The following is a 112219-nucleotide window of genomic DNA, read 5'->3' on the forward strand; positions in this document are numbered from 1 at the left end:
ATCGTGGCTCCTTTTCCCTCGGTGGTATGGAATAACTTTATCGGTTGTGAATGACACCCGGACGTCACATGTGAAGAAATGCACCAACGCGTAACGTTCAGGGCACCTGCCAGAACGTGCTGCCGAGGGCGTAGACGTGGTAGATCCACAGCCATTGACCCAGCAGACACACCACCAGCACTCCGATCCGCCACCCCCGCGCGCGTGGAACCGCGACGGCTCCCCACAGCGGACTGAGCGGGATCAGCAACCGGAACGTACTCGACTGCGGGAAGAACACCGCGAGGAGGTACAGCGCGTAACTCGCGCTCCACAGCCGCAGATCGGCACCGAGCGCCGCCACCTGCGGTGAGCGCCACAGGGCGACGCCGAAGGCCGCGACCACCGCCGCCAAGGCGATGAGCCCCCACCAGGACGGCATCCCCCACTGCCCGAACCAGAACTGGGCCGCCTGGATCCAGCCCTCGAACGGCACGAATGCCGGTGCGCCGCCGGCGATCCAGTTGCGCCGCCAGGCCAGCTCCGTGGCGAGGTACGAACCCGGGTCGCCTGTCACGAGACCCGCGATCACCTGCCAGCCGAACCCGGTCGCCGTGGCGAGCGCGCCGAGAGCGACGATGTGCACGATCTCACGGCCCGGGAGCGGATCGTCGCGACGCCGGAGCCACCGCAGGATGCCGTACAGGCCCAGATACAGCGCGAAGGCGAGAACGCCGGGGCGGGTGAACGCCATCAGCGGCACGAGCAGATACAGCATCCAGAAGCGGCGTCGGGTCACGGCATCCAGCGCGAGGAACAGGAACAGCAGGAACAGCACCTCGGCGTATCCGACCTGGAACAGCGCCCCGAGCGGACCGGCGGCGAAGAACACGACAGCCCACATCGCGGCCGAGGCGCCGATCCGCTCCCGCAGCAGCCGGTGCAGTGCGAGGCACGCGAGGAAGCCGGCCGCGAGCGAGAGGAGGAGCGCGCCGGCCCCCCAGGAGCCGAAGAGCAGTCCCAGTGCCTTCGCGGCGTATGCGTAGACCGGCATGAACGCCCAGGTGTTCTCGGCGACTTCGCCGGACTCCGTCAGCGGCAGTCGGTCCGGGTAGCCGTACTCGGCGACCGACCAGTACCACTGCGCATCCCAGCCGAGGACGAAGTCCGCGAGTGCGGGGTCGGGCCCGAACCGGGAGAGCGGCGTCGACAATGATGCGGCGAGCAGGAGAAACCCTGTCGTCGCCAGGCGCGCCGCCACGTAGACGATCGCGATGCGCGCGACGACGGGCAGTTCGGCCCACCGTCGAGCGGCTCCGATCAGCGCGCGGTGAGCCATGCGCGGAGTCCCCGCTCCACGGCATCGATCTGCGCGAGCGGCACCCGTTCCTGATCGTGATGGGCGAGGTGAGGATCGCCGGGCCCGTAGTTCACCGCGGGGATGCCGAGTGCGGAGAAGCGGGCGACATCCGTCCACCCGTACTTGGGCTGGGGTTCGGCTCCGACGGCCTTCACGAAGTCCTGGGCGATGGGCGCGTCGAGACCCGGCCGGGCGCCCTCCGCGGCATCCGTGATCTCGACGTCGAACCCGGCCAGCACGCCGCGCACATGCGCCTCGGCCTCCGCCGCGTTCTTGTTCGGGGCGAAGCGGTAGTTGACCTCGACCTCGCACGCATCCGGGATCACGTTGCCGGCGACGCCCCCAGCGATGCGCACGGCGCTGAGGCTCTCGCGGTACAGGAGCCCGTCCACCGGGATCTCGCGGGCCCGGTACTCGGCCAGCCTGGTGAGGATGGGAGCCGCTCGGTGGATGGCGTTCTCGCCGATCCAGGCCCTGGCGCTGTGCGCGCGGACGCCGACGGTGCGCACGATCGCACGCAGCGTGCCGTTGCAGCCGCCCTCGACCTCGCCATTGGACGGCTCCCCGAGGATCGCGAAGTCCGCTGCGAACAGATCGGGACGAACCGCGGCCAGAAGACCGAGTCCGTTCTTCGACGCCGCGACCTCTTCGTTGTCGTACCACATCCAGGTGATGTCGATCACCGGGTCGGTGAGTTCGGCAGCGAGCTTCAGCTGCACGGCGGTCCCGGATTTCATGTCGACGGTTCCGCGCCCCCAGAGGAACGCCTCACCGTCGATCTCGATGTCGCGGGTGGGGAGGTTCTCGTTGATCGGGACGGTGTCGATGTGCCCGGCGATCACGACCCGCTGCGCGCGACGGAGGTTGGTGCGGGCGACGATCGTGTTCCCGTGACGGATGACTTCGAGGTGCGCGAGCGGGGTGACGGAGGCCTCGATCGCATCGGCCAGTGCCTTCTCATCGCCGGAAACGCTGGGCATGTCGCAGATCGCGCGAGTGAGATCGACGGAGGAGGCGGTCAGGTCGAGCAGCATGCGTTCCAGCCTACTGTCGCGGATTCGGTAGCGTTGAGGCATGACTGAAGCGCGCACTGTCTGGGGAGCCGGCCTCACCACCATCGCTGGAGACGGCACCGTCCTGGATGCGTGGTTCCCCGAGGTGGGCACCGGTTCGCCCAGCGCCGCGGATGCCGCCGCTGCCGAAGCCCGCTGGGGTGCCCTGGCGGAGCCGGACGAGCGTCGCAACGTCACTCTGGAGGCCATCCGGCTGCAGGTCGATCTGGATGCCGCACCCGCATCGACAGCCGACGCCTATCTGCGCCTGCACGCGTTGTCGCACCTCGTCGTACGCCCGAACGAGCTGAACCTCGACGGCATCTTCGGCCACCTCCCGAACGTCGCGTGGACCAACGCCGGACCGATGCATCCGAATGATGCCGCGCGCCTGCGCCCGCAGCTGCAGCGCGCCGGCATCCAGGTGCAGGGACTGGACAAGTTCCCCCGGCTCACCGACTACGTCCAGCCCGCCGGCGTGCGGATCGCGGACGCCTCGCGCGTCCGCCTGGGAGCCCACCTCTCCCCCGGGACGACCGTGATGCATGAGGGATTCGTGAACTTCAACGCCGGGACCCTCGGCGCCGCCATGGTCGAAGGACGCATCTCACAGGGTGTCGTCGTCGGAGCGGACAGCGACATCGGCGCGGGCGCCTCGATCATGGGAACCCTGTCCGGCGGCGGCAGCGTGCGGGTCTCGATCGGCGAGCGCTCGCTGCTGGGCGCGAACGCGGGGATCGGCATCGCGCTGGGCGACGACTGCATCGTCGAGGCCGGGCTCTACGTCACCGCCGGCTCGAAGGTCCTGCTGGCCGACGGTCCCGACACCGCCGACGGCGGCAAGCGCGCCGTGAAGGCCGCCGAGCTCAGCGGCCGCAACGGCATCCTGTTCTGGCGCAATTCGGTCACGGGTGCCATCGAGGCGAAGCAGCGAGCCGGGGTCGGGGTCACCCTGAACGAGGCGTTGCACGCCTGACACCCTCGCGCGCCGCGAGGTCCCACTGCGCAGCGGCGTACAGAGTTCACCCGGGGGCGCGTGATAGTGTCATCCCGATGCCTCTCGCGAGAGCGAGACGTCTGCGTCGTCGACACGCTCCCGCGCCACTAGCTGGTTCTGGCCTTTTCGAACGGCGAAACGATGCGCGATCCCGCGCCGTCGCCCACCTTCCGCACAGCGCCCCTGTTTGCGTGTGCACTCACGGAGATACATCTATGACTTCCTTCCTCGACCTCGGCGTGCCCGCCGATCTCGCCGCCGTCCTCGCTGCGGACGGCAAGACCGAGGCGTTCGCCATCCAGCGCGACACCCTCCCCGACTCTCTCGCCGGCCGCGACCTCCTCGGCCGCGGCCGCACCGGCAGCGGCAAGACGATCGCATTCGCGCTGCCGCTCGTCGCCCGCCTCTCGGCGTCCTCCCGGACGACCCGCGCCGGTCACCCGCGCGGCCTCGTGCTCGCTCCGACCCGCGAGCTCGCCACCCAGATCGCCGCGACCATCGCGCCCCTCGCAGCAGCAGCAGGCCTCCGCGTCACCACCGTGTTCGGCGGCGTCAGCCAGCGTCCGCAGGAGCAGGCGCTGCGCAGCGGCGTCGACATCGTCGTGGCGTGCCCCGGCCGTCTCGAGGACCTCATGAAGCAGCGGGTCGTTCAGCTCGACGCGGTCGAGATCACCGTTCTCGACGAGGCCGACCACATGGCCGACCTCGGCTTCCTGCCCGGCGTCACCCGCATCCTCACCGCCACTCCCGCCGGCGGACAGCGTCTGCTGTTCAGCGCCACGCTCGACGGCGGCATCGACACGCTCGCGCGCCGGTTCCTCTCGAACGCGGTCAGCCACCAGGTCGACGAGGAGAGCGTGCCGGTCGGCGAGATGACGCACCGCGTGCTCGTCGTCGACTCCACCGACAACAAGACCACCCTGGTGCGCGAGCTCGCCTCCGGCACCGGCCGCCGCATCCTGTTCACCCGCACCAAGCACCAGGCCAAGAAGCTGGCCAAGCAGCTCACCGCCGCCGGCATCCCGGCTGTGGACCTGCACGGCAACCTGTCGCAGAACGCGCGTGAGCGCAACCTCGGCGCGTTCTCGTCGGCTCCGGAAGACGGTGGCGTGCGCGTGCTCGTCGCCACCGACGTCGCCGCTCGTGGTGTGCACGTGGACAACGTCGATCTGGTCGTGCACGTCGACCCGCCGATGGAGCACAAGGCGTACCTTCACCGCTCCGGTCGTACCGCTCGCGCTGGCGCTGCCGGAACCGTCGTCACCGTGGTTCTCCCCGAGCAGCGTCGTGACGTGAAGGACCTCCTCCGCAAGGCATCCATCACCGCACCGCTCGAAGACGTCACCGCCGGTGCCGTCAACGAACTCGTCGGAGAGCGCGCCGAGCACGTGCGCCCGGCGCCGATCGTCCAGCAGCAGCCGCAGCGTCAGGCGCCCAAGCAGCGTCCTGCCGGCGGCGTGGGCGCTCCCCCGGCCCGTTGCAGCCGCCGTCCCCGTCCTGCCGGTCAGGGCCAGGCGCAGGGCGCCGGGCGCGGTCAGGGCGGCGGCCAGGGCCGTCGTGGCTCGCAGGGGCGCTGACCCCAGGCTCTGACTCGGGGTCCCGAGTCGCAGATGGCCGTCATCCTTCGTGGATGGCGGCCATCGGCGTCTGCGGGTGGTGCGGACCGCGGTTCGCCCCGGCGTCAGCCGCGCACGGCCTCCAGGACCACCGGATCGGCGCATCCGCGGGCGAAACCGGCGATGCGTCGCCGGATCTCGAAGCCGAGCACCCGCACGCCGATCCATTCGGCCATGGGCGCGAGCCAGGCCGGCCGGCAGGAGAAGTTGTACTTCCACACCGCGAGCGTGCCTGAACCCGATGACGCGGGCGAGAACCGCCAGCCGCCTCCGAACTTCGTGAAGAACCACGGGCCGTCCACCATCACCATGCCGACGTTCGTCGGAGGCGCATAGGAGACGTAGCGGCTGACCATCGAGAACCCGAGGCGCTGACGGGTGAAGGTGAGCACGTCCTTGCCCGCCGTCGTGGCGCCGTCGAGGAACTGCTGCTCGCTGATGAACGGATCCCAGCGCCGGCGCACGCGACCGCTCGTCTGCGACACCGCGAACGCCGTCGCCGGATCCACCGGCACGACGATCTCGGCGCTGACGACGGGCATCGCCGGACTCAGAGCGTCCGGAACTGCCGCTCCGGCGACCCGGTGTACAGCTGCTGCGGGCGGCCGATCTTCGTCTGCGGATCGTTCTGCAGCTCGCGCCACTGGGCGAGCCAGCCGGGCAGCCGGCCGATCGCGAACAGCACGGTGAACATGCGGGTCGGGAAGCCCATCGCCTTGTAGATGACGCCGGTGTAGAAGTCGACGTTCGGGTACAGGCGTCGCTCCCGGAAGTAGTCATCGGCGAGCGCGAGCTCTTCGAGTTCCTGGGCGAGGTCGAGCAGCGGATCGGTCACGCCGAGCTCGGCGAGGACCTCGCGGGCGGCATCCTTGACGAGCTTGGCGCGCGGGTCGTAGTTCTTGTAGACCCGGTGCCCGAAGCCCATCAGCTTCACGCCCTCTTCCTTGTTCTTCACCCGGTCCACGAAACGGGACACGCTCTGCCCCGAGTCGCGGATCTGGCCGAGCATCGTCAGCACCGCCTCGTTCGCCCCGCCGTGCAGGGGGCCGGAGAGAGCCTGGATGCCGGCCGAGATCGACGCGAACTGGTTAGCGCCGGTCGATCCGACGAGGCGCACCGTCGACGTCGAGGCGTTCTGCTCGTGGTCCTCGTGCAGGATGAGCAGCAGCTCGAGCGCCTTCGACATCACCGGGTTGATCTCGTAGGGCTCGGAGTGCACGCCGAAGTTGAGCTTCAGGAAGTTGTCGACGAAGCTCAGTGAGTTGTCCGGGTAGAGGAAGGCCTGGCCGATGCTCTTCTTGTGCGCGTAGGCGGCGATGACCGGCAGCTTCGCGAGCATCCGCACCATGTTCAGCTCGACGTGCTCGGGGTTCGCCGGGTCGGATTCCTGCTGGTAGTACGTCGAGAGAGCGGCCACCGCCGAGGAGAGCACGGCCATCGGGTGCGCGTTGTCCGGAAGCGCCTGGAAGAAGTGCTTGAGATCTTCGTGCAGCAGCGTGTGGCGGCGGATCTTCTCGTCGAACTCCGCGAGTTCGGATGCCGACGGCAGTTCGCCGTAGATCAGCAGCCAGGCCACCTCGAGATAGTTCGTGTTGCCGGCGAGCTGCTCGATCGGGTAGCCGCGGTAGCGGAGGATGCCCTTGTCGCCGTCGATGAACGTGATGTCGGACTTCGTCGACGCCGTGTTCACGAAGCCGTAGTCCAGGCCGGTGTACCCGGTCTGACGGGTCAGCGTCGAGAAGTCGATGCTGTCGTGGCCCGCCGTGCCCCGCACCAGCGGGAACTCCGCGGTGGTCTCACCGATCGTCAGCTTCGCCGTGGCCTGCTGGTCTGCCGCTGCGCTCACGCGGACCTCCTCATAGGTGTCTTGCACGTAGGTCTCTCGACTCCGTCAAAAATCAGGGCGATGTCACGGCGCAGAGCGCCAGGCCGGGTCACGGCCGAATCGCTTCTACAGCCTAGTAGCCGCATCGGCCTACTGTGACATCGGCCAAGAGATCAGCCTCAGGCGGGAGGGATCCTACAGATGCCTGCCCTGCAGTCGGCGAGCCGCCTCGGATACGCGCTCGCTCGGCGCCGTGAGCGAGAGCCGCACGTACTCGCCGGAGACGGCGCCGTAGAACGGGCCGGGGCCCGCCAGGATGCCGAGTTCCGCCAATCGCTGCATCGACTCCCACGCGGACCGCCCCTCGGTGGCCCACAGGTACAGACCCGCTTCGGAGCCGTCGATCCGGAATCCCGCCGCCTCGACCGCCGGGCGGAGGAGATCGCGGCGCACGCGGTACAGCTCCTTCTGCGCGGCCACATGGCCGTCGTCCTGCAGCGCGACGGTCATGGCGTGCTGGACGGGCGCCGGTGGCATCAGACCGAGATGCTTGCGCGTGGTGAGCAGCTCGCCCACGATGCGCGCGCAGCCGGCGAGGAACGCGGCACGATAGCCGGCCAGGTTCGACTGCTTGCTCAGCGAGTACACACTGAGCAGATTCGCCCGGCTGCCGCCGGTCACCCTGGGGTCGAGCACGGAGGGCACCGGCTCCGTCGCCCACGGTCCGTCCCAGCCGAGCTCGGCATAGCACTCGTCGCTCGCGAGCACGGCCCCGAGTTCGCGTGCGCGGTTCACAGCAACGGTGAGTTCATCGATCGACCAGGTGCGTCCGTCGGGGTTGCCGGGGGTGTTGATCCAGATGAGCTTGGCGCCCTCCGGCCACTCCGCGGGGTCGTCGGCGGCCAGCGGCGTCGCTCCCGCGACGCGGGCGCCGACCTCGTACGTCGGGTAGGCCACGCGGGGATGCACGACGATGTCGCCCTCGCCGAGGCCGAGGAGCGTCGGCAGGAGCGCGACGAGCTCCTTGGATCCGATCGTCGGCATCACGTTGGCGACGGTGAGGTCGGGGACGCCGCGTCGACGCGCATACCAGCCGACGATGGCCTCTCGCAGGGCGGGCGTGCCGACCGTCTGCGGATAGGCATGCGCATCGGTCGCCTCGGCGAGTGCCAGCCGGATGATCTCGGGCGTGGGGTCGACGGGTGATCCGATGGAGAGATCGACGATCCCCTGCGGATGCTGTGCCGCGCGCTCGCGGTACGGAGCGACGGCGTCCCAGGGATAGTCGGCGAGGTCGCGAACGCTCACTTACTCGCCCTGGGGCGGGAGGGCGGCGATGATGGGGTGGTCGAAGGTGAGGACGCCGGTCTTGGCCGCACCACCCGGGGAGCCGATCTCGTCGAAGAACTCCACGTTGGCCTTGTAGTAGTCCGCCCACTCCTCGGGCAGGTCATCCTCGTAGTAGATCGCCTCAACCGGGCACACCGGTTCACAGGCACCGCAGTCCACGCATTCATCCGGATGGATGTACAGCGACCGCTCCCCTTCGTAGATGCAGTCCACGGGGCACTCGTCGATGCAGGCACGATCCTTCACATCGACACACGGCAGAGCGATCACATACGTCACCGCACCAGTCTACGACTCGTGGCTGGGCTCGGATCTCCGTACGGCCGGGTGGAGAGGCACCGACGTGATGAGGGGAGCATCGTCCGGCGGTTCCGCTGCCGATGTCTGCCGCGCCTGCGTTCGCGCCGGCACGCGCGAGAACGACGGCCAGGCGACGGCGAGAAGCACGAAGCCGGCTACCACGTACGTCCAGATGCGCCCGGAGAGCGTGTCCTCGACGACCACGGAGCCGCCAGGGCCGACTCCGGAGATCACGACGAGCGTTCCGATCATCCCGAGCCCCGCGGCCAGGGTCGCACCCCTGTCGTGAGTGAGCGCCCGGATGGCGATCAGGATCGCCGCGCAGGCGATGGCGCCGATGATGAGTCCGACGGGTACCGGACCCCACATCAGGCTGTGCCCGATCGTTCCGGCGACGCCGTAGACGCCGCCGACCAGAGCCGCGGCGATCCACGACAGAACCCGGGAGATCCAGCTGATGCGCACCTGAGGATTCTACTCGGACCGCCTGTTCACGCAGCCAGGCCGGCGAGGCGCAGCAGAGCCGCCACCAGCGCCGCCGCGAACACGACGACGAGGAAGGACTGCTTCAGCCACAGCAGGCCCGCGGCGACCAGGAGGGCCGGTACCCGGGCGTCGACGACGATCGCCTGACCGTCGCCGAGCGTCTGCACGGCGACGAGCGCGGCGAGCAGACCCACGGTGAGCAGATCGGAGATGCGCGCGGGGCGGGGCGCCTCGAGCACCTTCGGCGGCACGAGGTAGCCGATCGCCTTGAGCGCGAGGCAGATCAGGGCGGCGAGCAGGATCGCGCTCCACACGCTCATCGTGAGATCTCCGGCGCGCTCCCGGCGGGTACCACGGCATCCGCACGACCGAACCAGTTGAACCAGCCGACGAGGATAGCGACCACCGCCGCCACGAGAACAGGCAGGCCGGGCATCAGGAACGGGGTGAACGCGGCGGCGACGACAGCGGCGGCGACGCCGACGGCGATCGCCTGACGTTGCTTCAGGCGCGGCCACAACAGCGCGAGGAATGCGGCGGCGGCCGCTGCGTCCAGTCCCCAGGTCTTCGGGTCCCCGAGCACGTCTCCGACCAGGGCCCCGATCAGCGTCGTGGCGTTCCAGCCCAGGAAGATCCCGATCCCGGTGACCCAGAACCCGACCTGTCGCAGGCGCGGCTCGTTCTGCGAGATCGCGACGGCGGTGGACTCGTCGATCGTGAAGTGCGCGGCGGCCACGCGCCGCCAGGCTCCCCCGCCGACCACCGGAGACATCCTCATCCCATAGGCGACGTTGCGCACGCCCAGGAGCGCGGCGGAGGCGATGGCCGAGGGCAGTGCGGCCAGCCCTCCGGCCGCGAACACGCCGACGAAGGCGAACTGCGACCCCCCGGTGAACATCAGCAGGCTCAGTACGCAGGCCTGCCAGACATCGAGCCCGGCGGCGACGGCGAGTGCCCCGAAGGAGATGCCGTATGCGCTGGTCGCGAGGACCACGCCGAGCGCCTCGCGCCAGACCTCACGTTCTGCCGACACGGTGCTCCCCTCGATGGCCAGGCGTTCGATCCAGTGAACACATGGCTATCATTCTGAACAGCGCGCAATGGATAGTCAAGCGAACGATCGTTTGACATGATGAACACATGGAGGATCTGCGCACCCGAATCGCCCGCACCCTGCGTCGGGAGCGGGAAGCGGCAGCGTTGTCGGTCTCGGAGCTCGCCCGTCGCGCCGGAATCTCGAAGGCGACCGTGTCCCAGCTCGAGAGCGGCTCCGGCAACCCGAGCGTGGAGACTCTGTGGGCCCTCGGCGTCGCCCTGGGCGTGCCGTTCGCAGTGCTCGTCGACCAGCAGGCGAACACCCCGACGCTCATTCGCGCCGATGATCTCGCCGGGGTGCCCGCCGCGGCCGCCGCGTACAGCGCGACCCTGCTGTCGGCCAGCCCTCCGGGCGCCCGCAGAGATCTCTACCTCATCCAGGCCGAGCCCGGGAAACCGCGGGTGTCCGACCCGCACCACCCGGGCACGACCGAGCACGTCATCCTGATCTCCGGCGAGGCACGGCTCGGCCCGGTCGGCGAACCCGTGACTGTGCGCCCCGGCGACTATCTCTCCTACCCGGGCGACTCACCGCACATCTTCGAAGCGCTCGTGCCAGGCACCAGCGCGGTGCTCATCTCGGAGCTGCGCTGACCGCAGCTGCGGGTCAGTACCAATCCGTCGACTGCGAGTGCGACCACGCGCCGCACGGCGTGCCGTAGACGGACGAGATGTAGCCGAGACCCCAGGCGATCTGGGTCGCTGCGTTCGTCTCCCAGTCGCTGCCCGCCGAGGCCATCTTGCTGCCGGGCAGCGACTGCGGGATGCCTGTGGCTCCGCTGGAGTCGTTGTACGCCTGGTAGTTCCACCCGGATTCCTTGTTCCACAGCGACTCCAGGCAGGAGAACTGGTCCGCTCCCCAGCCGTACTGGTTCGCCGCCATCTGCTGGGCGGTCGCCTTCGCGCCGTCGACGGTGTTCGTGGCTGCCAGCGATGCAGCCTGTGCCGCCGCTTCAGCGGCCGCCTGTTCCGCAGCGGCCTGTGCCGCATCGGCCGCCGCCTTCTGCTCCTGCGCCGCGGTGAACGCCGCCTGCAGGGCCGCCGTGCCCGCGACGATCTCTTCGGTCTCAGCCGCGGAATCCTCGGTGAGGACGGCCAGCACCAGTACCGGCATCTCGGCGCGGTCCTCGAGGGCATCGATCCGGTCGTGCAGGTCACTGGTGTCGACCGCCGCCACGGCGGGGTCGACCGCGAGGCCGGACGCTGCGACCTCAGCGGTCAATGCGTCCGCGGACGCCACGGCGTCGCGCGCCTCGGCCACCGTGATCGCCGCCGCGTCGGCATGCTTCGCCGGCACGTCGGCGCCGGTGGCGAAGGCGGAGACGGTCGCCGCGGGAGCGAGGTGCTCGGCTCCGGCTGCCGGAGCGGAGACGATGCCGGCGGTGAGCGCAGCGCCGAGGAGCGCCGCCGTCGCGGTGCCGAGGATCATCATCGGGCGTCGCGCGGTGACGGCGGCGCGGGCGGAGGCCACCGCGGAGGCGCGCCGAAGGGTACGGGTCTTGTGGAGCATGGGTTCGACTTTCGGGTCGTCGTACGCCCTTGACAGGAGACTCATCGGGAGTTCGTCCCGGGCGCAAGCCATCGAGTCTGCAGCACGAACCTGAGTGAAAACCTGCTCTCACCTGGGGATTACATGAGAAGAGGGCCCCGTGTGCGCCGAAACGGCGGCACGGGGCCCTCTTTCTGAGGCGATTCTCAGGCGCTGGCGTCCTGGCGCTTCATGCGTGCAGTCTCGCGCGCACGGGTGTTCGCGTCGAGGTTCACCTTACGGATGCGGACGACCTCGGGCGTCACCTCGACGCATTCGTCGTCGCGCGCGAACTCGAGGCTCTCCTCGAGGGTGAGCTGGCGCGGAGGCGTCATCGACTCGAAGGTGTCCGAGCTCGCCGCACGCATGTTGGTGAGCTTCTTCTCCTTGGTGATGTTCACGTCCATGTCATCAGCGCGCGAGTTCTCGCCGATGACCATGCCCTCGTAGACCTCCTGCGTGGGCTGCACGAAGAACGACATGCGCTCCTGGAGCGCGATCATCGCGAACGGGGTGACGACACCCTGGCGGTCGGCGACGATCGAGCCGTTCTGACGCGTGGTGATCGAGCCCGCCCACGGCTCGTAGCCGTGCGAGATCGCGTTGGCGATGCCGGTGCCGCGGGTCGTGGTCAGGAACTCGCTGCGGAAGCCGATGAGGCCGCGCGACGGGACGATGAACTCCATGCGCACCCAGCCGGTGCCGTGGTTGGTCATGTTCTCCATGCGGCCCTTGCGGTTCGCCAGGAGCTGCGTGATCGCGCCGAGGTGCTCCTCCGGAGTGTCGATGGTGAGGTGCTCGAACGGCTCGTAGGTCTTTCCGTCGATCTTCTTCGTGACCACCTGCGGCTTGCCGACGGTGAGTTCGAAGCCCTCGCGGCGCATGTTCTCGACGAGGATGGCGAGCGCCAGCTCTCCACGGCCCTGCACCTCCCACGCATCCGGGCGTCCGACGTCGACGACCTTGAGCGAGACGTTTCCGATGAGCTCCTTGTCGAGACGGTCCTTGACCATCCGAGCGGTGAGCTTGTGGCCCTTGACCTTGCCCATGAGCGGCGAGGTGTTCGTGCCGATCGTCATCGAGATGGCGGGGTCGTCGACCGTGATCGCGGGCAGCGGGCGGACGTCCTCCGGGTCGGCGATGGTCTCGCCGATGGTGATGTTCTCGAAGCCCGCGATGGCGACGATGTCGCCGGGGCCGGCGGACTCGGCAGGGTAGCGCTCGAGGGCGCGGGTCTTCAGCAGCTCGGTGATGCGGGCGTTGCTGGTGCTGCCGTCGGCGCGCACCCAGGCGACCGTCTGGCCCTTCTTCAGCGTGCCGTTGAAGACGCGCAGCAGCGCCAGGCGACCGAGGAACGGGCTGGAGTCGAGGTTCGTGACCCACGCCTGCAGCGGCGCCTCGTCATCGTAGGAAGGCGCGGGAACGTGCTGGAGGATCGCCTCGAACAGCGGCTCGAGGTCATCGTTGTCGGGCAGCGAGCCGTCGGCGGGACGGTTCTGCGACGCGGCGCCGGCACGGCCGGAGGCGTAGACCACCGGAACGTCGAGCAGGGCATCGACGTCGAGGTCCGGCACGTCATCGACCAGGTCGGAGGCGAGCCCCAGGAGCAGGTCGTGCGCCTCCTCCTCGACCTCGGCGATGCGGGCGTCGGGACGGTCGGTCTTGTTGACCAGGAGAATGACGGGGAGCTTCGACTCCAGCGCCTTACGCAGCACGAAGCGCGTCTGCGGCAGCGGACCCTCGCTCGCGTCGACCAGCAGCACGACGCCGTCGACCATGGACAGGCCGCGCTCGACCTCGCCGCCGAAGTCGGCGTGACCGGGGGTGTCGATCACGTTGATCGTGATCTCCTTGCCCTCGGCGTGCTTGCCCTTGTACGTGATCGCCGTGTTCTTGGCGAGGATCGTGATGCCCTTCTCACGCTCCAGGTCATTCGAGTCCATGGCGCGTTCTTCCATGTGCTCGTGGGAGCCGAAAGAGCCTGTCTGACGCAGCATGGCGTCGACGAGCGTGGTCTTTCCGTGGTCGACGTGCGCGACGATTGCGACGTTGCGGAGGTCAGAGCGGAGGGCGTGCGCCATGCAGAAGTCCTAAAAGGGAGGGGAAAGGGTCGGGATGCCGACATTCCAGGGTATCGCATGGCCAGGCATCGTTCCTGGGTGGACGACGTAGCATCGGTGACGTGACCCTTCGACCGGCTCCGGCGCTCGCGCCACTCGAGCACCCCACCCCCTCGCGCGCGCGTCTGTGGTGGGAGATTGCGATCGTCCTGGCGCTCGGACTCGGCCAGTCCGCGGTGTACGCGATCGTGCAGCTCGCCTATCGCCTCACCGACGAGAAGCCGCTCGCCGATCAGGTGGCGACGCTGAATCCCTCACGCAGCGATCGTGAACTGTTCGACCTGATCTACCAGGTGCTGTCCATCGGGTTCTCTATCGTTCCGGTGCTGCTGGTCTGCTTCCTGCTGTGGCAGTCGTCGCGCCCTCACCTCGGACTCCTCGGGCTCGATGGCACACGGGTCGGGAGGGACACGGGGCGCGGCATCCTGCTGGTGCTCGCGATCGGCTTCCCGGGCCTTGCCCTGTATGTCGTCGGGCGAATGCTGGGACTCTTCGTCGCCGTGAATCCGGCGGGTCTCGACGCGCACTGGTGGACCGTACCGATCCTGCTGCTCGCCGCAGCACGAGCCTCCCTGCAGGAGGAGTTCGTCGTGCTCGGCTATCTGTTCGCGCGGCTGAAGCAGCTGGGGTGGGGACCGTGGGCGATCATCATCGCGACGAGCGTGCTCCGCGCCAGCTACCACCTCTATCAGGGCCCCGGGGCCTTCATCGGGAACTTCGCGATGGGGATGCTGTTCGGCTGGCTGTTCCTGCGCACCGGCCGGCTGCTGCCGTTCCTTGTCGCGCACTTCCTCATCGACACGGCGGTGTTCGTCGGCTACCCGTGGGCCGCCGCGACCTGGCCGGCTTTGTTCGGCCTGCCCGCGTAGCGCCGGAGGGTCAGCCCAGGTTCACGATCACGACGGCCGCTGTCGCCCAGAGCGTGAGCACGCCGAGCACGATCAGCGCAGGGATGTCCCACGAACGGCGGATCGGAGCATCGGCAGCTGGATCTGCCCCCTCCCAGCGGTCCCGGATCTCGGTCAGATCGCGCAATCCCGCCGGCGCCTTGACCTCTTCGTCGCCGCGTGACGGGCGGCGCACCGGACGTGATCGCACCGGACCGCCATAGCAGGTGACGTCGGTGCCGTCATCCAGCGAGAACACCAGCTGCCAGCGCAGGTCGATATCGCGCACCCGGCTCCAGCCGAAGCTCGTCCGCCGCAACATGTTCTGCACGAACGCACTGTCGGCGTCGACGCGGACGATGGAGACGAAGCTGATCTCGTAGACCACCCAGAGCGTCAGCAGCACCCACGGAGCGAACAGGAGCATCTGCCCCCAGCTCCCCCGCACCACGGCGTCACCGAGGAGGAACGCCGCAAGCAGCCCCGAGATGATCATCACGACCGGCCCGGAGGACGCGCGGAACGTCCGTGTGCCCTCCGGGCGCGCGTCGGCACCCACCGTCAGCGACCACCCAGAGGAATCGATGCCCCCGGGATCGCCTGCAGAAGCCGATCCGTGTACTCCTCCTGCGGGTTCGCGAAGATCTCGTCGACCGTTCCTTGTTCGACGATGCGCCCCTTCTCCATCACGCACACGAGGTCGCTGGTGACGCGCACCACCGCGAGGTCGTGCGTGATGAACAGGTAAGTCAGATCGAGCTCCGACTGCAGGTCGGCGAGCAGCTTCAGAACCTGATCCTGCACGAGCACGTCGAGCGCGGAGACCGCCTCGTCGAGCACCACGATGTCCGGCTTGAGCGCGAGCGCACGCGCGATCGCGACGCGTTGCCGCTGACCGCCGGACAGTTCGTTGGCGTACCTGGTCGCCAGCACCCGCGGCAGCGAGACCTGGTCGAGGAGTTCCTCCACCCGTTCCCGCTGCGAGGTGCGATCTCCGACGCCATGGATCTGCAGCGGCTCCGCGATGGTCGCGCCGATGTTACGCAGCGGATCGAGTGAGCCATAGGGATCCTGGAAGACCGGCTGCATGCGGCGGCGCAGCCCGAACGCCTGCGCGTTCGAGAGACGCGACACGTCCTGACCATCGATCTCGATGGTGCCGCTCGTCGGTTCCTCGAGCTTGAGGACCATCTTCGCCACCGTCGACTTTCCGGAGCCGGACTCCCCGACGAGAGCCAGGGTCTTGCCCTTCGGAATCTCGAAGGTGACGTCGTCGACCGCTCGGAACGCCTCACTGCGGAAGCCTCCCTGACGGATCCGGTAGTCCTTGGTGAGCCCGGCGACACGCACCGTCGGTGGGATGTCGGCGAGGTCATCGAGCGTCTCGATGCCTCGATCCTCGACGACCGCCTGGATCCGCTGCGAGGCGATGCTCGGCGCCGCGGCGACCAGCCTCTTGGTGTACGGATGCTGCGGGTCCTCGAGGATCTGCCGGCTCGGACCGGCTTCGACGATGTTCCCGTTGCTCATCACGATGATCTTCTCCGCGCGCTCGGCCGCAAGGCCGAGGTCGTGCGTGATGAGGAGGACGGAGGTGCCTTTATCCCGTGTGAGGGAGGCCATGTGATCGAGGATCACCCGCTGCACCGTGACGTCCAGCGCAGAGGTCGGCTCGTCGGCGATGAGCAGCTTCGGATCGGCTGCCAGACCGATTCCGATCAGCGCCCGCTGGCGCATTCCTCCGGAGAACTGGTGCGGGAACTGATGCAGACGCCGCTCGGCGTCCGCGAGCCCTGCCTGCTGCAGCACCTCGATCGCGCGCGCCTTCACCGCGGCCCGACCCTGGGCGATCCCGTTCGCACGGATCGCCTCCTTCACCTGGAAGCCGATGCTCCAGACCGGGTTGAGGTTCGACATCGGGTCCTGCGGCACGAACCCGATCTCGCGGCCGCGCACGTTCTCGATCGCGGTGCGGCCGAGCGTGGTCAGCTCACGCCCGTCGAGCGTGATCGACCCGCCGGTGATCGTTCCGGTGCCGGGAAGCAGGTTCACGATGGCCGTGGCCGTCGTGGACTTCCCCGAGCCCGACTCGCCGACGATCGCCACGGTCTCACCGGGGAAGATGTCGAAGCTCGCGCCGTGAAGCACCTCTTTCACGCCGTTCTGCGTGCGGAACGCGACCGTGAGGTCGCGCACGCTGAGCAGAGGGATCTGTGCGCTCGCACGATCGTTCATCGGCGTGCCCTCGCCTTCGGGTCGAGGGCGTCTCGGATCAGCTCGCCCAGGGTCACGAACGCGAGCACGGCCAACGTGAGCGCGATCGACGGATAGATGAGCGCCATCGGCGCGACGCGAAGCGATGACTGCGCCTGGCCGATGTCGTTGCCCCAGGACATCACGTTGCTCCCGAGACCGACGCCGAGGAACGACAGGGTCGCCTCCGCCACGATCGAGGCCGCGAGGCTGAGCGTCGTGACGACGAGGAGCGGGGCGAGCGCGTTGGGGATCACGTGTCCGACGAGGGTGGCGAACTTGGAGCGGCCGAGCGCCCGCGAGGCGACGACGAAGTCCGCCTGCCGGACCCTCAGCACCTCCGCGCGGACCACTCGGGCCGTGGAGGCCCAGGCGAAGCCGCCGATCGCGAGCGCCAGAACCGGCACGGAGCGGTACTGCGAGAACACCGTCATGACGACGACCGCCGCGAGGATGTACGGGATCGCGAAGAAGATGTCGCCGACACGTGAGAGCAGCGAGTCGAGCCAGCCGCCGTAGAACCCGGCCAGCGCACCCATGATGAGTCCGAGGACGGAGGAGATCAGTGTGGCGAGCATACCCACCGACAGTGATGTCTGCGCACCCCAGACGATGCGGGAGTAGATGTCGCAGCCCTGGAAGGTGAACCCCAGAACGTGCCCGGCGGCGGGGCCGTCGTTGCTGTACTTCAGTTCGCAGACGCGCGGGTCGACCTGCGTGAACAGAGTCGGCCACAACGCCATCACGGCGAAGAAGAGGGCGAGCGCGACCGAGGCCCAGAACAGCGGGCGACGGCGCAGGTCGGTCCACGCGTCACGCCACAGGTTGCTCGGCTTCTCGGCGATCCGCACCGCATCGACGGAGACGCTCTCCGTCTCGATCGGCGCGACGAAGTGATTCTGCGTGGTGGGGTCAGGCATAGCGGATCCTTGGGTCGAGCAGACCGTAGAGCAGGTCGATGACGAGGTTGACCAGGACGTACAGGATGACGAACACCGTGACGAAGGAGACCACGGTGGGGCCCTCGTTCCGGATCGCGGCCTGATACAGCGTGTTGCCGACACCGGGCACGTTGAAGATCGCCTCGGTGACGGTCGCGCCGACCAGCAGCACTCCGAAGTTGGTCGCGGAGTTGGTGATCACCGGGATCAGCGAGTTGCGCAGCACGTGCACGGGGATCACGCGTCCGCGCGAGAGCCCTTTGCTGTACGCGGTGCGCACCCAGTCCTGGTTGAGCGTGTCGATCACCGAGCTGCGCATCAGGCGCATGCTGACCGCATACAGGCTGAAGCCGAGCACGATGGCCGGCAGCCACAGACCGCCCCAGTCGTTGTCGGCGCCGACCGTGGGTTTGAACAGGCCCCACTGGATCGCGAGGAAGTACTGCGCGAGGAAAGCGACGACGAAGATCGGGATCGCGATCGCCACGAGCGCGATGATCAGCGCGACGTGATCGAACAGCCGGCCTTTGTAGAGCGCCGAGACCGTGCCGATGATGATGGCGAGCACGAACTCGATGCCGATCGACATGACCGCGAGCCGGCCGGTGACGGGGAGAGTCTCCGCCAGCACCGTCGAGACCGGCCGACCGGAGAACGTGTTGCCGAGATCGCCCGTGAACACACCGGTGATGTAGTACCAGTACTGCACGATGAACGGGTCGTTCAGGTGGTAGTGCTCTCGCAGCTGCTGGACGACCGCCGGGTTGGGTGTGCGGTCGCCGAACAGCGCGAGGATCGGGTCGCCGGGCATGGCGAACACGAGGAAGTAGATGAGCAGGGTGGCACCGAAGAAAACCGGAATCACCTGCAGGAGACGTCTCAGGATGTAGCCGAGCATCTGTTGTCCCGTTGTCAGGAGGCGGAAGAGCGTGACGAACACAGCCTGTGAGGCGGCGACGAAGTGATCGTCACCGCCTCACAGGTGAGTGTCGTCAGGCCTACTCGCCGGCCTTCGTGACCTGGTGGAGGATCGGCCAGGTGTCCCAGCCGAACTGCACGTTCTCGACCTCTTCACCCCAGGCGCCCATGGCGTTGGTGTACCAGAGCGGGATGGCGGGCAGGTCCTTGAACAGAACCTCCTGCGCCTCCTGGAACTTGGCGATACCCTCTTCGAGGTCCGCCGCGGAGGCTCCCTCGTCGAGGAGTGCGTCGAAGTCCGGGTTCGAGTAGTCGCCGTCGTTCGAGCCTGCGCCGGTGCCGAAGATCGGACCGAGGCCGTTGAACATCGACGGGTAGTCGAACTGCCATCCCGTGCGGAATGCTGTGGTCGACTGGCGCTCGGTGATGAGCGTGCGGTGCTCCGCGAAGGTCGGGATCGGCTTGCCCGCAGCCTCGATGCCGAGGTTGTTCTTCACCTGGTTCGCGACAGCGTCGACCCAGCCCTGGTTGGGACCGTCGGCGTTGTACTGGATCTCGAAAGAGCCGGTCCAGGGGGCGATGGCGTCGGCCTCGGCCCACAGCTCCTTCGCCTTCTCGGCGTCGAACTCGAGCACCTCGGACCCGGGGATGTCCTCGGAGTAACCGTCGATCACCGGGGAGGTGAAGTCCTTCGCCGGAGTGCGGGTGCCGTTGAAGACGATCTCGGTGATCTCCTCGCGATCGATGGCGTGCGAGATCGCCGCGCGGCGGAGCTGTCCCTCTTCACCGCTGAAGTGCGCGAGACGCTCCGGGATCGTGATCGTGGCGTTCGCCGCGGCCGGCTGGTTCACCGTGCGGCCCTCGAAGTCGGTCTCGAAGGTCTGGAGCGCGCTGTCGGGGATCTCCTGGATGATGTCCAGGTCGCCGCCCTGCAGGTCAGCGTATGCCGCGTCGGTGCTCGCGTAGAGGATCATGTCCACTCCGCCGTTCTGCACCTCGCGGGGACCGGTGTAGTCCTCGTTCTTGACGAGGTCGATGCGCACGTTGTGCTGCCACGCACCCTCCTCCTCGAACATGTACGGCCCGTTGCCGACGGGGTTCTCACCGAAGGCCTCGAGGTCGTCCCAGGCGGATGCCGGCATCGGGAAGAACGCGGTGTACCCCAGGCGCAGCGGGAAGTCCGACTCGGGCTGCTTCAGCTTCACCGTGAACGTCAGGTCGTCGACGACCTTCAGACCGGACAGCTCCGGAACGTTCTCGTCGTAGGAGAAGCCCTCGATGGACTCGAAGAAGTAGCTCGAGAGCTGAGCGTTGTCGAGCGCCGCGCCATAGTTCCACGCGGTGACGAACGACGCGGCGTCGACCGGGTCGCCGTTGGTGAAGGTCTGGTCCGGCTTGATCTTGATCGTGTACGTCTGGGAGTCGTCGGTCTCGATCGACTCGGCGACGTCGTTGTGAACGGCGCCTTCCGCGTCGTAGTAGACCAGGCCGGCGAACATGTTCTGGATGACGAGTCCGCCGCCCACCTCGTTGGTGTTCGTCGGGATCAGCGGGTTCTGCGGCTCGGTGTTGTTGACCGAGATGACTGCCGTGGGATCACCCGACGGGGTGTCTCCTTCAGGCTCGGGGTTTCCGCCAGCTGCGCAGCCCGCGAGCGCCATGGCGCCGATCGCGAGAAGAGCGGTGCCCGCAAGGGCGATCTTGTTTCGCTTCACTTTGTGTCCTCCTGATGGACATGGATAAACGCGCACTCCTCGTCGAATGCGCGGCGATAGTTGAGAGTAACCCCCAGAATGCTCCGTACCTATCTCCGCTAATGAACTGTTACTGAGTGGTGATCATCTGTAACAGCGCCGTAACCGGACGGCACGCGAGAACGGCGTTCCGCGCACCCCGACAGGGGCCACGGAACGCCGTTCTCGATACTGCGATCAGGTCAGGCGAAAGCCTCCACCGGCGGACAGGCGCAGACGAGGTTGCGGTCGCCGTAGGCCTGGTCGATGCGGCGCACCGGCGGCCAGTACTTGCCGGCGACGAGCGCCGGGATCGGGTAGGCGGCCTCCTCGCGGGTGTAGGCGTGGGCCCACTCCCCCGCGATCAGCGAGACCGCGGTGTGCGGTGCGCCCACCAGAGGGTTGTCGTCTGCCGGCCAGCGGCCGGCGGCGACGGCATCCGCCTCCGCCTTGATCTGGATCATCGCCTCGATGAACCGCTCGATCTCGCCGAGGTCCTCCGACTCCGTCGGCTCGACCATCAGCGTGCCCGCGACCGGGAACGACATCGTCGGGGCGTGGAAGCCGTAGTCGATGAGCCGCTTGGCGACGTCGTCGACGGTGATGCCCGTGGCCTCCTTGAGGGGACGCAGGTCGAGGATGCACTCGTGCGCGACCCGGCCGTTCTCGCCGGTGTACAGCACCGGATAGTGCTCGCCGAGGCGCGCGGCGATGTAGTTCGCCGAGAGCACGGCCGCGGCCGTCGCACGGCGCAGGCCGTCGGCGCCCATCATCCGCACGTACGCCCACGAGATCGGCAGCACGCCTGCAGAACCGTAGGGAGCGCCGGACACCGCGCCGCCCTCGAAGGTGAACCCGCCGAAGTGCTCGTCCCGCTGCGCGAGCGGATGCCCCGGCAGGAACGGCGCCAGGTGCGCCTTCGCCGCGACCGGCCCGATGCCGGGTCCGCCGCCGCCGTGCGGGATCGCGAACGTCTTGTGCAGGTTGAGGTGCGACACGTCGCCGCCCAGGTCTCCGAAGCGGGCGTACCCGAGCAGTGCGTTGAGGTTCGCACCGTCGACATACACCTGTCCACCGGCGTCGTGCACCGCGGCGGTGATCTCGACGACGTCGTGTTCGTACACACCGTGCGTCGACGGGTAGGTGATCATCAGCGCGGACAGCTCGCCGGCGTGCGCCGCGATCTTCGCGCGCAGATCGTCGAGGTCGACGTTGCCGAGCTCATCGCAGGCGACGACGACGACCTTCATACCCGCGAGCACCGCAGACGCCGCATTCGTGCCGTGCGCGGACGACGGGATCAGGCACACCGTGCGCTGCGCGTCGCCGTTCGCGAGGTGGTACCCGCGGATGGCGAGCAGGCCGGCGAGCTCGCCCTGCGAGCCGGCGTTCGGCTGCAACGAGACAGCGTCGTAGCCGGTCACTTCGGCGAGCCAGCCCTCGAGCTGGTCGACCAGGTCGAGGTAGCCCTCCACGTCGGATGCCGGCGCGAACGGGTGGATGCCGGCGAACTCCGGCCACGTGACCGCCGCCATCTCGGTGGCCGCGTTGAGCTTCATCGTGCACGAGCCCAGCGGGATCATGCCACGGTCGAGCGCGTAGTCCCGATCGGCGAGGCTCTTCAAGTACCGCATCATGGCGGTCTCGCTGCGGTGCGCGTGGAAGACCGGGTGCGTGAGGTAGTCGCCCTGCCGGCGCAGCTGCGCGGGAAGCGCGTTATTGCCGTCGCCGAAGCCGAAGACGCGCTCCTGCTTGCCGCCGAACACCATCGCGACCTGGTGCAGCTCGCTGTGGCTCGTGGTCTCGTCGACGGAGATTCCGACGGTGTCGGCATCCGCGACGTGCAGCAGGATGCCGTAGCCGTGATGCGCTTGCTCGGCGAACTCCGCGGCTCGTCCCGGCACCCGCACCTGCAGCGTGTCGAAGAAGGCGTCGTGCACGACGTCGACCTCCGCCTCGGCCAGCCAGTCGCGCAGCAGCGCGGCCTTCAGCGCCGCCTCCCGCGCGATCGCGCGCAGCCCGTCCGGGCCGTGGTAGACGGCGTACATCGAGGCCATCACAGCGAGGAGCACCTGCGCGGTGCAGATGTTCGACGTGGCCTTCTCGCGGCGGATGTGCTGCTCGCGCGTCTGCAGCGAGAGACGGTAGGCGGGCTTGCCGTCGGCATCCACCGACACACCGACCAGGCGGCCCGGCAGCTGACGCTCCAGACCCGCGCGCACGGCCATGTACCCGGCGTGCGGTCCGCCGAAGCCCATCGGCACACCGAAGCGCTGGGTGGTCCCGACCGCGACGTCCGCGCCGAGCGAACCCGGCGACGAGATGAGGGTGAGCGCGAGCAGATCGGCGGCGACGACGGCGAGCGCGCCGACGAGGTGGGCGGCGTCGATGACCGCACTCGGATCCCACACCCGGCCGGAAGCGCCGGGGTACTGCAGGAAGACGCCGAACAGTTCAGCCGGCATCGTGGCGCCAGCGGCGAAGTCCACGGTGACGAGCTCGATGCCGACGGCCTCCGCGCGGGTGGCGAGCAGGGCCTTCGTCTGGGGCAGCGCGTCGGCGTCGACGACGAACACGTTCGACGTCGACTTCGAGGCGCGGCGGGCGAGCAGCATCCCCTCGGCGACCGCTGTCGACTCGTCGAGCATCGATGCGTTCGCGGTCGACAGGCCGGTGAGCTCGGCGACCATCGTCTGGAAGTTGATGAGCGCCTCGAGGCGCCCCTGCGAGATCTCGGGCTGGTAGGGCGTGTACGCCGTGTACCAGGAGGGGTTCTCCAGCACGTTCCGCTGGATCACCTGCGGAGTGATCGTGCCGTAGTACCCGAGGCCGATCATCGGCCGGTTCACCGTGTTGCGCGCCGCGAGCGCCCGGAGCTCGGCGAGCGCCTCGGTCTCACTGGCTGCCACGGGGATGAGCGAGTCCGCGGACGCTGCTGTGAAGATCGAGGACGGCACCGCCTGGCGCATCAGCGCCTCGACGGGAGTGTCGTCTTCGACACCGGCGGCGAACCCCAGCGCGTCCAGCATCGTGCGCTGGGCGGATGCGGTGGTTCCGATATGACGATCGGCGAAAGAGACCACGTCCGGATCAGCCCTCCGTCAGAGCGACGTACGCGTCGCGGTCGAGCAGGCCGTCGGCAGCGCCGGCCGAGACGGCGACCTTGATGAGCCACCCGCCGGCGAAGGGCTCGGCGTTGACGAGCGAGGGGTCGTCCACGACCGCGTCGTTGATCTCCACGACGGTGCCTGCGACCGGAGCGTAGAGCTCGCCGACCGACTTCGTCGACTCGATCTCTCCGACCACGGAGCCGGCCGTGATCTCGGTTCCGACGGCGGGCAGCTCGACGAAGACGACGTCGCCGAGCTTCTCGGCCGCGTAGTCCGTGATGCCGATGGTGACGGTCTCACCGTCGACGGCGAGCCATTCGTGCTCTTCGGTGTAGCTCAGGGCGTTGAGATCGGTCATTTCATCCTCCGGTAGAAAGGCAGAGCGGTCACGGTCGCAGGGATCTTCGTCCCCCGCACATCCAGGAATACTGTGGATCCCGCCTCGGCGGAAGACGGAGTCACATAGGCCATCGCGATCGGGTGGCCGAGCGTGGGGCTGAGCGCGCCGCTGGTGATCTCCCCCAGGACCGTGCCGTCTTCGGCGACGACGGCGTAGCCGGCGCGGCCGGCTCGCTTGCCCTCGGCGGTGAGTCCGACCAGGACGGGGGCATCGGATGCGGCATCCACCGCATCCTTGCCGACGAAGCTCTCCTTGTCGGCTGCGACGACGCGGCCGAGTCCGGCCTGAGCGGGCTTCGTGTCGAGGCTCAGTTCGTGGCCGTACAGCGGCATTCCGGCTTCGAGCCGGAGGGTGTCACGGGCGGCGAGCCCGGCCGGCACGAGGCCGTGCGGCTCACCGGCGATGATCAGAGCGTCCCAGAGCGCCGGGGCATCGGCGGCGCGGACGAGCAGTTCGAAGCCGTCCTCCCCGGTGTAGCCGGTGCGAGCGATGAGCAACGGTTCGCCGAGGAAGAACGCGTCCGCCCAGGCGTAGTACTTCTGATCGGCCCACGGAGTTCCGAGCTCGGTGACGCCCTCGGTCGCGGCCACGATGGCCTCGGCAGCGGGGCCCTGCACGGCGAGCAGCGCGTAGGAGTCGGAGACGTCCTCGACATCCACTCCGCGGTCCCCGAGGAATCCGGCGAAGCTGCGATCCTCTCCGGTCGCCCGCGCGGGAAGATCTCGCTCGGGGATCGACGGGAAGGACCGGACCCGTGACGCGAACGCCGCATCGACGAACCCGCGGTTGCCGGCGTTCGCGATGACGAGGTAGCGGTCCTCGGCCAGGCGATAGGCGATGACGTCATCGACGATGCCGCCGCTCTCGGCGAGGACCAGCGAGTACTTCGCCTTGCCGACCGGCATCGTGGAGATCCGGCCTGCGAGCGCATAGTCGAGGAACTCGGCTGCGTACGGGCCGGTGACGAGGAACTCCGCCATGTGCGAGATGTCGAAGAGCCCCGCCGCCTGGCGCACGGCATGGTGCTCAGCGAGGTCGGAGGTGTAGCGCACCGGCATCTGCCAGCCGCCGAAGTCCGTGAAGGATGCTCCGAGCGCCTCGTGGCGTTCGCGGAGCGGCGTGTAGCGGGGGTCGGACATGGAGTTCTCCCGGGCTGGATCGGGCGGACCGGCGGCATCGCCGGTCCTGGGAACTCCCCCTCTGTCATGGGCCTGAGAGCTTCGCCCGCAGAGGGGCTTTCACCGTCGGCGGATCCCGTCGCTCGAGATCGCTTTTCAGAGTGGCCGGAACCGCGCGGTACGCGTACCTGAGAGATTGGCGGGGAGGCTTGCTCCTTCGGTGCCCGGCTGCATTCACCGGAGCTCTCCCGCGAGGGTCATTCGGCCTGTGTTCGGTTGTGCGATCAGTCTAGCGGGTGCGCCCCGCCCCGCTCAGCCCTTGATCGCGCCGGCGACGAGTCCGCTCGTCATGCGTCCCTGGACGATCACGAAGAAGATGATGACGGGGATCGCCACGATCGTCGACGCCGCCATCACCTGGCCCCAGTCGATGGCCTGGGTGGCGCTCTGCTGCACGAATCCACGCAGCCAGAGCGGCAGCGTGCGGTTGTTCTCCATGATCACCAGAGCGACAGTGAACTCGTTCCAGCACTGCAGGAACGCGAAGACGCCGGAGGCGACGAGGCCGGGAGCCAGCAGCGGCAGCGTGATCCGCACGAACGCCTGGGTCCGGCTGAGGCCGTCGATCATCCCGGCCTCCTCGAGCTCGGCCGGAACACCGGCGACGAAGCCGCGCAGCATCCAGATCGTGAACGGGACGACGGCTGCGACGTACAGGATGCTGAGTCCCAGGACGTTGCTGAGCAGACCGAGGCTCGCCATCATCTTGTACTGCGCGATGAACAGGCCCTCGGCCGGGAGCATCTGGATGAGCAGGATCGTCACGATGAACGAGACCCGACCGCGGAACTTGAACCGGCTGATCGCGATGGAGGCGAGGAAGGCGAACGTCAGGCAGACGGCCACAGAGAGGAGCGTCACCCCGACGCTGACCGCGAGCGCCGAGAAGAACGACGGCGTGATCACCCGCTCGAAGTTCGCGAACGAGCCGCCGACGGGGAAGAAGGTGGGGGTGAACGCCTCGAGTGTCGCCGTCGACAGCATGGACGAGTTGACCATCCAGTAGACGGGGAACGCCCAGATGACGGCGATGACCACCGCGAGAATGCTCAGCAGCCAGGTTCCGAGGCGGAGCTTGCGGCGCCGGACCGGGATGCGGCTCCCGTCGGCGCTGACCACGGCGCGACCGACGCTCCGCTCGAGCGTGGGCGGTGTGGCGGTGACGGTCATTTCCCCTCCTCCTTGATGAGGCTGCGCACGTAGAACCAGCTCAATGCGATGGTCAGCGCGAGCACGAAGATCGACATCGCCGCCCCCGCGCCGAAATCGAGACCGGCGACGCCGGTCTTGTAGATGTAGGTGCCGAGGAGGTCGTAGTCCGCCGACTTGGGCCCGGCGTCCTGCAGAAGGGTGATCTGGGCGAAGACGCGCAGATCCCAGATGAGGTTGAGCAGCAGCACGATGGCGATGACCGGCTTCAGCACCGGGAACACGATGAAGCGGAACCGCTGCACGGCGCTCGCGCCGTCGAGCTGACTGGCCTCGAGGACCTCTCCGCTCACCTGGGTGAGGCCGGCGTAGGCCGAGAACGCGACGAACGGCACGGACATCCAGACGATGATGATCGACGCGACGATGAAGAAGAGGACTGGAGTGGTGCCGATCCAATTGAAGCCCTTCATATCGACGCCCGGGATCATGCTGAGGAGGTAGTTGACGACGCCGCGCTGGCGGTTGAAGAGCCAGATGAACACCGTCATCGCGGCGATCACCGGCATGGCCCACGCCAGCAGCAGCGCGATCTGCAACGTGAATCGGGCAGCAGCATGGATCTTGGTCATCAGCAGGGCCAGCATGACCCCGACGACGATCGTGACGAAGGCCGTCACCAGGCAGAAGATGACCGAGCGGAAAGTCACCGCCCAGAACGTGCCGTCCTGCGCGATGGCGATGTAGTTGTCGAACCCGACGAAGTCGGGCGCCTTGCCGCCGAGCTGCTGCAGCGCACCGTACTTCTGGAACGACGTGACGATCTGCCAGACCACGGGATACCCCATACCGAGCAGCAGGACGAGAACGGCGCCGAGGATCAGGAGGTACGGCACCAGCGCACGGCGTCGGACGGACGGTTCGGCACCGGCCGAGCGGTCCTTGAGGCCGGTGCTGCCGGTGGGCGAGACGGGAGCTTCTGTGATGGTCATGCGGGGGCACTGCCTGTCTGAGTATGCGCGTGGGGGCCGGGTGCACCCGGCCCCCACGCAGGTGATCAGCCGTTGATGATGGCGTCGATCTTGGCGTCGTACTCCTTCGCGAGCTCGGTGACGTCGCCGCCCTCGGCGACCTTGCCGAAGAACTCCTCGAGGATCTTCTTGCCCTCGACCGCTGCCCAGCCGGGCGCTGCCGGCGTCAGCTTCGAGCCGAGCGCCGAGTCGACGAGCGCCTCGGCGAACTGGTCGTCGCCGAGGTCGCCGACGAAGTCGACGTTCGCCGGGCCGAGGCCGTTCTTGGCCAGCAGGGACTGGTACTCGTCCGAGTAGATGATCCGCAGCAGCTCCTTCGCTCCGGCCTGGTTCTCGCTCTTGGCGGAGATGCCGATGTTCGAGCCGCCGGCGAAGACCGGTGCGACCGAGCCCTCTTCGAGGCCCGGAAGCGGGAACACTCCGAAGGTGCTGTCGTTCCACTCGCGCAGCTCGGCGCCCTCGTCGTTGTCGCCGGTGTAGTCACCGACCGACCAGTGGGCCCAGCCGGGCGCGATGATGGTGGCCGCAGTCGGAGCGGTGCCGGTCTTGTCGTTGTTGATGTTGATCCACGGCGTCGAGTCGTCCTCGGTGGCCGGAGCGTTGGACGCTCCCGTGAAGATGTCCTGGAACTGCTCGAGACCTGCGATCGACTTCGGGTCCGACAGAGTGGAGACCCACTTGTCGCGGTCCTTCGTCGCCAGCTCCCCGCCGTTCGCGAAGACCCAGGAGATGCCGTTGCGCCAGTCCTGACCGCCGATGTAGAAGCCCGACTGGCCGTCGGTGCGGAGCGTCTTGACCGACTCGCTGAACTCCTGGAGAGTCTTCGGCACGTCGAGACCGGCCGCGGTCCAGATGTCCTTGCGGTAGGTGATGTAGCGCGAGCCGAAGTAGTACGGAAGCGCATACTGCTTGCCGTCGACCTCGCCGACCTCCACGAAGGACGGCAGCAGCTTGTCGCCACCCAGGTCCTCGAAGATCGGGGTCAGGTCGCTGAACGCGCCGGCGGTCGTGAAGGTGGGCGACCAGGTGTTGCCGATCTCGGTCACATCGGGAGTGTTCTTCGCGTCGGGAAGCTGGTTGGTCAGCTTGGTGAGCGCGTCGCTCCAGTCCTGCTGCTCGATGGTGAGAGTGCCGCCGGTGGCTTCCTCGTACTCGTCGATCAGGAACTCGCGCGCCTCTTCGGGAGTGTCGCCGCCCATGACCCAGAACGTGATGTCCTGCCCCTTGGCCGCCTCGGTGTCGAATCCGGACGCGGCTGCGCTGCCGCCTCCTCCGGTACCGCAGGCCGTCAAGCCGAGGGCGAGGACCGACGCCCCCGCCACAGCGGTGAGCGCGATCTTGCGCTTGCCGTTTCCAGTCATTTCTTCTGTTTCCTCTCGGTGCTGCAGTGCAGGAGGGATCTCTCTCCGGGTGGAGTCGCCCACGGATGGGGTTTGTTAGGACAGTAACCTAACAAATTCCTCCGGGGTCGACAAGCCCTGCCTGATCTGCGAGGTAACGTTTCGGACTCGGGTCGATCGACGTCATCGATGTGCACTAAGGGTCCCGTTGACACTAAGATCGAATCGGAGGTTAAGGTAACAATGACCCAAAGCAACGGCATCCGCGTCGCCGTCTCGACGGTGATCCTGACGCTGCGTCGATCCGAGAACGGCGAAGCGGTGCTCGCGCTGCCCCTCGTCCTGCGCACCAGGGAGCCGTTCGCCGATCAGTGGGCTCTTCCGGGCGGCTGGCTCACCGCGGCGGAATCCGCGGTCGACGCGGCCGCGCGCACTCTCGCCGAGACGGCCGGCCTGTCGCCCAGTTACCTCGAGCAGCTCTACGCCTTCGGAGCCGTCGACCGCTCCCCCACCCGTGTCGTCTCCATCGTCTACTGGGCGCTGCTGCGATCCGACGACGTCGATGCGCAGAGCTCTGCGCACCTCGCATCCGGCCGCGCCCCCGAGAACGTGCGCTGGTTCGACGCCGATGATCTGCCGGCCTTGGCCTTCGATCACAACCAGATCGTCGAGTACGCGCTGTGGCGGCTGCGCAACAAGGTCGGCTACAGCCGGGTCGCGCACGGCTTTCTTCCCGCCGAGTTCACGCTCGCCGATCTCCGCGAGGCGTACGAGGCGATCCTCGGACGCCACCTCGACCCCGCCAACTTCCGCCGGCAGGTGGAAGCTGCGGGCAACCTCCTGCCCACCGACCGCTTCCGCACCGGCAGCCACCGCCCGGCCCGCCTCTACCGATACAACACCGATGTCGAGCTCGCCGACCGCGGCCCGCTCGGCTCCGACGAAACGAGCCCCCGATGACCATCACGTTCGTCCCCACTCCCGCCGTCCCCGATTCCGACGCCTCGGTCGATCACGCGATCCAGGCGATCGTCTCCGGCGCCTCGATCGACGCGACCTGCAGCACCGATCTCGCAGCGGGACCCTGGGATTTCGACGCCCGCCCCGGCTACGGCCCCGGCTCATCGATGGGCGACGTGATCCCGACAGGGGCGCCGCGTCAGGGTGAATTGCCGGCTGCGTATCGTGAGGCCGATGAGGACGAGCTCGATGAGCGGATCCGCGCCGCGAAGGCGACCCTCGGCGACCGCGTCGTCATCCTCGGCCACTTCTACCAGCGCGAAGAGGTGGTGCGCCACGCAGACTACGTCGGCGACTCCTTCCAGCTCGCGACGGCGGCGAAGGGACGAACGGATGCCGAGGCCATCGTGTTCTGCGGCGTGCACTTCATGGCGGAGACCGCCGATCTGCTCTCCGGACCCGACCAGGCGGTGATCCTCCCCAACCTCGCCGCCGGCTGCTCGATGGCCGACATGGCCGACATCGACCAGGTCGAAGAATGCTGGGAACAGCTGGCCGACGTACTGGGAGACATGGACGCGGTCGACGAGGACGGCCGGGTGCCGGTCATCCCGGTGACCTACATGAACTCCTCGGCGGCGATCAAGGGCTTCGTCGGACGTCACGGCGGTATCGTCTGCACCTCCTCGAACGCGCAGACCGTGCTGGAATGGGCGTTCGAGCGCGGGCGCCGCGTGCTGTTCTTCCCCGATCAGCACCTCGGCCGCAACACCGCCAAGGCGATGGGCGTCCCGCTCGAACAGATGCCGATGTGGAACCCTCGGCGCCCGCTCGGCGGGTCGACCGCCACGGAGCTCGTCGACTCGCGGGTCATCCTGTGGCACGGGTTCTGCTCGGTGCACCGTCGCTTCACCGTCGCGCAGATCGATCAGGCGCGCGCCGAGAACCCCGACGTGCGGGTCATCGTGCATCCGGAATGCCCGATGGAGGTGGTGGATGCCGCGGACGAAGCCGGTTCCACCGATTACATCCGCCGGGCGATCGACGCGGCCACCGAGCCCACCGCATTCGCGATCGGCACCGAGATCAACCTCGTGCGCCGTCTCGCCGCGCAGTACCCGCAGCACGAGATCACCTGCCTCGATCCGGTCGTCTGCCCGTGCTCGACGATGTACCGCATCCACCCCGGCTACCTCGCCTGGGTGCTGGAGGAGCTCGTCGCCGGCCGCACCCCCAACCGCATCCAGGTGTCACAGGACGTCGCGGATCCTGCCCGCGTGGCGCTTGAGCGGATGCTGGCGGCGAAGCCGCCCGTCGTGGGCGGTGTCCGATGAACGTCGTCGTGGTCGGATCGGGGATCGCCGGTCTCACCGCCGCGCTGCACGCGCGCGAAGCCGGCCATTCGGTCACCGTCGTGACGAAGGCGGCGCTCGGCGACGGCTGCACCGGCTACGCACAGGGCGGGGTCGCGGGCGTGTACGGCGCGGGCGACTCGGCCGCCCGGCACGCTTCCGACACGCTCATCGCCGGCGCCGGGCTCTCGAACGCCGCGGCGGTCGACGTTCTCGTCGCCGACGGTGCGACGAGAATCGCCGAGCTCATCTCGCGTGGTGTCGGGTTCGATCGCTCGGCCGATGGCGAGCTGCTGCTCGGGCGGGAGGCCGCGCACAGTCACGCGAGGATCGTGCACGCCGGCGGCGACGCCACCGGCGCGGCCATCTCCCGCGCGCTCGTCGCTGCTGTGCGCCGCACGGCGATCGAGGTCGTCGAGAACGCCTTCCTGGTCGACCTGATCGTCTGCGACGCCGCGGTGCGCGGCATCCGCCTGCTGACCGACGGAGTCTCTGACGACCTCGAATTCGACGCCGTGATCCTGGCCACCGGCGGCGCCGGACACCTGTACGCCCACACCACCAACCCGGCAGGTACGACCGGTGACGGCATCGCTGCGGCGCTCCGAGCCGGCGTCGAGGTGGCGGATCTGGAATTCGTCCAGTTCCACCCGACGATCCTCGCTGCGGGCCCGGCGTTCCTCGTCTCCGAGGCCGTGCGCGGTGAGGGGGCGACGCTCATCGACGACGAGGGGCGGCGTTTCACCTTCGACGCACACCCCGACGGCGAGCTGGCCCCGCGCGACGTCGTATCCCGCGCGATCGCCCGTCAGGCGGCGGCGCAGGGATCGCCGGTTCGGATGGATGCCACGATGCTCGGAGCATCCGCGCTAGCACAGCGCTTCCCCACGATCGACCGGGTCACCCGTGAACGCGGCTTCGACTGGTCGCGCGAGCCGATCCCGGTGACCCCGGCGGCGCACTACCTGATGGGCGGGGTCGTGACCGACCTCGACGGCCGCACCTCGCTGCCCGGCCTCTTCGCCGTCGGCGAGGTCGCCCGGACCGGCGTGCACGGGGCGAATCGGCTGGCGTCGAACTCCCTGCTCGAGGGCGCCGTGTTCGGAGCCCGCGCCGCTGCTGCTCTCGACTCGAGTGCGGGCTCCGCTCCCCCGTTCCGGTCGCAGAAAAGCCCGCTGAACCTCGCGGATAGCGTGACTTTTCGCGACGAGAACGCTCGGCGGCCGTTCAGCCGAGCCGCGCTGCAGCAGCTGATGTGGGATCACGTCGGACTCCTGCGCACCGACGGCGGTCTCGCCGACGCCCTCGGCACGATCTCCGGCTGGCGCGCCCCCACCCCGCGCTCCGTCACCGAGCACGAGGACGCCAATCTGCTCCTCCTCGCCGAGGCGACCGCATCCGCCGCACTCGCCCGCGCCGAATCCGTCGGCGCGCACTACCGCACCCCCGATCGCGTCGAAGCACTGCAACTGGAGACCGTCTGATGCTCACCGCAGCCACCCTCGCCCGCGTCGTCGGCGCCGCTCTCGAAGAAGACGCCCCCTGGGGCGATCTCACCAGCAGCACGCTCCTTCCCGCGGACGCGACGGCGACCGCTGATCTCGTCGCCAGGGAGCACGGCGTGTTCAGCGGCGGCGAGGTGTTCGCTGCGGCCTTCGCGTTGACCGATGCGAGCCTCGCGGTCGACGTGCACGTCGGCGACGGCGATTCGTTCGCCCCGGGCGACGTGCTCGCCTCCGTATCGGGGTCTGCGCGCAGCATCCTCACCGCCGAGCGCGTCGCCCTGAACTTCACCCAGCGCATGAGCGGCATCGCCACTCTCACCGCTTCCTACGTCGAGGCGGTCGCGGGCACCGCGGCGCGCATCGCCGACACCCGCAAGACGACGCCGGGGCTGCGCGCCTTCGAGCGGCACGCGGTCGTCTCGGGCGGCGGCAGCAATCATCGCTTCTCGCTCTCGGATGCCGTGATGGCGAAGGACAACCATCTGGCCGTCCTGCAGCGCAGCGGCGCCGATCTGGCGACGGCGCTGCGGGAATCGTTGTCGCGGCTTCCGCACACCACACACGTGGTCGTCGAGGTGGACAGGCTCGACCAGATCCCCGCGGTGCTCGACGGAGGCGCGCACACCGTCCTGCTCGACAACTTCTCGCTCGAAGACCTGCGGACCGGTGTGGCCCTGATCGGCGATCGTGCGAACGTCGAAGCGTCCGGCGGTGTCAGCCTCGAGACCGTGCGGGGTATCGCCGAGACCGGCGTCGATGTCATCTCGGTCGGCGCGCTCACGCATTCCGCCCGCGCCCTCGATCTCGGCCTGGACGTGCGGATCGCCTGATGCTGTACCTCGACCACGCCGCGACCTCCCCGGTGCGTCCGGAGGCCTGGGAGGCCATGCGCCCCTTCCTGACCGGGGTGTACGGCAATCCGTCCAGCCACCACACGGTCGGCGAGGCCGCGGCGAGCGCGCTGGACGATGCCCGGGCGCGCGTGGCCAGGACGCTCGGGATGCGAGCCTCCGATGTCGTCTTCACCGCGGGCGGCACCGAGGCGAACAACCTCGCGGTGAAGGGCATCGTGCTGGCGGCGCTCGGTCGCGGCCGCCGGAACCTGGTGACGACGGCGATCGAACACGAGTCGATCGTGGAATCGGCCGACTATCTGCGTCGCTTCCACGAGGTGTCAGTCACGCAGGTGCCGGTCGATGCGGTCGGACGCATCTCTCCCGATGCCCTTTCCCGCGCGCTGCGCGATGACACGGCACTGGTGTCGATCGGGCACGCGAACAACGAGATCGGCACGGTGCAGGATGCCGCTGCCCTCGCGTCGATCGCCCGTGGCGCCGGCGTGCCGCTGCACCTCGATGCCGTGCAGTCGGCGGGCTGGCTGCCGCTGCGTGAACTCGGTGCCGATGCCATCTCGATCGCCGGTCACAAGCTCGGCGCGCCGAAGGGCATCGGCGCGCTGGCGGTTCGCGGGCGGGTGCCGATCGAGCCGTTGCTGCACGGCGGGGGCCAGGAACGCGGCCGCCGCTCCGGCACCGAGAACGTCGCGGGGGCCGTCGCGCTGGCCGTGGCGCTGGAACTCGCGGAGGCAGAGCGTGAGGAGGTCGCTGCTCGCGTCGGCCAGGCGACCAGGGTGTTCATCGCCGGTGTGCTCGATGCCGTTCCGCAGGCGGCGCTGACCGGGGATCCGGTGAACCGGCTGCCCGGCACCGCGAGTTTCACTTTCGCCGGGACGAGCGGCGAGGCGGTGCTGCTGGAGCTGGAGCGGCGAGGCGTGATCTCGTCGAGCGGCTCGGCGTGCGCTGCAGGGAGCGACGAGCCCTCGCACGTGCTGATCGCCTGCGGGATCGCGCCGGCGGTCGCCCAGACCTCGGTGCGGTTCACCTTCGGCCGCGACCCGCTGCCGGATGGGGCTCCCGAACAGCTCGCAGCGCTGGTGGCGGATGCCGTGCGCGCGGTGGCCGGTTCATAACTCCGGAGAATCGGCGCTCATTCCAACCGGGGCCCGCGTGTTCACGGGGTTCCGCCTGCACGCACCCGTCGATTCTCCGGAGTTGTGAACGGCTGATTCAGAGGCACATCGCGAGCCTTCGGTGCGGACGACGGCCATAGAATCGGCTGGTGACTGCCGCCGCCCCGATCGTGACGATCATCGTTCCCGGACGCGATATCGCCGCCTTCGCCCCGGCCGCCCTCGACTCGCTGCGCGCGCAGACCGAGCCGCGCTGGCGGGCGATCCTGATCGACGACGGATCGACTGACGACACCGGAGCGATCTTCGCGGATGCCGCAGCCAGTGACCCGCGCTTCCGGATGATCAGTCATGAGGCCTCCCGAGGACTCGGAGCAGCCCGCAACGTGGGCATCGAGCTCGTCGACACTCCGCTGCTCGGCTTCCTCGATGCCGACGACGAACTCCTGCCGACGGCGCTGGCGCGCCTCACCGGCACGCTCGCCTCGACCGGCAGCGACTTCGCTGCCGGCGCCTACGTGCGCTCGCGGCTGCAGGGAGACGTGTACGCCCCCGGCCGCGTGCAGCCCTGGGTGGCCGCGGCCACGCAGCCCGAACGTCTGGCCACCACGCTGAGCGTCCACCCGCAGGCCTCGGCGAACATCGTCGCCTGGTCGAAGATCAGCCGCACCGACATGTGGACCGGCCTCCGGTTCCCCGAGAACGTCGCCTACGAGGATCAGGTCGTCGCCCAGCTCATGTACACGCGAGCCCGGGCCTTCGACGTGATCCCGGACGTCGTGGTGCAGTGGCGGCTTCGCGCCGACGGCACCTCGCTGACGCAGGGCAAGGCACGACTGCCGGTGCTGCGCGACTACCTCAGGGCCCTCCGCGGAGGCATCCGCGTGCTGCACGAGGCGGAAGCGCACGCAGCCGTGACCGCCCGGATCGAGCTCATCCTCGCGATGGACGTCCCTCCCCTTCTGACCATCGCCGAGACGCATCCCGATCCCGCCTACGCCGCGGAGGTCGCCTCCTTCGTCGCCGACCTGCGGGAGCTCCCCGAGTTCGATATCGCCGTCCCCGATCCCACCCTCGCCGCCGCTCTCGGCTGGTGAGAGCCTGAGGAGCCGCATGAACGCTTATCTCGCCGAGCTGTTCGGCCTCGCCGGCCGCACCGCGGTCGTCACCGGAGGCAGTTCCGGAATCGGCCGCGGAATCGCCACCGCCCTCGCGCGGTCGGGCGCGTCGACGGTGATCGTCGCCCGCGGCGCCGAGCGCATCGACGAGACCGTGCGCGAGCTGGTCGAAGCGGGCTGCCGCGCTGCCGGCGTCGTCGGAGACCTCGGGACGCGGGACGGGATCCGCGCGGTCGCGGAAGAGGCCATCCGCCCCTTCGGGGAACCGGACATCCTGGTGAACTCCGCCGGCATCAACATCCGCCCGCCCTACCCGAACATCTCCGAGGCCGACTGGGACGCCACGATGACGGTGAACGCGCTGGCGCCTTTCCTGCTCGGTCAGCGATATGCCCCCGGAATGGCCGCACGGGGATACGGGCGCCTCATCCACATCACATCGCAGCAGGCGCACCGGGCCTTCGTCGGCAGCGGCGTGTACGGAGTGTCCAAGGGCGCCGTGGAGTCGCTCATGCGCTCGGAGGCGGAGGCATGGGGCGGCACCGGAGTGACGAGCAACTCGCTGGTTCCCGGGTTCGTGCTCACACCGCTGAACGCGAGGTTGCAGGAGGACCGGGAGAAGGTCGACGCCCTCGCCGCGCGCACCATGATCGGGCGCAACGGGCTGCCGAGCGACTTCGCCGGAGCCGCCGTGTTCCTCGCGGGCGAAGGCTCCGGCTACGTCACCGGTCACTCGCTGTTCGTCGACGGTGGGCTCTCGGTCCACTGAAGCGAGCGGATCAGTCCTCGACCGGATGCACCCGCTCGTCGGCGCGGGCCCCATCGAGGAGCGGCACCGGTGCCGTCAGCGCGGCCACCGCATCCGCAGCCGCCGAGTCCTCCGGAGCCCGATCCGCGCGCCGCTCGGTGAGCGCCGCACGGACGCCGCCCGTCACGACCTCCTCGACGGCCGCCTCGGTCTCGAGCACGCGCGTCGCCGCGACCTGCTCGGCCGCGAGCTCCGCGTAGAGTCCGCCCAGCGCGAGCAGCTCGCCGTGTGTGCCCGATTCGACGATCCGCCCGGCCTCCAGCACGTGGATGACGTCGGCGCCCATCACCGTCGACAGCCGGTGCGCGATCGAGAGTGTGGTCCGGCCGCGCGCCGCCTCGTCGAGAGCCTCCTGGACCACGCGCTCCGACACGGTGTCCAGCGCTGATGTGGCCTCGTCGAGCAGCAGCACCGGCGGATCCTTCAGCAGCACCCGGGCGATCGCGATGCGCTGCTTCTCCCCGCCGGACAGCCGGTAGCCGCGCTCGCCCACGACCGTGTCGTAGCCCTGCTCGAATCCCGCGATGATGTGGTGGATGTTCGCCGCGATGCACGCCGCGATCAACTCGTCCTCGCTCGCATCCGGTTTGGCGTAGAGGAGGTTCTCGCGGATCGTGGCGTGGAAGAGGTATGTCTCCTGGGAAACGATCCCGACGTCGTCGATGATCGACTCCTGCGTCAGCGTGCGCACGTCGGCGCCTGCGAACAGCACGGCTCCGCCGTGCGCCTCGTAGAGCCGCGGCGCGAGATACAGCACCGTGGTCTTCCCTGCGCCGGAGGGCCCGACGAAGGCCACGTGCTGTCCCGGCTCGGCGACGAATGACACTCCCTGGAGGGTCGGGCGCGCCTCCGGCGACGCGTCCGGGTAGCGGAAGACGACGTCGGCGAACTCGATGCGTCCCCGTGGACCCGGTGCGTTCCGGGCCGAGATCGCGTCGGGCGAATCCTGGATCTCCGGCACCAGGTCGAGATACTCGAAGATCCGCGCGAACAGGGCGGACGAGGTCTGCAGGTCGAGCGAGACGCGCATCAGTCCCATCAGCGGCATCAGCAGCCGCGCCTGGACCGTGGTGAAGGCGACGACGGTTCCGGCCGTGATCGCATCGGTGCCGCCGGTGATGAGGTATCCGGAGACGAGGTAGATCACCGCGGGGACGGACGCCATCAGCACCTGGACCACTGCGAAGAAGCCCTGCCCGCTCATCGCGCGACGGACCTGGAGCTTCACCTGGTTGCGGTTCTCCGCCTGATATCGCGCCGATTCGGTGCGTTGCCGGTTGAACGCCTTCGACAGCAGCGTGCCGGAGACGCTCAGCGTCTCCTGCGTGATCGTGGTGAGCTCGGACAGGGACTCCTGCGTCTCGCCGGCGATCCGTGCGCGCACCTGCCCGACGCGGCGCTGCACGATGACGAGGAACGGCATCAGCACGACCGCGATGAGCGTGAGCCGCCAGTCGATGAGGATCATCGCGACGAGCGAGGCGATCACGGTGACGACGTTGCCGAGGATGCTGGTGACCGTGTTGGTCAGCACCCCGGAGACCCCGCCGACGTCGTTCTGCAGCCGGGATTGGATCACGCCCGTCTTGGTGCGCGTGAAGAAGCCGAGCTCCATCGCCTGCAGATGCTCGAACAGGCGGACGCGCAGGTCTCCGGTGACGCTGTTGCCGACGGTGGAGGTCAGCCATGTCTGCGCGACCCCCAGCACGGCGGAGAGCAGGAAGAGGCCGATCATCACGAGGACGAGGCGGATGAGCAGGGGGATCTCCGGCCGGCCGCCGTCGACGGGGAAGAGAGCGTCGTCGAAGATCCGCTGGACGATCAGGGGCGGGATGACGGCGATGGCGGCACCTGCGATCACCAGGAGCCCGGTGAGGAGGATGCGACCGCGGTACGGGCGGAACAGCTCGATGACCCTGGCTCCCAAGGCGCGGATGCGCGGCGCCTCGGCGTTGAGCCGCCGCTGCGCCGCCTCATCGACACCGTGGAAACCACCGCGGCCGCCCGCCCCGCCACCCATGCTCATACGCCTCAGCGTAACCACGTGGGCGGACAGGGGCGCTCCCCCGATCTGCTCTGGGCGGATTCGGAAGGATCCGGAATGAAATGTCCGAAGGGGTCGTTACGCTGAATGGTCCCAGCGCATTCGCGCGACTTTTCCCACGCCACGCCCAGGAGGCCGCATGTCAGCTGTCGATACTGACTCGATCACGACGACCCCCACGGTGAAGGGGGAACTGCTCCCGCGCAAGGACATGCGCGTGATCTGGGTGCTTCTGACCGCAGCCTTCGTGGCTATCCTCAACGAGACCACGATGGGGATGGCGATCCCGCACCTCATCAAGGACCTCGGCATCTCGCCCCTGGCCGCCCAGTGGGTGACGAGCGCGTTCATGCTGACCATGGCCGTCGTGATCCCGACCACCGGCTTCCTGCTGCGGCGGTTCACGACGCGGCAGATCTTCCTCGCGGCTCTCGCCCTCTTCTCCCTCGGCACGCTGCTCGCCGCGATCGCTCTCGGCTTCGAGATGCTGCTCGCCGCTCGAGTGGTGCAGGCCAGCGGAACCGCGCTGATGATGCCGCTGCTGATGACCACGATGATGAACCTCGTGCCGCCGTCCGCGCGCGGCCGCATGATGGGGCGCGTGAGCACGGTGATCTCGCTCGCGCCCGCGCTCGGTCCGACCATGTCGGGCTTCCTTCTGGATCACTTCGGCTGGCGTTCGATCTTCGTCGTCGTGCTGCCGATCGCGCTCGTGGCGATGTTCGTCGGGTGGCGCTGGCTGACCGACGTCGGCGAGACCACCCAGGCACCGCTCGACGTGCTCTCGATCATCCTCTCCGCATTCGGCTTCGGCGGCATCGTCTACGGCCTCAGCCAGATCGGCGCCCTCGCCGGCGGCGGAGCAGGTTCCGCCGCTCCGTTGATCATCGCGCTGTCCGTCGGCGTGGTCGGCCTCGGCCTGTTCCTGTGGCGCCAGGTCATCCTGCAGCGCGCCGATGACGCCCTGCTCGATCTGCGGGTGTTCACCTCGCGGGCGTTCTCCCTCGCGATGGCGCAGATGTTCCTGCTCTCGCTGGCATTCTTCGGCACGATCACGGTCGTGCCGCTGTTCCTGCAGGACGCACTCGGGCTGCCCGCAGTCGATGCGGGACTCGCGGTGCTCCCCGGAGCACTCGCCATGGGTCTGCTCGGTCCTGTGATCGGGCGGATCTACGACGCGCGCGGCACGCGCATCCTGCTGATCCCCGGATCGATCCTGGCCGCCGGGACGCTGTGGTTCTACACGACGCTCACCGTCGGCACGTCCGTGTGGGTCGTGGTCGCCGCCCAGACCCTGTTGTCCGTCGGACTCGCGCTGTCGTTCACGCCCCTGTTCACCGCGTCGCTCGCCTCGCTCACGCCGAAGTTCTACTCCTACGGCAGCGCCGTCATCGGCACGGTGCAGCAGGTCGCCGGGGCCGCGGGCATCGCCGTGATGGTGGCGCTGTTCACCTTGGTCGTGAACGCGAACGGAGGCACGGAGGTTCCGGAGGCTGTCGCCGCCGGTTCCCAGACCGCGTTCCTCGTCGGTGCGGTGATCTCGACCGCGACCGTGATCGGTGCGTTCTTCATCCGCAAGCCGGCCGACCACACCGAAGGGGCGCCGCACGCCGGACACTGACAGACGCCGACGGCGTCTGCCGCTACTCCGTCTTCTGCGCAGCGATGTGCGAGGCGGGGATGTGGCAGACGCCGTCGGCGCAGTAGCCGGCAGCACCCGCGCCGGGGAGAAGATCCAGCCCGCCGGGCAACGGCAGAAGCGGTGTCTGCTGCTCCGTCGAGGTCTCCTGGGATTCGGTCATCCCTCGATGCTACGCCTGCGCCGCCGGCCTCGGGCCGCTCGGCGTCGCGAGCCTCTTCCCTCCCCCGCCGGCTCGGCGTAGTCTTCCGGGTGGCGCTCGGGTCGCTCTCGGATCCTCCGCCCTGGGGCGCGAAGGAGCATCCATGATCATCACACCCCCGCCGGCCGCGGCGGCGGATGGGCACGTCGCCGACATGTACACCAGCGACATTTCGGCCGACGGGTTCGTCTTCGGTCACACGCAGGCGATGGCAGTGAATCCCGAGGCGCACGCCGCCTTCGAGACCCTCATCCGTGCCGTCGTGCCCTCCATCGGGTTGCGCGTGTACGAGGCCGCGACGCTGGGCGCAGCACGGGAGATCGGCTCGACCCATTGCCTGCTCGCACACGGACGGAAATCGCTGCGTGCCGGGGTCGTCGACGAAGCGGGCCTGGCCGCGTTCGCCGACGACGACGACAGTGCCTTCACCGCACCCGAGCAGGCAGTGATCCGGTACGCGGCGAAGCTGTCGTCAGATGCAGCCTCGATGACGGATGCCGACACGCTGGCACTCCGCGATGCGGGCTACTCCGACCGGCAGATCGTCGACATCACGCTCGCCGCTGCCGCCAGGAACTATTTCAGCCGCGCACTCCTCGCGCTCGCCGTACCGGTCGACGTGGTGCCCGGCCTGGATCCCACGATCGCCCGCGCTCTGACTCGGGGCACGGTGGGCTGAGCGGAAATCAGTCCGCTGCCTCCATCTGGGTGCGTGCGTACTCGAGATCTTCTTCGGAAAGCTCCTCCTGGGCTCCGACCACCGCACCGGTGATCGTGCGGATCTCCTCGCGCACCGACTCGCCGAGGCGCATGGAGCCGCGATCGATCATCTCGTGCCGCGCCTCGATGGACAGCCGCGGCCACCACTCGTGAATAGGGGGAAGTGTCATCATGGTTCCTCTCTGGTGGGGCGGCAAGCCCCTGGACATCATCGGAGCGCGCGCACGACACTGATGTCATGACATCCGATCGCACTGCGTCACAGGATCCTCGGCGAGACGACCGCGCGGACGGGCGCGACGAGACGCCGAACGAACGCGCCGACCGCAATTGGGACGAACTGCTGCAGGAGCTGCGCGTCATGCAGACGGGCACCCAGATCCTCACCGGCTTCCTCCTCGCCGTCGCGTTCCAGCCGAGGTTCACGGACATGGACGAAGTGCAGCGGGATCTGTACGTCGTGCTGGTGGCGCTGGCCGCTGTCGCCACGATCCTGGCCCTCACTCCCGTCGGCATGCATCGCGCGTTGTTCGGCCGGCAGCGCAAGCCTGAACTCGTCCGCGTCGCCTCGCGCATCGTGAAGATCGACCTCGTCGTGATCGGAGCCTTGACCATCGGCGTCACAACGCTGATCATCGATTTCACGGTCCACCGAACGGCCGGGATCATCGCGCTGATCGCCGCCGTCGTCGGGGTGCTCGGACTCTGGATCGCGCTGCCGCGCATCGTCCGGCGGGTGCTGGGCGCACACAAGATCGAGTCCTGACATCGCGCACCCGTCATAGGACTTCCTCAGCGCTTCGCCGGGGTCCGGTTCTCCGCACTCACCATCCACGCGAACTGCTCGAGCCGTTCGATCACCGCGTGCAGGATGTCCGCAGAGGTCGGATCCTCCTCGTCCACCGCGTCGTGCACCCGGCGCATCGTGGCGACGGTGGCCTCGAGGCGCGCGGTGACGAGATCGACGGTGTCCGCGGTCGACACCTCGCCGGCGGGGAACTCCTGAAGCGACGTCGTCGACGCGATCGTGTCGCTGCGTCCGTCCGGCACAGCGTGAAGTGCGCGCATCCGTTCGGCGACGGTGTCGCTGAACGCCCGCGCGTCCGCGATGATCTCGTCGAGCTGTCGATGCATGTCGCGGAAGTTGCGACCCACGACGTTCCAGTGCGCCTGCTTGCCCTGGAGCGCGAGCTCGAGCAGATCGACGAGAACGCTCTGGAGATTCGCGGCGAGTTCAGGCGACGCGGTGAAGCCCTTCTCCGCGTTCTGCCGCCGCGTGGTCTTCGATCCCTTGTCGGTGGTCTTGGTGGGTTTGGTGCTTTCGGCCATGGTCTGCTTCCTCCTGTCCTGGACGCTATGCGGCGGCGGAACGAGGACCGAGGGGCTTGACAGGAGAGCGCGAAGAACAGAAGGTGGCGTCCGGAAGGAGACCCGATGGACCAGAGCGAACCGCACACCGTGCACGGAGAACCGCAGACCGAGTCGCCGATCGAGATCAACGAGATCAGCCCCGAGGACGCGGGCGAGGTCCTCACCCTGCAGCGCGCCGCCTTCGTCTCGGAGGCGATCATCTACGGCAGCCCGGACATACCCCCTTTGACGCAGACGCTGGAAGAGCTCGAGGCGGAGCTTCGCGCCGGGGCGGGACTCACGGCGCGGATCGGCTGCAGGCTGGTCGGCGCGATCCGCTATCAGCAGGACGGCGACATGCTGCTCATCGGGAGGATCGCGATCGCACCCGACATGCAGGGAGAAGGAATCGGAACGGCGCTCCTCGAAGCCGCTGAAGCGGCGTCGACGGCGAGTGTCTCCGAGCTGTTCACGGGAAGCCTGAGCACGGCGAACATCCGCCTCTACGAGAGCTGCGGCTACCGGGAAAGCGACCGGGTGGCGGACGGCGACGGAACCGAACAGGTGTTCCTGCGCAAGCCCCTGCGCCACATGTGAGGTCCCTCCGAATTCGGCGGTTCAGGTTGAATCCGCTCCGCCGGTGGGGAATCGTGGCCCGGACATGTCGCGACCGCGCCGTGTACGCAACCGTAAGGAGAGACCAGTGCTCACCCTCACCGACAACGCCACAGCCATCGTCACGACCCTCGTCAGCCGCCAGAGCGACACCGCTGAGGCAGGGCTCCGCATCCACTCGACCGCCACCGAGACGCCGGAGGGCGGCACGCGCCTCGCCGTGGTCGTCACGCCGCATCCCGAACCCGACGATCAGGTCGTCGAGGTCTCCGGGACCCGCCTCTTCCTCGAAGATGCCGCTGCCGTCGCACTGGATGACAAGGTGCTCGACGCCGGCGTCGACGACGAGGGCGCTGTCTCGTTCGCAGTATTGCCTCAGGCGATCTGACCGCTCGACCCGGATGCCGCGACCCGATCGGGTCGCGGCATCCGTGCGTTTCGCCGTCAGCCGAGTCCGGTGACGAGGTTGATGATGGTGGCCAGGATGACGGTGCCGAAGAGATAGGCGAGCGCCGTCTGCGCGATGACGACTCGGCGGATGGCATTGGTGGTGACGTTGGTGTCCGCGACTTGATAGGTCATGCCGAGACCCAGCGAGAAGTAGACGAAATCGGTGTACTGCGGCGTCTCCTCCTGGTTGAAGTCGATACCGCCGCGCGGGTCGGCGTAGTACATCCGCGCGTAGCGCAGCACGTAGTCGACCTGGATGAGCAGCCAGGAGGTCGCAACGCTCACGACCGCGATCCCCGCCAGAACATACTCCCCGATGCCGGGTTCGTGCTGGGCCTGCACGATCACGCTGAGCACGGCCGCCAGGCTCACCAGGCTGCCGACGATCGAGATCAGCCGGGCCGCCCGACGACCGGGTGCCTCGATCGTCGCGTGGTCGTGCGTCTCGGTCGGTCCCATGGGCCAGACGAGGCACAGCACCCAGACCACGTTGACGAGCGCGAAGGTGCCCCAACCGGCCAGTACGCCGGCCGCCGGCCCCAGCGGAAACGCGGTGGCGACTCCCACGCCTGCCCCGATGACGAGGGAGGCGATCGCGCGCAGGCGCACGATGCTGCGGACGGTGAGTGCGGTCATCCTTGGATGCTATCCGTCCTCGGTCGTGCAGACCGGAGAGTACTGGCGCTGCGCCGACCGCGTCTTGCAGGTCTCGGCGTCGACGTCAACCCTCGGGTGCATCCGGACGAACGGAGATAGTCTGCGGGGTCGAGGGAACTGGAACCCGCCAGGAACCCGAAAGGAAGTGCCGATGCCCGCGGCCCCGGAGACCCGAACCGCTGAGCTGCTCGACGGCCGATATCAACTGGGGGAATGCATCGGCCAGGGCGGAGCGGCGCGCGTGTACCGCGCCGACGACGTGCTGCTCGGCCGCACGGTCGCCGTCAAGATGATGCAGGCCGACGCGGAGGCGCTGTCCGCTCCGGCCCGGGTACGCAATGAGATCGCAGTACTCGCATCGCTCACTCATCCCTCGCTCGTGGAGCTCTACGACGCCCACGTCATGCCGGGGCATGCGTGCTACCTGGTGATGGAGTTCATCGACGGACCGACCCTCGCCGGACGTCTGCGCGAGGGCTCTCTGTCGCCGTCTGAGACGACGGCGCTCGGCCGCGACCTGGCCTCGGCACTGCACACGGTTCATGCAGCGGGCGTCGTGCACCGCGACATCAAACCGGCGAACGTGCTGCTCGCCCCCGCGGTCGTTCCCGGAGCGGATTTCCGCGCGAAGCTCGCCGACTTCGGTGTGGCCTTCCTGCTCGACACCACCCGCGTGACCAACCCCGGGACGATCGTCGGCACGGCCGCCTACCTGCCGCCGGAGCAGATCCGCGGCGAGGCTGCCACACCGCCCGGCGACATCTACGCCCTCGGGCTGGTGCTCCTCGAGGCCATCACCGGCGAGCGGGCCTTCCCGCAGGCCACCGGCGTGGGCGCGGTGATGGCGCGACTGTTCGACTCGCCGCGGATCCCCGAGTGGCTCGGTCCCGAGTGGTCCGGACTTCTGACCCGGATGACGGCAACGGAACCGGAGCTGCGGCCAACGGCTCTGGATGTCGCGACGACGCTGACGGGCCTGCCTGGGCCCACGCGACCCGCTTCCGCGGTGCCGGACGGCGTCGCCTTCTCGAATGAGCCGCTCGAGGCGACGAAACTGCTCCCCGTCCAGACCGAGGCAACGAACGCGCCTGCGACGACGCCACCCGACCGCCCCCGCGCGACGCTGATCAAGGTCATCGGCGCTGCGACAGTGGCGATGCTCTGCATCCTGGGCGCGATCTGGACGGCGGAAGCCGGGGCCGGTTCGGCGACCGCCCCTCGGCAATCCGGCACCGTCTTCGAGCGTACGGTTGCGCCCGCACCCGCTACGGACGACGGCACTCCCGGCGAACAGGTGAGCGTCGTACCCGATCCGGAGGCCGACAAGCAGCAGAAGGCCGAGGAGAAGGCGCGCAAGGACGCTGAGGATGCCCAGCGGGCCGAGGAGAAGGCGCGCGAGAAGGCGGAGAAGGACAAGGAGAAGGAGGGCAAGGGCGGCTGAGGTCAGGCGTCCGGTTCCATCGCCAGTCCCGCCAGCGTGTGACCCGCACCCTCGTAGATGTTGAGGACGCCGTTGACGCCCTTGGCCGCGAGGTGCTCGACCTGATCGGGATGCTGCGCCACGGCGACGACCCGGCCGTCGAAGCCGGCTTCGTGGAGCCGCTCGAGCGCGAACGTGTTCGACCCGTGGAAGGCCATCGCCAGCACCACGGTCTTCACGAAGCGGCCGGAGACGAGCCTGCTCCAGAATTCCAGGTCGGTCGCATCTCCCTCGAGCACGTTGAGGCCGTCGGCTTCCAGCCGGGAGATGACGGCGTGATCGTTGTCGATTCCCAGTACCCTCAGCCCGCCCTCGTTCACGAGCCGCTCGTAGGCTGCGCGCCCCACGCGCCCCATGCCGAGCACGACGACATCGGATCCGCTGGTGTCGATCGGCCGATCAGAGGGCCGGAGCTTCGAGATCTGCTGAGCGGGCAACCATGTCAGCGCGGTGATGAGGCGCAGTCCGTGGGCGTTGGCGACCGACGAGACCACCATGCTGAGAGCGACCGCGATCGCGACCACCGTCAGCCAGCGCTCGGTGAGCAGCGCGGATGAGACGCCGAACGCGGCGACGATGATCGAGAACTCGGAGAAGTTGCTGAGCACGAGACCGGTCCTGATGGCGGTACGGTTGCGCAGGCCGAAGAGGCGTCCGAGCCACACGTAGCCGATGAACGTCAGCGGCAGCAGGACCACGCACAGCGCCAGGGCGAGTCCGGCATCCGCCCAGGTCGGCGACGCACCCATGCCGATCAGGAGGAAGAAGCCGATCAGGAACAGCTCCTTCACGCTGAACAGCGCCTTCGACATCTCGATGGCTCGCGGATGCATGGCGAACAGCAGTCCCATCACCAGCGCGCCCAGATCGCCCTTGATCCCGACCGCCTCGAAGGCGAAGTAGCCCGGTCCGAGCGCCATCACCACCCCGAAGAGCACCAGCAACTCACCATGCCCGATGAGAGTCAGCAGTCTCCGCATGAGCCATGCCAGCGGGAACACGAGGAGGAGGACCAACGCCCAGGGGCCCGGTGGATCATCGGCGTTCACGGTGATGAACACCACCGCCGCGACGTCCTGGATGACGAGGATCGCGATGGCGGTCTGCCCGTAGAGCGAGCCGTCGTCGGAGCGGTCCTCGAGCACCTTGACGCAGAGCACTGTGGATGAGAACGAGAGTGCGAACCCGACCAGCGCCAGTGTCCGCCAGCCGTCCACGGAGGTGAATCCGATCACGCCGGCGAGGCCGACCGTTCCGGCGCCGACGAGCACGCTGAGCACCATGTGGATGACCGTGGTGCCGTATGCCTCCGGGCGGAGCAGGGCGCGGGTGTCGAACTTCAGGCCGATCGTGAACAGCAGGAGGACGACGCCGATCTCCGCGATCCGGTCGAGGCCGACGAAGGGCGCGACGTTCGCCGCGCCGAGCACGAAACCTGCGGTCAGGAATCCGACCAGTGCCGGAACGCGCAGCAGATGCGCGATCGTGCCGAACGCGGCGGCGACGATCAGAGTCAGCGCGATGACGTCCATGGCACCTCGTCCCATCCCGTGGTGCAAACTCTACCGATCAGCGAGCGCCCGGCCCCCGGAAATCCCGAATCGCCTCACGCACCGTGACGGGTCAGAGCTCTGTCACGCGGCCGGCTTCCACACGCCACCGCCGATCGGTCCGCACCGTGGCGAGCATCCGTCGATCGTGAGTCACCAGCAGCAGCGTTCCCTCGTACGACTCGAGCGCCTGCTCGAGCTGCTCGATGGCCGCCAGGTCCAGGTGATTCGTCGGCTCGTCGAGCACCAGCAGGTTGGTTCCGCGGGCCTGCAGCAGGGCGAGGCCCGCGCGAGTGCGTTCGCCGGGAGACAGCTCATCGACGGGACGGTTCACGTGATCGGCCTTGAGTCCGAACTTGGCCAGCAGGGTGCGCACCTCACCTGTCGCCATCTCGGGGACCAGCGCTTCGAACGCAGTCGCGAGCGGCTGGGAGCCGGCGAGCTGCGAGCGCGCCTGGTCGATCTCGCCGATCCGCACGCTCGCGCCGAGACTCGCGGTTCCCTCATGGGGGTGCTGCTGCGCGAGCAGCGCACGCAGGAGCGTCGACTTGCCTGCGCCATTGGGGCCGGTGATTCCGATGCGCTCGCCCGCGTTCACCTGCAGAGACACGGGACCGAGGGTGAACGAGCCCTGCCGGAAGACTGCGGAGCTGAGCGTCGAGACGACGGAACTCGAGCGCGGAGCCGATGCGATGGTGAACTCGAGCTGCCATTCCTTGCGCGGTTCGTCGACTTCTTCGAGCCTCGCGATCCGGCTCTCCATCTGCCGCACCTTCTGCGCCTGCTTCTCACTGGACTCGGTCGAGGCCTTGCGCCTGATCTTGTCGTTGTCCGGAGCCTTCTTCATCGCGTTTCGCACGCCCTGGCTCGACCATTCGCGCTGGGTTCTGGCCCGACCGATCAGATCGGCCTTCTTCTCGGCGAACTCGTCGTACTTCTCACGCTGGTGACGGCGCACGGTCTCGCGCTCCTCCAGGTAGGCGTCGTACCCGCCCCCGAACACGCGGTTCGATCCCTGAGCGAGGTCGAGCTCCAGCACGCGGGTGATGCAGCGCGCGAGGAACTCACGATCATGGCTGACCAGCACCACTCCGCCGCGGAGCCCGCGGACGAACGCCTCCAGCCGTTCGAGGCCGTCGAGGTCGAGGTCGTTGGTGGGCTCATCCAGGAGCACGATGTCGAAGCGTGACAGGAGAAGCGCCGCGAGCCCGACGCGCGCCGCCTGGCCACCGGAGAGGGAGGTCATCAGAACCTGGTCGGCGTCTCCGAGCTCGAGGCCGAGATCCGCGAGCACGGACGGCAGTCGATCTTCCAGGTCGGCCGCGCCGCTGGCGAGCCAGCGATCCAGGGCCGTCGAGTAGGCGTCGGCGGGGTCGACGCCGGGAGCAGCAAGCGACGGGTCGCCGAGCGCGATCGCGGCCGCATCCATGTCCGTGGTCGCCGCGGCGCAACCGGTACGACGGGCGATGTACCCCGCGACCGTCTCACCGACGAGCCGCTCGTGCTCCTGGGGCAGCCATCCGACGAACGCATCTGCGGGAGCCAGGACGACCGTGCCCGCCTGCGGCTCGTCGATGCCCGCAAGCAGACGGAGCAGTGTGGACTTGCCAGCGCCGTTCGCGCCGACCACCCCGACGACGTCGCCGGGCGCGACGGTGAGGTCGAGCGAATCGAAGAGGGTGCGATGGCCGTGCCCCCCAGCCAGGCTCTGGGCCACGAGTGTTGCGGTCATGAGTCAATCCTGTCATCGCGATGGGCAGTGGGCTGCCGAAGCGAAGACCAGCGGATAGTGTGATCGTCTCCGTCTGCGGGACCACCTCACCCGGCCGCTATGAGAACGGAACCGCAGAGCCCTCGTCCGTCAGCCGGAGTGACGGCTGTGGTCTTCGAGATCGGGCTTCGCCCGGAGGACGTCGGCGATCTCCTCCTCCGGGCGCGGCGCGATGGTCTCGTCTGTTTCGAGCTCCGGGACGGACGGCTCGCCCGGTCCGGGGATGTGCTCGTTGTGATCAGACACGGCGAACCCTTTCGATCGACGACACGCTCAGCGTACGCCGATACCGCAGGGTCAGCCCCGTTCGACAGGCAGCCAGAGCTCGCAGGTGGCGTGCGTTCCGGTGAACTCGAGATAGCGGACGATCGAGGGGCCCGGGCGCAATCGCCACGGATTGGACGGGAACCACTCGGTCGCCGTCGCCGCCCACAGTCGCTGCAGAGTCTCCGGGAACGGGCCGCTCGAGGAGAACACCGCCCAGGTGCCCGCCTCGAGGCTGATGACATCGAGGTCGGCCGGCGGTGTGGTGTTCGCATCGAGCGCGACACCGTGGAGATAGGTCAGCAACGATCCTTCCGGAGCATCCGGCTCGATCTCTGCGGTGACCGCCAGGATGCCGGCGGGATCGGTGTCGCTGAGCGCCTTGAGGCGCACATGCTCTTCCGGTGCGATCGAGGCGATGTGTTCCTGAATGTGCGGATTGACTCCCTCATGGATGAGGGGGACCTGCGTGGCGTGTCCGGCGAGGATGAACTCGGGCCGGGTGGCGATGGTGACATCCATCGGTGTGCTCCCTTCGACGCTCAGACGGAATCTGAGCGTGGGTTGTGTGCTGAGCGGACCACCATGTCGACGTACCTCTGCCGGGCCGGTGCCGTGCACAGCGCGGAACGCTCGCCCGAAGGCCTCGACCGATCCGTAGCCGTAGCGCACAGCGATCGTGAGCAGATCCGGAGCGCCGGTGGCGAGGTCGGCGCCGGCGAGAGTCATCCGCCGGCGACGCACGTACTCCGACAGCGGCATCTGAGCCAGCGCCGAGAACATCCGGCGCAGGTGGTACTCGGTCGTCGCGTGGTCGCGGGCGAATGCCGCGACGTCGATCTCTTCACCGGAGCTTCGCTCGACGAGGTCGACCAGGGCGTTGAGTGTACCGATCATGGGGTCCTCCTTTCAGACTCAAGCATCCGCGATCCGGCGGGACGCGCACCCGACAATCCTGGTCGCATCCGATCGATCCTTCCAGGGATGCTGGCGCCGACGTCGCCGAGGCAACACGCGTACGCTGGAGACTGCCGCGACTCGTGCGGGAAAGGACTGCTCCCCCGTGAAGATCACCCAACTCCGGCATTTCGTCGCCGTCGCCGAGAAGCTGCACTTCCCCCGCGCGGCGGAATCCCTCGATGTCTCGCTGGCCGCTCTGTACTCGTCTATCGAGAGGCTCGAAGAAGAGGTCGGGCATCCGCTGTTCACACGCGGAGGCGAAACCCGCCTGACCAAAGCCGGGACCCTGCTGCTTCCCGAGGCGCGAGATCGGATCGCCGAGGCGCCGGCACCCGGCCCGAAGACGGTCGCGCCGGCGGGCGGCAAGGCCAAAGCCTCCAAGGGGAAAGGCCGTACTCCAGCCGTGAAGGGTCAGCCCAAGCCGTACAAGAAACGGCAGGGGCGCTGAGCCGAGGAGGTCAGTCCCAGTCGAGGTACTCCTCGATGATGACCGCAGTCTCGATCGGATCGGTCATCGGGAACAGGTGATCCCCCGCGATGGACTTGATGCTGGCGCGCTCGGGAGCGGTCGCCTGCAGCCGCTCACCGTTCGCCGGGGGTGTGATCGCGTCATCCGTGCCCTGGACGATGAGCACCGGAATGGCCGGCGCGACGGGGATGTCGGCTTCCTCGACGCCGAGCAGGAGCAGGCCGTTCACGCGATCCGCGTGCGCCGCGGCGAGCGCGCGCGCCACGGTCCCGCCGAATCCGTGTCCGCCGATCCAGGTGTCCTCGATGCCGACGTGATCGATGACCGCGATCGCATCCTCGACCCGCTCGTCGAACGAGACGTCGCCCGCCCCGCCACGGTGGCCGACCCGCAGCACGTGAAAGCCGGCCTCCTCCGCGAGGTAGTGACCGACGACACCGAGCACGTCTGCCGCAAGGCCGTGCTCCTGGATCAGCACGAGCTTGACGGGGCCGTCGCCTTCATCGACGAACGGAATCGCGCGGCCGTCGGGCTCGAAGATCTGGGTGTCGGTCATCGTCGTCGTACTCCTTGCGCGGGGTCTGGGGCGGAACAAGCCGAATTCAAGCGTAGTCGCACGGTCTGTGACGACTCTCCAGCTGTCCTGGGCGCAAAGGAAGGCCCCGACCAGCACGTTCAGCGTGGAGCGGAAGCAGCGCATCGATTGTCGGCTGCGTGTCGTTCCAGTCTCTGGCGGCGAAGACACGGTCGAGCTCGTCATCCAACGCCATGGCGGTCATGCCCACGGGCAGCGTGCGCGCCGTCTCCGGTCAAGAACGGGGAGTCATGACCTCGATGCGGTTTCCGAAGCCGTCACGGGCGTGGAAGCGGATGTACCCCTCGAACGAGTCGCGTTCCGCCCAGGAGAGTTCGTACCCTCCGCGCGCGACGCGCGCCGCGGTCGCTTCCAGCTCGTCGAGCGACGCGCAGACGAGGCCGGGGTGAGCCTTGTTTGCGGGAACGAACGGTTCATCGACGCCGAGGTGGATCTCGGCGACGACAACACCGTCGTCGGAAGCGCGGAACCAGCTGCCACCGCGACCGATCAGCGAGGGCGGTTTCGTGACCTCCTCGAGCCCGAGCGCCTCGCCGTAGAAGCGGCGTGCCTCGTCCTCCTGGCCGCGCGGCATTGAAACCTGAACATGATGGAGCCTCATCGCCTCTTCCAATCTATCTTGATATCAAGATACATTGAGCGGGTCTCCTATGGACTTCGGCAGCTCCACGGACGGGCGTTGTTCAGTCCAGACATTCTTCTGGACACCCGTCGGCACTGTCGGCTCACGCGCACTGCGCTTGGAACCAGCCGGCCAGGACTGGTCGGTGACGTCCGCGGCAGTACGCGCTTGTCTGGGCCTGACGAGGCGGGTGACCGGCGTCAGACAGCGGTGGGTTCCGGTTGGCAGCGCGGGCACAGCTGTGCGGATGCTCCTCCGAAAACCTGGTCGAGGATCGTCGTGCCGCACACCGGGCACGCTTCCCCGCCGCGTCCGTGCACGACCATCGCCTCGACCTTCGCCTGTTTGAGCCGGTCGGGCGGTAACCCGGCACGGTCCGCGACCGCGCCCCTCAGGACGTCGACGACGGCGTGGAACAGTCGCTCCCTCGCCTCCGCGTCGAGAGCGGCGGCGTGCACGGCGAGCGGCAACCGCGCGCGATGGAGAATCTCGTCGGAGTAGGCGTTGCCGATGCCCGCGATCGATGTCTGCTCCTGGAGCAGGGCCTTGATCTGCTTCCGCCGTGTGCCGAGTGCGCGCTCGAGGTCTTCGCGAGAGAAGTCCGGGGAGAGCGGATCCGGCCCGAGGGCGGCGATGCCGGCGAGGTCGGCAGGGGCATCCACGACTGACGCCGTGACGGCGAGGAAGTCACCCGCGTCGACGAGGCGCATAACGTCACCGCCGTCGAGCACGATCCTGGCGACCTCCGGTGCAGGTTGCTCACCAGCGGGGTCTCCGGCGGGGTGCCATCTGATCCAGCCGTTGCGGCCGAATCCGATCATCAGCCAGCCGGCGGTCGTTTCGAGTCCGACATGCTTGCCGAAACGCCGGATCCCGGTGATCCGGGCGCCGACGAGCGAGGCGGGCGGGCGATCACGCGTCTTGACGATGCGGAACTCGCCGATGTCGAGTGCCGCGATGACGCGACCCTCGATCCGCTCATCGAGGAATTCGACGAGCACCTGCACCTCCGGAGACTCGGGCATGCGGTTTGGCACTTCCTTTGAAAATTGCCCCCTAACCCGTATGGGTGAGAAGGGGGACTCCATGAACAACAAGAAGACAGCCGCAATCTACTGCCGTGTTGGCGTGTGCTGCAACTAACAAATCGCTCGTAGTGACCGCATATGCGGGCGCAAGAGAGGCCCACCCTCCGCGTATGGAAGATGGGCCTCTCAGCAACGCTCGAACTATTGGGCGGTCGAGGAGCGTGCCTTCCGCAGCGAGATAATTCGGCGGAAGACGAACGTGAAGACGGTCATCCCGATGATCACAGCGGCTGCGCACACTAGGAACTCATTAAGCCCAAGTGGCACACCGAGGGCAAGCAGGATGAGGAGCACTATCACATACGCCGCGCCAGCCAGCAGCGCCGACTTCAATACCTTTCGCGCGTTCATCTACGCCTCCTCAACCAGTCGCAGCCTGAATCCAACCGAACACCAGGGTAACCCCGACGGAGGTGATGATGCCACACGTCAGGCTGTTCTTGGCGCACCAGTCCTGAGTCGCCTGGTAGCCCTTTGCGACGTACGGCCAGATGCTCTCGCCGTTCGAAACGTAGAAAATCGTGGTGGGGCGCTGCATCGACGCGCTCCACTCGTACACGGCGTAAGCGCCCTTACAGTCCTTCGGATTCTTGCTGCCCCAGTTAGTTGACCCGCACACTTGCCATCGCTGAGGAGCGCTTGAAGCAGCCGCAGCGGCCCTAACTTCCGGTGGCACCTGGACAGACAAAGTGCTGACCGACCTGCTCGCCGCGACAGGCGACGTAGATGCGGATGCGGGGACGGAAAGTCCGACGGTGATGAGTAGTGCGAGCACTATGCCCACAATGCTGTGCCGTGTTTTGCGCATGCTATCTCCATTCAGTCGTCGAGCACCCCGAGTGGTCTGCTCGACAGCAGCGACGTTATCTGCACTCGGTGCAACTTGTCTGTCGTCACTTCGGGTGACAGACAAAAGTTCAGCCCGGGCGGTAGACATACGTACACAAGCCACCACGTGTTGCGTCTTACGCCGTGGCGAATCGTCCGAGGCTCGGCGCGTTATGATGCCCTATCTACTGCTGGAGGACTCGGGCGGGCGCCCATCTTTGCGCCAGGCTCGGACATCCGCACCCGGATTCCGCAGCGATGCAAGTTGTAGCGGACCTTTATCATGTCGTCGTCGTACACCTCGCCGCTACAGGCCAGCGCTAGCGCGGGGGCGACGTCCAAGCGCGTTCCAGACGCCAACTCGGCTGTAGACAGCTTCGAGCAGTCCCCACTCGATGCGCCCGCGACCGGCGATACTCAGATCCCGGGCCGACACAGCCGATAGGGGGCCTATACGTTGCCGACGTACCTCGAACGTGCAGAGGCCTGAACTACCCGATACGCCTGATAGACATTCGACCGAATTCCACCGTTATTGGAGGCAACGGCACTCGCTCGGTCGCGCTCAGAGTAGAAGGACCGCCAAAGCGGCGCAAAAAGCGGGCGATCATTCTCCCATTCCCCCGAAAGCAATCCTGCGTCGAGCCAACCACCAATGACGGCGTCAAGCGTCGCTTGATTGAATGCGCGAACAGCTGCCGCGACTACAGCTATTATCTCGTAAACCGCTTTCGAAGAATCGGGATACAACCAAGCGCCGACTGGGACACCTAGCTTCTCAGCATTGAGGTTCGTAACGTGCCCACCGGTGTGAATAGCGACGTGTCGCACCTGGCACACCGTCTCATAGTCCTGCAAGACACGCTTCAGGTCGATCGGTAGCGCCTTAACGCCTACGACTTGCTTGAGCCAGCCGCTAACAGTCGACATACTTGCAAAGCTCGAAAGCGAGAGAATATCGCGCATAGCCTCAGCACGCGAGCCTTTAGACACATACTCGAGGCGCGTTTCCAGAGACCCAGTTCTTTGAGCCGCTAAGGGGCACACATCAATTACCTCGACGAACATAGATCTGAAGTAATCATCCGCCACAGCAACCGCTGAGGCGCTGAGGGCTAGCCCGTACTGGCTGCTCCACACGGGCTGAGCCATAGCAACGAGCTGAGTCAGCGCTACCAGGGAGTCAAGAGCCCGATCGATGGCAGATAACTCTCGATCATGCCTTTCTGAACGCGCGATTGCAGCCAAACCAACAGCGAGACTTGCTGAAGTTGTACCTGGCAAACATACCGTCACTGACGCGTGTGGCATTACAAGGTCACGAATTCTTCCGCGCGGGCCCGAATCCGAGCTGACCACGTACTTCCAATGCTTGGCACTGCTCGTAGTTTCGCGCCACTATCGTCGAGGAGGATGTCCTGAACCGTCCGAATGTTAGTGTGCTCGACAATCCGATCATGTTTTACCTTCGTCAACCGCAGTCGCTCAATTGGTGATTCGAGCAACTCACGATATACCGATTGCTCTTGAAGCGCGGTTCCGCACTTATAGCAGAAAACTGCATCGTCTGAAATGCGCTGACTTCCACATCGCGGACAAGGAGCAAGGTTGAGCCGGCATCGCTCCCGTTGGCTTTCGTCTAGAATTCCATCTGGCTGTCGCCGGACGAAGTCGTCAGCGCTTTGACGTCGCAACGCCACGAGATAATCATCCGCGGACGGACTCTGTCCCAAACTGAGGGCGTTCTCCGCTATTAATAGGGACGTATGAATTTGAACCTTCTCGTAGCGGAGCGTCCCTCGCGACACCGGGCCTATTCGCCGCACAATACCGGCGTACTCAAGGAGGGAAACCACTTGACCTAGATCTGCGTCCCACGGGAGAGACACGGCCACCCCGACGTTCTTAGCCCCCTTACCTGCACGCTCCCGGTTAGTGGCGCGAATGGCGTCAATCATGCTCGACTGCGAATCTTGTCCAACTTCCACAAAGTTCTTGTAGCGAGGTAGTTTTCGGGAGATTTCATCAAACAGAGATCTCGCAAGAACAGCGTTCGCTTGAACCGCGTTGCGAACCTCACGCAGAGTTACGGGAGCTGACGGCGAACGAGTCGTCCCTGATTCATCAATATCGCCGATGAGGTCTGAAAGAATAGTAAGAAAGTTTCGCGGCAATCCGAATGAAGCGTGCGCTGCGATATCGATTAGGTCCGGCTTCATGAGCCCCCTATGAGTCTCGGGCACTCGCGCCTCAAATATTGCCCGCATCGTCTTGAGGTAGTCAGCCGAGTCGGGCCGGGTCCAAATCTCTATCTCTTCGGCTTCGTGACCCACATTGAAGAACGGGCTATATGCGGTGACGCCTGGATAGATGGCCGCCTTGCATGCGACAGTTCGAGAGCGTAGCGCTCGAAACACCTCGAAGAACTCCCGTTGTTGCTGTTGCATGAACGCGTGCGCAGCATCGTCCATTAAAAGCACTGCTCGCGTTCGGCCAGTTTCCTGACACCAACCCTCAATCATCTCCAGCAGTTCCGCAGGGGAAATGCGCGGGGGCAAGCTCTTGGGCTCAATACCAATCGACGTTTGTAGTTGCCGGATGTATTTCTTCCCTGCTTCCGCCGAGATCTTGAGGCTTGACGGCGCGCTCGCGCCAAGCCCCTCAGCCAGGGCAAGCACGATCTTGTAAATGAGCCACTGCCGGAAGTGTTCGAGTGCCTGCTCTGACCTGAGCATCAGGGGTTCGAGGGCGAGGTGCTGTGAGTAGTTGATGTACGCGACAGCAACCGTCTTCTTGGTCTGCAGTTGATAGTAGGCGCGCCTAAGATAGTTGGACTTGCCCGACCCTCTGGGGCCCTTCAACAGCTTCGGCCCTGGACCCATGAGTCGTCGCAGCACCGACTCGTCCCCGGGTACTTCCGCCGTGAGTCGCTCGAGATCCGCCTCTGCTAGGTCCTCGGCCCGGAGCGTGAAGAGAGCTTCGAGTTCGTATCCGTCATCCGCGAGGCGCACCATGGTCCCAATGTAGTAGTTGGATTGGTGCATCCGGCCTCAGCGTCGCCAAACTTGTGGCAAGACGCCAGTGGTCACCCGCTACGTGTTAGGGGCGCCGCACCAAGCGTCTCGTGGCCTTGCTATAGCTCACTACGCCAAGGATCCTAGGCTTCTGAATCAACGGCCATGGCCGCTGTTGCAAGCACAGCATTCAAGAATCGAGCGCGACAGCGTAAAGCAGAACGGTGACGGGTTCCGTGGTCTTACTTGACCCAGCGGTCCCGGCAGTGATCCGCCGTGAAGCCTCGCCGATGAGGCGAGTAGCGCGTCAGTTGTTGAAGCGGAACTCCACAACGTCGCCGTCCTGCATGACGTAGTCCTTGCCCTCGAGGCGCGCCTTGCCCTTGGAGCGTGCCTCGACGACGGAGCCGGTCTCGACGAGATCATCGAAGGAGATGACCTCCGCCTTGATGAAGCCCTTCTCGAAATCGGTGTGGATGACGCCCGCGGCCTGCGGTGCCTTCCAGCCCTTGCTGATCGTCCAGGCGCGAGCCTCCTTCGGACCGGCGGTCAGGTACGTCTGCAGTCCCAGCGTGTCGAAGCCGATGCGGGCGAGCTGGTCGAGACCGGATTCGTCCTGGCCAGTCGAGGCCAGCAGCTCGGCGGCATCCTCGGGGTCGAGGTCGATCAGCTCGGACTCGATCTTCGCGTCGAGGAAGATCGCCTTGGCCGGGGCCACCAGTTCGGCGAGCTGCGCCTTGCGGTCGGCATCCGTCAGCACTGCCTCGTCCACGTTGAAGACGAAGATGACGGGCTTGGAGGTGAGCAGCCCGAGTTCGCGGATCGGGGCGAGATCGAGACCGGAGACGGAGAGCAGGATGCCGCGCTCCAGCGCGTCCTTGGCGGCGACGGCCGTCTCGAGCACGATCGGCTCGATCTTCTTGCCGCGAACTTCCTTCTCGTAGCGCGAGATCGCCCGGTCCACCGTCTCGAGGTCGGCCAGCATGAGCTCGGCGTTGATCGTCTCCATGTCGGATGCCGGGTTCACCGCGCCATCGACGTGCACGACGTCGTCGTCTGCGAAGCCGCGGACGACCTGCGCGATCGCGTCGGCCTCACGGATGTTCGCGAGGAACTTGTTCCCGAGCCCCTCCCCCTCGCTCGCACCGCGGACGATGCCGGCGATGTCGACGAACGACACCGCCGCAGGCAGGATCCGCTCGCTGCCGAAGATCTCGGCGAGCTTGTCGAGCCGCGGGTCGGGCAGGTTCACCACGCCGACGTTGGGTTCGATCGTCGCGAACGGGTAGTTCGCCGCGAGCACATCGTTCTTGGTGAGTGCGTTGAAGAGGGTGGACTTGCCGACATTGGGCAGGCCGACGATTCCGATAGTGAGAGCCACGGGGTACGAGTCTACCTGGCGCAGGTGTCCGCCCCGCCGGGGCGGACACGGCGGCGGATGCTGCGGTCGAGGCGGCCGAGGACAGGAGAATGCCGGATGCTGTGACTCAGCCGCGTACCGCGCGGAACGCGGTCGTCACGTATGGCAGGTCGATCGTGCCGTCGCCGAGGCCGAGTTCGTCGAACAGCTCGTCCATCTCCCGTTTGATCTGTGCGCGTTCCTCGTCCGGAGCAGTGATGAGGTAGCTGCGCGAGAACGCCATCTGGTGGAGCTGGGTCCTGGTCATCGATCGGTTCCACTCCCAGCGCCTCTCCTGGGTCTCGCCGAACGGCTCAGCGACCTGAGGACCTGTCGGCCCGTTCACCATGTTCTCCGCGGGGCTGCTGTGCATGATCTCCGTCAGCCGGCGCACCCACTCCTCGCGCTCGTCGCGGATGTTCCAGACGAGGCCGAGCACACCGCCGGGGCGAACGACCCGACCGATCTCGAGTGATGCCACGACCGGGTCCACCCAGTGCCAGGCCTGCCCCAGCACGACCGCATCGACGCTCGCGTCCGGCAGAGGCAGCCGCTCGGCGGTTCCGGCGAATGTCGGCACACCGGGCACTCTTTCCCGCAGAGTGGCGAGCATGGCAGGGTCCGGGTCGATCGCGACGACCTCGGCGCCGGGCGCCTGCGCGAGCACTCGCGTGAGCTTGCCGGTGCCCGCGCCCACGTCGGCGATCCGGCGCGCGCCGTCCGGCAGCCGCTCCAGCATCCAGGAGACCGCCTCGAACGGATACTCCGGTCGTCCGGCCTCATAGTTGTATGCTTCCGCGCCGAAGGATGTCGCTCGCTCGCCTGCCATGTCGCCAGCCTACGGCGAGTCTGCGCCGTGCCCCCGAAGTCGCGGGAGAGAGTGGTGACGTGCCACTGGACTTCACCGCTATCGACTTCGAGACGGCGAATTCCAGCCCCGCCTCCGCCTGCTCCGTCGGACTCGTCCGCGTCCGCGACGGCCAGGTCGTCGCCACCGCCGGATGGCTGATCCAGCCGCCTGCCGGTCACGACGACTTCCAGGAGTGGAACGTGCGCATCCACGGCATCCGCCCCGAAGACGTGCGCACCGCCGCCACCTGGTCCGAGCAGTTCGACCGGCTCTGCTCCTTCGCCGGCGCCGATGTGCTCGTCGCCCACAACGCCGGATTCGACCTGAACGTCCTGCGCCGTGCGTCGGAGGCGACCGGCGAGGACTGCCCGCCGTACCGGTCGCTGTGCAGCCTGCAGGTCGCCCGCAAGATCTACGAACTCGACTCGTACCGACTGCCGGTCGCCGCAGCCGCCGCCGGGTTCGGGGACTTCTCGCATCATGATGCTCTCGCGGATGCCCGCGCCTGCGCACAGATCATCATCGACGCCTCCCGCCGAGCCGGAGCCGCGGATGTGTTCGCCCTGGCGAGTGCGCTCAGCCTGCGGATCACCGAACCGGCCGTCGCGGTGCCCGAGCGCGCGGTCGCCTGAGGCACCGGTCTCGCCGACGGCGTGCTCGGCGTGACCGACGACTCGCCGAGCGCACGACTTGTTGCCGACTGCACGGCTCGTTGACGCCCGCAGGCCGTGCACTCGGCGCGTTGCCGTGCACTCGGCGCGTTGCCGTGCACTCGGCGCGTTGCCGTGCACTCGGCGGGGCGCGCCGACGCCAGCGGCGCAATGTCCGAAGCCGGGCGCATCATGAACACATGGATGCTCCGCTGATCGTCGTTCTCACGGTCGCCGCCCTTGCGGCCGGCGCCGCGCTGGGCTGGTACCTGCGCGCCTCGCGCGGCGCCGCCGACCTCGCCCGCGCCCACGCCGAGCTCGCCGCCGCCCGTGACGATCGCGATCGTCAGTACGACCTCTACCGCGACGCCGTCGAGCATGCACGCACCGAGCAGCGCGCCGAGGCCCAGCGGGTGCAGCAGCAGAACGCGGTGCTCACCGCGCTCGCCCCGGTACGCGAATCGCTGCAGCAGATGCAGAGCAAGGTCACCGCCCTCGAGCACGAGCGGCACGCCCAGTTCGGCTCGCTGACGGAGCAGCTGCGCCGCGCACAGGAGTCCGACGAGGCGCTGCGGGCGACGACGGAGACACTCGCCGGAGCGCTGCGTTCGACGGCCACCCGCGGCGTCTGGGGCGAGACCCAGCTGCGGAGGGTCGTCGAAGCCGCCGGCCTCACCCGGCACGTCGACTTCGACCTGCAGTCGACGATCTCCTCCGATCGCGGCCAGGGACGCCCCGACATGGTCATCCGACTCGCCGGTGGCGCATCGATCGCGGTCGACGCGAAGGTCCCGCTCGACGCGTACCTGGAGGCATCGGCGCTCCCCGGCGGCGACGCGCATGAGGCACAGCGACGCGGGCACATGCAGAGGCACGTGAAAGCCGTGCGCGCCCACGTCGACGCGCTCGCCAAGAAGGCGTACTGGTCCGGCCTCGATGCGAGCCCGGAGTTCGTCATCTGCTTCCTGCCCAGCGAATCCCTGCTGGCGGCGGCCATCGACGAGGATCCGACGCTTCTCGACTACGCGTTCAGCAAGCGCGTCGCCCTCGCGTCGCCGGTGAATCTGTGGGCGGTGCTCAAGACCGTGGCGTACACCTGGACCCAGCAGGAAGTCTCCACCGAGGCCCGTGCGCTGCTGAATCTCGGCACGCAGCTCTACGATCGGCTCGGCACCCTCGCCGGTCACGCCGACGACCTACGACGGGCGCTCGAGCGCACCGTGGACAGTTACAACCGCTTCGCGGGTTCGCTCGAGAGCCGCGTCCTCGTGACAGCCCGGCAGTTCCCCGGTATCGACCCGTCGTCGCTGAGCGCGGCTCCACCGACGATCACCGGTTCGACGCGCCGCTTCGCCGCGACCGAGCTGGTCGAGGGCACCGAGCCGACTGCGCGCACCGGGCAGGACTCCGGCCAGGAGATCGAGGCTGCTCGGGATATCGAAGCCGAGGCACTGCGAGCAGACGTCGGCGAGGTCCGAGCGCGTCTGCACGCCGACGCCGCAGACGCCGTCGCTCCGGACGGGAACGGCGGTCACTGACCTTTCGGAGCAGACCGGCACCGGGCCGGTCTTCGAAGCCGGGTCAGGCGATTCCGGGGACTCCGCTGAGCAGAGCGATGACCAGGCCGCTGGACACGAGGAATGCGCCGATCATCCACCAGGCGCTGATCTCATGCCCTTCATCCCGGCGCACGCGGAACAGCACGTCGGTGCGACGCGCGGGATCGGGATGCGCCACGACGCTGGCGCGCGAGATCGCCTGCGCGGCGGCCTGAGAAGCGACCGTGTCGGCGTCAGCCGGGTTCACCCGGAGGATGCGACCGGTGTTCGTGGTCACGTGCATCACGGGAGCGGCTTTTCCGTCACGATCCTGCTGCGTTGTCATCTGCTTGCCCTCCTCTGCCTGCGGCGCTCGATGGCCCCGTCGACGGCGACAAACCCAGCCCCAATTGTGACACGAAGGGCTGGAAACCGAAGGATGCGGCGAGTCTCAGGCGGTACCGGGTCGGTAACGATGCATCGTGAGGGTCAGAGCCACTTCGAGACGAGGTGCTCCGATGCGATCCGGCGAAGAGTACCGGAGGCCCCGCGCAGCACGACGCTCTCGGTGTACAGGTACTCCCCCTCGCGGCGGACGCCGTCGACGAGCTGCCCGTCGGTGACGCCCGTTGCGACGAAGATGGTGTTGTTGCCGCGCACCAGATCGTCGGCCTCATAGACCTTGTCCATGTCGAGCCCCGCGTCGATGCCGCGCTGGCGCTCATCATCGTCGCGCGGCCAGAGCCGCCCCTGGATGTGGCCGCCGAGTGCCTTGATCGCGCAGGCCGTGACGATGCCCTCAGGGCTGCCGCCGACGCCGATGCACATGTCCGTGCGGGCGCCGTGGCGCGCTGCGTTGATGCCACCCGCGACGTCGCCGTCGCTCATCAGGCGCGTGCCGGCACCGGCATCCCGGATCTCCTGGATCAGCTTCTCGTGACGCGGACGGTTCAGCACCGAGACGACGATTTCGTCGACGGGCTTGCCGAGGGCTGCGGCAAGCTTGCGTATGTTCTCCCCGACGGGAAGGCGGATGTCGACGACCCCGACACCGGCCGGGCCGGTGACGAGCTTGTCCATGTAGAACACGCTCGAGGCATCCAGCATCGACCCCCGGTCCGAGACCGCGAGGACGGAGAGTGCGTTCTGACGACCGGCGGCGGTCAGCGAGGTGCCGTCGATCGGGTCGACCGCGATATCGCACTCCGGTCCGCGCCCAGTTCCGACGACCTCGCCGTTGAACAGCATCGGCGCGTTGTCCTTCTCGCCTTCGCCGATCACCACGCGACCCTGGAAGTCGACGGTGCCGAGGAAGGCGCGCATCGCATCCACAGCGGCCCCGTCGGCGGCCTCCTTGGCGCCGCGCCCGATGAAGGGGACGGCGCGGATCGCCGCAGCCTCCGTCGCCCTCACCAGTTCCAGCGCGAGATTGCGGTCAGGATGCAGGGGGCTCAGATCGGCCGTCAGACTCACCATGCGGTCAGCCTAGCTATCGCGCGGCTCGAATCGGCCTCGTTTCATCACCGAACGGACGAAGGAATGACGATTCTTAACGAGAGGGCATGCAGAGCGTCCCGGGCCCGTCACGCCGACGGCGTCGCTGCGCTCTCCCCGATAGAGTGACAGCTGTCCCGGCTTCCCCTACCGCAGGAGTTCTCATGCCCGTCGCCACCCCGGACCAGTACGCAGAAATGCTCGACCGCGCGAAGGCCGGCGGCTTCGCGTACCCCGCATTCAACGTCTCCAGCTCGCAGACGATCAACTCCGTCCTCCAGGGCCTCACCGAAGCCGGATCCGACGGCATCATCCAGGTCACCACGGGTGGCGCCGACTACTTCGCCGGCCACACCGTCAAGGCCCGCGCCACGGGTGCCCTCGCCTTCGCCCGCTACGCCACCGAGGTCGCGAAGAACTACCCGGTCACGGTCGCCCTGCACACCGACCACTGCCCGAAGGACGCCCTCGCCGGCTTCGTCGAGCCGCTCATCGCCGCCTCCGAAGAAGAGGTCAAGGCCGGCCGCAACCCGATCTTCCAGTCCCACATGTGGGACGGCTCGGCTGTTCCCCTCGCGGAGAACATCGAGATCGCGAAGGAGCTCCTCCCCCGCATGAAGGCGATCAACGCGATCCTCGAGGTCGAGATCGGCGTCGTCGGCGGCGAGGAGGACGGCGTGCAGCATGAGGGCTCGAACGAAGCGCTCTACACCACCTTCGCCGACGTCGACCAGGCCGTTCAGGCGCTGGGCCTCGGCGAGCAGGGCCGTTACATCGCCGCTCTCACGTTCGGCAACGTCCACGGCGTCTACAAGCCGGGCGGCGTGAAGCTGCGCCCCGAGCTCCTCGGTGAGATCCAGGCCGAGGTCGCCGCGAAGTACAGCACCGGCGCGAAGCCGCTTGACCTGGTCTTCCACGGCGGCAGCGGCTCGACCGACGAGGAGATCGCCCTCGCGGTCGCCAACGGCGTCATCAAGATGAACATCGACACCGACACGCAGTACGCGTACACCCGCGCGATCGCCGACTACATGTTCAAGAACTACGACGGCGTCCTGAAGGTCGACGGCGAGGTCGGCAACAAGAAGCTGTACGACCCGCGCGCCTGGGGCAAGGTCGCAGAATCCGCGATGGCCGCTCGCGTCGTCGAGTCCACGCGCCAGCTCGGCTCGTACGGCCAGTCCAAGAGCTGACCTTCACACCGACGAAAGACGGATGCCCCGGCCACTGCGGCCGGGGCATCCGTCGTCTGCTGGGGAGTGGGACTCACGGGCCCCGGTACACGTCGAGGATGCCGGGAGCGCCTTCGGGACGATGCAGCACCGTGATCTCGTCGCCGGCCTGCACCGTGCCGTTCTTGACGACCCGCAGGTACGGCCCGAGGCGCCGCGCCTCGGAGAAGCGCTTCACCCAGCCGCGCTCGTCATCGCCGCCGACTCAGCGGGCGAACGTCTGGCACGGCGTGCGGGGCATCGTGACCTCGACGATCGCGGTCGCGCCGATCCGCCACTGCTCGCCGATGAGCGCCCGGTTGACGTCGACGCCCTCGGTGCGAAGATTCTCGCCGAACCAGCCGGCGGGAAGGTCTCGCCCGAGCTCCGCCGACCAGTAGGCGGCATCCTCTTCCGCGTACGCGTACAGCGCTTTGTCCAGCCCGCCGTGATGCTTCCGATCCGCCTGCACGTCGGCGCGCACGCCGTAGGGCCCGATGCGGACGGGGCCGTCCACGGCGCGCTTGTCGATCGCGGTGGTTCCGACGGTGCCCGCATCCGGTCGGAGCTGATGCACCGCGCAGACCACGAGCAGGCGCGCCTTCGTCACGGCTTCGCCATCGACTCGACATAGGCCATGAAGGCCGGGTCGCCGAGCATCGGCACCATGATGCAGATCGACACCATGATCGTCGTCGCCACCGCTCCGACAACCGGAACCCACCAGGTGAGCTTGCCGCGCCGCAGTCGGCGCACGGACAGAAGCGCCGTGAGCGCCCAGCCCACGACGAGAACGACGACGGCGAAGGTGCCCCACAGTCTCCCCTGCGCGAAGTTCGTGAACTCTCCGTCGATGCCGAGGATCTTCATGGTCTCGTTCATCGCGGTGGGCAGGTCGAGGTACGAGACCGCGGTGACGATCACGTTGACGAGGCCGTAGGCGAGGAGTGCGATCGTGATGATCCTGTCCACCGGTCGCCGGCGCGCAGGGGCCGCGGCAGCCGGTGCGATCGGAGCGGCCGAGGGCATCGACGACTCGGCCGCGTCCTGACCGAGAGGTGGCAGCCCGGCAGCCCTCCGCTGCTCTTCAGGAGTTGCGAGTTCGCCGTATTGGGGCAGCTGTCCGGTCATCCGGCAATGCTAACCGCACCGGCCATGACCGGCTCCCAGCCGCTACGCGTCGGGGTTGCTGGCGCGTCCGCCGAGGGCCCGATCGTCGCGCTGCCCCGAGGCATCGTGGCGCAGCTCCTTCGGCAGCGAGAACATGAGGTCCTCCTCCGCGGTGCGCACCTCTTCGACGTCGTTGTACCCGGCGTCGCCGAGGGCTGCGAGCACCTCGCGCACGAGGACCTCGGGGACGGATGCTCCGCTGGTGACGCCGACGGTGGTAACGCCGTCGAGCCAGGACTGCTCCACTTCCTCCGCGTAGTCCACGCGATAGGCGGCTTTCGCGCCGTACTCGAGAGCGACCTCGACCAGGCGCACGCTGTTCGACGAGTTCGACGAACCGACGACGATGACGAGATCCGCGTTGGCCGCGACCTTCTTGATCGCCACCTGCCGGTTCTGCGTGGCGTAGCAGATGTCATCGGACGGCGGATTCTGCAGGTCCGGGAATCGCAGGCGCAGCCGGTTGACGGTCTCCATCGTCTCGTCGACGGAAAGCGTGGTCTGCGACAGCCAGACGACCTTCGACGGGTCCTTCACCTCGACCGTGTCGGCCTCGGCCGGAGAGTTCACGATGGTGACGTGGTCCGGGGCCTCGCCCGCGGTGCCTTCGACCTCTTCGTGCCCTTCGTGGCCGATGAGGAGGATCTCGAAATCGTCTCGGGCGAAGCGCACCGCCTCACGGTGCACCTTGGTGACGAGCGGGCAGGTCGCGTCGATCGCGTGCAGGCCGCGGTCGGATGCCGCCTCGACGACGGCCGGCGAGACGCCGTGCGCGCTGAAGACGACGTGCGCACCCTGGGGAACCTCGTCGACCTCCTCGACGAAGATCGCCCCCTTCGCCTCCAGTTCGGTGACGACGTGGATGTTGTGCACGATCTGCTTGCGCACGTACACCGGCGCGCCGTAGCGCTCCAGCGCCTTCTCCACGGCGACGACTGCCCTGTCGACACCGGCGCAGTATCCGCGCGGTGCTGCCAGCAGGATCCGCTTCTGTCCGTCGACCGGGTTATCCTGAAGCCGCCCGCTCGCCGCGCGTACGCGTGGGAGGCGAGGGACGGGAAGGTGCACAGCAGTCGAAGTCACCTCTCAATTCTACCGGCGCACACCTGAAGAGGGCCGGAGAGCCCTCTGTCTGAACGAACCACCCGACAGGACCCGATGACAGTCTTCGAAGCAGCGACGGGGCCCGGCGAGACCCCGCCGGCCGATTCCGTCGCGCCCCGCGAATCGAGCGCCGACGCGCCCACCTCGGTCGCCCGGCTGAACGCGACGATCCGCGACTTCGTCGCCCGCTGGAACACCGTGTGGGTCGAGGGCGAGATCACGAGCTGGAACCTGCGATCCGGCAATGTCTTCGCGCGCCTCAAGGACACGCAATCGGATGCCCAGATCTCGATCCGGATCTGGTCGAGCGTACGCGCACGGATCCCCGGCGACCTCGGGGTGGGCGATCACGTCGTCGCCGCGGTGAAGGCCGACTACTTCGTCAAGAGCGGCGACTTCAGCTTCACGGTCGCGGCGATGAAGCACGTCGGGCTCGGCGATCAGCTGGAGAAGCTCGAGAAACTGCGCATCCAGCTGCGGCAGGAGGGCCTGTTCGACCCCGCACGCAAGAAGCGTCTCCCCTTCCTCCCGCACGTGATCGGGCTCATCACGGGCGAGAAGTCGGATGCCGAGAAGGACGTGCACCGAAACGCCGAGCTGCGCTGGCCGCAGGTGCGTTTCCGCACCGAATACGCCGCAGTGCAGGGCGACCGCTGCGTGCCGGAAACGCTGGCCGCGCTCCAGAAGCTCGACGCCGACCCCGAAGTCGACGTCATCATCATCGCCCGCGGCGGCGGCGACCCGCAGACGCTGCTCGGATTCAGCGACGAGCGAATCGTGCGGGCGGTGGCCGCGGCATCCACTCCTGTCGTCAGCGCGATCGGGCACGAGAACGACCATCCGCTGCTCGACGACGTCGCAGACCTGCGCGCCTCGACTCCGACGGATGCCGCCAAGCGCGTCGTGCCGGATGTCGGCGAGCAGCGCGCGCTCATCGCACAGCTCCGGTCCCGTGCCACCACCCGCCTCACCCAGCGGCTCTCCCACGACATCGCCCAGCTGGAGCAGCTGCGATCGCGACCCGTGCTGCGCTCCCCCGACCCGATCATCGACTCCCGCTCGCAGGAGATGTGGCTGCTGCTCTCCCGCGGACGCGACACGGTGACCCGGCAGCTGGAGACCGCCGCCCGCAAGACGACCGAGCTCCGCGCCTCGTTGCGCGCCCTATCCCCGGCCGCGACGCTCGCCCGCGGCTACGCGATCGCGCACCTCGAGGGCGGCGTCATCCTCCGCGACGCCGCGGATGCCCCGGTCGGCAGCGCTCTCACGATCACGGTCGACCGCGGCTCGGTCGCCGCCCGCTCCGAAGGCGAGATCCCGGAGAGCGTCTGACGCCGCCAGCCGTGTCCATCGCACGCCGTAGGATGGAGGGGTGAGCGCGCTGAACGACACCCCCATGGAGACGCTGTCGTTCGAGGCCGCTCGTGACGAGCTCGTCCGCGTCGTCGCCGAACTCGAACAGGGCTCTCCGACACTCGAGCATTCGCTGGCCCTCTGGGAGCGCGGCGAGGCGCTGGCCGCTCGCTGCGAGGAGTGGCTGCTGGGCGCGAAGCGCCGGCTGGATGCGGCCCGGAACGCGGCATCCGACTCCGCGGCCTCGGGCGGCGACGACGCATGAGCAAGCCGCCGCCGATCGTCGCCGAGCTCGGACGTCCGGAGACGCCGGACGAGACCGCGGCGCGCAAGGCGGCGTCCAGCAAGACGTACCGCTCCAGCCAGAACGTCCGCAACCTCGTCGCCGCGCTGCTCGTGACGCTCGCGATCGTCGCCGTCATCATCTTCGCGGTGCCCCGAGGCGAGCCGGTGGCTGCCGAGCGCATCGACGTCGCCGGCATCGCCGAGAACGTCGAGTCGACGGTGCAGAGCCCGGTCATCGTTCCCAAGCTCGGCGACTACTGGCGCGTGAACGCCGCGGAGATGGAGAGCGGAGAGACCGTCGTCTGGGACGTCACGCTCGCACCGGCGGCGCAGGACGAGCGCGGATTCATCCGGCTCGCCCAAGCCTTCGAGGCCGACGCGACGTGGGCACCGCAGCGACTGAACGGCATCGCCCCCACCGACACCGTGCGCATCGGCGGAATCGTGTGGGACGTCTTCGGCATCGGCGACTCCGCCAAGGACAACGTCAGCTACGCGATCGGCACCCAGGCCGGAGACGACTACGTGCTCCTCTACGGCTCGATGTCGGCCGCGATCACGGCATACCTCGCCGAATCCCTCGTTCCGCAGATCCGCGCACTCTCGGAGGACTCATGACGCGCTCCCTCACCCCCGCAGCCGCCTGGCAGGAGATGCTGGACGGCAATCGCCGGTTCGTGAACGACGAGCCGCGGCATCCGAATCAGGATGTCAAACGCCGCAACGACCTCGTGGCCGCGCAGTACCCGATGGCGACCCTGTTCGGATGCTCGGACTCACGCCTTTCGGCCGAGATCATCTTCGACAAGGGCCTGGGCGACCTCTTCGTGGTGCGCAACGCCGGGCAGGTCATCGGGGAATCGATCATCGGAAGCCTGGAGTACTCGGTCGAGATCCTGAAGGTCCCGCTGATCGTCGTGCTCGCCCACGACGCCTGCGGCGCCGTGGGTGCCGCCATCGCCGGCACCGCGATCGACGCGAAGCCGCTACCGCCGCACATCTGGAAGCTCATCGCCCCGATCATCCCCGCCGCACGCAAGGTGCTCGCGGAGCAGGGCGGATCGTCGCCGGCCGACATCGACGCCGAGATGGTCGGGCAGGAGCACCTGCGCAACACCGTCGCCGACCTCCTGCAGTCCTCCGAACTCATCAGCGAAGCCGTCGCCGACGGCCGGCTGGGCATCGTGGGTGCGAACTACCGACTCAACGAGGGCACAGCCGTGCCCATCGTCTCCGTGGGGCTCGCGATCGACGCGGGCTCCGAGATCCCGGCCTGAGGGCCCAACGTCACATCTGGAGGAACAGCAGTGGCCGACATCGAGTACCGCATCGAGCACGACACCATGGGCGAGGTGCGGGTCCCCGTGAACGCGCTCTACGGGGCGCAGACGCAGCGAGCGGTGGAGAACTTCCCCATCTCGGGCAAGGGCCTGGAGTCCACGCAGATCGCCGCACTGGCGCGGATCAAGAAGGCTGCAGCGCTCGCGAACAAGGAGCTGGGCACCCTCGACGGCGCGATCGCCGACGCCATCGCCGAGGCAGCCGATCAGGTGGCTTCCGGTGCGCATGACGCCGAGTTCCCCGTCGACACCTACCAGACGGGCTCCGGCACCTCGTCGAACATGAACATGAACGAGGTGCTCGCGACACTGGCGACCGGCATCCTCGGCGCGAACGTGCACCCGAACGACCACGTGAACGCCTCGCAGTCGTCGAACGACGTCTTCCCGACCTCGGTGCACATCGCCGTCACCCAGGCGCTCATCGACACCCTCATCCCGTCGCTCGACCACCTCGCCGTCGCCCTCGAGGCGAAGGCCATGCTGTGGAAGGACGCCGTCAAGTCCGGTCGCACGCACCTCATGGATGCGACCCCGGTCACGCTCGGCCAGGAGTTCGGCGGCTACGCCCGCCAGATCCGCCTCGGCATCGAGCGCGTGCAGTCAGCACTCCCCCGGGTCGCCGAGGTCCCGCTCGGCGGCACCGCCGTCGGCACCGGCATCAACACCCCCCTCGGCTTCCCGCAGAAGGTCATCGCGCTGCTCGCGGCCGAGACCGAGCTGCCGATCACCGAGGCGAAGGACCACTTCGAGGCGCAGGCCAACCGCGACGGCCTCGTCGAGGCATCCGGAGCCCTGCGCACCATCGCCGTCTCGCTGACGAAGATCAACAACGATCTGCGCTGGATGGGCTCCGGTCCGAACACCGGTCTCGGTGAGCTGCACATCCCCGACCTGCAGCCGGGATCCTCGATCATGCCCGGAAAGGTCAACCCGGTCGTCCCCGAAGCCGTGCTGATGGTGTGCGCCCGCGTGATCGGCAACGACGCGACCGTGGCGTGGGCTGGAGCATCCGGTTCCTTCGAGCTCAACGTCGCGATCCCCGTCATGGGCACCGCGCTGCTGGAGTCGATCCGCCTGCTCGCGAACGCTTCGCGCGTGCTCGCCGACAAGACGATCGACGGCCTGCAGGCCAACCTCGACCGCGCGGCCGCCTTCGCCGGCATGAGCCCATCGATCGTGACCCCGCTGAACAAGCTCATCGGCTACGAGGCGGCGGCGAAGATCGCGAAGCACTCGGTCGCCAACGGCATCACCGTGCGCGACGCCGTGATCGACCTCGGCTACGTCGAGCGCGGCGAGCTCACCCTCGAGCAACTGGACGAGAAGCTCGACCTGCTGTCGATGACCCACCCCGGCTGACCCCGGATCGGTGGAACGCGGATGCCGCGGGGACTCGTTCCCCGCGGCATCCGCGTTTGTGCGTGTCGGGGCGCTGCACCCGTCGGAGGTTGTTGCGCCTGCAGGAGGCTTTCTACCACAGCATCCGACACCTGCAACAACGTCCGACATGTCGATGGCAGACGTCTCCGACTCCCCCTGCACGTCCGGCACGATGCAGGAATCGATCCACATTCGGATGCTCCGAGGTCCATGGCGCGCTCCCGTCCTGCACCCTGAAAGGGTGTTCAAGCCTGCAGCTCTCATCACGCACCTCGGAGGCGTCGCGCGCGGAACGCAACTGCAGCAGTTCGGCGTCTCCAGGACGACGCTCTCGCGCGAGGTCGCAGCGGGTCGGATCGACCGGCTGCGCTCAGGGGTGTTCGCCGTACCCGGCCTGTCCGAGGACCTTCGCAGCGCGGCTGCGCACGGAGGTCAGCTCACCTGCACGTCGTTGCTTCGCCAGCACGGAATCTGGGTTCTACCGCAAGCGACGGAGCCGCATGTCTGGATGGGCACCAAAGGAAGGGAGCACAGTCACCCGGATTGCGTATGCGTCAGCCACTTCTACCGGGGAAAGGCCGAGATGGGCTCGGTCTCGATCGAACGGGCTCTGGTCCATCTCTATCGATGTCAGGGCGATGAGGCGTTCTTCGCTTCCTTCGAGTCGGCATGGAAACTGCGTCTGCTCTCGGCGGCGGGGCGCTCCCGCATCCGCGCATCTCTGCCGAAATACGCCCGCTGGCTTGTCGATCTCGCACGCGCCGACGCCGACAGCGGATTGGAATCGCTGCTTCGTCGGCGGCTTCACATCCTCGGCATAGCGCTGAACTGCCAGGTACGGATCACGGCCGTCGGACGTGTCGACTTCCTCATCGGCAACAGGCTCATCCTCGAGATCGACGGCAAGGGCAATCACGAGGGCGTGGCGATGCGGCACAAGGATCTGGTGCGGGATGCCGCGGCATCCCACCTCGGCTATGAGACGCTCCGCTTCGACTACGCACAGGTGATCCACGACTGGCCGACCGTGCAGGCGGCGATCATCGGGGCGCTCCGTCGGCTCCGGGACTACGCCTGAACATCGCATCCGGCGGACTTCGTTGCATCTGCAGGACGTTCTCGGCCGCAGCATCCGACAACTGCAATAACGTCCGACACTTGCAACCGCCTCGGATTCCTGGACCGGTCCACCGGATCGAAAAGCGCAGTCTCCGCCTTCGGTACAGTCCGATTTCTCCTGAGGTTCACCTGCCGGACACCCGGGCTTGGTCTGCTGGGTCGCGAGCGCTCTGCTCCCCCATCACCCGTTTGAGGAGTCCCCGTGGTCATGAACATCGGTCGAACGAGCCTGCCCATGGCAGGTCACGTGCGAGGCAAGCGCAGCGCGGTCACGTGCCACCTGAAGTGCGCGAACGCCTGCGCTGACGGGGTGTGCAACACCTCGTCGAACGGCTACCTCCGCGACATCATCGACGCCCAGCTGTCGCGCCGTTCCCTGCTCGGCTTCGGCGCCGCCGCCGTGGCGAGCATCGTGCTCGCCCCGGCTCTGACGGGTACGCAGTCCGCCACGGCCGCGACCGGTGTCCCCATGGCCCCCGTCGGCGCGACCGGCGCCTTCGGCTTCGAGCCGATCGCCCCCGTCGCCTACACCGTCGACAGCTTCGTCGTGCCGAAGGGCTTCGACTGGGCGCCCATCATCCGCTGGGGCGATCCGATGTTCGGCGACAGCCCCGCTTTCGACGTGACCGACCAGACGCCCGAGGCGCAGGCGCGCCAGTTCGGCTACAACGTCGACTACACCGATGTCATCCGGACGTCGCCCACCACGGCGATCCTGTTCGTCAACCACGAGTACACGAACGAGGGGATCATGTTCCCCGCCGACCAGCTCACCGGCGATCTGGACCGGGTGCGCCGCGTCGGCCTGAAGGCCCACGGCCTCAGCGTGGTCGACCTCACCCGCGCCGACGAAACGGCTTCGTGGACCCCGGTGGTCGGCGGCACGCGCAACCGCCGCTTCCTGGACGACACTCCCTACGCCTTCACCGGCCCGGCCGCCGGCACGGCCCTGCTGCAGACCGCCGCGGATCCCGCCGGCACGACGCCGCTCGGCACCTTCGGCAACTGCTCCGGCGGCACCACCCCGTGGGGCACGATCCTCAGCGGCGAAGAGAACTTCAACGGGTACTTCCGCTCGGCAGGCACATCCGCCACCGATCTGCGCTACGGCCTGAAGGACGCCGAGACCGCCCGCGGCTGGGAGCACGTCGACCCGCGGTTCGACGCCCGCGCACCCGGGTTCGAGAACGAGGTCAACCGATTCGGCTGGATCGTAGAGATCGACCCGACGGATCCGACGTCTGTGCCCCGCAAGCACACCTCCCTCGGGCGTCTCAAGCACGAGGGAGCGAACGTCATCATCGCCGCCAACGGCAAGGCTGTGGCCTACACGGGCGACGACGAGCGCTTCGACTACCTGTACAAGTTCGTCTCGCGCGACTCGTTCGTCGAGGGCGACCGGGCGCACAACATGACGCTGCTCGAGAACGGCGACCTCTTCGTCGCCCGTTTCGCCGGCGACTCACCGGCGATCGAGATCGACGGCTCCGCCGCCGTGCCCTCTGATGGCGGATTCGGCGGGAGCGGCGAGTGGCTGCCGCTGGTCGTCGGAGGCGCTTCGGCGGTCGCCGGGATGTCGACCTCGGAGGTGCTCGTGTACACCCGGGTCGCCGCAGACAAGGTCGGCGCGACGAAGATGGACCGCCCGGAGGATGTCGAACCGAACCCCGCCACAGGCCGTGTGTATGTCGCGTGCACCAACAACACCAAGCGCGGCACCGCCGGTTCGGCAGGACCCGACGAGGTCAACCCGCGCAACGAGAACCGCGACGGCCACGTGATCGAGATCACCGAGGCAGGCGGCGACCAGACCGCGACGACGTTCTCGTGGACCCTCCTCCTCGTCGCCGGCGACCCCGCGACGAACTCGACCGCGTACTTCTCCGGATTCCCGGCCGATCAGGTCTCCCCGATCTCCTGCCCCGACAACCTCGCATTCGACAGCGCGGGGAACCTGTGGATCTCCACCGATGGCGCGCCCGGGGTCATCGGCTACAACGACGGCCTGTTCCGCGTGACGCTGGACGGACCCGAGCGCGGCAATGTCGAGCAGTTCCTCTCGGTCGCTCGCGAGGCCGAGACCTGCGGTCCGGTCATCCACGACGATGAGCAGCGCGTCTTCGTCTCGGTGCAGCACCCGGGCGAGGACGGCACCTACGAGCAGCCGACCTCGCAGTTCCCGGATGCGATGCGACCGGCCCCACTCGCAGGCGCCGGAGGAGGGACGCTGAGCATCCCCCGGCCGTCCGTGGTCCAGGTCTTCCCCCTGGCGGACATCGAGCCCACGCCGACGCCCACCCCCACGGTGGATCCGTCGCCGACGCCCTCACCCACCGGCACCCCGGGCACTCCCGGGACGCCCGGGACTCCTGGCGGCCCCGGGACCAAGCCCCCCACCGGCCAGCTCCCGGCGACGGGTGCCGACCCGGTCGGCGGGATCCTCGCCGGCGCCGGCCTGCTGGCTGCCGCGGGCATCGCATTCCTCAGCCGGCGGAAGCGCGAAGCCGAGGCACCCGACGCGGAGGCCTGAGCTCACCCGGATGCCGCGCGGACTCGCTCCGCGCGGCATCCGGCTTCTCACGCAGCAATCAGAGGGACGCACCCCCAGACGCAAGACAGCGGATGCCGTCACGTGACGGCATCCGCTGTCCTGTGTCTCAGCTGAGTTCTCCGCCCTCCAGCAGTTCCGTGACGAGAGCGGCGATCGCCGAGCGCTCCGACCGCGTCAGGGTGACGTGGCCGAACAGGTCGTGCCCCTTGAGGGTCTCGATCACACTGGCGATGCCGTCGTGGCGACCGACCCGCAGGTTGTCGCGCTGACCCACATCGTGGGTGAGGACCACCCGGGAGTTCTGCCCCATCCGGCTCAGCACCGTCAGGAGCACGTTGCGCTCCAGCGACTGCGCCTCGTCGACGATCACGAAGGCGTCGTGCAGCGAGCGCCCGCGGATGTGAGTGAGCGGCAGGACTTCGAGGATGCCGCGCTCGAGGACCTCCTCGACCACGTTGCCCGAGACCACAGAGCCGAGCGTGTCGAAGACCGCCTGCCCCCAGGGGCCCATCTTCTCGCCCTGGTCGCCGGGGAGGTAACCGAGTTCCTGCCCGCCGACGGCGAACAGCGGCCGGAAGACGATGATCTTCTTCTGCTGCTGCCGTTCCAGCACGGCCTCGAGGCCGGCGCACAGCGCCAGTGCCGATTTGCCGGTGCCGGCACGTCCGCCGAGCGAGACGATGCCGACCTCGGGGTCCAGGAGCAGGTCGATGGCGATCCGCTGCTCCGCCGAGCGGCCGTGCATCCCGAAGATCTCGCGGTCGCCGCGCACCAGCCGGTATTCGCCGTCCCCGGTGACCCGGCCGAGAGCGGAACCGCGCTCGGAGTGGATGATCAGCCCGGTGTTCACCGGAATGCCCCGGGCCTCCTCGCTGATGCCGACTTCGCTCTCGTAGAGATCGCTGATGTCGTCGCCGGAGATGTCGAGCGTCGAGATGCCCGTCCAGCCCGAATCGACCGCCTGCTCGGCGAGGTACTCCTCCGCCTGCAGTCCGAGCGCGGCCGCCTTCACCCGCATCGGCAGATCCTTGGAGACGATCGTGACCTCCTGCCCGTCCTGGGAGAGGTGCATGGCCACCGAGAGGATGCGGCTGTCGTTGTCGCTGAGCCGGATGCCGACCGGCAGCACCGACATGTCGGTGTTGCCCAGTTCGACGCGGAGGGTGCCTCCTTCGCCGACCTCGACCGGGAAGTCCAGCCGGCCGTGCTCGATCCGCAGGTCGTCGAGGTGGCGGAGCGCCTGTCGCGCGAAGTAGCCGATCTCCGGGTCGTTCCGCTTGCCTTCGAGCTCGCTGATGACGACGACCGGAAGCACGACCGAATGCTCGGCGAACCGGAAGAACGCCTGCGGATCGCTCAGCAGCACCGACGTGTCGAGCACATAGGTGCGCAGATCCTGATCAGGATCCGCTGAGGACGACCGACGCGCGGTCTTTCGGGTGGCCTGCTGCGCGGTGCTGGCGGACTGCTGCGCTGTACGTGTGGTCACGACCCACTCCCGACCCGGGATGTTTCCCGGCTATTCGAACGAGTCGACCAGGGGGCCACGAGTCGCGATCCTTGAGGCCGACCCGACCGGGCGCCATGCCCGATGCCTAGAAGGTACGACGTCGCAGTGGCATCCGTCCGTGACGACACGCCAGCAATCGGTTACACGCTGATTAACGTCTCGTTGCCGTACGGGGAGATCGCCTCGTCGAGCATCCGGACGGTCTCGTCGTCCGTGCCGGCGTGAGGTGCGATCCGCACGGTCTCGCCGCGCGCAGTCACCACGATTCCGGCGTTCGCAAGCGCTGCCGCCAGCCGCGCCGGCTCCTCCGGGGCGAGTGCGACGATGCCGGCGCGCTGGTCCCGCTCCCGCGGAGACCGCACGGGGATCCCGTGGCGGTCCGCGATCTCGATCACCGAGTCCACCCGCTCCGCCAGACGCGCCTCGATGAGCGCGATGCCGGCGTCGTGCACCTGGCGGACTCCGACCGCCAGCCGCGCTGCGGCCAGGGGGTCCGGCGGACTGATCGTGTACGCCTTGGCCGATGCGGCCGGTGCCGGCAGCTCGTCGACGAAGAGTCCTTCGGCCACCGTGCCGGTGATGCCGCTCAGCACCGGGGCTATCCGTTCGCGCGCCGTCGGCGAGAACCATGCGAAACCGGTGCCGCGGCCCGCGCGCAGCCATTTGTAGCCGTGCCCGACCACGACGTCCGCCGCCGCATAGTCCTCCTCGAGGATGCCGAACGACTGCACGGCATCGACGATCAGCAGACGGTCCGGCCCCAGGACGTCGCGCAAGCCGGCGAGGTCGGCGCGGTATCCGGTGCGGAAGTCGACGTGGCTGACGGCGAGCGCGGTGACCTCATCGTCGAGCACCTCGGCGACGGCACCCGGAGTCACCCGCAGGTCTCCCGGCGTGATCCAGCGGGCGGTCAGCGCTCCCCCGGATGCCTGCGCCGCACGCTCCAGCGTCAGGCTGACACTCGGGAACTCTCCTGTGGAGGCGATCACGTGACCGGCGAGCCCGTACAGGGCGTGCATCAGCCCGTGGGTCGACGACGGCTGCAGCGCGACCTCCGAGGCGTCCACCCCGAGCATCTCCGCGATCAGCTCCTGCGCCTGGCCGATCCGCTCGGCCACGAGCGCCACCGAGGATGGACGGCCACTGCCCAGCAGATCCGCGTCCGCGAAGACCTCCTCGCGCACCGCGGGTGCGAGCGGACCGAAGGCCGCCCAGTTGAGGTATCCCGGCTCGCCGCCGAAGCTGGCGAGGTAGTCGTCGAATGTGCTCACCGCGTCATTCTGGCACGCCGCGCCCGGCGGGGGCAGTGGCCCACGGACCGCCGCAGAGGGTCAGCGCCCGAATCGGCGATCGCGATCGGCGTAGTCCCTGATCGCGCGGAGGAAATCGACCTGGCGGAGATCCGGGCCCAGCGCCTCGACGAAGTAGAACTCGCTGTGCGCGCTCTGCCAGAGCAGGAAGTCGCTGAGCCGCTGCTCGCCGCTGGTCCGGATCACCAGATCGGGATCGGGCTGTCCGCCGGTGTACAGGTGCTCGCCGATCATCTCGGGGGTGAGGTGCGCGGCGAGATCTTCCAGGGTGCCGCCGGACGCCTCATGCGCGGCGATGATGCTGCGCACCGCGTCGACGATCTCGTTGCGTCCGCCGTAGCCGACGGCGAGGTTGACGTGCAGGCCGGTGTGCTCGCGCGTGCGAGCCTCGGCATCCTCGAGCACCCGGGCGAGCTCTGGCGGGAGGATGTCGGCCCTGCCGACGTGCTTGACCCGCCAGTTCGCCTCCTGCGACAGCGCCTCCGCCAGTTCCGCGATGATCTCGATCAGGTCGTCGAGCTCCGCCGAGTCGCGTTTGCGCAGGTTGTCGCTGGAGAGCAGGTACAGCGAGACCACCCGTACTCCCAGCTCATCGCACCAGCCGAGGAACTCGCGCATCTTCGCGGCGCCGGCCCGGTGCCCTTCGGCGGCACTGTCATAGCCGAGCTGGCGTGCCCAGCGACGGTTGCCGTCGATCATCATCGCGACATGGTGCGGAACGGATGCCGCATCGAGGTGCCGACGCAGCCGGCTGCTGTAGAGCCGGTACAGCGGCCCTCGCCCCTGACTGTCGCGTGAAATCACCTCCCTACGCTATCGCGCCCGCGCTGAATCCGAGCGGCGCGGACGCTCGAGATATGTGCAGGCCGGGGCATGGGCACCCGCCTAGAGTGAGCACGTGAGCACTCCTACGCCGCCCGATGTCCCTCAGCTGCCGCTCATGGCCGAAGCGCAGCATGACGCGAACGCCGAGATCAGGCCGACCTGGCGCGGGTGGATCCACGCGGGCACCTTCCCGGTCGCGATCATCGCCGGCATCGTGCTCATCGCGCTCGCCCAAGGGGCCCCAGCGAAGTGGTCCGCGGCCGTGTTCATGGCGACATCACTGCTGCTGTTCGGCAACTCCGCTCTGTACCACCGGTTCGACTGGGGTCCGAAGACGAAGGTGCTGCTGAAGAGGATCGACCACGCCAACATCCTCCTGCTGATCGCCGGCACCTACACGCCGATCGCGACGCTCGCGCTGGCGCCGGAGAAGGGGTCGCTGCTGCTCATCCTCGTGTGGTCGGGGGCGCTCCTCGGCATCCTCTTCCGCGTCTTCTGGATCAATGCCCCGCGCTGGCTCTATGTCGCGCTGTACCTGGTGCTGGGCTGGGCGGCGGTCATGTACATGGCCGATCTCCTGTACGCGAACGCGACGATGATGGTGCTCGTCATCGTCGGCGGTCTGCTGTACACCGGCGGAGCGATCGTCTACGCGATGAAGAAGCCGAACCCGTGGCCGGGGCACTTCGGCTTCCACGAGATCTTCCACGTGTGCACGGTGCTCGCGTTCCTGTGCCACTGGTTCGCGTGCCTGCTCATCGCACTGGACCCGCTGTCGCCCTCGCTCGGCCTGCCGGGCTGACCCGGCTCGCGCCGCACCTGGCGCCCCGGCGTCGAAACGATTCGTAACAGGAAACCAAGACCCGACTTGCTCACGGCTAGGTTCGGAAGCACCCGCCAGCCACCCCTCTAGTCGGAGGTCTTCCCCATGCGTCGCATCACCCGCTTCGCCGCTCTCGCCGCCTCGTCCGCCGCCATCGCGCTCGTCGCTGCCGGCTGCGCGTCGACCCCCGCTGACGCGGGCGGGGGTGACGACTCCAGCGCCGAGAAGACCACGATCTCGATCGGCTTCAACCCCGGGCCGTACCTGGAGATGTTCCAGGAAGGGATCCAGCCACTCCTCGAAAAGGAGGGCTACACGATCGAGACGAGCGACTTCACGGACGGCGTCATCGTGAACGTCGCGCTCAGTGATGGTGAGATCGACGCGAACATCATGCAGCACCCGGTCTTCCTGGAGTCGATCAACGAGCAGGAGAATCTCTCCAATGCGGCTCTCGTGCAGGTGCCCGGCCCGCCGATGGCCCTGTTCGGCGGGAAGAAGTCGGCGCTCGACGAGGTCGGCACGGGTTCCACGGTCGCTGTGCCGAACCAGCCCTCCAACCAGTTCCGCGCACTCAAAGTGCTCGAGGCGCTCGACTGGGTGAAACTCTCCGACACCATCGACCCGGCCACCGCCTCCCTGGCGGATGTCGTCGACAACCCGCACGATCTCCAATTCGTCGAGATGGAGAACGCGCAGCAGGTCGCCGCTCTCGTCGACGTCGACTACAGCGTCATCCAGGGCAACTTCATCGTCTCGGGCGGACTCGCGCTCAGCGACGCGCTCGAGCTCGAGGACCTCACCGACGAATTCTCGGTCGTGGTCGCCGTCGACGAGTCGAATCTCGACAGCGAGTGGGCCCAGGCGCTCAAGGCCGCCTACGAATCCGACGAGTTCGCCGAGTACATCAGCTCGAACAAGCAATACGACGGCTACAACCTGCCCGCCGCGCTGGAGGATTGATGACCGCTCCGCATGAGGAGCGCGAGACGGGGGCGCCGCAGTCGACGCCCCCGTCCGACGTCGCGGTGCGCCTGAACGGGGTCACCCGTCGCTACGGCCGCCGCGGCGAGGAACTGGTCGCTCTCGACGACGTGGACCTCACCGTGCACCGGGGGGACATCTTCGGCGTGATCGGCCACAGCGGCGCGGGCAAGAGCACGCTGATCCGGATGGTGAACGCCCTGGAGTCACCGAGCGCCGGCACCGTGCACGTCGACGGCGTCGATCTCGCCTCCCTCTCCACCTCAGCGCTGCGGGCGGCGCGCAAGCACACCGCGATGATCTTCCAGCAGTTCCAGCTGCTGGAGACCGTCACCGTGCTCGACAACGTCGCCATGCCGCTGCGTCTCGACGGGATCGCCCGGCACGAGGCCAGGGCTCGTGCCACCGAGGCCCTCGAGTTCGTCGGCCTCGGAGCTCGGCTCGCCTCGTACCCCGGCCAGCTCTCCGGGGGTCAGAAGCAGCGCGTGGGCATCGCGCGCGCGATCGTGCGCAACCCCGCGGTCCTGCTGTGCGACGAGGCGACGAGCGCTCTGGATCCCTCCACCACGCTCCAGATCATCGACCTGCTGCGCCGGGTGAACCGCGAGTACGGAACGACGATCCTGGTCGTGACGCACGAGATGGACGTGATCAAGGATCTCTGCCACTCCGTCGCCGTCATGGAGGGAGGCCGCATCGTCGAACAGGGCACCGTGATGGACCTCTTCGTGCAGCCGCAGACCGCGATCGCCCAGGCGTTCGTCGGCACGGTCATCCCGCACGAACTCCCCGAGCGCGTCCGTCGCGCCGTCGGCGGCCATCCGCTCTGGCGGCTCCGGTTCCTCGACGACGAGGTCACCAGCCCCATCGTGGGCGCCCTCATCTCCGAGTTCGGGCTGCAGGTGAACATCCTGCACGCCGATATGACCGACATCCAGGATCGAACCGTCGGTCACATGATCATCCAGGTCGCCGGTGACGACGCGCAGCGCGCCTCCGCATACGGCTACCTCGGCTCCAGAGTCGTCAGCCTCGAGGAGGTCGTCCTGTGATCGACACCCTGCTCACGTCCGAACTGTTCCTGGAGGCCCTCGGCGAGACGCTCTACATGCTGGGGATCGCCCTGTTCTTCGGCTCGATCCTCGGCGTTCTGCTGGGCATCGCCGTCGTCGTCACCCGCCCCGCCGGAGTCCTCCCGAACGCGATCGTGTCGTTCGTCCTCAACGCGTTCATCAACGTCGTCCGGTCACTGCCCTTCATCATCCTGCTCGTCGCGATCCTGCCGTTCACCCGCGTCGTGGTGGGCACCTCGATCGGCGTGAACGGCGCACTGGTGCCGCTCACGCTCATGGTCGCGCCCTACATCGGGCGGCTGGTGGAGAACTCGCTCCTGGAGGTCCCCGAGGGGATCGTAGAGGCTGCGAAGTCGATGGGGGCGACGCCGGTGCAGATCTTCACCCGGTTCCTGCTCCCGGAGGCCAGAGGCTCGCTCGTGCTCGCACTGACGACGGCGACGATCGGCCTGCTGGATGCGACGGCGATGGCCGGTACGGTCGGCGCCGGAGGAATCGGCGACCTCGCGATCTCGTACGGCTATCAGCGCTTCGACGGCATCACCATGCTGATCACCGTCATCACGCTGGTCGTCATCGTGCAGTGCATCCAGCTCTTCGGCACCCGTCTGGCGCGGAAGCTGCGACGCCGATGAATGCGCCACTGCGCCCCGCCGCCCGCGTCACCGCCCTGCCGCAGAACTTCTTCGGCGCGCTCGATCGCGCCGTGGCGGCGACCCGGGCCGCTGGTGTGGACGTCATCGACGTCTCCAAGGGGAATCCCGATCTGCCGACACCCGCGCACATCGTCTCGGCGATGCACGCGGCGGTCGCCGACCCGGCGAACCACGGCTATCCCGCCTACCGGGTGCGGCCGGCGCTGGCGGCGGCGATCGCCACCCGTTACCGGGAGGACCACGGCGTCGATCTCGACCCCGAGACCCAGATCGCCGCCTTCCATGGGTCCCACGAGGCGCTGATGGCCTCGATCCTCGGGCTCGCCGACCCCGGGACGACGCTCGTCGTACCGGACCCGGGCTATCCGGCGTACGCGACGGCGGCCGCTCTCGCGGGCGCCGAACTGCGCACCCTGCCTCTCGAACGGGAGCGCGGGTACCAGCCGGACTTCGCCGCGCTGGCCGATCTCGAGGGGGCGGCCGCCCTCCTGCTGAACTACCCGCACAATCCCACCGGCGCCGTCGCGAGCATCCCGACCCTCGAGACGGCCGTCGCCGAGAGCACACGGCTCGGCGCCGTCTTCATCAACGATTTCGCGTACTCCTCGCTCGGTTTCGAGGCTCGCCCGCTCTCGGCTCTCACGGTGGACACCACCCGCACGGTCGAGATCTCCACGCTCTCCAAGACCTACAACATGGCCGGGTGGCGCATCGGCTACGCCGCCGGCGCGGCACCGGTCATCGCGGCGATGCGGCACTATCAGGCGCACGCTTTCAGCACGATCTTCGGCGGAACGCAGGATGCGGCGGCTGCGGCCCTCTCCGGCGAACAGGATGCCGCAGACGATCTCGTCCGGACCTATCGCGAACGACGCGATCTCGTCGTCAGCGGACTCGCCGCGCAGGGGTGGGACGTGATCGCACCGCAGGGGACGTTCTTCGTCTGGATCGGCATCGACGGCGCGGACGACATCGCCTTCGCGAAACGCCTCCTCGCCGATCACGGCGTCGCCGTGGCTCCCGGAAGCGGTTTCGGCCCCGGCGGCGCCGGGTTCATCAGGCTCGGACTCGTGCATCCGCAGGCCCGGCTGGCGGAGCTTCTGGAGCGGCTCGGCCGCGTCAGGGCGGTCGCGCCATGACCGCGCTCCCGGTGCGACCGGGTCCGGCCGTCGTGCATTCCGGCGCCGGCGCGGTGGACGAGCTGCCGGGACTCCTGGCCGGTGACGGCGTCGCGCGGGTGCTGTTCGTGCATGGCGCCCGGTCCCTCGCCGCCGCGAAGCCCTACCTCCCCGCCCTCCCCGGGATCGAACTCGTCGAATCCGGGTTCGCCGGCGAGTGCAGCCCGAACGAGATCTCCCGCCTTCACGAGCTCGCAGTGCGGGAGGGCGTCGACGCGGTACTGGGACTCGGCGGGGGGAAGGTCCTGGACACGGCGAAGGCAGCCGGGCACGGACTCTCCGTGCCCGTCTACCTCGTTCCGACGCTCGCCAGCACCTGCTCGGGCTGGTCGGCCATCACCGTCTACTACGACGACGAGCACCGGCACCTCGGTCACGAGAGCTGGGAGACGCCGACGCGCGGACTGCTGCTCGACCCGCGCATCGTCTTCGACTCCCCCGTGGCGCTGTTCGCCTCCGGAATCGCCGACACCCTCGCCAAGCACGTCGAGACCCGAGCCGCTTTCGCCCGGGCGGATGCCGCCGGCGCTCTCACCTCCTTCGGCGCCCTCGCCGCCGCCCGCTGCGGCGAACTGGTCGTCGAGCTGGGTGCCGCCGCCATCGACGACATGCATCGGGGGATCCGCACCGAGGCCTGGACCACCCTCGCCGAGGCCGCTGTCATCACCGCCGGGCTCGTCGGCGCGCTCGGCGCCGGATACGGACGCGCGACCGCTGCCCATCCGATCGGCGATGCACTGAGCGCTCTCGACCCGACGCGCGATCTCCTGCACGGCGTCAAGGTCGCCTACGGCATCCTCGTGCAGCTCGGCCTCGAAGGACGCTGGTCCGAGATCGACGAGCTGGCCGACGTCTACGCCGCTCTCGGCCTTCCCCGCTCCCTGGACGATCTGGGTCTGGCGGCGAGCGACCTCGACGCCCTCCTCACCATCGCCGAGGTCGCGACCGGGCCGCACTCCAGCATCCATCTGCTCGATCCTGCGCCCACGCCCGCTGAGCTCATCGCGACGATGCGTACACTCGAAGCCCACCAGTCGGGCCTGGACCCCGTCGTCCTCGCCACCCACCCCAGCTGACCCTCAACCGAAGGAGACCCCATGGCCGATGTCGAGAGCTTCACGCTCGACCACACCGCCGTCCGCGCCCCCTACATCCGCCGCATCGCGGTCGAGCGCGGGCCGAGCGGCGACGCGATCTCGAACTTCGACGTGAGGTTCGTGCAGCCGAACGAGGGCGAGATCCCCACTGCCGGACTGCACACGATCGAGCATCTGCTGGCGAGCCTGCTCCGCGACCGGCTCGACGGCATCATCGACATCTCGCCTTTCGGCTGCCGCACGGGATTCCACCTGATCACCTGGGGCGAGCCCACCGTCGCCGATGTCGTCGCGGCCGTGCGCGAGAGCCTCACGGCGATCGCCGAGGAGATCACGTGGGAGCAGATCCCCGGCGTCGACGCCGTCAGCTGCGGCAACTACCGCGACCACAGCCTGCACAGCGCCCGTGAATGGTCCAAGCTCATCCTCGAGCAGGGCATCAGCCTCGACGCCTTCACGCGCGTCGGCGTCTGACATGTTCGACGAGCTGCGCGGGCGCGTCGTGCTGGTGACCGGCGGCGCCAGCGGCATCGGCGCCGGCATCGTCGACGCCTTCCTCGGTGAAGGCTCGACCGTGGTGAGCGCCGATCTCAGCGCCCCCGAGGGCGGACTGCTCGCCGGACGTGACCGGGAATGGACGCTGCGCCTCGACGTCTCCGACGAAGCCGCCGTCGAGGCGGCGGTCACGGCGATCGATGAACGCTTCGGGCCTGTCGACATCGTCGTGACGGCGGCCGGCACGTCGACGCTGGGCTTCGCGGTCGAGACTTCCGGCAGCGACTGGGACCGCAATCTGGATGTGAACGCGAAGGGATCGTTCCTCGTGGCCAAGCACGTGGCGAAGCGCCTCGTGTCGGCGGGCCGGACCGGCCGGATCGTGTTCATCGCTTCACAGGCCGGCAAGAACGGTTATCGCGGTATGACCGCGTACGTGGCATCCAAGCATGCTGTGCTCGGGGTGACGAAGACGATGGCCGTGGAGCTCGCGGGGCATGGGATCACCGTGAACGCGATCTGCCCCGGGATCATCGAGACGCCGATGAAGCATCGTGAGCGCATCGAGGGCGGAGCCATCCGAGGCATGACCGCGGAGGAGGTCGCCGACGAAGACCGTTCCCAGGTGCCCCTCGGACGCACCGGGACCCCGCAGGACGTCGCCGGTGTGGCGCTGTTCCTGGCGAGCGATCTCTCGAGCTACATGACAGGTCAGGGCCTGAACGTCACCGGCGGGATGACGATGCACTGATGCGGGTCAGGTGCGGCGCGGGTCATCGTCGCCCTCACGCGTGATCGGGAGACCGGCATCGGTCTCGGTGGCGTCATCGGCTGCGCGTGCCGCCTCTTCGGCATCGAGCTCCGCGCGCACCTCTTCGCGGTAGCGGACCTTGCGGATGCGGCGGTTCATGTCCCAGATCAGCAGCACGACGGCGATCAGCACGATCACGATCGCCGCGAAGCCGACGAACCCGGGGGTGACCGCTTCCGGCGCGACCGTCATCGTCGGCGTCGGCATCGGAGTCTCGGTCCCGGTCAGAACGAGCATGAGTCCGCCTTTCGTGCGCAGGTCGCATAACCTGGAACCACCAGCCTAACGACCGGAAGACCCCTACTGTGACGACCGCACGAGAGCTCGACGAACGCTACGGACGCACCCGTCGGCGGCGGATGCCGTGGATCATCGGCGGGGCCATCGCCGTTCTCGCCGTCGGCGCCCTGAGCTGGTCGACCGTGAGCCAGTCGATGAGCTCGGTGGATGCCGATGATCTCGGCTTCGATCTCGTCGACGAGCACCGCGTCGACCTGCGGTTCCAGATCACGGGCGTGCAGGGGAAAGACGTCGTCTGCGTCCTCGAGGCCCTCGACGAGGAGTTCGGCGTGGTGGGCTGGAAAGTGGTCGAGATCCCCGCAGGCGAGGGCCACGCGCGAACTCTTTCGGAGAGCATCCCCACGGTCGCAGAGGCCACGACAGGTTTGGTGAACACCTGCTGGGTCGCTTAGACTCGAGCCACACAGACGACGCCCTGGCACGTGCCGGGGCGTCTTGGCATATCCCCCGCGGAACGTCGGCGGATACCGACAGAAGGAGCTTCGTCATGTCCATCGACGCTCAGGTTCCCTTCCTCACGCAGGAAGCGTATGACCGGCTCGTCGCCGAGCTGGAGCACTTGTCCACCACCGGGCGCGAGGAGATCGCGAAGCGCATCGAAGCGGCCCGCGAAGAGGGCGACCTCAAGGAGAACGGCGGCTACCACGCCGCCAAGGACGAGCAGGGAAAGCAGGAGGCGCGCATCCGCACCCTGCAGGGCCTGCTGAAGACGGCCAAGGTCGGCGAGGCGCCGGCCAGCCGCGGCATCGTCGAGCCCGGCACCGTCGTCACCGCGAACGTGGCCGGCGGTGAAGAGGTGTTCCTCCTCGGCAGCCGCGAGATCGCCGCAGGCAGCGACCTCGACGTCTACAGCGAGGCGAGCCCGCTCGGGCAGGCCATCCTCGGCCTCAAGGTCGGCGAGAAGTCCTCCTACGAGGCACCGAACGGCAAGTCGATCGCGGTCGAGATCGTCAACGTGGAGACGTACACCGGCTGAGCCGGCCCCATCCGCACGAACGCCCCCGGATCCGCGGATCCGGGGGCATTCGTCTGCCGATAGAGTACCGCCGGACTCAGTCCGGGACGACGACTGGTTCGAAACCCGCGCGGCGCAGCGTGTCCAGCGTGTGCTCGGAATGCTCCGGCCCCCGCGTCTCGACGCTGAGCTCGAGGATGACCTCGCTGATCTGCAGGCCGTGCCCGTGCCGGGTGTGCATGGCTTCCATGACGTTCGCCCCCGCCTCGGCGATGAGCTCGGACACGCGCGCCAGCTGCCCGGGGCGGTCGGGAAGAGGAACGCGGAGCGTGAGGTAGCGGCCGGAGGCGGCGAGCCCGTGCGACACGACGCGCTGCAGGAGCAGCGGATCGATGTTCCCGCCGGAGAGCACGGCCATGGTCACGCCGGTGGCCGACACCTTGCCGGCCAGGATCGCCGCGACTCCCGCGGCACCGGCCGGCTCCACGACGACCTTCGCCTGCTCGAGGAGCACGAGGATGGCGCGCGCCAGGTCGTCGTCGGAGACGGTGACGACCTCGTCCACCAGGTCCTTGATGATGTCGAACGGGATCGCCCCAGGACGCGCGACGAGGATGCCGTCGGCGATGGTCGGCCGGGTCACGATGTCGACCGGATGCCCGGCCTCCAGCGACGGCGGCATCGCCGCGGCGTTCTCTGCCTGCACCCCGATGATCCGGACCTCGCGGCCGAGCTGCGCGGCACGCGCCTTGACCGCGGCCGCCACGCCGGCGATGAGGCCACCGCCGCCGATGCCCAGCACGATGGTGTCGACGTCCGGGGCGTCCTCGAGAAGCTCGAGGCCGAGGGTCCCCTGGCCGATCACCACATCACGGTGATCGAACGGATGGATGAGGACGGCGCCGGTGCGTTCGGCGAAATCGGCGGCCAGACGCAGCGAAGTCGCCACGGTCTCGCCTTCGAGGACGACATCCGCCCCGTAACCGCGGGTGGCGAGGAGCTTCGGCACCGGAACGCCGAGAGGCATGAAGATCGTCGCGGAGATCCCGAGCGCCTGGGCGGCGAGTGCGACTCCCTGCGCGTGATTGCCCGCGGATGCCGCGACAACGCCGCGCGCGCGCTCTTCGGCGGTGAGCCGGGAGAGACGGTAGGCGGCGCCGCGGATCTTGAACGATCCGGTCCGCTGCAGGTTCTCCATCTTCAGCAGCACCGGCGCACCGAGCACGTCGGAGACCGCCCGGGAGGGCAGCGTCGGCGTGTGGGTGATCACGTCGACGAGGCTGCGTGCTGCTTCCTCGAACTCGGCCAGACTGGGAACCGCGGTCATCGATTGCTCCTCCGCCGCTGTCGCGGCACTGTGCTCCAGATCAGATCGCCGCTCGGCACGGCTCCTGTTCGCCACGACCCGGAGGTCAGCGTCACGGCGACGACATTGACGAATGCCGCGAGCGGGACGGCGAACAGGGCGCCGGGGATCCCGCCGATCATCGCGCCTCCCGCCACCACGAGGACGACGGCGAGCGGATGCACCTTCACGGCGGATCCCATCAGGATCGGCTGCAGGATGTGTCCTTCGACCTGCTGCACGCCGAGAACGACCACGAGCATCCACAACGCGATCCACGGGCCGTTGTAGACCAGGGCGAGGAAGACCGCGATCGCGCCGGTCGCGACCGCTCCGACGATCGGGATGAAGGAGCCGAGGAACACCAGGACCGCCACGGGAAGGGCGAGCGGCACCTGCAGCAGGAACGCTCCGAGCCCGATTCCGATCGCGTCGATCGTGGCCACGAACAGCTGGGTCCTGGCGTAGTTGACGATGGTCTTCCAGCCGTTGCGCGCAGCTCCGTCGATGGCCGGCTGGGCATTGCGGGGGAAGATCCTGACGGTCCACCGCCAGATTCCCGCGCCGTCGGCGAGGAGGCAGACGAGCACGAAGAGGGAGAGCAGCGCACCGGTGACGACGTGCCCGAGGGTGGAGCCGACCGCAAGGGCTCCGGACCACAGCGCCTGCCCCTGCTCCTCGATCAGAGCCTGAGCCTGCACGAGGTAGTCGCTGATCTGGTCGCTTGTCAAGTGCAGCGGTCCTTCGCGGAGCCAGTCCTGGAAGTTCTCGATCGAGACCGCGGTGCTCGCCTGGACATCCGGAAGCTCCACCCGGATCTGCCACACGACCAGCCACATCAGACCCGTGACGATCGCGAGCGTGCCGAGGATCGACAGCGCCACGGCCAGCCACCGCGGGAAGCGCATGCGCAGCATCCATTCGAATGCCGGCCACAGCAGGGCGGTGATGAGAATGCCCACCATGAGCGGGATCACCAGGAGCTTGAGCGTGATGACCAGCCAGATGAACACGCCGATCGCGGCGGCCAGTATCAGCAGCCGCCAGGCGTATCCGGCCCCGACGCGCAGCCCGAACGGGACAGCCTGATCGGCTTCGGTCGTCACCGTTCGATCGGTCGAGATCGGACGCGGACGGAGGATGTCTCTCAGTCGTGGTCGCAGCTCGTCGCTCATCCGGTCAGTCTAGAGCGCGCGCCCGTGGGGCTGCTGACGCCGGCCGCCTGCAGACCGGCGATGTCGGCGCCCGGCGATACGCTGGCGAGGTGACCGAGAACCTCAGCTCCGCCCAGGCACGCCGGATGGCGCTGGCCGCCCAGGGGTTCACCCGATCGCGTCCGGCATCGGTCAGCGCGCGCCACGTGCACCGGGTCATGGACCGGCTGGGCGTGCTGCAGATCGACTCGGTCAACGTCTTCGCGCGCTCCCATTACCTGCCGCTGTTCTCCCGGCTCGGCTCGTACGATCCCGCCCTGCTGGACAGGATCTTCCTCTCGCGCACCACGCACTACGTCGAGTACCTCGCTCACGAGGCCACGTTCATCCCCGTCGAGGACTGGCCGCTCTGGCAGTTCCGGATGGACGATTTCCGCCGTCGGTGGTCGGACGGCGACTCCTGGATGAGTGCCAACGCCCGGACCCTGCGCTGGGTGCAGGACGAACTCCGCACCCGCGGACCGCTGCGCCCTGCGGATCTCCGGGAGGATGCGCCACGTGAGCGCGGCACCTGGTGGGATTGGGATGACGTGAAAGTCGCGCTGGAGCACATGTGGCGCACGGGCGACGTCGCGATCAGCGGACGACGCGGTTTCGAGCGCACCTACGCCCTCGCGGAGCAGGTGATCCCCGACGGCATCCGCTCGCAGAAGATCCCGCGCGCCGACGCGATCCGCGAGCTCGTGCGCCGCGCCGCCAGGTCGTCGGGCGTGGCCACGCAGGCCGACCTCGCGGACTACTACCGGCTGCGTGATCGCGCTGCGGTTTCGCAGGCCATCGCCGAGCTCGTCGACGCTGGAGAGCTCGTGCCAGTCGCCGTGCGCGGCTGGGAGCGCGCCGGGCGGGCCGTCCCGTCGTGGAGGCACCGCGACGCGGTGCTGCCCCGGCGGGTGGATGCCGCGGCCGTCCTCACGCCGTTCGACCCCGTGGTGTGGTTCCGCGACCGAGCGCTGCGGGTCTTCGAACTCGACTACCGCATCGAGATCTACGTGCCCGCGGACAGGCGCCGGTACGGCTACTACTCGTTGCCGGTCCTGGTCGGCGACCGGATCGTCGCCCGCGTCGATCTCAAGGCAGACCGGGCCGCCTCCACACTGCGGGTGCAATCCGCCTGGTGGGAGCCGCAGGCCCGCCCGGAGGACGCGGCCGCGATCGCGATCGAACTCGCCCTGGCCGCCTCCTGGCAGGGTCTGGAGCACGTCTCGGTCTCCGGATGGGGCGACGCCGCCGACAGCCTGCATCGCGCGCTGTCGGCCCTCGGAGGCACGACCGTCGCCCGACACCTGCATCCCCGGGAGAACGGCGGATGACCGGGCGCCGCTCCTGGATCATCGGCGCGGTCGTCGCTGCGGTGCTGCTCGGAGGCGCGTCGGTCTGGATCTGGCAGTCCTCGACCGTGCCCAGCGTCGTCGAGAGCCCTTCTCCCCTGCCCTCGCCGTCACCGACGGCGGCCTCCGCCGAGCAGGTGCAGGTCCTTGTCGACGACCACCTGGAGCAGTGCGCCGAGAGCAGAAGCGACACCCCACCGGAAGGTTGCGGCATCCGCATCCCGTGGGGCGCTGAGTTCTCGGCCGTGTCCGGCATTCGATATCGCATCGAGCAGCTGCCGACCGCCGAGATCCAAGGCGAGGGATTCGTCGCGGAAGGGGGCGTCCTCATCGCGACTGTGACGGGCACAGGGCAGGACGGCACTTCGCGCAGCGTGACCTACCGCAGCGAGGACTGGGCGGTACGCGGCGACGTCGATGTCACCGACGAAGGGGTCGAGATCTCGGTCTGGTGACCATTCGACGAGCTCAGGGTGCCGTCAGAACTGCACGCGCGGAGGCTCGGAGATCGCACCCGTGTCGGCGACCTCGAAGAACTCGCGCTCGGTGAAGCCGAGACCACGCGCGAACAGGTTGTTCGGGAACACCTTGATCTTCGTGTTCAGCTCCCGCACGCCGCCGTTGTAGAAGCGTCGGGCGGCCTGGATCTTGTCCTCCGTGTCGACCAGCGCCTGCTGCACCTGGAGGAAGTTCTGGCTGGCCTGCAGCTGGGGGTAGGCCTCGGCTACGGCGAACAGGCTCCGCAGGGCCTGCTGCAGATGCCCCTCGGCGATTCCGGCCGCCCCGGGGCTCTCCGCGGACAGCGTCTCCGCGCGCGCGCGGGTGACGTTCTCGAAGACCGCCTTCTCGTGCGAGGCGTAGCCCTTCACGGTCTCGATGAGATTCGGGATGAGATCGGCTCGGCGCTTGAGCTGGACGGTGATGCCGCTCCAGGCCTCGTCGACACGGATCTTGAGTTGCACCAGCGAGTTGTAAGTGGCCCAGAGGTAGATTCCGATGAGCAGAATCACTCCGACGACGATCAGTACCGGCACGAGCCACTCCATGCGGAGGCCACCCTTCCTCGAATTTCTCTCATCCTAGTCGCGCAGTCTGCGCGTGGACTGGGTGCACAGGCCGCGCAGGCGGGAAGGACGATCAGTCGCCGAGCACGCGCTCGAGATGGCGGTTGCCGAAACGGCGGTCGGGGTCCAGCCGGTCGCGCAGCGCGCGGAAATCGTCGAAACGCGGATAGCGCTCCCGCAGCTGCCCGGCGTCGAGGGAGTGGAGTTTTCCCCAGTGCGGCCGCCCGCCGTGCTCGAGCATGATCTGCTCGACGGCGTCGAAGTACGCGGTGTGGTCGGCGCGCCAGAACCGATGCACGGCGATGTAGCCGGTCGCCCGGCCATGGGCCGTGGACAGCCAGCGATCGTCCTCACCGGCGAAGCGCACCTCGATCGGGAACTCGATGCGCCAGCCCCTCTGGGAGATCAGCTCCTTAACCGTGCGGAACGCGGACACCACGTTCTCTGCGGGAAGCGCGTACTCCATCTCGCGGAAGCGCACGTTCCGGTTCTGCGTCAGCACGCGATGCGAGCGGTCCGTGTACACGCGATCACCGGTCAGTTTCACGGCCAGGCGGTTGAACGGCGGCGTGATCGCGGGAACAGCCTGACCCGCTGCGCAGACGACGCGGTAGACGCCGTTGGAGAGCAGCGTCTCATCGATCCACTTGCCGACGACCGGGAGCGGCCGTCGCACGGTGGACTCCGGCAACCGCGTCTGCCTCTTGGTCAAGGCGACGTCGGTGTGCGGGAACCAGTAGAACTCGAAGTGATCGGATGCCGCGACGCGATCGTCGAGCGTCGCCAGCACGTCCGCCAGCGGAACGGGCTCATCGATCGCGTGCATGACGAACGCCGGCACGCATTGCAGGGTCACCTCGACGATGATCCCGAGCGCGCCCAGTCCGAGTGCCACCGCCGGGAGCATCTCGGTGTTCTGCTCTTCGTCGACGCGCAGGAAATCTCCCGCCGCGGTGATCATCGTCACTCCGACGACCTGCGCGGCGAGACCTCCGAACCGGGCGCCGGTGCCGTGCGTACCCGTCGAGATCGCGCCTGCGATCGACTGGCGATCGATGTCACCGAGGTTCTGCATCGCGAGACCGCACGCGGCGAGCAGCCGGGGGACCCGGTGCAGCCGCGTGCCGGCGAGCAGCGTGACGCGGCCGCTCCCGGCATCCGCCATCACCAGCCCCTGCATGTCGTCGAGCTCGAGCAGTACGCCGGGTGCCGCCGCTATGCCCGTGAAGCTGTGTCCGGCACCGACCGCTTTCACGGTGAGGCCTTGTGCCACCGCCGCTCGCACCGCGCGCTGCACGCCCTCCGGTGTCCGCGGGCGTTCGATGCGCAGCGGCGTGATCTGCGTGGTGCGCGCCCAGTTGCTCCAGGTGCCGCCGATCCTCGTCACAGGAACGCCTTCCCCTCGCCACGGTAGGTCGGCAGGTCAGCGACGATCTCGGAGCCCGCGACGAGGTGGTATCGGTCGATCCGCTCAGCGGGCTCGCCGCTCTTGGCGTGCCGGAACCACACCCGGTCTCCGAGCCGGAGCTGCGCTGCGGCTCGCCCCTGGAGCGGTGTCTGCACCTCGCCGGCGGCCTCGCGGGGCAGTGTTCGCAGTCCCTGCGGCCATGCCGGCAGCGGCTGGCGCGAGGCGAGCGCCGGCCCCGACGCGATCCATCCCCCGCCAAGGACCGTCGCGATGTCAGGAGCGGGGCGACGGACGACGTCGAAGGCGAAGGCCGATGCCGGCGCCGGCTGGAAGGAGCGGTACCCGTCGAAGAGGTGCCCGCCGAGCAGCCCGCTGCCCGCGCTCACCTCGGTGAGCGCCTCGTCGCTGCCGGAGAACTCGAGCGACCCGGTGCCGCCTCCGTTGAGGAATTCGAGCGGTGCGATCTCGGCGAGGGCGGTGGCGATCGCCGCCCGGCGTCCGCGCAGCTCGGTTCGCGAGCGCGCCTGCACCATCCGGATCAGCGGCGCGTCCGGACCCGCGTCGTCTCCCTGCCCGGCGATCTGCGCCTCGTACATCTGCAGTCCCACGAGCCGGAACCCCGGCCGTCGGACGATCGCCCTGGCGAAGGCGGCGACCTCACCGGCGGAGAACAGCGCGGAGCGACGCACGCCGATGTGCCCGAGTGCGGCGGATCGCAGCGAGGCGTCCGCATCGACGGCGACCCTGAACTCCGGGCGCCGCCCCGGTGCGGCCACGCTGTCGATGAGATCGAGCTGGGCGGGATCGTCGACCATCAATGTGATCCGGCTCGCCGCGACCTCATCGGCAGCGAGCCTTTGCAGGTTCACGCGGTCGACCGTCGGGTACCCGAGCACGATGTCCTCGTGCGTCTCGCACAGCCACAGCGCCTCGGCGAGGGTGAACGCCAGGATGCCGCGGAATCCCGGCAGCTGGAGAACGGCATCGAGCACCGCGCGCACGCGCACGGACTTCGAGGCGACCCGGATCGGGAGCCCGCCGGAGCGCACCAGAAGATCCATCGCGTTGTAGCGCAGCGCATCGAAGTCGATCACCGCCACCGGGGCGGGCAGGTGGGCCGTGGCGGCGGTGAGCCGGGGCCAGTACCGGGCAGGATCCTCCCATTCGGGGGCGATCGAACGGCCAGCGTCAGCTGTGGGGCTCATTTCGGCGGTGAGGTCGAGCACTCCCCCACACTACGACCTCCATGGACCCGGATTCATCTTCATCGGGACTGCGTCTCTTTCGCGACGCTGCATCTGCCGGGATGCCGCCGCCTCGTCGGTAGGCTGGCGGTGCGGCCCCCGTAGCCCAATGGCAGAGGCAGGCGACTTAAAATCGCTTCAGTCTGGGTTCGAGTCCCAGCGGGGGCACCGGGCTTCCAGGATCACTCGTCGATGCCGAGCGGGCCGAGGAGCGCCGGATCAGCCCCGGCCGCGATCAGTCGTGTGCGCATCGCCGCCGCCGCCCGCCGATAGGGCTCACTGCTTCCCGTCAGGAGGGACCGGGAGTTGGCGGCATCGTCGAAGGCGATCAGCTCGAAAGCGAGCTGATCGGCTTCCTGCGCGGCGATGGAGAGTTCCCCGGCGCCGATCGCAGCGGCGACCTGCGCCGTGACGTAGCCATGCCAGTCGTCGATCGCCGCGCGCACGGCGGCATTGACCGGACCCGGTTTCGAGTCGACGTCCGCCGACGTCGCCGCGAAGAAGCAGCCCCCGCTGAACACCCGGTCCTTGGAGTACAGCAGCGCGTTCCTCATGAGCACGGCGATGCGCCGCACGCCCCGCGGTTCCGCGCGGGCGGGTTCCACGATCGCCGTGAAGAAGATCTCCCTCGCCGCGAGCACGGTGGCCAGTTGCAGACCTTCCTTGCCTCGGAACAGAGTGGCGATGCTGCTCTTGCTGCGACCCGATGCCTCCGACAGACGCCCGATCGTCAGCCCGTCGAGTCCGTCGACGGATGCGAGATCGGTCGCGCTCTCCAGAACCGATCGACGCGAGGCATCGCCACGCACGCGTCGGCCGTCCAGGACTACGGGATCTGCCATGCCCCTAGTGTACGAACGATCGATCGCATAGTCTATGCACGAACGATCGTACGTATTCATTTCAGAAGGAGTCGCCGTGTCCACACTCTCCACATTCGTCGGCCGGGGTCTCCGCGCGATCGCCGTGTTGTCTCCGGCACTCGCCGGGCTCATCGCGCTTCGGCTCTTCTTCGTGACGACACCTCGCATCGAGATCCGCCCCGCGGATGCCGCCTCGGATCTCGCCGCCGAGCGGATGCGATTCACGGTACGCGGGCGGGAGATCGTCAGCTACGCGTGGGGATCCGGCGAACGCACCGTGCTGCTGATCCACGGCTGGCGCGGACGAGCATCGCAGTTCGCTCCGCTGGTCCGCGAACTCGTCGCGGAGGGCTTCCGCGTCGTCTCCTTCGATGCCCCCGCACACGGACGCTCCAGCGGTGGCCCCACGGACATGCGCGACTGGCTCGCCGCCGCCGAGACGCTCCAGCAAAGCCACGGTCCGTTCCATGCCGTCGTCGGCCATTCCATGGGCGGCCTGGCTGCGTTGACGCTGGCCCGTTCGTCGATGCCCACCGGACTCGTCGCCGTCATCTCGGCGGTGGGGCACCCCGACCCGTATATCGCGGAGTTCGCGAAGGACTTCGGCCTGAACCCCCGCACCGCCGCGCAGGTGAGAACGCGATTCCAGGCGCGCCTGCACGAGGACGAGGCGTCCGCTGCGCGGCGCTACGACGCCGTGACGCATCCTCTGCCATCGGAGACGGAACTCCTCGTCGTGCATGACCGGTATGACCGGCGAATGCCGGACACCGACGCTCAGCGTCTGCACGCGGCGCATGACGGGCGTTCTCGGATGGTGCGCACCTCCGGCTTCGGCCACACGCGCGTGCTGGCCTCCGACGTCACGCTCGACGCGGTGACCGCCTTCGTCACCGGCGGGCTCTCGGCCGTCGCCGACGCACTCCCTGTCGACGAGGTCGAGCCGGACATGGCCTTCGACCGACGCTGACGACATGCCGTGCTCGAACTCGCGCCGAGCATACGGAAGAGCCCGCCCGAGACGGATCTCGGGCGGGCTCTTCGCGGTCGTTCAGACGATCACGCGTCGGCGTTCACGGTCTTCTTCACGGGGGCCTTCTTGACCGGGGCCTTCTTGGCGGGTGCAGCGTCGGCAGCCTCCGCGTTCACGGGCTCAGCCTTCGCCGGCTCCGCCTTGACCGCCTCGGCCTTGACAGGCTCGGCCTTCGCCGCAGGAGCGGCAGGTGCCGCATCCGCCGCCGGACGCGGGCGGGAGGCGAACTCCTCGAACACGTAGCGCGGGTTCTGCACGGTCTGCAGGTTCACGAGGTCGCGACCGAGGAAGAAGTTGTTCACCCAGCCCCACACCACGCGGAGCTTGCGCTCCCACGTCGGCATCGCGAGGCCGTGGTAGCCACGGTGCGCGATCCAGGCGACGAAGCCCTTCAGCGCGATGTTCCCGGACTGGAAGACGCCGTTGTAGAGACCGAGACCTGCCACAGCGCCCATGTTCTTGTGGAAGTACTCCTTGGGGTCCTCACCACGAAGGACGGCGACGATGTTCTTGGCGAGAAGCTTCGCCTGGCGCACCGCGTGCTGGGCGTTCGGCACGCAGTAGCCGCCGACACCGCCACCGGAGAGATCGGGGACGGCCGAGACGTCACCGGCAGCCCAGGCGCCCTCGACGAACTCGTCGGCTGTACCCACGCGCAGATCGGCACGGGTCTGGATGCGACCGCGCTCCTCGATGGGGAGGTCGCCGCCGCGGACGACGGTCGGGTTGGCCATGACGCCGGCGGTCCAGACGATGAGGTCGGTCGGGATGACCTCGCCGGTGGAGAGCTCGACGTTGCCGTCGATCGCACCGGTGACCTGCGTGTCGAGGTGCACGTAGGCGCCGCGCTTCGCGAGGTCCTTGAGCACCCATTCGCTGGTCTTCAGCGAGACCTCGGGCATGATCCGCCCCATCGCCTCGATCAGGTGGAAGTGCGTGTCGTCGAAGGTCAGCTGCGGGTACTTGCCGACCAGCGACGACGCCAGCGAACGCAGTTCCGCGAACACCTCGATGCCGGCGAAGCCGCCACCGACGACCACGACCGAGAGCAGACGGTCACGAGCCGGGCCGGCAGGCAGCGACGCCGCCTTGTCGAAGTTCGACATCAGGCGATCGCGGATCGCGACGGCCTCCTCGATGGTCTTCAGGCCGATCGCGTTGTCGGCGATGCCCGGGATCGGGAAGGTCCGCGAGACGGCACCCGCGGTGACCACGATCTGGTCGTACGCGAACTCGTACGGCTCGCCCTCGGGCGGCGTGATCGTCGCGACCTTGCCGGCGTGGTCGATCTTCGTGACCTTCGCGGTGACGACGTGCGTCCGCTTCAGGTGACGACGGTGCGCGACCACCGAGTGCCGCGCCTCGATGGAGCCGGCGGCGACCTCGGGCAGGAACGGCTGGTAGGTCATATACGGCAGCGGGTCGACCATGGTGACGTCGGCTTCACCCTTGCGGAGCTGCTTCTCGAGCTTCCACGCCGTGTAGAAACCTGCGTAACCTCCGCCGACGATCAGAATCTTGGGCACAGTGCTGTTCTGAGGCACAGGGGGACAACTCCTCGGAGTCAGGATTTTGGCGTGCGACTCGCGCGCGCTGATCGGATGCGCCGGGCAGCTGCGGTGACGCCAAGCCCCACCAGGATACCAGGGACTGTGAGCGCGATGAGCGGGAGGGTACCGTAACGCAACGACTCGGCACTGGGAAGCAACGGCGACCCCGCCTCGGTCGGCGGGTCCGCGGCCGGCAGCGGCGGCACGCTCACCGGCGTGACCTCCGGCTCGGGCTGCGGTTCCGTGGCCGCGCGGCGGTGCAGGCGCACCCACTCCGCGAGATCTCCCATGGGGTTCTTGTCGACGGACGGCACATCTGTCGAGATCGCGGCGGCCGCATCGACCAGCCCGTAGCCGTAGAGGGGATCGCTGGGCTTCTTCGCGCCGTCGACCGGGATCGCGGTCTTGATGATGCGGTTGATCACGTTCGCGGCATCGAGATCGGGATGCGCGGACCGCACGAGCGCTGCGATGCCCGCGACGATCGGCGCGGCGCCGCTGGTTCCTCGCCACCACGCCACCTTGCCGTCTGCGGAGACGCCGAGCAGGCCTTCGCTGGGGGCCGAGATGCCGATGGTGATGCCCTGCGTCGAGGCCTCGACGCTCGCCGTGCCGGTCTGGTCGACCCCCCCGACTGTGAGCACGCCGGGGATCGTCGCGGGAGCGCCGATGATGCTCGTGCCGCTCCCCCGGTTGCCCGCGGCGACCACGACGACGACATCGTGCTCGAAGGCGTAGAGGAAGGCCTCGTCCCAGCTCCGGTCCCATTCCAGGGTGTTCGTGGTGAACGACAGATTGATGATGTCGGCGCCGTTGTCGACCGCCCACTTCATCCCCTTCGCCACCTGCTCGGCGAAGGGAACAGCGGCGGCGGCGCCGAAGCCGACCGAGATCGAGAGCAGATTCGCCTCGGGGGCGACCCCGATCATGCCGGTGCCGTCCGCGGCTCCGCGCCCTGCGGCCAGTGACGCCACCCATGATCCGTGGTTCCCGTCGACGGCGCCCAGCGGCGTGCGTCCGTCCGGGGTGCCGCTGCCCGAGACGTCGGTGCCGCCGATGACGGCATCGCCGAACGTCTGCGGCACCTTCGCGATGCCGGTGTCGATCACGGCGATCGTGACGCCCTTGCCGCGCGTCGTCTGCCATGCCTCGCGGATGCGGGCGCCGTCGAGCCAGTACTCCGAAGCGCGCACCGGGTCGGCGGGGTTGTCCGGGACGGGCCCCGGCGGGATCGTCGCCCCCAGGAGCAGGACGGATGCCGCGACCATCGCCGCGGCGACGGTCGTGCGCAGCACCCGCATGCTCATGTCGCCGTCGCTCCGGCACCCCGCGTCGCCGCGCCGGGGTCGTCGCATCGGCACTGCGCGGCAGACCACGACGAGCGCGCGAGCGCCTCATCGCCGATGGGGTTCACACCGGGTCCGGCCGCGAGCGCGTGCCCGGCGAGGGCGTGCAGGCACTTCACGCGGTTCGGCATCCCTCCGGCGGAGATCCCGTCGATCTCGGCGACCTCGCCGAACTGGGCGCGATCGGCGAGATACGCCTCATGGGCGGCCAGGTACGCCGCCGCGATGTCGTCATCGTCGGCGAGGAGCGCCGCGAGCTCCGGCATCACCTGAGTCGCCTCGAGAGTCGACATCGCGGCGGTGGCCGCCGGGTGGGTCAGGTAGTAGAACGTCGGGAACGGCGTGCCATCGGGCAGTCGAGGTGTCGTCGCGACGACTGTGGGATTGCCGCAGGCGCAGCGCGCGGCGATCCCGAGCACGCCCCTGGCCTGACGGCCCAGCTGCGCCGACACCACGGCGAGTTCGGCAGGCGTGGGGGCGGGGAATGGCGGCGTAGTCACCCTTCCAGCGTAGGGGAGGCAACCTGGAGGATGCTCGGAGCGCACGCCGACGATCAGGGGGCGACGGCCGCGTTCTCCGCAAGACCGCTCGAGGTGAGCGTGCGCAGCAGCTGCGACATCCAGTCGGCCGGCTTCTCCTCCAGGGTGTCGCTGACCGGCTCCTGCTCCTGCGGAAGAGCAGCAGGGTCGAGATCGTTGTCGACGAGGTAGACGACCTCGCCTGGCTTGACGTAGTACAGGCGCTCGCGTGCCTGGGTCGTGATGTAGGCCGGATCCTGCCAGCGTTCGCGTTCCTTCTCGAGCGCCGCGATCTCGTCTTCGCTGACCTGCACGGACGCCTCGAGCGCCGCGATCTTCTGACGCTGGTCGATGAACGTGCCGAGGGTGGGAACGAGCACCCACGCGCCGAGCACGACCAGCGACAGCATGATCACGGAGAACGCCGAGAGGCGGATGCCGGACGCCCATTCGCGCACATCGACACTCGGGCCGCCGGCGCCACGGGCGGAAGCCGGACGAGCGCGATTCCCCCGCGCGGGCGTCGCGCCGGTGGCGACCTTCTTCGACGGCCGCTTCGAGGATGGGGAAGCGGTCTTCTTCGGAGGCGTCGGCTTCGAAGCGCCCGGAGACGCCGAAGGAGGAGCCGGTCGTCGTGCCACGGCTCCTCCTCGGTGTCGTCTCTGTCTCAGCTGTGCTCAGCCCTGGTAGCGCGGGAAGGCGGAACGACCGGCGAAGACCGCGGCATCCCCCAGCTCTTCCTCGATGCGCAGAAGCTGATTGTACTTCGCGACGCGCTCGCTGCGAGCAGGCGCACCCGCCTTGATCTGACCCGAGTTCGTCGCGACGACGAGGTCGGCGATCGTGGTGTCCTCGGTCTCACCCGAGCGGTGCGAAAGCATCGCCGTGTAGCCGGAGCGCTGCGCCAGGCTGACCGCGTCGAGCGTCTCGGAGAGCGTGCCGATCTGGTTGACCTTGACCAGCAGCGAGTTGGCGACACCGCGGCGGATGCCGTCGGCCAGGCGCTCCGGGTTGGTGACGAACAGGTCGTCGCCGACGAGCTGCACCTTCGAGCCGAGCGCGTCCGTGAGGAGCTTCCAGTTGTCCCAGTCGTCCTCGGCGAGGGCGTCCTCGATCGTGACGATCGGGAAGTCGTTCATCAGGCCGACGTAGTACTCGATCAGCTCGGGTCCTGACCAGTCCTTGCTGTCCAGACGGTAGACGCCGTCCTTGAAGAACTCCGTCGCTGCGACGTCGAGGCCGAGGGCGATCTCGGTGCCGGGCTTGAAGCCGGCCTTCTCGATCGCCTTGACCAGGAAGTCGAGGCCCTCGCGGTTGCTGGGCAGGTCGGGGGCGAAGCCGCCCTCGTCGCCGAGGCCGGTGGCGTAACCCGCCGCCTTCAGCTCCGCGCGCAGCACGTGGTAGGTCTCGACTCCCCAGCGCAGGGCCTCGGAGTAGGTCTCTGCGCCGATCGGCGCGAGGAAGAACTCCTGCATGTCGATGCCGTTGTCGGCGTGCTCGCCGCCGTTGATGACGTTGAACAGCGGAACGGGCAGCACGTGCGCGTTCGGGCCGCCGAGGTAGCGGAACAGCGGCAGATCCGCGGAGTCCGCTGCGGCCTTGGCCACTGCGAGGCTGACGCCGAGGATGGCGTTGGCACCGACGCGCTTCTTGTTCTCGGTGCCGTCGACCTCGATGAGGATCTCATCGATGACGCGCTGCTCGCTCGCCTCGACGCCCTCGATGGCCGGGCCGAGCTCGTCGATGATCGCCTCGACGGCCTTGAGCACGCCCTTGCCGCTGTAACGGGTCTTGTCACCGTCACGCAGCTCGTACGCCTCGAAGGCGCCGGTGGATGCACCGGAGGGGACGGCGGCCCGCTGGACGATGCCATCGTCGAGGAGTACCTCCACCTCCACGGTCGGGTTACCTCGCGAGTCGAGAATCTCGCGTGCGCCTACAGCCTCGATCAGTGCCACGAATGTGCTCCTTGCTCAGGGAAAAGGTGTGGTGGAGCGACGTCGATCCGCGCCCAGTCTAGCCCGCTCGCCGTCTCGGCCCGGGGACTCGTACTCCGCGATCACACGACGAGCGCGAGCGCGACGCCGTCCCAGCCCTTGATGCCCACGGTCTGCAGAGCGGTCGCGTCGAAGCGGGGGTCATCCCCCAGCATCCGCAGCGCATCCCTGGTGCCGACGACCATCGGATCGGTGCTGTCGTCGCGCACGATCTCGCCCTCCCGGCCGATGTTGTCGAGCACGACAACCGTGCCGGCATGGCCGAGCCTGGCGGCCCAGTCGAGGTAGATCGTGTTGGACTCCTTGTCGGCATCGATGAACACGAGGTCGAAACCGCCGACGAGCGTCGGCAGGACGTCGGCTGCGCGACCGACGCGGATGTCCACCCGCTCGCCGACACCGGCGGCGTCGATGCTCGCGCGCGCGATCGCGGCGTTGCGCGATTCCGCTTCGACCGTGATGACGCTTCCGCCCTCACCGACGGCTCTGGCCAGCCAGATGGTCGAATACCCGCCCAGCGTGCCGATCTCCAGCACGCGGCGAGCGCCGCTCATCCGCGCGATCAGGTTCAGCAGCTTGCCCGCGACAGGCGCGACCTCGATGTGCGGGAGTCCCGCCGCCTGCTGGGCCCCGAGCGCCGCCTCCAGTGCGGGGTCGTGGCCGACGAGCGTGTCGGCGAGATAGACGTCCGCGTCCGCCCAGGCGGCAGGTGTCGATTGCATGACTCCAGACAATCCCGGCGGACGGCCGGCGTCAAGGGCGCGGTTGTGAGAGAAGCCGGCCGGGGGCGTCGGCGAGTTCGGGCTGGTTGCGGAACTGACCGGTGACCACGAGCACCGCGGTCACGAGGGCGAGCACGATCCAGCCCGCAACCCCCAGGGGGCCGGCGAGCGCGAGGTCCGGCTGCGCGGCGGCGAAGATCACGATCATCCCGCCGGACGCGTTCAGCGAGCCGTGCGCGATGACAGCGGGCCACACGGAGGCCGAGCGCAGCCGCAACCAGCCGAGCAGCACACCCCATGCGACGCATCCGGCGATCATGAACAGCACGCCGGAGATGTCGGTGCGACCGAAGTTGTATCCGAGCAGGATGACCGGAGAGTGCCAGACGCCCCAGATGATGCCGCTGAGGATCAGCGCGGGCCATGTGCCGAGCGGGCGCAGCGCGGGAACGAGCCAGCCCCGCCAGCCGATCTCCTCGCCGAACGCGAAGAGGCTGTTGAAGAGAGCCGCGAGCGGAATGGACGCGAGCTGAGCGACCACGATCACGCCGACCGGCGGCACCGGCGTTCCTGCCGGCAGCGCCTTCTCGATCTCGGCCGCGAATGCGGCGAAGGTGAAGTCGAGTTGCACCCAGCCCAGCGCCCCCGAGAGCAGGATGCTGATGGCCACGAGCACCGGCGGTGCGAGCCAGCCGAGCACGATGAGCCAGATCACCCGCTTCGCCGGACGCAGCGGCCACAGTCCGAAGAACCGGAGGCGGTCGCCGCGCGCCGGCACGCGCATCACGAGGGCGACGATGAGGGCGGCGACGGCCGGGGTGTACATCATCACCGGCAGCAGGACGCCGGTGGACGGCTCGGCGAGGCCGTCGCCGAGCCAGAGAGGCAGGGCGACCAGCCACGCGAGGGCGCAGGAGAGCACGATGAACGCGAGGGTCGCGGGCCACGCGATGCGGGTCGCTGGGGTGGTGGATGTTCTGGTCATGGTGCTCCTTCTCCGGATTCCGCCTCTGTCGCGGCTCGATCTCGACCGGCCGCATCGACGTATGCCTGCAGGAGGGCGGCCGCCTCCTCCGCGCCGTCGATGGTGATGACGAATGATCGGCCATCTCGCCTGGTCACCTCGATCGCGGCTCCTCGCCGCATGACGATACCCGTTCGGCCGTCGACGGCGATCCGCCACCCCCAGCCGCCGAACTCGCCGAAGGGCGAGATGTCGACCGCGCGAACCGAGTCGATCTGCTCGAGCGGGATCCTTGCACGCGGCCAGCCGGTCAGTGAGCGCACTGCGAGTCCCTCGGGGGTGATGCGCACGCGGAAGGCGGCTGTCGTGGAGAGTGCCGCTCCGACGACGAGAACGGCGAAGGTCACGACCCACGCTCCTGCCACCCCGATCGCGAGCATGTACACCGCCAGCGCGGCCAGCGCGAGCATCAGCACGGTCACGCCGGCGAGCGCCGCCCGCGGCATGGTGGTCGTCGCGATCCAGACGACGCGTTCGCCGTCCGAGACGCGCACCGCCTGACGCGGTTCGAGAGTGCGGCCCCGCTCCGGCCGCACGTGCGGCTGTACCACCCACGCCACCGCGGCGACGACGACCAGTGCCGTGAACGACAGCAGGACCACGCCGCCGATACCGGGGGCCTGCGTGGCGTCGGGCAGCCCGCGCTGGATGCCGAGCGATCCGGCGGTCAGCGCTGCGGCGAAGGCGGACAGCCCTGCGGCGAGCGCGCCCATCATCCGCGCTGCCCCTCCCCAGTGCGCACCCACCGCGGCGAGCGTGATGATCGCCATGAGGAGAGGGAGCGCGAGCCCGAGGCCCACCCCCAGCCAGATGTATGTCGACGGCGGCCCGAAGCCGTCTGCACCGCCCGCGCTCCAGTGCGTGACGACCGGATCGGGCACCTCGGGGATCCATGTCGCGCATATGGCGACCCCGATCGACGTGAACACGACGGGAACGGCGACCGCGGCGAGAAGGAAGACGAAGCGCGCCCGGCGCAGCTGCGCGGGAGGTGTGCGGGAGAGGTCGTCGGTGGTCACGGTGAGATCTCCTCTCGAGGTTCCCGCGTTCCTCGGGACGTGCGCGGGCGCGATGTGTCGCGCCGATGGGCCTGCACGATCGCCGCGAGAGTCTCGGCCGAGACGCCGAGCGACGCCGCGCGCTGCACCAGCTCGGCGATGTCGTGGGCGAGTTCGGCGAGCGGTGCAGCGGATGCCGCCACCATCGCTCCCCGGCCTCGGCGGAGGTCGACGAGCCCCTCGTCACGGAGTTGCTGATATGCGTGCAGGACGGTGTGCTGGTTGATGTCCAGCGCGTCGGCCACCTCGCGCGCCGCAGGGAGGCGATGGCCCGGTGTGAGAGTTCCCGCGAGGATGTCCGCTCGTACGGAGGCGGCGACCTGGTCGTAGAGCGGGCGGGAGCTGTCGGCATCGATCCTGACGAGCATCACGCCTCCTCCCCCGGGTTCGAACTTCTACTAATTCTACTCGAACTATAACAACTGTGGGAACTCTCCATCCATGTTTGTCGGGATGCGGTACGTCAGCCACACTGGCGCCATGCGCATCACTCCCCGCCGCCTCGCCATCGGCATGAGCCTCTGGATCCCGAACCTGTTCAGCGGCATCCGCATCCGTCGCTTCAGCGACGATTGGACGCACGCGACCGTGGAGCTTCACGTAAACGTGCTCACCCGCAACTACGTCAAGACCGCCTTCGGCGGGTCGATGTCGGCGATGACCGACCCGTACTTCTTCATGCTCGTCATGCACCAGCTGGGCCGCGACTACGTGGTGTGGGACACCCGCGGCGAGATCGAGTTCCTCAAGCCGGGTCGCGGCGTTCTCACCGCGGAGTTCGCGGTGAGCCCGGAGAAGGTCGCGGAGATCCGTGAGAGTGCGCGCGGCGGCGCGAAGGTGCTCGAGTGGTTCGAGACGGTCATCACCGATCGCGACGGCGATGTCGTGGCGAAGGTGCGCCGCGAGGTGTACATCCGCGAGAAGAAGCGGGTCACCGCGACTCGCGGCTGATCTCCGCATCGCGGGCGCCGCCGGAGGCGAAGCCCGAAGGAGCCGGCACGGACGACGATCGGACGATCAGACTCGGGGCGAGCCGGAGCGTCTCGTGCGCGGACCCCGCTCCGGACGCCAATCCGAGCGCCAGTTCGAGGGCGGTGCGCCCGCTCTCCTCGAACGGCTGCCGTACGGTCGTGAGATCCAGCGCGGCGGCGACTTCGCCGTCGTCGTACCCGACGACGGCGACCGGAGCAGTACCGGAAGCCGAGCGCAGGCGGGACAGGATGGCCGCAGCGAACTGGTCGTGATTGGCGACGATCGCCGTCGAGCCGGCGTCTGTCCTGGCACGGAGCACTCGCTCATCGACCGACGAAGGCCCGTCGATGGCGAGGGATACGACATCGACGTACTGCGAAAGGCCGTCGATGCGGAGCATCCCCGCCGACACATACGACGGCGAGCGCTGCGGCTCGTGCACGAAGAGCACCCGGCGGTGGCCGAGGCCCGCGAGATGACGCCCGATCTGCGCGCCTCCCTCGTGATCGTCCACGAGCACGACCGGGCCACCGACGTCCGCCCTGGTCGGCACGACGTCGACGTAGACGATCGGGATGCGCGCCGCCCTGCTGGCACGGCGCGCGGCGCCTCCGAGCGGCACCCCCATCACCACGAGCGCGGCGACATCGGTGCGGGTGGGCAGCACATCGAGCAGCGGCTCATCGGCGGCCGCGGCGGAATCCAGGTCGTACGGGATGATGTCGACCGCAGCGTCGCGGGCTCGGCGCAGCATTCCGGACAGGCGACGCAGATACGACGGATACGTCGTGAACGGGGCGGCGACGGCGATGCGCGCGGCGCCGATGCGTCGCCCCTCAGTCATGCGATAGCCGAGCGCCGTGGCCGCCTCCACGATGCGCTCACGGGTCTCGACCCGCACGCGGTGCGGCGAACTCACCGCCAGTGACACCGTGGAGATGCTCACGCCCGCGCGCGCCGCGACGTCGTAGATCGTGACGCGGCCGGGGCGTGCACGCATTCGCGGGCCTCCGCACTTCATCGAAGTTCTTCGATTGCCAAGACTAGTGCCCAGCCCATCGAAGGAGATGCCCGATGCCGAGAAGTTCCCGGTTCCGCCGCCCGCTGCTCGACAGCGCCGTCGCCGCACTCGAGAAGCGGATCGCTCCGCTGCTCGCCCCGGAACCCGCCGACCCTGCCGGGAGACGGCGCGTCGCCGAGGAGAACGACGTCAGAGTGAGCGCCGAGCTGGGAATCGGCCCGATCGGCACCGCCACACGAGATCATGTCGTCCCGGTCATCGGGTATCCCGACGTGCGGGTCCGCGTGTACTGGCCGGGCGCCGAACCGGCCCCGGCCGGCTCCGACCTCCCGATCCTCGTCTACTTCTACGGCGGCGGCTTCACGATCGCCGGAATCGACTGGGTGTCGTGGGACGCCCGCTTCCGCGAACGTGCACGGGATGCCGGGATCGTGATCGTCGCAGCGGACTACGCGCACGCTCCTGAGCAGCGTTTTCCGACTCAGCCGGAGCAGTGCTGGTCGGCCTTCGAATGGGCGCACGCGAGCGCGAATGATCTGGGCGCCTCGTCGAGCAGGATCGCAGTGGGCGGAGCATCTTCGGGCGGCGACCTCGCCGCTGCGGTGACGTTGATGAACCGTGATCGCACCGGACACCGGATCGCTCTCCAGATCCTGGAGAATCCCGCGCTCGACCTCACGATCGGCCACGCCGACATGAGCGGCATCAGCGCCCGGATGCCGGGCGTGATCGTGCGCAAGGCCGGACGCAGCCTGGTACGGCAGTACGTCGGCGATGATGCCGCCACCGCACGTCAGCCCTATGCATCGCCCCTGCTCGCCGCGTCGCACCGGGGCCTTCCGCCCGCCTTCATCCTCACCTCCGAGCTCGACCCGCTGCGCGGCGACGGCGAGGCGTACGCACGTGCGCTCTCCGACGCAGGAGTGCCGGTGACGGCGATCCGCTTCATCGGGCAGACGCACGGATCGCTCGGTTCGACGGGCTTCGTTCCCGCCGCGGACGCCGCGCATCGCTTCCTCGTCTCGCAGTTGCGCACGCTGCACGATGAAGTCGTCGCATGACCGCGCCCAGTGCGGACTTCCCGCCCCTCAGCGCACCCGTCGTCGACTGGATCCGGCGCGTCGAGGAGCTCTCCGCGGAGCATCCTGAACTCGCTGCCGCGGACCCGATCGCGCGACGGCGGCCGGCACTGAGGGTGAGCGATCTCATCGCGCTCGAGTTCACCGAGCCCGCGCCGGACGGCGTCGAGATCGACGACCTCGAGCTGTCCGGCGGTGCCGGTCCCATCCGCGCTCGACGGTTCCGCGCCGCCGACGCGAGCGGCGCCGCGCCGACGATGCTGTGGCTGCACGGCGGCGGCTGGGTCGGCGGCACGATCGACGAGATCCTCAACGACCGCATCTGCGCGGACCGCGCGCTCCGCTCCGGGGTCCAGATCATCTCCCTCGAGTACCGCCTCGCTCCGGAGCATCCGTTCCCTGCCCCCGTGGATGACGCCGTCGCCGCACTGGATGCCCTGCGCTGGCGCGCCGAGGAACTCCGCATCGACGTCGACCGGCTCGGAATCGGCGGCAACTCCGCCGGCGCGACCATCGCCGCGTCCGCCGCGCTGCGCGAACGCGACGCCGGACGCCCGCTGCACCACCAGTCGCTCGAGGTGCTGCCGGCGGCGCTGCGCACGTTCGGCGCGTCGATGCAGCGGTACCGCCGCGCATCGGGAATGGAGGATGCCGAACGCATCGCCGACGTGTACCGTGCCGGCGCGCCGCACGCCGTGGCCTCGCCACTGGACGCGGCCGATCATCGCGGAATCGCGCCCGCGCTGATCCTCGCAGCCGAGTTCGATCCACTCCTCGACGGAGCCGTCGCCTACGCCCGCGCGCTGCGCGAGTCGGGAGTGGAGGTCGTCCTGCGCATCGGCGAAGGGCACATCCACGGCTCCCCCCTGCTCACCGCGCGCTGGCAGGGGGCGCGGGACTGGCGCGACGACTTCGCCGCCGAACTCGCAGCCGCCTATGCCCCACGACCTGCGGGCGCGCATCCGCAGCACCCATGATTCCTGCCCGACCCGACCCGACCGAGAAACCGGAGACGATGATGTCCGCCTATGCCGTCGAGCCCGCCCTTCCTTCACCCCCGCCGCTGAGCGCCGATCACATCCCGGGGCAGCGGCAGACCTGGTGGTTCTGGGTCGCGTTCGTGCTCACCTGGTTCGCCTCGGGGATCGCTCAGGGTGTGGCCGCTGTCGCCATCCCGCAATTGCTCAAGGAGTGGGACCCCGAGCACGCCACCGGCAACCTCAGCATCATCCTCACGGTGGGCGGGGCGGCCATCCTGATCACGACGCCGATCTTCGGGCGCCTCAGCGACCGCTCGCTGTCACGTCTGGGCATCCGCCGGCCGTGGATCCTCGGCGGCGCGCTGATCGCGCTCGGCGGTTACGCCGTGCAGGCGCTCGCCCCCTCGCTCCTCATGCTCGGCCTCGGAACGATGCTGGTGCTGATCGGCTGGGGTGCGGTGTCGATGACGATCCACACCCTGTTCGCCGATCAGATCCGCCGCCGCATCCGGGCGATCATGTCGGCGGTCACCGGTGCGGCGACGGCCATCGGCATCCTGATCGGAGTGTCGTTCGCCGGAGTTGTCGCCGGGCTGGGCCAGGTCGGCATGTTCCTCATCCCCGGCGGTATCTCCGCGCTCCTGGCTCTCACCCTGTTCTTCGCCCTCCGGGACATCCGCCGCGCTCGGCCCGCGCCGAAGCTGGATTGGGGCGGCGTGCTGTCGACGTTCTGGCTGAGCCCTCGTCGCTACCCCGATTTCGCCTGGGCATGGGTCTGCCGCTTCTTCATGACGGCGTCGATCGTGTCGGTGACCAGTTATCTCTATCTCACGATCTCCAGCCGGTTCGGCATCGAGGATCCGGCCGAGATCGCGAGCGTGCAGACTCAGGCGACGGCGGCGTTCACCATGATGAACCTGGTGATGGCGTTCGTCTTCGGGGTGATCTCCGATCGCACAGGGCGGCGGAAGCCGACGGTCGTCTTCGGCGCCCTCTTCAGCGCTGTCGGTCTCGTCCTGGCCGTCGCGTTCGGCGACATCGGGTTCTTCCTCATCGGCATAGCGATCGTCGGTGCGGGCCAGGGCGCTTATATCGCCGCCGATGTGGCGCTCATGACCGAGTGCCTCCCCTCGGCCGAGGACGCGGGCAAGGACCTCGGCATCGTCGCGCTCGCCTACCTGTTGCCCGGCATCCTCGTGCCTGTGTTCGGATTCTTCGCGACCCGCATAGGCTCGCCGACGGGAGAGAACTTCGCGGCCCTGTACATCGGCGCCGTCGGAATGGCGCTGATCGCCGCATTCGCGGTCACCCGGGTGAAGGGCGTTCGATGACTTCCGCTCCTCGACTGCGCGGTGCCGCACGCCGGGAGTACCGGCGACTGTCCCGAGCCACCGGCATGCCATCGCGCACCCATCCGCTCGTCACTCTCACGCCGAGCATCCCGGTCGCGGCGGACGACGGTGCCGAGCTGCTGACGGACCATTGGCACGCGGAGGGGGCAGGCGGGCAGACGCTCCTGATCCGCACCCCTTACGGGCGGGACGGCGTCGCCGGCGTCGCCCGCTTCTTCGCCGAGCGCGGCCATCACGTCGTGGTGCAGAGCTGCCGCGGCACGTTCGGCTCTGGCGGCTCGTTCAGTCCGCTGCACGACGAGGTGGCCGACGGGCAGGCGACTCTGCGCTGGGTACGCGGTCAGAGCTGGGCGACGGATCGCGTGCATTCCTGGGGCGGGAGCTACTTCGGGGTCACCCAGTGGGCGTACTGCGACGGCGAGGCGCGCCCCGACACCATGGGCATCGCGATCTCGGCACGACGTTTCGATGACGCGATCCTGTACCCGGGCGGCGGGTTCTCCATCGACACGCCGCTCACCTGGGCGTACGCCCTCGACATGCAGGAACGCAGCCTGCCTCGCCGGATCTGGGCGCTGCTCCGGGCCAGGTGGGCCATCCTCCGCGGCGCCCGCGCCACTCCCCCGGGCGACGCCGTTCGCGTCGCTGCGCACTCGGATCCGCAATTCTTCCGGGACTGGGTCGACCACAGCGACCAGGGCGACCCGTGGTGGCATCCGCTGCGTTTCGCGTCCGACGTCGACACGATTCCTCCGGTCACGCTCATGGCGGGATGGCAGGACCTGTTCCTCGTCGGGCAGCTCGCCGACTACGCCGCGCTCAAGGAGGCCGATCGCTCGGTCCGCCTCATCGTCGGGGACTGGACCCACGGCGATCACGAGACGACGGCGATCGGTGTGCGTGAGGCTCTGGCGGCGTTCGCCGGCGCCGGGAAGGGCGCAGACGTGCGCCTTGAGATCAGTGGCGGTGCCGGTTGGCACGAGTTCGATCAGTGGCCGCCACCCAGCACTGCCGTGTTCCGCGAGTTCACCGCCGACGGGCGCCTCGCGCTGCCCGCTGCTGAGCGTCGGGCCGCCGCACTCTCGTACCGCTACGACCCGGCGGATCCCACGCCGGATGCGGGTGGTCGCACGCTCAATCCCTTCAGCGCCGGCCGCCGCGACCAGCGTGTCCGCGAACGTCGAGACGACGTGCTGGTCTTCACCGATGATGTGCTGGAGAAAGATCTCGTCGTCATCGGACAGCCGGAGGTCGAGCTGACCTTCGCCTCGTCCAACCCGCGGGCCGACGTGTTCATCCGGCTGTGCGAAGTCGACCCGAAGGGCAGGTCGCGGACGATCACCGATGTCTATCGGCGCCTTCCCGATGATGCGGCCCCGAACGAGCCGCGCCGAGTCCGCTTGCCGTTGGCGCCGATCGCGCACCGCTTCGCCGCCGGCTCCCGCCTGCGCGTGCAGGTCTCGTCGGGGGCGCATCCGCTGCATCTGCGCAATCCCGGAACGGCGGACCCGGTGCGCGACCATTCCCAGCTGATCGGGAGCGACCAGGTCGTGCATGTCGGAGGTGCGACCCCGGCCCTCCTCGTACTGCCCGCGTTCGACGCGAGCGGTGCACCAGCCGTTCACCTGCCCGTGGCACGATGAGAGGATGCCGCTCACTCGCCGTCTGACGCTGGGCGACGCCGTCTCGATCGGCCTCGGCTCGATGATCGGCGCCGGTGTGTTCTCGGTGTGGGCGCCCGCGATCGGGGTGGCGGGCAGCGGCATCCTCATCGCCCTCGCGATCGCCGCGTTGGTCGCCTACTGCAATGCCACGGCGTCGGCGCAGCTCGCCGCCGTGCACCCCGTCGCCGGCGGCACCTATGCCTACGCCCGCGCCGAGATCGGACCGTGGTGGGGATTCATCGCCGGCTGGTGCTTCGTGATCGGGAAGATCGCCAGCTGCGCCGCGATGGCGATGACCTTCGCCGCCTACGCCGCGCCGGCGGGCTGGGAGGTTCCCGTCGCGGTCGCGGCCGTCGCCGCCCTCGCCGCCGTCAACTGCTTCGGCGTCACCCGCACCGCCCTGCTCACCCGCATCCTCGTGGCGTGCTCACTGCTCGGCCTCGCGATCGTGGTCGCCACGGGTCTCCTCGCCGCTCCGGACGCCTCCCCCGCGACGCTCCCGGATGCCACCGCATACGGCGTGCTCCAGGGTGCGGGACTGCTGTTCTTCGCCTTCGCCGGCTACGCGCGCATCGCCACCATGGGCGAGGAGGTGATGCGCCCGGAGCGGACCATCCCCCGCGCGATCGTGCTCGCGCTCGCAGGCACCGTCGTCGTCTACGTGCTCGTCGCCCTCACCGTCATGATGACGCTCGGCGCCGCTGCGGCGACCAGCTCCGCCCCGCTCGCCGACGTGATCACCGCCGCCGGCTGGCCGGCGCTGGCGCCCGCTGTGCGGGTGGCCGCGGCGGCGGCATCCCTGGGTGCCCTGCTCGCCCTGCTCACCGGCATCGGCCGCACCACGCTGGCCATGGCCAGGGAGGACGACGTGCCGCGCTTCCTCGCGCATGTCGACGAACGATGGCACGTGCCGCGCCGAGCGGAGGTCGCGATCGCGATCATCGTGATCGGTGTCGTGCTCGTCGCCGATCTGCGGAACGCGATCGGCTTCTCGTCGTTCGGCGTGCTGCTGTACTACCTGATCGCGAACGCCGCTGCCTTCCGCCAGGAAGGCACGGCACGGCGCTACCCGCGGGCCCTGCAGGTGCTGGGCGCGCTCGGCTGCCTCGTCCTCGTGAACACGCTGCCCGTCGTGGCGTCTCTCGTCGGCACAGGCGTGGTGCTCCTCGGTGTGGGGTACCGGATGGTGCGGCTGCGCCTCGCCCGCGGCTGAGGTCAGCTGTCGGGGTCTGCCCGATAGCTGCTCGGAGCGATGCCGAGGACTGTGCGGAAGTCGCGGGTCAGGTGCGCGTGGT

The 112219-nt window shown here is 68.4% G+C and carries 111 protein-coding genes, 1 tRNA gene, 2 pseudogenes and 2 riboswitches (2 of these 116 only partly in view); of the genes and pseudogenes, 48 read left to right on the forward strand and 66 right to left on the reverse strand.

The genetic code is table 11. The annotated features are described in order from the left end of the window. The 3 genes from CUR96_RS05655 to dapE all read right to left on the reverse strand — a co-directional run. Window positions 1–2, reverse strand: partial view of a DUF3117 domain-containing protein gene (locus CUR96_RS05655; protein WP_067122349.1) — a 2-nt sliver only. The gene continues 172 nt to the left of window position 1, outside the view; only 2 of the gene's 174 nt are visible here; its start codon straddles the left edge of the window (only 2 of its three bases are visible, at window positions 1–2); the stop codon falls past the left edge of the window. Between the two features lie 95 nt (window positions 3–97). Next, window positions 98–1318, reverse strand: coding sequence for a hypothetical protein (locus CUR96_RS05660; protein WP_102192324.1), 1221 nt, complete (start codon window positions 1316–1318; stop codon window positions 98–100). Next, window positions 1300–2373 (reverse strand): succinyl-diaminopimelate desuccinylase, encoded by a 1074-nt coding sequence (gene dapE / locus CUR96_RS05665; protein WP_102192325.1) that lies wholly within the window; start codon window positions 2371–2373, stop codon window positions 1300–1302. Before dapE ends, CUR96_RS05660 begins: the two co-directional genes overlap by 19 nt. A gap of 40 nt (window positions 2374–2413) precedes the next feature. Here dapE and dapD point away from each other — a divergent pair, with 40 nt between their 5' ends. Together dapD and CUR96_RS05675 are read left to right on the forward strand one after the other, a co-directional pair. Beyond that, window positions 2414–3367 (forward strand): 2,3,4,5-tetrahydropyridine-2,6-dicarboxylate N-succinyltransferase, encoded by a 954-nt coding sequence (gene dapD, locus CUR96_RS05670; RefSeq protein WP_102192326.1) that lies wholly within the window; start codon window positions 2414–2416, stop codon window positions 3365–3367. A gap of 236 nt (window positions 3368–3603) precedes the next feature. Next, window positions 3604–4962: pseudogene (locus tag CUR96_RS05675) on the forward strand (DEAD/DEAH box helicase); the annotation flags it as partial. 107 nt (window positions 4963–5069) lie between these two features. Here CUR96_RS05675 and CUR96_RS05680 read toward each other — a convergent pair. The 7 genes from CUR96_RS05680 to CUR96_RS05710 form a co-directional block, all read right to left on the reverse strand. Further along, entirely contained in the window at window positions 5070–5546 is a 477-nt protein-coding gene (locus CUR96_RS05680; protein WP_102192328.1) for an SRPBCC family protein, read from the reverse strand. 8 nt (window positions 5547–5554) lie between these two features. Next, window positions 5555–6850 carry a citrate synthase gene (locus CUR96_RS05685; RefSeq protein WP_102192544.1) on the reverse strand — a complete coding sequence of 432 codons (1296 nt, stop codon included), beginning with the start codon at window positions 6848–6850 and terminating at the stop codon, window positions 5555–5557. A gap of 174 nt (window positions 6851–7024) precedes the next feature. Then, on the reverse strand, window positions 7025–8137 hold the full coding sequence (dapC, locus tag CUR96_RS05690) for a succinyldiaminopimelate transaminase (RefSeq protein WP_102192329.1): 1113 nt from the start codon (window positions 8135–8137) through the stop codon (window positions 7025–7027). Beyond that, window positions 8138–8458 (reverse strand): ferredoxin, encoded by a 321-nt coding sequence (fdxA, locus tag CUR96_RS05695; protein WP_102192330.1) that lies wholly within the window; start codon window positions 8456–8458, stop codon window positions 8138–8140. A gap of 9 nt (window positions 8459–8467) precedes the next feature. Further along, window positions 8468–8944, reverse strand: coding sequence for a histidinol dehydrogenase (locus tag CUR96_RS05700; RefSeq protein WP_245861093.1), 477 nt, complete (start codon window positions 8942–8944; stop codon window positions 8468–8470). Window positions 8945–8970: 26 nt separating this feature from the next. Then, window positions 8971–9285, reverse strand: coding sequence for an AzlD domain-containing protein (locus CUR96_RS05705; RefSeq protein ID WP_102192331.1), 315 nt, complete (start codon window positions 9283–9285; stop codon window positions 8971–8973). Then, window positions 9282–9998 carry an AzlC family ABC transporter permease gene (locus CUR96_RS05710; RefSeq protein WP_102192332.1) on the reverse strand — a complete coding sequence of 239 codons (717 nt, stop codon included), beginning with the start codon at window positions 9996–9998 and terminating at the stop codon, window positions 9282–9284. Before CUR96_RS05710 ends, CUR96_RS05705 begins: the two co-directional genes overlap by 4 nt. A 107-nt stretch (window positions 9999–10105) precedes the next feature. Between CUR96_RS05710 and CUR96_RS05715 the strand changes: the two genes are divergently transcribed. Further along, window positions 10106–10654: a helix-turn-helix domain-containing protein gene (locus CUR96_RS05715; RefSeq protein ID WP_102192333.1), complete on the forward strand. Its 549-nt coding sequence runs from the start codon at window positions 10106–10108 to the stop codon at window positions 10652–10654. Window positions 10655–10667: 13 nt separating this feature from the next. Here the strand turns inward: CUR96_RS05715 and CUR96_RS05720 are convergent, their stop codons facing one another. Both CUR96_RS05720 and typA read right to left on the reverse strand, forming a co-directional pair. Beyond that, window positions 10668–11570, reverse strand: coding sequence for a phospholipase (locus tag CUR96_RS05720; protein WP_102192334.1), 903 nt, complete (start codon window positions 11568–11570; stop codon window positions 10668–10670). Window positions 11571–11755: 185 nt separating this feature from the next. After that, window positions 11756–13669 carry a translational GTPase TypA gene (typA, locus tag CUR96_RS05725; protein ID WP_102192335.1) on the reverse strand — a complete coding sequence of 638 codons (1914 nt, stop codon included), beginning with the start codon at window positions 13667–13669 and terminating at the stop codon, window positions 11756–11758. Window positions 13670–13770: 101 nt separating this feature from the next. Between typA and CUR96_RS05730 the strand changes: the two genes are divergently transcribed. Further along, window positions 13771–14577 (forward strand): CPBP family intramembrane glutamic endopeptidase, encoded by an 807-nt coding sequence (locus CUR96_RS05730; RefSeq protein WP_102192336.1) that lies wholly within the window; start codon window positions 13771–13773, stop codon window positions 14575–14577. Window positions 14578–14587: 10 nt separating this feature from the next. On the opposite strand, the gene CUR96_RS05735 is transcribed toward CUR96_RS05730, so the two are convergent. The 11 genes from CUR96_RS05735 to CUR96_RS05785 form a co-directional block, all read right to left on the reverse strand. Next, window positions 14588–15091, reverse strand: coding sequence for a PH domain-containing protein (locus tag CUR96_RS05735; RefSeq protein ID WP_245861107.1), 504 nt, complete (start codon window positions 15089–15091; stop codon window positions 14588–14590). A gap of 65 nt (window positions 15092–15156) precedes the next feature. Continuing rightward, window positions 15157–16830 carry a dipeptide ABC transporter ATP-binding protein gene (locus tag CUR96_RS05740; protein WP_102192338.1) on the reverse strand — a complete coding sequence of 558 codons (1674 nt, stop codon included), beginning with the start codon at window positions 16828–16830 and terminating at the stop codon, window positions 15157–15159. Beyond that, window positions 16827–17768 carry an ABC transporter permease gene (locus CUR96_RS05745; protein WP_102192339.1) on the reverse strand — a complete coding sequence of 314 codons (942 nt, stop codon included), beginning with the start codon at window positions 17766–17768 and terminating at the stop codon, window positions 16827–16829. The genes CUR96_RS05740 and CUR96_RS05745 overlap by 4 nt, the downstream gene beginning before the upstream one ends. Then, window positions 17761–18687: an ABC transporter permease gene (locus CUR96_RS05750; RefSeq protein ID WP_102192545.1), complete on the reverse strand. Its 927-nt coding sequence runs from the start codon at window positions 18685–18687 to the stop codon at window positions 17761–17763. The genes CUR96_RS05745 and CUR96_RS05750 overlap by 8 nt, the downstream gene beginning before the upstream one ends. Window positions 18688–18787: 100 nt before the next feature. Next, a complete protein-coding gene (locus tag CUR96_RS05755; protein WP_102192340.1) occupies window positions 18788–20422 on the reverse strand; it encodes a peptide ABC transporter substrate-binding protein in 1635 nt (544 codons plus the stop codon). A gap of 221 nt (window positions 20423–20643) precedes the next feature. Then, the gene (gcvP, locus tag CUR96_RS05760; protein ID WP_245861108.1) at window positions 20644–23469 is read right to left on the reverse strand and encodes an aminomethyl-transferring glycine dehydrogenase; all 2826 of its coding nucleotides are present in this window, start codon (window positions 23467–23469) and stop codon (window positions 20644–20646) included. Between the two features lie 61 nt (window positions 23470–23530). Further along, complete coding sequence (gcvH, locus tag CUR96_RS05765; RefSeq protein WP_102192342.1) at window positions 23531–23908, reverse strand: glycine cleavage system protein GcvH; 378 nt, start codon at window positions 23906–23908, stop codon at window positions 23531–23533. After that, a complete protein-coding gene (locus tag CUR96_RS05770) occupies window positions 23905–25089 on the reverse strand; it encodes a glycine cleavage system aminomethyltransferase GcvT (protein ID WP_102192343.1) in 1185 nt (394 codons plus the stop codon). Before CUR96_RS05770 ends, gcvH begins: the two co-directional genes overlap by 4 nt. 54 nt (window positions 25090–25143) lie before the next feature. Continuing rightward, window positions 25144–25233, reverse strand: a riboswitch (glycine riboswitch). Window position 25234: 1 nt separating this feature from the next. Continuing rightward, window positions 25235–25329, reverse strand: a riboswitch (glycine riboswitch). A 51-nt stretch (window positions 25330–25380) separates the two neighbouring features. Beyond that, window positions 25381–26298: a carbohydrate ABC transporter permease gene (locus tag CUR96_RS05775; RefSeq protein ID WP_146008127.1), complete on the reverse strand. Its 918-nt coding sequence runs from the start codon at window positions 26296–26298 to the stop codon at window positions 25381–25383. Continuing rightward, complete coding sequence (locus CUR96_RS05780) at window positions 26295–27269, reverse strand: carbohydrate ABC transporter permease (RefSeq protein ID WP_102192344.1); 975 nt, start codon at window positions 27267–27269, stop codon at window positions 26295–26297. The genes CUR96_RS05775 and CUR96_RS05780 overlap by 4 nt, the downstream gene beginning before the upstream one ends. Window positions 27270–27334: 65 nt before the next feature. Beyond that, window positions 27335–28669: an extracellular solute-binding protein gene (locus CUR96_RS05785; RefSeq protein WP_102192345.1), complete on the reverse strand. Its 1335-nt coding sequence runs from the start codon at window positions 28667–28669 to the stop codon at window positions 27335–27337. A 222-nt stretch (window positions 28670–28891) separates the two neighbouring features. Between CUR96_RS05785 and CUR96_RS05790 the strand changes: the two genes are divergently transcribed. The 7 genes from CUR96_RS05790 (at window position 28892) to CUR96_RS05820 (ending at window position 36321) form a co-directional block, all read left to right on the forward strand. After that, a complete protein-coding gene (locus CUR96_RS05790) occupies window positions 28892–29608 on the forward strand; it encodes an NUDIX hydrolase (RefSeq protein ID WP_102192346.1) in 717 nt (238 codons plus the stop codon). Beyond that, entirely contained in the window at window positions 29605–30942 is a 1338-nt protein-coding gene (gene nadA / locus CUR96_RS05795) for a quinolinate synthase NadA (protein WP_102192347.1), read from the forward strand. The genes CUR96_RS05790 and nadA overlap by 4 nt, the downstream gene beginning before the upstream one ends. Further along, window positions 30939–32444: an L-aspartate oxidase gene (gene nadB / locus CUR96_RS05800; protein ID WP_102192348.1), complete on the forward strand. Its 1506-nt coding sequence runs from the start codon at window positions 30939–30941 to the stop codon at window positions 32442–32444. The genes nadA and nadB overlap by 4 nt, the downstream gene beginning before the upstream one ends. Further along, a complete protein-coding gene (gene nadC, locus CUR96_RS05805) occupies window positions 32444–33295 on the forward strand; it encodes a carboxylating nicotinate-nucleotide diphosphorylase (RefSeq protein WP_102192349.1) in 852 nt (283 codons plus the stop codon). The genes nadB and nadC overlap by 1 nt, the downstream gene beginning before the upstream one ends. Further along, window positions 33295–34434 (forward strand): cysteine desulfurase family protein, encoded by a 1140-nt coding sequence (locus CUR96_RS05810; protein WP_102192350.1) that lies wholly within the window; start codon window positions 33295–33297, stop codon window positions 34432–34434. Before nadC ends, CUR96_RS05810 begins: the two co-directional genes overlap by 1 nt. A 149-nt stretch (window positions 34435–34583) precedes the next feature. Then, on the forward strand, window positions 34584–35531 hold the full coding sequence (locus CUR96_RS05815; RefSeq protein WP_102192351.1) for a glycosyltransferase family 2 protein: 948 nt from the start codon (window positions 34584–34586) through the stop codon (window positions 35529–35531). 16 nt (window positions 35532–35547) lie between these two features. Continuing rightward, window positions 35548–36321: an SDR family NAD(P)-dependent oxidoreductase gene (locus CUR96_RS05820; RefSeq protein WP_102192352.1), complete on the forward strand. Its 774-nt coding sequence runs from the start codon at window positions 35548–35550 to the stop codon at window positions 36319–36321. A 10-nt stretch (window positions 36322–36331) separates the two neighbouring features. Here the strand turns inward: CUR96_RS05820 and CUR96_RS05825 are convergent, their stop codons facing one another. Further along, window positions 36332–38380 (reverse strand): ABC transporter ATP-binding protein, encoded by a 2049-nt coding sequence (locus CUR96_RS05825; RefSeq protein ID WP_102192353.1) that lies wholly within the window; start codon window positions 38378–38380, stop codon window positions 36332–36334. Window positions 38381–38543: 163 nt separating this feature from the next. Between CUR96_RS05825 and CUR96_RS05830 the strand changes: the two genes are divergently transcribed. Continuing rightward, window positions 38544–40025, forward strand: a complete 1482-nt coding sequence (locus tag CUR96_RS05830) for an MDR family MFS transporter (RefSeq protein ID WP_102192354.1) — start codon at window positions 38544–38546, stop codon at window positions 40023–40025. Window positions 40026–40047: 22 nt separating this feature from the next. On the opposite strand, the gene CUR96_RS18570 is transcribed toward CUR96_RS05830, so the two are convergent. Then, window positions 40048–40206 (reverse strand): hypothetical protein, encoded by a 159-nt coding sequence (locus CUR96_RS18570; protein ID WP_180968955.1) that lies wholly within the window; start codon window positions 40204–40206, stop codon window positions 40048–40050. A gap of 142 nt (window positions 40207–40348) precedes the next feature. Between CUR96_RS18570 and CUR96_RS05835 the strand changes: the two genes are divergently transcribed. Next, window positions 40349–40924 (forward strand): carboxymuconolactone decarboxylase family protein, encoded by a 576-nt coding sequence (locus CUR96_RS05835; RefSeq protein ID WP_102192355.1) that lies wholly within the window; start codon window positions 40349–40351, stop codon window positions 40922–40924. Between the two features lie 7 nt (window positions 40925–40931). Here CUR96_RS05835 and CUR96_RS05840 read toward each other — a convergent pair whose 3' ends face one another. After that, window positions 40932–41135, reverse strand: coding sequence for a hypothetical protein (locus tag CUR96_RS05840; RefSeq protein WP_146008128.1), 204 nt, complete (start codon window positions 41133–41135; stop codon window positions 40932–40934). 68 nt (window positions 41136–41203) lie between these two features. On the opposite strand from CUR96_RS05840, the gene CUR96_RS05845 reads away from it, so the two are divergent. Next, complete coding sequence (locus CUR96_RS05845; protein WP_102192357.1) at window positions 41204–41731, forward strand: DUF6328 family protein; 528 nt, start codon at window positions 41204–41206, stop codon at window positions 41729–41731. Window positions 41732–41757: 26 nt separating this feature from the next. Here the strand turns inward: CUR96_RS05845 and CUR96_RS05850 are convergent, their stop codons facing one another. After that, on the reverse strand, window positions 41758–42294 hold the full coding sequence (locus tag CUR96_RS05850) for a Dps family protein (protein WP_102192358.1): 537 nt from the start codon (window positions 42292–42294) through the stop codon (window positions 41758–41760). Between the two features lie 105 nt (window positions 42295–42399). Here CUR96_RS05850 and CUR96_RS05855 point away from each other — a divergent pair, with 105 nt between their 5' ends. Both CUR96_RS05855 and CUR96_RS05860 read left to right on the forward strand, forming a co-directional pair. Further along, window positions 42400–42912 carry a GNAT family N-acetyltransferase gene (locus tag CUR96_RS05855; protein ID WP_102192359.1) on the forward strand — a complete coding sequence of 171 codons (513 nt, stop codon included), beginning with the start codon at window positions 42400–42402 and terminating at the stop codon, window positions 42910–42912. Between the two features lie 106 nt (window positions 42913–43018). Then, window positions 43019–43318, forward strand: a complete 300-nt coding sequence (locus tag CUR96_RS05860) for a Fe-S cluster assembly protein HesB (RefSeq protein ID WP_102192360.1) — start codon at window positions 43019–43021, stop codon at window positions 43316–43318. Window positions 43319–43374: 56 nt separating this feature from the next. On the opposite strand, the gene CUR96_RS05865 is transcribed toward CUR96_RS05860, so the two are convergent. Next, window positions 43375–44016 (reverse strand): DUF1345 domain-containing protein, encoded by a 642-nt coding sequence (locus CUR96_RS05865; RefSeq protein WP_102192361.1) that lies wholly within the window; start codon window positions 44014–44016, stop codon window positions 43375–43377. A gap of 172 nt (window positions 44017–44188) precedes the next feature. Here CUR96_RS05865 and CUR96_RS05870 point away from each other — a divergent pair, with 172 nt between their 5' ends. Beyond that, window positions 44189–45478: a serine/threonine-protein kinase gene (locus tag CUR96_RS05870; RefSeq protein WP_102192362.1), complete on the forward strand. Its 1290-nt coding sequence runs from the start codon at window positions 44189–44191 to the stop codon at window positions 45476–45478. A 2-nt stretch (window positions 45479–45480) separates the two neighbouring features. Here the strand turns inward: CUR96_RS05870 and CUR96_RS05875 are convergent, their stop codons facing one another. The 4 genes from CUR96_RS05875 to CUR96_RS05885 form a co-directional block, all read right to left on the reverse strand. Beyond that, window positions 45481–47049, reverse strand: coding sequence for a cation:proton antiporter family protein (locus CUR96_RS05875; protein WP_102192363.1), 1569 nt, complete (start codon window positions 47047–47049; stop codon window positions 45481–45483). Between the two features lie 91 nt (window positions 47050–47140). Continuing rightward, window positions 47141–48799 carry an ABC-F family ATP-binding cassette domain-containing protein gene (locus CUR96_RS05880; protein ID WP_102192364.1) on the reverse strand — a complete coding sequence of 553 codons (1659 nt, stop codon included), beginning with the start codon at window positions 48797–48799 and terminating at the stop codon, window positions 47141–47143. A 129-nt stretch (window positions 48800–48928) separates the two neighbouring features. Further along, window positions 48929–49084 carry a hypothetical protein gene (locus tag CUR96_RS18575; protein ID WP_180968956.1) on the reverse strand — a complete coding sequence of 52 codons (156 nt, stop codon included), beginning with the start codon at window positions 49082–49084 and terminating at the stop codon, window positions 48929–48931. A 51-nt stretch (window positions 49085–49135) separates the two neighbouring features. Then, entirely contained in the window at window positions 49136–49999 is an 864-nt protein-coding gene (locus CUR96_RS05885; RefSeq protein ID WP_102192365.1) for an AraC family transcriptional regulator, read from the reverse strand. A 166-nt stretch (window positions 50000–50165) separates the two neighbouring features. Between CUR96_RS05885 and CUR96_RS05890 the strand changes: the two genes are divergently transcribed. Then, on the forward strand, window positions 50166–50510 hold the full coding sequence (locus CUR96_RS05890) for a LysR family transcriptional regulator (RefSeq protein ID WP_102192366.1): 345 nt from the start codon (window positions 50166–50168) through the stop codon (window positions 50508–50510). Window positions 50511–50520: 10 nt separating this feature from the next. On the opposite strand, the gene CUR96_RS05895 is transcribed toward CUR96_RS05890, so the two are convergent. The 8 genes from CUR96_RS05895 to CUR96_RS05925 form a co-directional block, all read right to left on the reverse strand. After that, window positions 50521–51087 (reverse strand): alpha/beta fold hydrolase, encoded by a 567-nt coding sequence (locus CUR96_RS05895; RefSeq protein ID WP_102192367.1) that lies wholly within the window; start codon window positions 51085–51087, stop codon window positions 50521–50523. A gap of 253 nt (window positions 51088–51340) precedes the next feature. Next, window positions 51341–51727 (reverse strand): VOC family protein, encoded by a 387-nt coding sequence (locus CUR96_RS05900; RefSeq protein WP_102192368.1) that lies wholly within the window; start codon window positions 51725–51727, stop codon window positions 51341–51343. Window positions 51728–51948: 221 nt separating this feature from the next. Further along, entirely contained in the window at window positions 51949–52773 is an 825-nt protein-coding gene (locus CUR96_RS05905) for an Fpg/Nei family DNA glycosylase (RefSeq protein WP_102192369.1), read from the reverse strand. A 204-nt stretch (window positions 52774–52977) separates the two neighbouring features. Continuing rightward, a complete protein-coding gene (locus tag CUR96_RS05910) occupies window positions 52978–53187 on the reverse strand; it encodes a hypothetical protein (RefSeq protein WP_102192370.1) in 210 nt (69 codons plus the stop codon). Between the two features lie 10 nt (window positions 53188–53197). Further along, window positions 53198–53374, reverse strand: coding sequence for a hypothetical protein (locus tag CUR96_RS18695; protein ID WP_219721963.1), 177 nt, complete (start codon window positions 53372–53374; stop codon window positions 53198–53200). A 1600-nt stretch (window positions 53375–54974) separates the two neighbouring features. Next, window positions 54975–56678, reverse strand: a complete 1704-nt coding sequence (locus CUR96_RS05915) for a zinc ribbon domain-containing protein (protein WP_146008129.1) — start codon at window positions 56676–56678, stop codon at window positions 54975–54977. A gap of 307 nt (window positions 56679–56985) precedes the next feature. Continuing rightward, window positions 56986–58059, reverse strand: coding sequence for a redox-regulated ATPase YchF (gene ychF / locus CUR96_RS05920; RefSeq protein ID WP_102192372.1), 1074 nt, complete (start codon window positions 58057–58059; stop codon window positions 56986–56988). A gap of 106 nt (window positions 58060–58165) precedes the next feature. Continuing rightward, window positions 58166–58906, reverse strand: a complete 741-nt coding sequence (locus tag CUR96_RS05925) for a class I SAM-dependent methyltransferase (RefSeq protein WP_102192373.1) — start codon at window positions 58904–58906, stop codon at window positions 58166–58168. 59 nt (window positions 58907–58965) lie between these two features. Between CUR96_RS05925 and CUR96_RS05930 the strand changes: the two genes are divergently transcribed. Together CUR96_RS05930 and CUR96_RS05935 are read left to right on the forward strand one after the other, a co-directional pair. Then, complete coding sequence (locus tag CUR96_RS05930; protein WP_102192374.1) at window positions 58966–59559, forward strand: 3'-5' exonuclease; 594 nt, start codon at window positions 58966–58968, stop codon at window positions 59557–59559. A gap of 218 nt (window positions 59560–59777) precedes the next feature. Continuing rightward, on the forward strand, window positions 59778–61115 hold the full coding sequence (locus CUR96_RS05935; protein ID WP_102192375.1) for a DNA recombination protein RmuC: 1338 nt from the start codon (window positions 59778–59780) through the stop codon (window positions 61113–61115). Window positions 61116–61158: 43 nt separating this feature from the next. Here the strand turns inward: CUR96_RS05935 and CUR96_RS05940 are convergent, their stop codons facing one another. Both CUR96_RS05940 and glpX read right to left on the reverse strand, forming a co-directional pair. Then, window positions 61159–61461 (reverse strand): hypothetical protein, encoded by a 303-nt coding sequence (locus CUR96_RS05940; protein WP_102192376.1) that lies wholly within the window; start codon window positions 61459–61461, stop codon window positions 61159–61161. A gap of 143 nt (window positions 61462–61604) precedes the next feature. Further along, on the reverse strand, window positions 61605–62591 hold the full coding sequence (gene glpX, locus CUR96_RS05945) for a class II fructose-bisphosphatase (protein WP_102192377.1): 987 nt from the start codon (window positions 62589–62591) through the stop codon (window positions 61605–61607). 182 nt (window positions 62592–62773) lie between these two features. Here glpX and fbaA point away from each other — a divergent pair, with 182 nt between their 5' ends. Next, window positions 62774–63802 (forward strand): class II fructose-bisphosphate aldolase, encoded by a 1029-nt coding sequence (fbaA, locus tag CUR96_RS05950; RefSeq protein ID WP_102192378.1) that lies wholly within the window; start codon window positions 62774–62776, stop codon window positions 63800–63802. Between the two features lie 73 nt (window positions 63803–63875). Here fbaA and CUR96_RS05955 read toward each other — a convergent pair. From CUR96_RS05955 to CUR96_RS05965, 3 genes and pseudogenes are all read right to left on the reverse strand, one after another. Further along, a pseudogene (locus CUR96_RS05955) lies at window positions 63876–64544 on the reverse strand (MOSC domain-containing protein). Beyond that, window positions 64427–64951, reverse strand: coding sequence for a DUF6264 family protein (locus CUR96_RS05960; protein WP_102192379.1), 525 nt, complete (start codon window positions 64949–64951; stop codon window positions 64427–64429). Before CUR96_RS05960 ends, CUR96_RS05955 begins: the two are co-directional and overlap by 118 nt. A 42-nt stretch (window positions 64952–64993) precedes the next feature. Further along, on the reverse strand, window positions 64994–66073 hold the full coding sequence (locus CUR96_RS05965) for a 4-hydroxy-3-methylbut-2-enyl diphosphate reductase (protein ID WP_102192380.1): 1080 nt from the start codon (window positions 66071–66073) through the stop codon (window positions 64994–64996). A gap of 75 nt (window positions 66074–66148) precedes the next feature. On the opposite strand from CUR96_RS05965, the gene xseA reads away from it, so the two are divergent. The 7 genes from xseA (at window position 66149) to CUR96_RS06000 (ending at window position 74104) form a co-directional block, all read left to right on the forward strand. Beyond that, window positions 66149–67426 (forward strand): exodeoxyribonuclease VII large subunit, encoded by a 1278-nt coding sequence (xseA, locus tag CUR96_RS05970; protein ID WP_102192381.1) that lies wholly within the window; start codon window positions 66149–66151, stop codon window positions 67424–67426. A gap of 64 nt (window positions 67427–67490) precedes the next feature. After that, window positions 67491–67712 carry an exodeoxyribonuclease VII small subunit gene (locus CUR96_RS05975; protein ID WP_102192547.1) on the forward strand — a complete coding sequence of 74 codons (222 nt, stop codon included), beginning with the start codon at window positions 67491–67493 and terminating at the stop codon, window positions 67710–67712. Beyond that, the gene (locus CUR96_RS05980; protein ID WP_102192382.1) at window positions 67709–68350 is read left to right on the forward strand and encodes a DUF4245 family protein; all 642 of its coding nucleotides are present in this window, start codon (window positions 67709–67711) and stop codon (window positions 68348–68350) included. The genes CUR96_RS05975 and CUR96_RS05980 overlap by 4 nt, the downstream gene beginning before the upstream one ends. Next, window positions 68347–69009: a carbonic anhydrase gene (locus CUR96_RS05985; RefSeq protein ID WP_102192383.1), complete on the forward strand. Its 663-nt coding sequence runs from the start codon at window positions 68347–68349 to the stop codon at window positions 69007–69009. Before CUR96_RS05980 ends, CUR96_RS05985 begins: the two co-directional genes overlap by 4 nt. 30 nt (window positions 69010–69039) lie before the next feature. Continuing rightward, on the forward strand, window positions 69040–70434 hold the full coding sequence (locus tag CUR96_RS05990; RefSeq protein WP_102192384.1) for a class II fumarate hydratase: 1395 nt from the start codon (window positions 69040–69042) through the stop codon (window positions 70432–70434). Window positions 70435–70696: 262 nt separating this feature from the next. Continuing rightward, window positions 70697–71533 carry a type IV toxin-antitoxin system AbiEi family antitoxin domain-containing protein gene (locus CUR96_RS05995; RefSeq protein ID WP_245861094.1) on the forward strand — a complete coding sequence of 279 codons (837 nt, stop codon included), beginning with the start codon at window positions 70697–70699 and terminating at the stop codon, window positions 71531–71533. 249 nt (window positions 71534–71782) lie between these two features. Next, window positions 71783–74104: a PhoX family protein gene (locus tag CUR96_RS06000; protein ID WP_102192549.1), complete on the forward strand. Its 2322-nt coding sequence runs from the start codon at window positions 71783–71785 to the stop codon at window positions 74102–74104. 127 nt (window positions 74105–74231) lie between these two features. Here CUR96_RS06000 and CUR96_RS06005 read toward each other — a convergent pair whose 3' ends face one another. The 3 genes from CUR96_RS06005 to CUR96_RS06015 all read right to left on the reverse strand — a co-directional run bounded on the left by CUR96_RS06005 (window position 74232) and on the right by CUR96_RS06015 (window position 77746). After that, window positions 74232–75614 carry a PhoH family protein gene (locus tag CUR96_RS06005; RefSeq protein ID WP_102192385.1) on the reverse strand — a complete coding sequence of 461 codons (1383 nt, stop codon included), beginning with the start codon at window positions 75612–75614 and terminating at the stop codon, window positions 74232–74234. A 161-nt stretch (window positions 75615–75775) separates the two neighbouring features. Continuing rightward, complete coding sequence (locus tag CUR96_RS06010; RefSeq protein ID WP_102192386.1) at window positions 75776–76906, reverse strand: aminotransferase class V-fold PLP-dependent enzyme; 1131 nt, start codon at window positions 76904–76906, stop codon at window positions 75776–75778. Between the two features lie 60 nt (window positions 76907–76966). Further along, window positions 76967–77746, reverse strand: coding sequence for an isoprenyl transferase (locus tag CUR96_RS06015; RefSeq protein WP_102192550.1), 780 nt, complete (start codon window positions 77744–77746; stop codon window positions 76967–76969). 139 nt (window positions 77747–77885) lie between these two features. Between CUR96_RS06015 and trhA the strand changes: the two genes are divergently transcribed. The 8 genes from trhA (at window position 77886) to CUR96_RS06055 (ending at window position 84827) form a co-directional block, all read left to right on the forward strand. Then, entirely contained in the window at window positions 77886–78572 is a 687-nt protein-coding gene (trhA, locus tag CUR96_RS06020) for a PAQR family membrane homeostasis protein TrhA (RefSeq protein ID WP_102192387.1), read from the forward strand. Between the two features lie 126 nt (window positions 78573–78698). Next, the gene (locus CUR96_RS06025) at window positions 78699–79556 is read left to right on the forward strand and encodes a MetQ/NlpA family ABC transporter substrate-binding protein (protein WP_102192388.1); all 858 of its coding nucleotides are present in this window, start codon (window positions 78699–78701) and stop codon (window positions 79554–79556) included. Then, window positions 79556–80629 (forward strand): methionine ABC transporter ATP-binding protein, encoded by a 1074-nt coding sequence (locus CUR96_RS06030; RefSeq protein ID WP_102192389.1) that lies wholly within the window; start codon window positions 79556–79558, stop codon window positions 80627–80629. The genes CUR96_RS06025 and CUR96_RS06030 overlap by 1 nt, the downstream gene beginning before the upstream one ends. Beyond that, window positions 80626–81285, forward strand: coding sequence for a methionine ABC transporter permease (locus CUR96_RS06035; RefSeq protein ID WP_245861095.1), 660 nt, complete (start codon window positions 80626–80628; stop codon window positions 81283–81285). The genes CUR96_RS06030 and CUR96_RS06035 overlap by 4 nt, the downstream gene beginning before the upstream one ends. After that, a complete protein-coding gene (locus CUR96_RS06040) occupies window positions 81282–82445 on the forward strand; it encodes an aminotransferase class I/II-fold pyridoxal phosphate-dependent enzyme (RefSeq protein ID WP_102192390.1) in 1164 nt (387 codons plus the stop codon). Before CUR96_RS06035 ends, CUR96_RS06040 begins: the two co-directional genes overlap by 4 nt. Continuing rightward, a complete protein-coding gene (locus tag CUR96_RS06045) occupies window positions 82442–83560 on the forward strand; it encodes an iron-containing alcohol dehydrogenase family protein (RefSeq protein ID WP_102192391.1) in 1119 nt (372 codons plus the stop codon). Before CUR96_RS06040 ends, CUR96_RS06045 begins: the two co-directional genes overlap by 4 nt. A 21-nt stretch (window positions 83561–83581) precedes the next feature. Next, a complete protein-coding gene (locus CUR96_RS06050) occupies window positions 83582–84055 on the forward strand; it encodes an S-ribosylhomocysteine lyase (protein ID WP_102192392.1) in 474 nt (157 codons plus the stop codon). 1 nt (window position 84056) lies between these two features. Further along, window positions 84057–84827, forward strand: coding sequence for an SDR family NAD(P)-dependent oxidoreductase (locus CUR96_RS06055; RefSeq protein ID WP_102192393.1), 771 nt, complete (start codon window positions 84057–84059; stop codon window positions 84825–84827). Between the two features lie 6 nt (window positions 84828–84833). Here CUR96_RS06055 and CUR96_RS06060 read toward each other — a convergent pair whose 3' ends face one another. Then, on the reverse strand, window positions 84834–85124 hold the full coding sequence (locus tag CUR96_RS06060) for a hypothetical protein (RefSeq protein ID WP_102192394.1): 291 nt from the start codon (window positions 85122–85124) through the stop codon (window positions 84834–84836). Window positions 85125–85192: 68 nt separating this feature from the next. Here CUR96_RS06060 and CUR96_RS06065 point away from each other — a divergent pair, with 68 nt between their 5' ends. Both CUR96_RS06065 and greA read left to right on the forward strand, forming a co-directional pair. Continuing rightward, the gene (locus CUR96_RS06065) at window positions 85193–85579 is read left to right on the forward strand and encodes a DUF4307 domain-containing protein (protein ID WP_102192395.1); all 387 of its coding nucleotides are present in this window, start codon (window positions 85193–85195) and stop codon (window positions 85577–85579) included. A gap of 95 nt (window positions 85580–85674) precedes the next feature. Next, on the forward strand, window positions 85675–86163 hold the full coding sequence (gene greA / locus CUR96_RS06070) for a transcription elongation factor GreA (RefSeq protein ID WP_102192396.1): 489 nt from the start codon (window positions 85675–85677) through the stop codon (window positions 86161–86163). Window positions 86164–86239: 76 nt separating this feature from the next. Here the strand turns inward: greA and ilvA are convergent, their stop codons facing one another. After that, complete coding sequence (ilvA, locus tag CUR96_RS06075) at window positions 86240–87469, reverse strand: threonine ammonia-lyase (protein ID WP_102192397.1); 1230 nt, start codon at window positions 87467–87469, stop codon at window positions 86240–86242. Next, entirely contained in the window at window positions 87466–88662 is a 1197-nt protein-coding gene (locus CUR96_RS06080; RefSeq protein WP_102192398.1) for an AI-2E family transporter, read from the reverse strand. Before CUR96_RS06080 ends, ilvA begins: the two co-directional genes overlap by 4 nt. 89 nt (window positions 88663–88751) lie before the next feature. On the opposite strand from CUR96_RS06080, the gene CUR96_RS06085 reads away from it, so the two are divergent. Together CUR96_RS06085 and CUR96_RS06090 are read left to right on the forward strand one after the other, a co-directional pair. Continuing rightward, a complete protein-coding gene (locus CUR96_RS06085; protein WP_102192399.1) occupies window positions 88752–90011 on the forward strand; it encodes a winged helix-turn-helix domain-containing protein in 1260 nt (419 codons plus the stop codon). Further along, entirely contained in the window at window positions 90008–90484 is a 477-nt protein-coding gene (locus CUR96_RS06090) for a hypothetical protein (RefSeq protein ID WP_102192400.1), read from the forward strand. Before CUR96_RS06085 ends, CUR96_RS06090 begins: the two co-directional genes overlap by 4 nt. A gap of 24 nt (window positions 90485–90508) precedes the next feature. On the opposite strand, the gene CUR96_RS06095 is transcribed toward CUR96_RS06090, so the two are convergent. The 3 genes from CUR96_RS06095 to CUR96_RS06105 form a co-directional block, all read right to left on the reverse strand. Next, window positions 90509–91075: a LemA family protein gene (locus CUR96_RS06095; protein ID WP_102192401.1), complete on the reverse strand. Its 567-nt coding sequence runs from the start codon at window positions 91073–91075 to the stop codon at window positions 90509–90511. 91 nt (window positions 91076–91166) lie between these two features. After that, a complete protein-coding gene (locus CUR96_RS06100) occupies window positions 91167–92480 on the reverse strand; it encodes a D-arabinono-1,4-lactone oxidase (RefSeq protein ID WP_102192402.1) in 1314 nt (437 codons plus the stop codon). Beyond that, window positions 92477–93727 (reverse strand): alanine racemase, encoded by a 1251-nt coding sequence (locus CUR96_RS06105; protein ID WP_102192403.1) that lies wholly within the window; start codon window positions 93725–93727, stop codon window positions 92477–92479. The genes CUR96_RS06100 and CUR96_RS06105 overlap by 4 nt, the downstream gene beginning before the upstream one ends. Before the next feature lie 113 nt (window positions 93728–93840). Between CUR96_RS06105 and CUR96_RS06110 the strand changes: the two genes are divergently transcribed. Beyond that, window positions 93841–93913, forward strand: a tRNA-Leu gene (locus CUR96_RS06110). A 14-nt stretch (window positions 93914–93927) separates the two neighbouring features. Here the strand turns inward: CUR96_RS06110 and CUR96_RS06115 are convergent. After that, the gene (locus tag CUR96_RS06115) at window positions 93928–94587 is read right to left on the reverse strand and encodes a TetR family transcriptional regulator C-terminal domain-containing protein (protein WP_102192404.1); all 660 of its coding nucleotides are present in this window, start codon (window positions 94585–94587) and stop codon (window positions 93928–93930) included. A 76-nt stretch (window positions 94588–94663) separates the two neighbouring features. Between CUR96_RS06115 and CUR96_RS06120 the strand changes: the two genes are divergently transcribed. Further along, window positions 94664–95578: an alpha/beta fold hydrolase gene (locus tag CUR96_RS06120; protein WP_180968957.1), complete on the forward strand. Its 915-nt coding sequence runs from the start codon at window positions 94664–94666 to the stop codon at window positions 95576–95578. An 89-nt stretch (window positions 95579–95667) separates the two neighbouring features. Here the strand turns inward: CUR96_RS06120 and CUR96_RS06125 are convergent, their stop codons facing one another. The 9 genes from CUR96_RS06125 to CUR96_RS06165 all read right to left on the reverse strand — a co-directional run bounded on the left by CUR96_RS06125 (window position 95668) and on the right by CUR96_RS06165 (window position 104224). Continuing rightward, window positions 95668–97167 (reverse strand): NAD(P)/FAD-dependent oxidoreductase, encoded by a 1500-nt coding sequence (locus CUR96_RS06125; RefSeq protein WP_102192552.1) that lies wholly within the window; start codon window positions 97165–97167, stop codon window positions 95668–95670. A gap of 38 nt (window positions 97168–97205) precedes the next feature. Next, entirely contained in the window at window positions 97206–98492 is a 1287-nt protein-coding gene (locus CUR96_RS06130) for a S8 family serine peptidase (protein WP_102192406.1), read from the reverse strand. Between the two features lie 2 nt (window positions 98493–98494). Beyond that, window positions 98495–99037 carry a DUF501 domain-containing protein gene (locus CUR96_RS06135; protein ID WP_102192407.1) on the reverse strand — a complete coding sequence of 181 codons (543 nt, stop codon included), beginning with the start codon at window positions 99035–99037 and terminating at the stop codon, window positions 98495–98497. Between the two features lie 53 nt (window positions 99038–99090). Further along, the gene (locus CUR96_RS18755) at window positions 99091–99696 is read right to left on the reverse strand and encodes an FtsB family cell division protein (RefSeq protein WP_245861096.1); all 606 of its coding nucleotides are present in this window, start codon (window positions 99694–99696) and stop codon (window positions 99091–99093) included. Window positions 99697–99732: 36 nt separating this feature from the next. Then, window positions 99733–101013 (reverse strand): phosphopyruvate hydratase, encoded by a 1281-nt coding sequence (gene eno, locus CUR96_RS06145; RefSeq protein WP_102192408.1) that lies wholly within the window; start codon window positions 101011–101013, stop codon window positions 99733–99735. A gap of 101 nt (window positions 101014–101114) precedes the next feature. Continuing rightward, a complete protein-coding gene (locus tag CUR96_RS06150) occupies window positions 101115–101774 on the reverse strand; it encodes an O-methyltransferase (protein WP_102192409.1) in 660 nt (219 codons plus the stop codon). 31 nt (window positions 101775–101805) lie between these two features. Continuing rightward, window positions 101806–102759: a CPBP family intramembrane glutamic endopeptidase gene (locus CUR96_RS06155; RefSeq protein WP_102192410.1), complete on the reverse strand. Its 954-nt coding sequence runs from the start codon at window positions 102757–102759 to the stop codon at window positions 101806–101808. After that, on the reverse strand, window positions 102756–103817 hold the full coding sequence (locus CUR96_RS06160) for a DUF1648 domain-containing protein (protein WP_102192411.1): 1062 nt from the start codon (window positions 103815–103817) through the stop codon (window positions 102756–102758). The genes CUR96_RS06155 and CUR96_RS06160 overlap by 4 nt, the downstream gene beginning before the upstream one ends. Then, window positions 103814–104224: a GntR family transcriptional regulator gene (locus CUR96_RS06165; RefSeq protein ID WP_102192412.1), complete on the reverse strand. Its 411-nt coding sequence runs from the start codon at window positions 104222–104224 to the stop codon at window positions 103814–103816. The genes CUR96_RS06160 and CUR96_RS06165 overlap by 4 nt, the downstream gene beginning before the upstream one ends. A 112-nt stretch (window positions 104225–104336) precedes the next feature. On the opposite strand from CUR96_RS06165, the gene CUR96_RS06170 reads away from it, so the two are divergent. Then, the gene (locus CUR96_RS06170) at window positions 104337–104807 is read left to right on the forward strand and encodes a DUF4442 domain-containing protein (protein WP_102192413.1); all 471 of its coding nucleotides are present in this window, start codon (window positions 104337–104339) and stop codon (window positions 104805–104807) included. Here CUR96_RS06170 and CUR96_RS06175 read toward each other — a convergent pair. Beyond that, window positions 104788–105828 carry a LacI family DNA-binding transcriptional regulator gene (locus CUR96_RS06175; RefSeq protein ID WP_102192414.1) on the reverse strand — a complete coding sequence of 347 codons (1041 nt, stop codon included), beginning with the start codon at window positions 105826–105828 and terminating at the stop codon, window positions 104788–104790. The two genes, CUR96_RS06170 and CUR96_RS06175, sit on opposite strands and share 20 nt — an antisense overlap. 74 nt (window positions 105829–105902) lie before the next feature. On the opposite strand from CUR96_RS06175, the gene CUR96_RS06180 reads away from it, so the two are divergent. Genes CUR96_RS06180 through CUR96_RS06200 form a run of 5 tightly spaced genes read left to right on the forward strand, consistent with a single transcriptional unit; the run spans window position 105903 to window position 112137 of the window. Beyond that, window positions 105903–106910, forward strand: a complete 1008-nt coding sequence (locus CUR96_RS06180) for an alpha/beta hydrolase (protein WP_180968958.1) — start codon at window positions 105903–105905, stop codon at window positions 106908–106910. After that, on the forward strand, window positions 106907–107905 hold the full coding sequence (locus CUR96_RS06185) for an alpha/beta hydrolase (protein ID WP_102192415.1): 999 nt from the start codon (window positions 106907–106909) through the stop codon (window positions 107903–107905). Before CUR96_RS06180 ends, CUR96_RS06185 begins: the two co-directional genes overlap by 4 nt. Beyond that, a complete protein-coding gene (locus tag CUR96_RS06190; RefSeq protein ID WP_245861097.1) occupies window positions 107902–109239 on the forward strand; it encodes an MFS transporter in 1338 nt (445 codons plus the stop codon). The genes CUR96_RS06185 and CUR96_RS06190 overlap by 4 nt, the downstream gene beginning before the upstream one ends. Next, window positions 109236–110903, forward strand: a complete 1668-nt coding sequence (locus CUR96_RS06195) for a CocE/NonD family hydrolase (RefSeq protein ID WP_102192417.1) — start codon at window positions 109236–109238, stop codon at window positions 110901–110903. The genes CUR96_RS06190 and CUR96_RS06195 overlap by 4 nt, the downstream gene beginning before the upstream one ends. A gap of 4 nt (window positions 110904–110907) precedes the next feature. Beyond that, on the forward strand, window positions 110908–112137 hold the full coding sequence (locus CUR96_RS06200; protein ID WP_102192418.1) for an APC family permease: 1230 nt from the start codon (window positions 110908–110910) through the stop codon (window positions 112135–112137). Window positions 112138–112139: 2 nt separating this feature from the next. Here CUR96_RS06200 and CUR96_RS06205 read toward each other — a convergent pair whose 3' ends face one another. Then, window positions 112140–112219, reverse strand: partial view of an AraC family transcriptional regulator gene (locus CUR96_RS06205; protein ID WP_348639566.1) — the end only. 766 nt of this gene lie beyond the right edge of the window; the window shows 80 of its 846 coding nt (coding positions 767–846); its start codon lies off the right edge, out of view; it ends in the stop codon at window positions 112140–112142.

It is taken from the genome of Microbacterium aurantiacum (genome assembly GCF_002872075.1).
Classification (GTDB): domain Bacteria; phylum Actinomycetota; class Actinomycetes; order Actinomycetales; family Microbacteriaceae; genus Microbacterium; species Microbacterium aurantiacum_A.

Excerpts from the sequence above, each read along its gene's own strand:
- CUR96_RS05660 (WP_102192324.1), bottom strand. The coding sequence starts at position 1,318 with ATGGCTCACCGCGCGCTGATCGGAGCCGCTCGACGGTGGGCCGAACTG.
- dapE (WP_102192325.1), bottom strand. The coding sequence starts at position 2,373 with ATGCTGCTCGACCTGACCGCCTCCTCCGTCGATCTCACTCGCGCGATC.
- dapD (WP_102192326.1), top strand. The coding sequence starts at position 2,414 with ATGACTGAAGCGCGCACTGTCTGGGGAGCCGGCCTCACCACCATCGCT.
- CUR96_RS05680 (WP_102192328.1), bottom strand. The coding sequence starts at position 5,546 with ATGCCCGTCGTCAGCGCCGAGATCGTCGTGCCGGTGGATCCGGCGACG.
- CUR96_RS05705 (WP_102192331.1), bottom strand. The coding sequence starts at position 9,285 with ATGAGCGTGTGGAGCGCGATCCTGCTCGCCGCCCTGATCTGCCTCGCG.
- CUR96_RS05715 (WP_102192333.1), top strand. The coding sequence starts at position 10,106 with ATGGAGGATCTGCGCACCCGAATCGCCCGCACCCTGCGTCGGGAGCGG.
- CUR96_RS05720 (WP_102192334.1), bottom strand. The coding sequence starts at position 11,570 with ATGCTCCACAAGACCCGTACCCTTCGGCGCGCCTCCGCGGTGGCCTCC.
- typA (WP_102192335.1), bottom strand. The coding sequence starts at position 13,669 with ATGGCGCACGCCCTCCGCTCTGACCTCCGCAACGTCGCAATCGTCGCG.
- CUR96_RS05735 (WP_245861107.1), bottom strand. The coding sequence starts at position 15,091 with ATGATCATCTCGGGGCTGCTTGCGGCGTTCCTCCTCGGTGACGCCGTG.
- CUR96_RS05740 (WP_102192338.1), bottom strand. The coding sequence starts at position 16,830 with ATGAACGATCGTGCGAGCGCACAGATCCCTCTGCTCAGCGTGCGCGAC.
- CUR96_RS05745 (WP_102192339.1), bottom strand. The coding sequence starts at position 17,768 with ATGCCTGACCCCACCACGCAGAATCACTTCGTCGCGCCGATCGAGACG.
- CUR96_RS05750 (WP_102192545.1), bottom strand. The coding sequence starts at position 18,687 with ATGCTCGGCTACATCCTGAGACGTCTCCTGCAGGTGATTCCGGTTTTC.
- gcvP (WP_245861108.1), bottom strand. The coding sequence starts at position 23,469 with ATGCTGGACGCGCTGGGGTTCGCCGCCGGTGTCGAAGACGACACTCCC.
- gcvH (WP_102192342.1), bottom strand. The coding sequence starts at position 23,908 with ATGACCGATCTCAACGCCCTGAGCTACACCGAAGAGCACGAATGGCTC.
- CUR96_RS05770 (WP_102192343.1), bottom strand. The coding sequence starts at position 25,089 with ATGTCCGACCCCCGCTACACGCCGCTCCGCGAACGCCACGAGGCGCTC.
- CUR96_RS05775 (WP_146008127.1), bottom strand. The coding sequence starts at position 26,298 with ATGACCGTCACCGCCACACCGCCCACGCTCGAGCGGAGCGTCGGTCGC.
- CUR96_RS05780 (WP_102192344.1), bottom strand. The coding sequence starts at position 27,269 with ATGACCATCACAGAAGCTCCCGTCTCGCCCACCGGCAGCACCGGCCTC.
- CUR96_RS05785 (WP_102192345.1), bottom strand. The coding sequence starts at position 28,669 with ATGACTGGAAACGGCAAGCGCAAGATCGCGCTCACCGCTGTGGCGGGG.
- CUR96_RS05790 (WP_102192346.1), top strand. The coding sequence starts at position 28,892 with ATGACCCAAAGCAACGGCATCCGCGTCGCCGTCTCGACGGTGATCCTG.
- nadA (WP_102192347.1), top strand. The coding sequence starts at position 29,605 with ATGACCATCACGTTCGTCCCCACTCCCGCCGTCCCCGATTCCGACGCC.
- nadB (WP_102192348.1), top strand. The coding sequence starts at position 30,939 with ATGAACGTCGTCGTGGTCGGATCGGGGATCGCCGGTCTCACCGCCGCG.
- nadC (WP_102192349.1), top strand. The coding sequence starts at position 32,444 with ATGCTCACCGCAGCCACCCTCGCCCGCGTCGTCGGCGCCGCTCTCGAA.
- CUR96_RS05810 (WP_102192350.1), top strand. The coding sequence starts at position 33,295 with ATGCTGTACCTCGACCACGCCGCGACCTCCCCGGTGCGTCCGGAGGCC.
- CUR96_RS05820 (WP_102192352.1), top strand. The coding sequence starts at position 35,548 with ATGAACGCTTATCTCGCCGAGCTGTTCGGCCTCGCCGGCCGCACCGCG.
- CUR96_RS05825 (WP_102192353.1), bottom strand. The coding sequence starts at position 38,380 with ATGGGTGGCGGGGCGGGCGGCCGCGGTGGTTTCCACGGTGTCGATGAG.
- CUR96_RS05830 (WP_102192354.1), top strand. The coding sequence starts at position 38,544 with ATGTCAGCTGTCGATACTGACTCGATCACGACGACCCCCACGGTGAAG.
- CUR96_RS18570 (WP_180968955.1), bottom strand. The coding sequence starts at position 40,206 with ATGACCGAATCCCAGGAGACCTCGACGGAGCAGCAGACACCGCTTCTG.
- CUR96_RS05835 (WP_102192355.1), top strand. The coding sequence starts at position 40,349 with ATGATCATCACACCCCCGCCGGCCGCGGCGGCGGATGGGCACGTCGCC.
- CUR96_RS05840 (WP_146008128.1), bottom strand. The coding sequence starts at position 41,135 with ATGACACTTCCCCCTATTCACGAGTGGTGGCCGCGGCTGTCCATCGAG.
- CUR96_RS05845 (WP_102192357.1), top strand. The coding sequence starts at position 41,204 with ATGACATCCGATCGCACTGCGTCACAGGATCCTCGGCGAGACGACCGC.
- CUR96_RS05850 (WP_102192358.1), bottom strand. The coding sequence starts at position 42,294 with ATGGCCGAAAGCACCAAACCCACCAAGACCACCGACAAGGGATCGAAG.
- CUR96_RS05855 (WP_102192359.1), top strand. The coding sequence starts at position 42,400 with ATGGACCAGAGCGAACCGCACACCGTGCACGGAGAACCGCAGACCGAG.
- CUR96_RS05865 (WP_102192361.1), bottom strand. The coding sequence starts at position 44,016 with ATGACCGCACTCACCGTCCGCAGCATCGTGCGCCTGCGCGCGATCGCC.
- CUR96_RS05870 (WP_102192362.1), top strand. The coding sequence starts at position 44,189 with ATGCCCGCGGCCCCGGAGACCCGAACCGCTGAGCTGCTCGACGGCCGA.
- CUR96_RS05875 (WP_102192363.1), bottom strand. The coding sequence starts at position 47,049 with ATGGACGTCATCGCGCTGACTCTGATCGTCGCCGCCGCGTTCGGCACG.
- CUR96_RS05880 (WP_102192364.1), bottom strand. The coding sequence starts at position 48,799 with ATGACCGCAACACTCGTGGCCCAGAGCCTGGCTGGGGGGCACGGCCAT.
- CUR96_RS05885 (WP_102192365.1), bottom strand. The coding sequence starts at position 49,999 with ATGATCGGTACACTCAACGCCCTGGTCGACCTCGTCGAGCGAAGCTCC.
- CUR96_RS05895 (WP_102192367.1), bottom strand. The coding sequence starts at position 51,087 with ATGACCGACACCCAGATCTTCGAGCCCGACGGCCGCGCGATTCCGTTC.
- CUR96_RS05900 (WP_102192368.1), bottom strand. The coding sequence starts at position 51,727 with ATGAGGCTCCATCATGTTCAGGTTTCAATGCCGCGCGGCCAGGAGGAC.
- CUR96_RS05905 (WP_102192369.1), bottom strand. The coding sequence starts at position 52,773 with ATGCCCGAGTCTCCGGAGGTGCAGGTGCTCGTCGAATTCCTCGATGAG.
- CUR96_RS05910 (WP_102192370.1), bottom strand. The coding sequence starts at position 53,187 with ATGAACGCGCGAAAGGTATTGAAGTCGGCGCTGCTGGCTGGCGCGGCG.
- CUR96_RS18695 (WP_219721963.1), bottom strand. The coding sequence starts at position 53,374 with ATGCAGCGCCCCACCACGATTTTCTACGTTTCGAACGGCGAGAGCATC.
- CUR96_RS05915 (WP_146008129.1), bottom strand. The coding sequence starts at position 56,678 with ATGGTGCGCCTCGCGGATGACGGATACGAACTCGAAGCTCTCTTCACG.
- CUR96_RS05925 (WP_102192373.1), bottom strand. The coding sequence starts at position 58,906 with ATGGCAGGCGAGCGAGCGACATCCTTCGGCGCGGAAGCATACAACTAT.
- CUR96_RS05935 (WP_102192375.1), top strand. The coding sequence starts at position 59,778 with ATGGATGCTCCGCTGATCGTCGTTCTCACGGTCGCCGCCCTTGCGGCC.
- CUR96_RS05940 (WP_102192376.1), bottom strand. The coding sequence starts at position 61,461 with ATGACAACGCAGCAGGATCGTGACGGAAAAGCCGCTCCCGTGATGCAC.
- glpX (WP_102192377.1), bottom strand. The coding sequence starts at position 62,591 with ATGGTGAGTCTGACGGCCGATCTGAGCCCCCTGCATCCTGACCGCAAT.
- fbaA (WP_102192378.1), top strand. The coding sequence starts at position 62,774 with ATGCCCGTCGCCACCCCGGACCAGTACGCAGAAATGCTCGACCGCGCG.
- CUR96_RS05960 (WP_102192379.1), bottom strand. The coding sequence starts at position 64,951 with ATGACCGGACAGCTGCCCCAATACGGCGAACTCGCAACTCCTGAAGAG.
- xseA (WP_102192381.1), top strand. The coding sequence starts at position 66,149 with ATGACAGTCTTCGAAGCAGCGACGGGGCCCGGCGAGACCCCGCCGGCC.
- CUR96_RS05975 (WP_102192547.1), top strand. The coding sequence starts at position 67,491 with ATGGAGACGCTGTCGTTCGAGGCCGCTCGTGACGAGCTCGTCCGCGTC.
- CUR96_RS05980 (WP_102192382.1), top strand. The coding sequence starts at position 67,709 with ATGAGCAAGCCGCCGCCGATCGTCGCCGAGCTCGGACGTCCGGAGACG.
- CUR96_RS05985 (WP_102192383.1), top strand. The coding sequence starts at position 68,347 with ATGACGCGCTCCCTCACCCCCGCAGCCGCCTGGCAGGAGATGCTGGAC.
- CUR96_RS06000 (WP_102192549.1), top strand. The coding sequence starts at position 71,783 with ATGAACATCGGTCGAACGAGCCTGCCCATGGCAGGTCACGTGCGAGGC.
- trhA (WP_102192387.1), top strand. The coding sequence starts at position 77,886 with ATGGCCGAAGCGCAGCATGACGCGAACGCCGAGATCAGGCCGACCTGG.
- CUR96_RS06025 (WP_102192388.1), top strand. The coding sequence starts at position 78,699 with ATGCGTCGCATCACCCGCTTCGCCGCTCTCGCCGCCTCGTCCGCCGCC.
- CUR96_RS06030 (WP_102192389.1), top strand. The coding sequence starts at position 79,556 with ATGACCGCTCCGCATGAGGAGCGCGAGACGGGGGCGCCGCAGTCGACG.
- CUR96_RS06040 (WP_102192390.1), top strand. The coding sequence starts at position 81,282 with ATGAATGCGCCACTGCGCCCCGCCGCCCGCGTCACCGCCCTGCCGCAG.
- CUR96_RS06045 (WP_102192391.1), top strand. The coding sequence starts at position 82,442 with ATGACCGCGCTCCCGGTGCGACCGGGTCCGGCCGTCGTGCATTCCGGC.
- CUR96_RS06050 (WP_102192392.1), top strand. The coding sequence starts at position 83,582 with ATGGCCGATGTCGAGAGCTTCACGCTCGACCACACCGCCGTCCGCGCC.
- CUR96_RS06055 (WP_102192393.1), top strand. The coding sequence starts at position 84,057 with ATGTTCGACGAGCTGCGCGGGCGCGTCGTGCTGGTGACCGGCGGCGCC.
- CUR96_RS06060 (WP_102192394.1), bottom strand. The coding sequence starts at position 85,124 with ATGCTCGTTCTGACCGGGACCGAGACTCCGATGCCGACGCCGACGATG.
- greA (WP_102192396.1), top strand. The coding sequence starts at position 85,675 with ATGTCCATCGACGCTCAGGTTCCCTTCCTCACGCAGGAAGCGTATGAC.
- ilvA (WP_102192397.1), bottom strand. The coding sequence starts at position 87,469 with ATGACCGCGGTTCCCAGTCTGGCCGAGTTCGAGGAAGCAGCACGCAGC.
- CUR96_RS06080 (WP_102192398.1), bottom strand. The coding sequence starts at position 88,662 with ATGAGCGACGAGCTGCGACCACGACTGAGAGACATCCTCCGTCCGCGT.
- CUR96_RS06090 (WP_102192400.1), top strand. The coding sequence starts at position 90,008 with ATGACCGGGCGCCGCTCCTGGATCATCGGCGCGGTCGTCGCTGCGGTG.
- CUR96_RS06095 (WP_102192401.1), bottom strand. The coding sequence starts at position 91,075 with ATGGAGTGGCTCGTGCCGGTACTGATCGTCGTCGGAGTGATTCTGCTC.
- CUR96_RS06115 (WP_102192404.1), bottom strand. The coding sequence starts at position 94,587 with ATGGCAGATCCCGTAGTCCTGGACGGCCGACGCGTGCGTGGCGATGCC.
- CUR96_RS06130 (WP_102192406.1), bottom strand. The coding sequence starts at position 98,492 with ATGCGGGTGCTGCGCACGACCGTCGCCGCGGCGATGGTCGCGGCATCC.
- CUR96_RS06150 (WP_102192409.1), bottom strand. The coding sequence starts at position 101,774 with ATGCAATCGACACCTGCCGCCTGGGCGGACGCGGACGTCTATCTCGCC.
- CUR96_RS06155 (WP_102192410.1), bottom strand. The coding sequence starts at position 102,759 with ATGACCAGAACATCCACCACCCCAGCGACCCGCATCGCGTGGCCCGCG.
- CUR96_RS06165 (WP_102192412.1), bottom strand. The coding sequence starts at position 104,224 with ATGCTCGTCAGGATCGATGCCGACAGCTCCCGCCCGCTCTACGACCAG.
- CUR96_RS06170 (WP_102192413.1), top strand. The coding sequence starts at position 104,337 with ATGCGCATCACTCCCCGCCGCCTCGCCATCGGCATGAGCCTCTGGATC.
- CUR96_RS06175 (WP_102192414.1), bottom strand. The coding sequence starts at position 105,828 with ATGCGTGCACGCCCCGGCCGCGTCACGATCTACGACGTCGCGGCGCGC.
- CUR96_RS06180 (WP_180968958.1), top strand. The coding sequence starts at position 105,903 with ATGCCGAGAAGTTCCCGGTTCCGCCGCCCGCTGCTCGACAGCGCCGTC.
- CUR96_RS06185 (WP_102192415.1), top strand. The coding sequence starts at position 106,907 with ATGACCGCGCCCAGTGCGGACTTCCCGCCCCTCAGCGCACCCGTCGTC.
- CUR96_RS06190 (WP_245861097.1), top strand. The coding sequence starts at position 107,902 with ATGATTCCTGCCCGACCCGACCCGACCGAGAAACCGGAGACGATGATG.
- CUR96_RS06195 (WP_102192417.1), top strand. The coding sequence starts at position 109,236 with ATGACTTCCGCTCCTCGACTGCGCGGTGCCGCACGCCGGGAGTACCGG.
- CUR96_RS06200 (WP_102192418.1), top strand. The coding sequence starts at position 110,908 with ATGCCGCTCACTCGCCGTCTGACGCTGGGCGACGCCGTCTCGATCGGC.